This window comes from Clostridioides sp. ZZV14-6154, from assembly GCF_020657785.1.
In the GTDB taxonomy this organism is placed as follows: domain Bacteria; phylum Bacillota; class Clostridia; order Peptostreptococcales; family Peptostreptococcaceae; genus Clostridioides.
Genome location: NZ_JAGWCY010000002.1, coordinates 1 through 115,343 on the forward strand (window position 1 = coordinate 1; position 115,343 = coordinate 115,343).

Annotated in this window: 102 protein-coding genes, 1 riboswitch and 2 other annotated features (1 of these 105 running past the window's edge); of the genes, 83 read left to right on the forward strand and 19 right to left on the reverse strand. The window is 28.6% G+C overall.

Features of this window, described 5'->3' with window-relative positions:
- Positions 1-124: 124 nt before the first annotated feature.
- The gene (locus tag KGF45_RS06540; RefSeq protein WP_227842015.1) at positions 125-394 is read left to right on the forward strand and encodes a HAMP domain-containing protein; all 270 of its coding nucleotides are present in this window, start codon (positions 125-127) and stop codon (positions 392-394) included.
- A gap of 12 nt (positions 395-406) precedes the next feature.
- On the forward strand, positions 407-2,551 hold the full coding sequence (locus KGF45_RS06545; protein ID WP_227842016.1) for a diguanylate cyclase domain-containing protein: 2,145 nt from the start codon (positions 407-409) through the stop codon (positions 2,549-2,551).
- Positions 2,552-2,683: 132 nt separating this feature from the next.
- Here KGF45_RS06545 and KGF45_RS06550 read toward each other — a convergent pair whose 3' ends face one another.
- Both KGF45_RS06550 and KGF45_RS06555 read right to left on the reverse strand, forming a co-directional pair.
- Positions 2,684-4,048, reverse strand: a complete 1,365-nt coding sequence (locus tag KGF45_RS06550; protein ID WP_227829222.1) for an amidohydrolase — start codon at positions 4,046-4,048, stop codon at positions 2,684-2,686.
- Positions 4,049-4,207: 159 nt separating this feature from the next.
- Entirely contained in the window at positions 4,208-5,551 is a 1,344-nt protein-coding gene (locus KGF45_RS06555; protein WP_227829221.1) for an NCS2 family permease, read from the reverse strand.
- 71 nt (positions 5,552-5,622) lie between these two features.
- Positions 5,623-5,724, reverse strand: a riboswitch (purine riboswitch).
- A gap of 332 nt (positions 5,725-6,056) precedes the next feature.
- Between KGF45_RS06555 and KGF45_RS06560 the strand changes: the two genes are divergently transcribed.
- The 3 genes from KGF45_RS06560 to KGF45_RS06570 all read left to right on the forward strand — a co-directional run bounded on the left by KGF45_RS06560 (position 6,057) and on the right by KGF45_RS06570 (position 9,512).
- Positions 6,057-6,710, forward strand: coding sequence for a pentapeptide repeat-containing protein (locus tag KGF45_RS06560; RefSeq protein ID WP_227829220.1), 654 nt, complete (start codon positions 6,057-6,059; stop codon positions 6,708-6,710).
- A gap of 140 nt (positions 6,711-6,850) precedes the next feature.
- Entirely contained in the window at positions 6,851-8,122 is a 1,272-nt protein-coding gene (brnQ, locus tag KGF45_RS06565) for a branched-chain amino acid transport system II carrier protein (protein ID WP_227842353.1), read from the forward strand.
- 202 nt (positions 8,123-8,324) lie between these two features.
- Positions 8,325-9,512, forward strand: a complete 1,188-nt coding sequence (locus KGF45_RS06570) for a DUF3798 domain-containing protein (protein ID WP_227829219.1) — start codon at positions 8,325-8,327, stop codon at positions 9,510-9,512.
- Between the two features lie 152 nt (positions 9,513-9,664).
- Here the strand turns inward: KGF45_RS06570 and KGF45_RS06575 are convergent, their stop codons facing one another.
- A complete protein-coding gene (locus tag KGF45_RS06575) occupies positions 9,665-11,689 on the reverse strand; it encodes a sigma 54-interacting transcriptional regulator (protein WP_227842017.1) in 2,025 nt (674 codons plus the stop codon).
- A gap of 387 nt (positions 11,690-12,076) precedes the next feature.
- On the opposite strand from KGF45_RS06575, the gene KGF45_RS06580 reads away from it, so the two are divergent.
- From KGF45_RS06580 to KGF45_RS06610, 7 genes are all read left to right on the forward strand, one after another.
- Complete coding sequence (locus tag KGF45_RS06580; RefSeq protein WP_227432369.1) at positions 12,077-12,745, forward strand: nucleoside recognition domain-containing protein; 669 nt, start codon at positions 12,077-12,079, stop codon at positions 12,743-12,745.
- A gap of 1 nt (position 12,746) precedes the next feature.
- Complete coding sequence (locus tag KGF45_RS06585) at positions 12,747-13,232, forward strand: YjiG family protein (RefSeq protein WP_227829217.1); 486 nt, start codon at positions 12,747-12,749, stop codon at positions 13,230-13,232.
- A 58-nt stretch (positions 13,233-13,290) separates the two neighbouring features.
- A complete protein-coding gene (locus KGF45_RS06590) occupies positions 13,291-14,412 on the forward strand; it encodes a M20 peptidase aminoacylase family protein (RefSeq protein ID WP_227829216.1) in 1,122 nt (373 codons plus the stop codon).
- 284 nt (positions 14,413-14,696) lie between these two features.
- Complete coding sequence (locus KGF45_RS06595; RefSeq protein ID WP_227829215.1) at positions 14,697-15,887, forward strand: MalY/PatB family protein; 1,191 nt, start codon at positions 14,697-14,699, stop codon at positions 15,885-15,887.
- A gap of 160 nt (positions 15,888-16,047) precedes the next feature.
- Positions 16,048-16,303, forward strand: a binding site (T-box leader).
- Between the two features lie 58 nt (positions 16,304-16,361).
- Entirely contained in the window at positions 16,362-17,363 is a 1,002-nt protein-coding gene (gene asnA / locus KGF45_RS06600; RefSeq protein ID WP_227829214.1) for an aspartate--ammonia ligase, read from the forward strand.
- A 191-nt stretch (positions 17,364-17,554) separates the two neighbouring features.
- Positions 17,555-17,944, forward strand: a complete 390-nt coding sequence (locus tag KGF45_RS06605) for a YkvA family protein (RefSeq protein ID WP_227829213.1) — start codon at positions 17,555-17,557, stop codon at positions 17,942-17,944.
- A 161-nt stretch (positions 17,945-18,105) separates the two neighbouring features.
- A complete protein-coding gene (locus KGF45_RS06610; RefSeq protein ID WP_227829212.1) occupies positions 18,106-19,308 on the forward strand; it encodes a dicarboxylate/amino acid:cation symporter in 1,203 nt (400 codons plus the stop codon).
- A gap of 125 nt (positions 19,309-19,433) precedes the next feature.
- On the opposite strand, the gene KGF45_RS06615 is transcribed toward KGF45_RS06610, so the two are convergent.
- The gene (locus KGF45_RS06615) at positions 19,434-20,510 is read right to left on the reverse strand and encodes a pyridoxal phosphate-dependent aminotransferase (RefSeq protein ID WP_227842018.1); all 1,077 of its coding nucleotides are present in this window, start codon (positions 20,508-20,510) and stop codon (positions 19,434-19,436) included.
- A gap of 228 nt (positions 20,511-20,738) precedes the next feature.
- Between KGF45_RS06615 and hpt the strand changes: the two genes are divergently transcribed.
- The 5 genes from hpt (at position 20,739) to KGF45_RS06640 (ending at position 24,248) form a co-directional block, all read left to right on the forward strand.
- Positions 20,739-21,266, forward strand: a complete 528-nt coding sequence (hpt, locus tag KGF45_RS06620) for a hypoxanthine phosphoribosyltransferase (RefSeq protein WP_227432377.1) — start codon at positions 20,739-20,741, stop codon at positions 21,264-21,266.
- An 88-nt stretch (positions 21,267-21,354) separates the two neighbouring features.
- A complete protein-coding gene (locus KGF45_RS06625) occupies positions 21,355-22,287 on the forward strand; it encodes a phosphatase PAP2 family protein (RefSeq protein WP_227842019.1) in 933 nt (310 codons plus the stop codon).
- 69 nt (positions 22,288-22,356) lie between these two features.
- Positions 22,357-23,583, forward strand: a complete 1,227-nt coding sequence (locus KGF45_RS06630) for an NAD(P)/FAD-dependent oxidoreductase (protein WP_227829209.1) — start codon at positions 22,357-22,359, stop codon at positions 23,581-23,583.
- Between the two features lie 83 nt (positions 23,584-23,666).
- A complete protein-coding gene (locus tag KGF45_RS06635; RefSeq protein WP_227432380.1) occupies positions 23,667-23,888 on the forward strand; it encodes an alpha/beta-type small acid-soluble spore protein in 222 nt (73 codons plus the stop codon).
- Between the two features lie 189 nt (positions 23,889-24,077).
- Complete coding sequence (locus tag KGF45_RS06640) at positions 24,078-24,248, forward strand: hypothetical protein (RefSeq protein ID WP_227829208.1); 171 nt, start codon at positions 24,078-24,080, stop codon at positions 24,246-24,248.
- Positions 24,249-24,345: 97 nt separating this feature from the next.
- Here KGF45_RS06640 and KGF45_RS06645 read toward each other — a convergent pair whose 3' ends face one another.
- The gene (locus KGF45_RS06645; protein ID WP_227829207.1) at positions 24,346-24,807 is read right to left on the reverse strand and encodes a hypothetical protein; all 462 of its coding nucleotides are present in this window, start codon (positions 24,805-24,807) and stop codon (positions 24,346-24,348) included.
- A gap of 191 nt (positions 24,808-24,998) precedes the next feature.
- Here KGF45_RS06645 and KGF45_RS06650 point away from each other — a divergent pair, with 191 nt between their 5' ends.
- The 5 genes from KGF45_RS06650 (at position 24,999) to nifJ (ending at position 32,577) form a co-directional block, all read left to right on the forward strand.
- Entirely contained in the window at positions 24,999-25,460 is a 462-nt protein-coding gene (locus tag KGF45_RS06650) for a hypothetical protein (protein WP_227829206.1), read from the forward strand.
- Positions 25,461-25,502: 42 nt separating this feature from the next.
- Complete coding sequence (locus tag KGF45_RS06655; RefSeq protein ID WP_227829205.1) at positions 25,503-27,266, forward strand: GAF domain-containing SpoIIE family protein phosphatase; 1,764 nt, start codon at positions 25,503-25,505, stop codon at positions 27,264-27,266.
- A gap of 7 nt (positions 27,267-27,273) precedes the next feature.
- Positions 27,274-27,882: a flavodoxin family protein gene (locus KGF45_RS06660; protein WP_227829204.1), complete on the forward strand. Its 609-nt coding sequence runs from the start codon at positions 27,274-27,276 to the stop codon at positions 27,880-27,882.
- A 72-nt stretch (positions 27,883-27,954) separates the two neighbouring features.
- The gene (pduL, locus tag KGF45_RS06665) at positions 27,955-28,524 is read left to right on the forward strand and encodes a phosphate propanoyltransferase (protein ID WP_227829203.1); all 570 of its coding nucleotides are present in this window, start codon (positions 27,955-27,957) and stop codon (positions 28,522-28,524) included.
- 513 nt (positions 28,525-29,037) lie between these two features.
- On the forward strand, positions 29,038-32,577 hold the full coding sequence (nifJ, locus tag KGF45_RS06670; protein WP_227829202.1) for a pyruvate:ferredoxin (flavodoxin) oxidoreductase: 3,540 nt from the start codon (positions 29,038-29,040) through the stop codon (positions 32,575-32,577).
- Between the two features lie 88 nt (positions 32,578-32,665).
- Here the strand turns inward: nifJ and KGF45_RS06675 are convergent, their stop codons facing one another.
- A complete protein-coding gene (locus tag KGF45_RS06675; RefSeq protein ID WP_227842020.1) occupies positions 32,666-33,034 on the reverse strand; it encodes a hypothetical protein in 369 nt (122 codons plus the stop codon).
- A gap of 220 nt (positions 33,035-33,254) precedes the next feature.
- Between KGF45_RS06675 and KGF45_RS06680 the strand changes: the two genes are divergently transcribed.
- On the forward strand, positions 33,255-33,851 hold the full coding sequence (locus KGF45_RS06680) for a TetR/AcrR family transcriptional regulator (protein ID WP_227829200.1): 597 nt from the start codon (positions 33,255-33,257) through the stop codon (positions 33,849-33,851).
- A gap of 169 nt (positions 33,852-34,020) precedes the next feature.
- On the opposite strand, the gene KGF45_RS06685 is transcribed toward KGF45_RS06680, so the two are convergent.
- From KGF45_RS06685 to KGF45_RS06710, 6 genes are all read right to left on the reverse strand, one after another.
- Positions 34,021-34,920, reverse strand: coding sequence for a CAP domain-containing protein (locus tag KGF45_RS06685; RefSeq protein ID WP_227842021.1), 900 nt, complete (start codon positions 34,918-34,920; stop codon positions 34,021-34,023).
- 409 nt (positions 34,921-35,329) lie between these two features.
- On the reverse strand, positions 35,330-36,664 hold the full coding sequence (locus tag KGF45_RS06690) for a GntP family permease (RefSeq protein ID WP_227842022.1): 1,335 nt from the start codon (positions 36,662-36,664) through the stop codon (positions 35,330-35,332).
- A gap of 63 nt (positions 36,665-36,727) precedes the next feature.
- Positions 36,728-37,504, reverse strand: coding sequence for a 3-hydroxybutyrate dehydrogenase (locus tag KGF45_RS06695; RefSeq protein WP_227829197.1), 777 nt, complete (start codon positions 37,502-37,504; stop codon positions 36,728-36,730).
- Between the two features lie 97 nt (positions 37,505-37,601).
- The gene (locus KGF45_RS06700; RefSeq protein ID WP_227829196.1) at positions 37,602-38,267 is read right to left on the reverse strand and encodes a 3-oxoacid CoA-transferase subunit B; all 666 of its coding nucleotides are present in this window, start codon (positions 38,265-38,267) and stop codon (positions 37,602-37,604) included.
- Positions 38,267-38,923, reverse strand: a complete 657-nt coding sequence (locus KGF45_RS06705; protein ID WP_227841371.1) for a CoA transferase subunit A — start codon at positions 38,921-38,923, stop codon at positions 38,267-38,269. The genes KGF45_RS06700 and KGF45_RS06705 overlap by 1 nt, the downstream gene beginning before the upstream one ends.
- Before the next feature lie 8 nt (positions 38,924-38,931).
- Positions 38,932-40,110, reverse strand: a complete 1,179-nt coding sequence (locus KGF45_RS06710) for an acetyl-CoA C-acetyltransferase (RefSeq protein WP_227842025.1) — start codon at positions 40,108-40,110, stop codon at positions 38,932-38,934.
- A gap of 351 nt (positions 40,111-40,461) precedes the next feature.
- Here KGF45_RS06710 and KGF45_RS06715 point away from each other — a divergent pair, with 351 nt between their 5' ends.
- Positions 40,462-41,364 (forward strand): LysR family transcriptional regulator, encoded by a 903-nt coding sequence (locus tag KGF45_RS06715; RefSeq protein WP_227842027.1) that lies wholly within the window; start codon positions 40,462-40,464, stop codon positions 41,362-41,364.
- A 218-nt stretch (positions 41,365-41,582) separates the two neighbouring features.
- Here KGF45_RS06715 and KGF45_RS06720 read toward each other — a convergent pair whose 3' ends face one another.
- The 3 genes from KGF45_RS06720 to KGF45_RS06730 all read right to left on the reverse strand — a co-directional run bounded on the left by KGF45_RS06720 (position 41,583) and on the right by KGF45_RS06730 (position 45,052).
- Entirely contained in the window at positions 41,583-42,395 is an 813-nt protein-coding gene (locus tag KGF45_RS06720; protein WP_227842029.1) for an ABC transporter permease, read from the reverse strand.
- Between the two features lie 2 nt (positions 42,396-42,397).
- The gene (locus tag KGF45_RS06725; RefSeq protein ID WP_227842030.1) at positions 42,398-43,357 is read right to left on the reverse strand and encodes an ABC transporter permease; all 960 of its coding nucleotides are present in this window, start codon (positions 43,355-43,357) and stop codon (positions 42,398-42,400) included.
- A 129-nt stretch (positions 43,358-43,486) separates the two neighbouring features.
- Positions 43,487-45,052, reverse strand: coding sequence for an ABC transporter substrate-binding protein (locus KGF45_RS06730; RefSeq protein WP_227842032.1), 1,566 nt, complete (start codon positions 45,050-45,052; stop codon positions 43,487-43,489).
- A gap of 215 nt (positions 45,053-45,267) precedes the next feature.
- Between KGF45_RS06730 and KGF45_RS06735 the strand changes: the two genes are divergently transcribed.
- The 6 genes from KGF45_RS06735 (at position 45,268) to ptsG (ending at position 52,364) form a co-directional block, all read left to right on the forward strand.
- A complete protein-coding gene (locus KGF45_RS06735; protein ID WP_227842034.1) occupies positions 45,268-46,245 on the forward strand; it encodes an ABC transporter ATP-binding protein in 978 nt (325 codons plus the stop codon).
- Positions 46,246-47,217: a dipeptide ABC transporter ATP-binding protein gene (locus KGF45_RS06740; protein ID WP_227842036.1), complete on the forward strand. Its 972-nt coding sequence runs from the start codon at positions 46,246-46,248 to the stop codon at positions 47,215-47,217. It abuts the gene before it with no gap.
- 64 nt (positions 47,218-47,281) lie between these two features.
- Positions 47,282-47,851, forward strand: a complete 570-nt coding sequence (locus KGF45_RS06745) for a cation:proton antiporter (protein WP_227842038.1) — start codon at positions 47,282-47,284, stop codon at positions 47,849-47,851.
- 207 nt (positions 47,852-48,058) lie between these two features.
- Positions 48,059-48,892, forward strand: a complete 834-nt coding sequence (locus KGF45_RS06750; protein WP_227842040.1) for a hypothetical protein — start codon at positions 48,059-48,061, stop codon at positions 48,890-48,892.
- A gap of 258 nt (positions 48,893-49,150) precedes the next feature.
- Positions 49,151-49,993, forward strand: coding sequence for a BglG family transcription antiterminator LicT (licT, locus tag KGF45_RS06755; RefSeq protein ID WP_227842044.1), 843 nt, complete (start codon positions 49,151-49,153; stop codon positions 49,991-49,993).
- 289 nt (positions 49,994-50,282) lie between these two features.
- Positions 50,283-52,364: a glucose-specific PTS transporter subunit IIBC gene (gene ptsG / locus KGF45_RS06760; RefSeq protein WP_227842046.1), complete on the forward strand. Its 2,082-nt coding sequence runs from the start codon at positions 50,283-50,285 to the stop codon at positions 52,362-52,364.
- Between the two features lie 200 nt (positions 52,365-52,564).
- Here ptsG and KGF45_RS06765 read toward each other — a convergent pair whose 3' ends face one another.
- Positions 52,565-53,443: an AraC family transcriptional regulator gene (locus KGF45_RS06765; RefSeq protein WP_227842048.1), complete on the reverse strand. Its 879-nt coding sequence runs from the start codon at positions 53,441-53,443 to the stop codon at positions 52,565-52,567.
- 154 nt (positions 53,444-53,597) lie between these two features.
- Here KGF45_RS06765 and KGF45_RS06770 point away from each other — a divergent pair, with 154 nt between their 5' ends.
- The 3 genes from KGF45_RS06770 to KGF45_RS06780 all read left to right on the forward strand — a co-directional run bounded on the left by KGF45_RS06770 (position 53,598) and on the right by KGF45_RS06780 (position 58,915).
- The gene (locus tag KGF45_RS06770; RefSeq protein WP_227842049.1) at positions 53,598-55,052 is read left to right on the forward strand and encodes a UDP-N-acetylmuramoyl-L-alanyl-D-glutamate--2,6-diaminopimelate ligase; all 1,455 of its coding nucleotides are present in this window, start codon (positions 53,598-53,600) and stop codon (positions 55,050-55,052) included.
- A gap of 296 nt (positions 55,053-55,348) precedes the next feature.
- Positions 55,349-57,616 (forward strand): EAL domain-containing protein, encoded by a 2,268-nt coding sequence (locus tag KGF45_RS06775; protein ID WP_227842052.1) that lies wholly within the window; start codon positions 55,349-55,351, stop codon positions 57,614-57,616.
- Positions 57,617-57,874: 258 nt separating this feature from the next.
- Positions 57,875-58,915 (forward strand): GNAT family N-acetyltransferase, encoded by a 1,041-nt coding sequence (locus tag KGF45_RS06780; RefSeq protein ID WP_227829187.1) that lies wholly within the window; start codon positions 57,875-57,877, stop codon positions 58,913-58,915.
- A gap of 276 nt (positions 58,916-59,191) precedes the next feature.
- Here the strand turns inward: KGF45_RS06780 and ychF are convergent, their stop codons facing one another.
- Complete coding sequence (gene ychF, locus KGF45_RS06785) at positions 59,192-60,289, reverse strand: redox-regulated ATPase YchF (protein ID WP_227829186.1); 1,098 nt, start codon at positions 60,287-60,289, stop codon at positions 59,192-59,194.
- Positions 60,290-60,592: 303 nt separating this feature from the next.
- On the opposite strand from ychF, the gene yfmF reads away from it, so the two are divergent.
- The 33 genes from yfmF to KGF45_RS06950 all read left to right on the forward strand — a co-directional run bounded on the left by yfmF (position 60,593) and on the right by KGF45_RS06950 (position 93,930).
- A complete protein-coding gene (yfmF, locus tag KGF45_RS06790) occupies positions 60,593-61,858 on the forward strand; it encodes an EF-P 5-aminopentanol modification-associated protein YfmF (RefSeq protein ID WP_227829185.1) in 1,266 nt (421 codons plus the stop codon).
- Between the two features lie 14 nt (positions 61,859-61,872).
- The gene (gene yfmH / locus KGF45_RS06795) at positions 61,873-63,159 is read left to right on the forward strand and encodes an EF-P 5-aminopentanol modification-associated protein YfmH (RefSeq protein WP_227842054.1); all 1,287 of its coding nucleotides are present in this window, start codon (positions 61,873-61,875) and stop codon (positions 63,157-63,159) included.
- Between the two features lie 368 nt (positions 63,160-63,527).
- On the forward strand, positions 63,528-64,274 hold the full coding sequence (lgt, locus tag KGF45_RS06800) for a prolipoprotein diacylglyceryl transferase (protein WP_227839473.1): 747 nt from the start codon (positions 63,528-63,530) through the stop codon (positions 64,272-64,274).
- Between the two features lie 29 nt (positions 64,275-64,303).
- Positions 64,304-65,239, forward strand: a complete 936-nt coding sequence (rsmH, locus tag KGF45_RS06805) for a 16S rRNA (cytosine(1402)-N(4))-methyltransferase RsmH (protein WP_227829182.1) — start codon at positions 64,304-64,306, stop codon at positions 65,237-65,239.
- 295 nt (positions 65,240-65,534) lie between these two features.
- A complete protein-coding gene (locus KGF45_RS06810) occupies positions 65,535-66,098 on the forward strand; it encodes a TVP38/TMEM64 family protein (RefSeq protein WP_413840099.1) in 564 nt (187 codons plus the stop codon).
- Positions 66,099-66,295: 197 nt separating this feature from the next.
- Positions 66,296-66,643: a hypothetical protein gene (locus KGF45_RS06815; RefSeq protein ID WP_227829181.1), complete on the forward strand. Its 348-nt coding sequence runs from the start codon at positions 66,296-66,298 to the stop codon at positions 66,641-66,643.
- An 11-nt stretch (positions 66,644-66,654) separates the two neighbouring features.
- A complete protein-coding gene (locus tag KGF45_RS06820; RefSeq protein ID WP_227829180.1) occupies positions 66,655-68,634 on the forward strand; it encodes a stage V sporulation protein D in 1,980 nt (659 codons plus the stop codon).
- A gap of 167 nt (positions 68,635-68,801) precedes the next feature.
- Positions 68,802-70,175 carry a UDP-N-acetylmuramoyl-tripeptide--D-alanyl-D-alanine ligase gene (locus KGF45_RS06825; protein ID WP_227842055.1) on the forward strand — a complete coding sequence of 458 codons (1,374 nt, stop codon included), beginning with the start codon at positions 68,802-68,804 and terminating at the stop codon, positions 70,173-70,175.
- Between the two features lie 40 nt (positions 70,176-70,215).
- Positions 70,216-71,184: a phospho-N-acetylmuramoyl-pentapeptide-transferase gene (gene mraY / locus KGF45_RS06830; RefSeq protein ID WP_227829178.1), complete on the forward strand. Its 969-nt coding sequence runs from the start codon at positions 70,216-70,218 to the stop codon at positions 71,182-71,184.
- 18 nt (positions 71,185-71,202) lie between these two features.
- The gene (murD, locus tag KGF45_RS06835; protein ID WP_227839469.1) at positions 71,203-72,558 is read left to right on the forward strand and encodes a UDP-N-acetylmuramoyl-L-alanine--D-glutamate ligase; all 1,356 of its coding nucleotides are present in this window, start codon (positions 71,203-71,205) and stop codon (positions 72,556-72,558) included.
- Between the two features lie 51 nt (positions 72,559-72,609).
- On the forward strand, positions 72,610-73,740 hold the full coding sequence (gene spoVE, locus KGF45_RS06840; protein ID WP_227432412.1) for a stage V sporulation protein E: 1,131 nt from the start codon (positions 72,610-72,612) through the stop codon (positions 73,738-73,740).
- Between the two features lie 17 nt (positions 73,741-73,757).
- Complete coding sequence (murG, locus tag KGF45_RS06845; RefSeq protein ID WP_227829176.1) at positions 73,758-74,975, forward strand: undecaprenyldiphospho-muramoylpentapeptide beta-N-acetylglucosaminyltransferase; 1,218 nt, start codon at positions 73,758-73,760, stop codon at positions 74,973-74,975.
- 269 nt (positions 74,976-75,244) lie between these two features.
- On the forward strand, positions 75,245-75,985 hold the full coding sequence (locus tag KGF45_RS06850; protein WP_227829175.1) for an FtsQ-type POTRA domain-containing protein: 741 nt from the start codon (positions 75,245-75,247) through the stop codon (positions 75,983-75,985).
- Between the two features lie 22 nt (positions 75,986-76,007).
- Positions 76,008-76,706 (forward strand): DUF881 domain-containing protein, encoded by a 699-nt coding sequence (locus KGF45_RS06855; RefSeq protein ID WP_227829174.1) that lies wholly within the window; start codon positions 76,008-76,010, stop codon positions 76,704-76,706.
- 4 nt (positions 76,707-76,710) lie between these two features.
- The gene (locus KGF45_RS06860) at positions 76,711-77,385 is read left to right on the forward strand and encodes a DUF881 domain-containing protein (RefSeq protein ID WP_227829173.1); all 675 of its coding nucleotides are present in this window, start codon (positions 76,711-76,713) and stop codon (positions 77,383-77,385) included.
- 98 nt (positions 77,386-77,483) lie between these two features.
- Positions 77,484-77,837 (forward strand): small basic family protein, encoded by a 354-nt coding sequence (locus tag KGF45_RS06865; RefSeq protein ID WP_227829172.1) that lies wholly within the window; start codon positions 77,484-77,486, stop codon positions 77,835-77,837.
- Positions 77,838-78,026: 189 nt separating this feature from the next.
- A complete protein-coding gene (gene ftsZ, locus KGF45_RS06870) occupies positions 78,027-79,187 on the forward strand; it encodes a cell division protein FtsZ (RefSeq protein ID WP_227432418.1) in 1,161 nt (386 codons plus the stop codon).
- Between the two features lie 261 nt (positions 79,188-79,448).
- Positions 79,449-80,723, forward strand: coding sequence for an ABC transporter substrate-binding protein (locus tag KGF45_RS06875; RefSeq protein WP_227829171.1), 1,275 nt, complete (start codon positions 79,449-79,451; stop codon positions 80,721-80,723).
- Between the two features lie 325 nt (positions 80,724-81,048).
- Positions 81,049-81,894, forward strand: a complete 846-nt coding sequence (locus KGF45_RS06880) for a sigma-E processing peptidase SpoIIGA (protein WP_227829170.1) — start codon at positions 81,049-81,051, stop codon at positions 81,892-81,894.
- Positions 81,895-81,918: 24 nt separating this feature from the next.
- Positions 81,919-82,641, forward strand: coding sequence for an RNA polymerase sporulation sigma factor SigE (gene sigE / locus KGF45_RS06885; RefSeq protein ID WP_227829169.1), 723 nt, complete (start codon positions 81,919-81,921; stop codon positions 82,639-82,641).
- Positions 82,642-82,732: 91 nt separating this feature from the next.
- On the forward strand, positions 82,733-83,506 hold the full coding sequence (gene sigG, locus KGF45_RS06890) for an RNA polymerase sporulation sigma factor SigG (RefSeq protein WP_169468424.1): 774 nt from the start codon (positions 82,733-82,735) through the stop codon (positions 83,504-83,506).
- Between the two features lie 104 nt (positions 83,507-83,610).
- On the forward strand, positions 83,611-83,874 hold the full coding sequence (locus tag KGF45_RS06895; RefSeq protein WP_227432422.1) for a YlmC/YmxH family sporulation protein: 264 nt from the start codon (positions 83,611-83,613) through the stop codon (positions 83,872-83,874).
- A gap of 21 nt (positions 83,875-83,895) precedes the next feature.
- On the forward strand, positions 83,896-84,357 hold the full coding sequence (gene nrdR / locus KGF45_RS06900; RefSeq protein ID WP_227824212.1) for a transcriptional regulator NrdR: 462 nt from the start codon (positions 83,896-83,898) through the stop codon (positions 84,355-84,357).
- The gene (gene pgeF / locus KGF45_RS06905; protein WP_413840107.1) at positions 84,354-85,115 is read left to right on the forward strand and encodes a peptidoglycan editing factor PgeF; all 762 of its coding nucleotides are present in this window, start codon (positions 84,354-84,356) and stop codon (positions 85,113-85,115) included. Before nrdR ends, pgeF begins: the two co-directional genes overlap by 4 nt.
- Before the next feature lie 14 nt (positions 85,116-85,129).
- The gene (locus tag KGF45_RS06910; RefSeq protein WP_227829167.1) at positions 85,130-85,828 is read left to right on the forward strand and encodes a winged helix-turn-helix domain-containing protein; all 699 of its coding nucleotides are present in this window, start codon (positions 85,130-85,132) and stop codon (positions 85,826-85,828) included.
- Between the two features lie 65 nt (positions 85,829-85,893).
- Complete coding sequence (locus KGF45_RS06915; RefSeq protein WP_255287755.1) at positions 85,894-87,147, forward strand: HAMP domain-containing sensor histidine kinase; 1,254 nt, start codon at positions 85,894-85,896, stop codon at positions 87,145-87,147.
- A 54-nt stretch (positions 87,148-87,201) separates the two neighbouring features.
- Complete coding sequence (locus tag KGF45_RS06920) at positions 87,202-88,134, forward strand: YIEGIA family protein (RefSeq protein WP_227829165.1); 933 nt, start codon at positions 87,202-87,204, stop codon at positions 88,132-88,134.
- A gap of 45 nt (positions 88,135-88,179) precedes the next feature.
- Complete coding sequence (locus KGF45_RS06925) at positions 88,180-89,112, forward strand: YIEGIA family protein (RefSeq protein WP_227842057.1); 933 nt, start codon at positions 88,180-88,182, stop codon at positions 89,110-89,112.
- A 1-nt stretch (position 89,113) separates the two neighbouring features.
- Positions 89,114-89,314: a capping complex subunit for YIEGIA gene (locus tag KGF45_RS06930; RefSeq protein WP_227432429.1), complete on the forward strand. Its 201-nt coding sequence runs from the start codon at positions 89,114-89,116 to the stop codon at positions 89,312-89,314.
- 236 nt (positions 89,315-89,550) lie between these two features.
- Positions 89,551-90,879, forward strand: coding sequence for a DUF512 domain-containing protein (locus tag KGF45_RS06935; protein WP_227842059.1), 1,329 nt, complete (start codon positions 89,551-89,553; stop codon positions 90,877-90,879).
- Positions 90,880-90,906: 27 nt separating this feature from the next.
- Positions 90,907-92,232, forward strand: a complete 1,326-nt coding sequence (gene der, locus KGF45_RS06940) for a ribosome biogenesis GTPase Der (protein ID WP_255287738.1) — start codon at positions 90,907-90,909, stop codon at positions 92,230-92,232.
- Positions 92,233-92,265: 33 nt separating this feature from the next.
- Positions 92,266-92,880, forward strand: coding sequence for a glycerol-3-phosphate 1-O-acyltransferase PlsY (plsY, locus tag KGF45_RS06945; protein WP_227829162.1), 615 nt, complete (start codon positions 92,266-92,268; stop codon positions 92,878-92,880).
- A 30-nt stretch (positions 92,881-92,910) separates the two neighbouring features.
- Positions 92,911-93,930: an NAD(P)H-dependent glycerol-3-phosphate dehydrogenase gene (locus tag KGF45_RS06950; protein ID WP_227432432.1), complete on the forward strand. Its 1,020-nt coding sequence runs from the start codon at positions 92,911-92,913 to the stop codon at positions 93,928-93,930.
- A 74-nt stretch (positions 93,931-94,004) separates the two neighbouring features.
- Here the strand turns inward: KGF45_RS06950 and KGF45_RS06955 are convergent, their stop codons facing one another.
- Positions 94,005-94,655, reverse strand: coding sequence for a TetR/AcrR family transcriptional regulator (locus tag KGF45_RS06955; RefSeq protein WP_227829161.1), 651 nt, complete (start codon positions 94,653-94,655; stop codon positions 94,005-94,007).
- 318 nt (positions 94,656-94,973) lie between these two features.
- Between KGF45_RS06955 and KGF45_RS06960 the strand changes: the two genes are divergently transcribed.
- From KGF45_RS06960 to KGF45_RS07005, 10 genes are all read left to right on the forward strand, one after another.
- Positions 94,974-96,113 (forward strand): M24 family metallopeptidase, encoded by a 1,140-nt coding sequence (locus KGF45_RS06960; RefSeq protein ID WP_227839458.1) that lies wholly within the window; start codon positions 94,974-94,976, stop codon positions 96,111-96,113.
- Positions 96,114-96,127: 14 nt separating this feature from the next.
- The gene (locus KGF45_RS06965) at positions 96,128-97,582 is read left to right on the forward strand and encodes an amino acid permease (protein ID WP_255647205.1); all 1,455 of its coding nucleotides are present in this window, start codon (positions 96,128-96,130) and stop codon (positions 97,580-97,582) included.
- 162 nt (positions 97,583-97,744) lie between these two features.
- On the forward strand, positions 97,745-99,040 hold the full coding sequence (locus KGF45_RS06970) for an MFS transporter (RefSeq protein ID WP_227839456.1): 1,296 nt from the start codon (positions 97,745-97,747) through the stop codon (positions 99,038-99,040).
- Between the two features lie 170 nt (positions 99,041-99,210).
- Positions 99,211-100,686: a stage IV sporulation protein A gene (spoIVA, locus tag KGF45_RS06975; protein WP_227829157.1), complete on the forward strand. Its 1,476-nt coding sequence runs from the start codon at positions 99,211-99,213 to the stop codon at positions 100,684-100,686.
- A gap of 182 nt (positions 100,687-100,868) precedes the next feature.
- Positions 100,869-102,776 carry a hypothetical protein gene (locus KGF45_RS06980; RefSeq protein ID WP_227842063.1) on the forward strand — a complete coding sequence of 636 codons (1,908 nt, stop codon included), beginning with the start codon at positions 100,869-100,871 and terminating at the stop codon, positions 102,774-102,776.
- Between the two features lie 66 nt (positions 102,777-102,842).
- A complete protein-coding gene (locus KGF45_RS06985) occupies positions 102,843-104,846 on the forward strand; it encodes a hypothetical protein (RefSeq protein ID WP_227842065.1) in 2,004 nt (667 codons plus the stop codon).
- Between the two features lie 292 nt (positions 104,847-105,138).
- The gene (locus tag KGF45_RS06990; protein ID WP_227432440.1) at positions 105,139-105,408 is read left to right on the forward strand and encodes an ACT domain-containing protein; all 270 of its coding nucleotides are present in this window, start codon (positions 105,139-105,141) and stop codon (positions 105,406-105,408) included.
- A gap of 25 nt (positions 105,409-105,433) precedes the next feature.
- Complete coding sequence (locus KGF45_RS06995; RefSeq protein ID WP_227829154.1) at positions 105,434-106,789, forward strand: PFL family protein; 1,356 nt, start codon at positions 105,434-105,436, stop codon at positions 106,787-106,789.
- 340 nt (positions 106,790-107,129) lie between these two features.
- Positions 107,130-107,327: a transposase gene (locus tag KGF45_RS07000; RefSeq protein WP_227829153.1), complete on the forward strand. Its 198-nt coding sequence runs from the start codon at positions 107,130-107,132 to the stop codon at positions 107,325-107,327.
- Positions 107,328-108,500: 1,173 nt separating this feature from the next.
- Entirely contained in the window at positions 108,501-108,809 is a 309-nt protein-coding gene (locus KGF45_RS07005; protein WP_227829152.1) for a transposase, read from the forward strand.
- A gap of 562 nt (positions 108,810-109,371) precedes the next feature.
- Here KGF45_RS07005 and KGF45_RS07010 read toward each other — a convergent pair.
- Entirely contained in the window at positions 109,372-110,412 is a 1,041-nt protein-coding gene (locus KGF45_RS07010; protein WP_227829151.1) for a PTS sugar transporter subunit IIC, read from the reverse strand.
- A 359-nt stretch (positions 110,413-110,771) separates the two neighbouring features.
- On the opposite strand from KGF45_RS07010, the gene KGF45_RS07015 reads away from it, so the two are divergent.
- The 7 genes from KGF45_RS07015 to ileS form a co-directional block, all read left to right on the forward strand.
- Positions 110,772-111,407: an HlyD family efflux transporter periplasmic adaptor subunit gene (locus KGF45_RS07015; RefSeq protein ID WP_227829150.1), complete on the forward strand. Its 636-nt coding sequence runs from the start codon at positions 110,772-110,774 to the stop codon at positions 111,405-111,407.
- A 9-nt stretch (positions 111,408-111,416) separates the two neighbouring features.
- A complete protein-coding gene (locus tag KGF45_RS07020) occupies positions 111,417-112,121 on the forward strand; it encodes a YggS family pyridoxal phosphate-dependent enzyme (protein ID WP_227842067.1) in 705 nt (234 codons plus the stop codon).
- Positions 112,122-112,160: 39 nt separating this feature from the next.
- The gene (locus KGF45_RS07025; protein ID WP_227829148.1) at positions 112,161-112,619 is read left to right on the forward strand and encodes a cell division protein SepF; all 459 of its coding nucleotides are present in this window, start codon (positions 112,161-112,163) and stop codon (positions 112,617-112,619) included.
- 18 nt (positions 112,620-112,637) lie between these two features.
- Positions 112,638-112,895: a YggT family protein gene (locus KGF45_RS07030; protein ID WP_054274603.1), complete on the forward strand. Its 258-nt coding sequence runs from the start codon at positions 112,638-112,640 to the stop codon at positions 112,893-112,895.
- A 9-nt stretch (positions 112,896-112,904) separates the two neighbouring features.
- Complete coding sequence (locus KGF45_RS07035) at positions 112,905-113,690, forward strand: RNA-binding protein (protein WP_227829147.1); 786 nt, start codon at positions 112,905-112,907, stop codon at positions 113,688-113,690.
- A gap of 34 nt (positions 113,691-113,724) precedes the next feature.
- Positions 113,725-114,252, forward strand: coding sequence for a DivIVA domain-containing protein (locus KGF45_RS07040; protein WP_227432447.1), 528 nt, complete (start codon positions 113,725-113,727; stop codon positions 114,250-114,252).
- Positions 114,253-114,425: 173 nt separating this feature from the next.
- Positions 114,426-114,658: a binding site (T-box leader), on the forward strand.
- Between the two features lie 89 nt (positions 114,659-114,747).
- Positions 114,748-115,343 carry the start of an isoleucine--tRNA ligase gene (gene ileS, locus KGF45_RS07045; protein ID WP_227829146.1) on the forward strand. 2,512 nt of this gene lie beyond the right edge of the window, so only the first 596 of its 3,108 coding nucleotides appear in the window; its start codon is at positions 114,748-114,750; its stop codon lies beyond the right edge, outside the window.

The following is a 115,343-nucleotide window of genomic DNA, read 5'->3' on the forward strand; positions in this document are numbered from 1 at the left end:
TAAACTTAGCCATATAAATGGTAATCATAAGGGTTAGGAACTAGCCTAATAGCTTGGAGATACTGATAACAATAGTTATCTTGACCAAGAAGCCACCACTTCAAACATTACCGTAGGTAGTTAAGTGGATGGTAGTTCACATCCTATGGGTAAATTAATTGAAAGTATAGAGAAAATAAGAGATGGAGATACAAGTATAAGATTCAATAATGATAAAAATAATGAATATACTGAAATTGCTACCGCTTTTAATAATTTAATTGATACAATGGTAAGTAACTCTGAAGAACTTAAAAGAATAAATGATGACTTAGAAGTGTTGACTGCAAATATTCCTGGAGGAGTATATAAGTATAGTTGTGATGGAAATTACATATTTAGCTTTATAAATTAAGGATATCAAAAATTGTTAGGATATACAAAAGAAGAGTTTGAATCATTTTTCGATAATAAATTGTTAAATGTTATATATGAAGGTGATCGTAAACTGGTTAAAAATGCACTAGAAAAACAATTAAAAAATAGCAATATACTTGAAGTTGAATATAGAGTTGTTCGCTCTGATGGAGAAATACTTTGGTTATTAGATAAAGGCCAAATAGTAAAGGATAAATATGGGAAGCCTTGGGTTTATTGTGTTGTAATTGATATTACATCAAGTAAGTCAGCTCAAGAGCAGTTGGATATAAGTGAAGAGTGCTATAGAATTGTTATGGAGCAAGAAAATAATATTGTTTTTGAATGGAACTTAAATACAGATACAGTAAATATTTCTGACAATTGGGAAAAGAAATTTGGATATAAACTAGTTAGAAGTAATTTAATTGAAGGTATATTGAAAAATGAAATCATCTATAAAGATGATATACAGAAGTATTTAGACCTTTTTACAAATGCTATAAAAGGTGATAACCCATATCATGAAAAAGAACTTAGATTTAGAAAAGGAAAAGATAAATATATTTGGTGTAAAGTTAGATTATCTAGTATTATTGATAAGTATAGTCAATGTACACGTATTATTGGTGTCGTTGTAGATATAGATAAAGAAAAACGAAAAAATGAAGAACTTGAAAATAGAGCCCAAAGGGATTTGCTTACAGGACTGTATAATAAAATCACAGCAGAGGATTTAGTTAGAAAATACATAGAAAATGAAGGAAAAAACCTTAAAAGTGCATTATTTATAATCGATATTGATGACTTTAAAGGAATTAATGATAATTTAGGCCACTTATTTGGAGATGCAGTTTTAAATGATATATCATCTAAATTTATAAATATATTTAGAGAAAATGATATTATTGGGCGTATAGGTGGAGATGAATTTTTAATTTTTTTAAAGGATTTACATTCAGAAAAAGTATTAAAGAAAAAGGCAGATGAATTAATAAATCTATTTAGACGTTCATTTACAGGAAAAAATAAAGATTATAAGATTTTTGGAAGTATAGGGATATCTATTTATCCTGATAATGGTAAAAATTTCAAGGAGATTTTTAGATGTGCAGACAATGCACTTTATTTTGCAAAGGGAAAAGGCAAAGATTGCTATTGTATATATGAAAATAATAGCAAAATTATGGATAATGGATTAATAAAAACCAAAACCTTTAATTCTGTCTTAGGTGGAGAAGAAAATATTGATGAAGCATACAAAACTAAGTCAACATTTAGACAGAATTTTTATGAATATATATTTAGAATTTTATATGAGTCCAAAGATGTTGATACAGCAGTAAATTTTATATTAGAATTAGTTGGTAAAACTTATGATGTAAGTCGTGCATATATATTTGAAAATTCAGATAATAATCTTTGCTGTAACAATACATTCGAATGGTGCAATGATGGTATTAACCCAGAGATAAGTAATCTTAAAAAAGTATCATATAGTTTATTTGATGATTATAAACAAAATTTTAATGATAGAGGAATTTTTTACTGCAAGGATATATCTTCACTTGATGATGAGTTATATAAAATTTTGAAAGTACAAGGGATAGTATCTATGTTACAATGTGCAATCTTAGATGAGGGCGAATTTAGTGGATATGTAGGATTTGACGAATGTAATGGAAATAGATTTTGGACAAAAGAGGAAATAGAATCCTTGACATTTATATCAGAAATATTAAGTATATTCTTAATTAAAAAGCGTAAAGAAGATAAATTAATAAAATCTTATAAAACTATAAAAGCAGTTATGGATAATTTGAATTCATGGACTTATGTGATAAACAAGAATACATATGAGCTTTTATTTATAAACCAAAAGACATTAAGTATAGCTCCAAACACAGAGATAAATCAATTATGTTATAAAGCATTTTGGAATATAGATAAACCATGTGAAGTTTGTCCAATGAATGAACTTAGCGAGGAAAAAAGTTTTTGTACAATAGAATTGTATAATGATAATCTTAATGTTTGGACTAGTGCTAATGCTTCATATATTGAATGGAATGAAGAAAAAAGTGCGTGCCTAATGTGCTGTAATGATATAACTAAATATAAAGAAAATGAATCTAAACCTGAACCTAATTGTTAGTGATATATTTATAGTATAATACTACTACTATTTTTATTTTAATAAAATATAGCATAAAAAAACCAATTGTTTTGTAAGTAGACTATACAAGTTTACTTGAACCAGTATCTCTACAAAACAATTGGTTTTATGCTATTTTATAATTTTAAATTTAGAAGGAATTTTAACTTCTGATTTTTCTTTTATTTTAGAAGCTTGTTTTTTAACTTTTTCCAATAACTCAGATTCATTTACAACTAATACCGTTCTTTCTTTCATAAGCCACTTTCCATCACAAATTGTAGAATCTACATTTTCGCTAGTCATAGAATACACTATGTTTCCAATTGGATTATGCATTGGTAAGCAATGAATTGTATCTGGATTAAGAATAATCATATCTGCTTTTTTGCCAACTTCAAGACTACCAATTTCTTTTTCAAGTAAAGCACATTTTGCTCCATTTATAGTAGCCATTTCTAATATTTGTTCAGCTGGAATAACTGTTGGATTTAAAGTTCTTCCTTTATGTATTAATGAAGTTAAATACATATCTCTCATTAAATCCATTCTATTATTTGAAGGGGCCCCATCCGTACCAATTGAGACTGGAATTCCTTTTTCTAGCATTTCAGGAATTGATGCAAAACCTAGTACTACTTTCATAGCTGCACCAGGGTTATGGGAAACTTTTACATCATGCAATCTGAATAAATCAATTTCTTTATGAGTAAGCCAAACTGTATGAGCAGCTAAAAGATTTGGCCCCAAAACGCCTAACTTATCAAGATATTCAACTGTTCCAACTCCAGTATTTTGTTTTACAAATGAAATTTCATCAGCTATTTCAGCTATATGCATGTGTATACCTGTGTTGTATTTGTCAGCTAATTGTTTAGTTCTAACAAGTAAATCCTCAGTTGTATTAAAAATAGTTCTTAAAGCAAACCATATTTTAATTCTTTCATTAGATGTATTATTAAACTTATGGAATAAATCTAATTGAGTGTTGATTTCTTCATCAGTAGTTTTTTGCCATGCTTCAGGAAGACCATCTCCTGTATCCATAACTGACTTAGCTAGACATGCTCTAACTCCAGTTTTATCAACAGCTTCAACCATAGCATCGACATATTGACCACCAGACTCTAAAAATGTAGTAACACCAGATTTTATTAGTTCTACACAACATGCAGTAGATGAGATTAAAGAATCTTCGTAATTAAAGCTACTTTCATATGGCCAGATTCTTTCTCTAAGCCATGTTAAAAGCACAACATCATCAGAAAGACCACGACCTAATTGTTGAGATAAGTGAACATGTGTATTGACTAACCCTGGCATTAATATTTTTCCATTAGCATCGTATATTTCAGCATCTTTATCTACAATATTATTATCAAATTTACCAACTTTTTTTATAATATTGTCTTCAATAAGTATACTTCCATTCTCATATACTTCTCTATCTGTATTCATAGTGATTAGATATGCATTTTTTATAAGTAATTGTGACATAAATATCATCCCTTTTCTATGTATTTTTTTATCTATCTATATATTATGATAATAAATTTTATATATAAAGTTAATAGCAAAATCAATTTAGATATAAAATTGATTTTGCTATTTGTAAATTAAAAATAAATAAGCTTTTAATATATCAAAATTAAAATACTAACTTAGTACTAAGTTTACAACTGCAAGTATTCCTATAACCCAAAGTGTGATACTAATTTTATCAGTTTCTTTAGCTACAACATGCATTATTATATATGAAATAAATCCAAAACACAAACCAATACTTATACTATAAGTTAGAGGCATCAATAAAACTGTAACAAAGGCAGGGACTGCTATTTTACTATCAGCAAAATCGATTTGTTTTATACTTTCAAACATGAATACCCCAACCATAACAAGTGCAGGCGCTGCAGCATAAGTAGGAACTATACCAAGTAATGGTGTAAATATAAGTGTAGCTAAGAATAATGCTGCTGTTACTACAGAAGCAAGTCCAGTTCTTGCACCTGCTGCTATACCAGAAGCTGATTCTCCAAATGTTGTAACTGTGCTAGTTCCTAAAAACGAACCTATTAAAGTAGAAGAAACGTCTGCATATAACATTTTTCCAAGGTCTTTTATTTCTCCATTTTCATCTTCAAGACCCATCTGCTTGCAACAAGTGATAAGGAATGCTAATGAATCAAACATGTCTATAAACATGAAAGAGAATATAGGTCCAATTAATGAGAATTTTAGTGCTCCTACAATATCTAATTTAAAAGCAATTGGTGCTATACTTGGTGGTGTTGAGATTATTGCTGTTGGTAATTCTACAAATCCACATATAATAGATATTACTGTTGCGACGACTATACTTATTAATATTCCACCTTTAATTTTTTTGTACTCTAATATCGCCATTAAGATAAGTGCAAAAAGAGCTATTAAAACTGTTGGTGTAAAATCTGCAAGTGAAACTATTGTATCTGGGTTTGCAATTATAACCCCCATGTTTTTTAAACCGACAAAAGCAAGGAAAAGACCTATACCTGCTGAAGATGCTACTGCTAATTCTCGAGGAATTGCATCAGCAATTGTCTTTCGTAGACCTGTTACTGCGAGTGTGAAGAATACACATCCAGATAAGAACACAACTCCAAGACCTGTTTGCCATGGAATTCCTGCTCCTATAACCAATGAATATGTGAAGAATGCATTTAGACCCATACCAGGTGCTAGTGCAAATGGTGCATTTCCTAAAATTGCAAATATCAGTGTACCAATGGCTGTAGCTAATATAGTAACTGTTATAAGTGCTGCTTTATCCATACCAGCCTCAGATAATATTGCTGGATTTACGAAAACTATGTATGCCATTGTTAAGAATGTAGTAACTCCACCTATTATTTCTGTCTTAAGGTTAGAGCCACGTTCGCTGAATTTAAACATTTTGTCTAAAAAGCTTAATGATGAATTATTTCCACCTGGTTGTACATTATTAGTGTTTGGTACCATTTTTACCTCCAAAAAACTTTAAAATATAAACAAAAAAATATATATTCATATAGATAGAATAGAATATATATTAAAATTAACATTCTATTCATAGAAAACTCATTTAAGGTGAGTTTGTAGAGACTATTAGACCATATTACTAATATTATATGAACATTTTCTATTTGTTTTTCTGTTGTATTATATCGTAATATTGTATTATTTACAATAAATTTAAAGAAATTATTCGTTTTTTTGTCGATTTTATAAAAAATTGAGGTCATTTTTTATAAAAAATAATTATTTCTAAAGATAAATATTACAGAAGTATAATAAATGTTATACTTTTATAACATTTATGCTATTAATGGAAATTCATTATAAATAAGTTTGTGATATAATTATAAATGTACTGAATACAAGAATATTTCGTAAAAACTTTTTAATATATTGAAAGTACATATAATAGTTTAATATAATAATAAAAATGAATTTAAAAATAATATAATTTATAGTGGAGGAGAAAATGACTAAAATTATTAAAGTACAAAATCCTAAATTTACAGGGGAATTAGAAAATGTTGAAAATATTGAAGCTGTATTAGATGATATATTCAATGATGAAAAAATATTTAATAAAACTATAGAAAATGAGGTTATAAGTGATTTGGATATTACAAGAGCAAGTTTTGAATCTTGTATATTTAGAAATGTATCCTTTGAAAATTGTAATTTAAAAAAGATTGACTTACTTGATGTAGTATTTGAAAACTGTAATTTATCCAATACATCTTTCGATGGAGGAAGTATATACAGAGTTGAATTTAAAGACAGTAAATTAATAGGAGTTAGATTGGATGATTGTATACTTAAAAACGTATTGTTTAAGGATGTTTTAGGTAGATATTCTAACTTCTCGTTTTCTAAGTTTAAGATAGTTTCTATTTTAGATTCAAATTTTGAAAGTTCTGTGTTTCAGGAAGTAAAAAATGAAAATTTAGTATTTGAGTATACAAATTTAAAAAAAGCGAATTTTAATGGAACTAAACTTTCTGGAGTAGATTTTACTACTAATAATATTGAAGGTATTGAAGTAGGAATAGATGATATTAGAGGAGCGTGTTTTGATGTGTCACAAGCAATCGATTTAACAAAACTGATGGGAATTATCATAAAATGAAAATTATATTCAAATATTAAATTGGGAAAACGTTAACAATGTGAGAATTTTTACCAGATTGACATTTTTATGAAAATAAAGTAAGATTATCTTAATATTCAAAATATTTTCAAAGGGGGTAGTTTGGTGTGAGTAAGCAGATGAGAGATATTTTTATAGTTGGTTTTGCTTTGTTTTCTATGTTCTTTGGCGCAGGAAATCTTATGTTCCCTCCATTCTTAGGAATGGAATCCGGTAAAGACTGGTTAATTCCTCTTGTTGGCTTTGTTGTTGCAGATGCTGGTATAGCAATGCTTGTTATCATAGCAACAGCAAGATGTAAAGGAAGCATGGATGATGTACTTAGAAGAGCAGGTAAAGGATTAGCAAGAGTAATGAGTGTAGCTGCTCTAGCATGTTTAGCACTTCTTGTTATACCAAGAACTTGTGCAACAACATATGAAATGGGTATTATACCTATATTTGGAGACCATGGAGCAGCAGCTAAAGCAGTATTTTCAGTAATATTCTTTGGTTTAACTTTAGCATTTACGATTAGATCTTCTAAAGTCATAGACATAATAGGTAAATATTTAACTCCAGCGCTATTATTAGTATTATTTGCTCTAATTGTAAAAGGGATAATCTCTCCAGCAGGACCTATGAGTCCAGAACATATGATAGATAAAAATCTATTTGGTGAAGGGATATCACAAGGTTATCAAACAATGGATGCTCTAGGTGCAGCATCTATGGCTACTATAATGTTAATGTCTATAGTGGCTAAAGGATATACATCAGATAAAGACCAAATAGGCATGACTATTAAAGCTGGTTTTGTAGCCTGTGTATTCTTGGCATTAGTATATGGTGGTCTTACTTATCTAGGAGCAACAGCTTCAACTTTATATGATACTAGCATACCTCAAGCATCTTTATTAGTTGAGATAACTAGTATACTATTATATGGTCAAGTAGGAAAGGTAATTTTAGGTGTAATTGTAGCACTTGCCTGTTTAACTACTTCTACAGGTCTAACAGCATCAATTTCAACTTATTTTGAAGGAATAAGTAAAGCAACTTATAAACAACTAGTTATAGGTATATGTGTGGCTAGTATGCTTATATCTAATTTAGGTGTTGATGCTATAATAGCTATATCAGTTCCAATTCTACAAACAATATATCCTGTTTTATTGGCAATAGTTATCATGGAATTGGCTGGTAAACATATAAAAAATGATAATGCATTTAAAGGTGCAGCATATGTTACATTACTAGTTAGTGTATTATCAGCTGTAAATGGAATGACAGGAGCTGTTCCATTTATACAAAGTTTACCACTTGCAGGTTTGGGCTTTAACTGGGTAATACCAGCTATATTGGGTGGAATAGTTGGTAACTTCATAAAAAGCAACAAACAAATAGCATAGTAATTTATAATTAATTTAATTTTATAATATATATTTTTTTTAGTACTATGGGTAGATTTAATTAAAATCTAATCTACTCATAGTACTTTTTAGATTGGATTATAATAGTTGGGATATAATTTTTTATAATATAATTTTTCTTTGAAGTATGATAAAATTAGTAATAGTGATAAGAAAGTACAAATTTAGGAGGTTTTAACTAATGCTTAAAAAAATAACAGCATTTATGCTATCTATATGTTTAATCATTGGACTTACAGGCTGTAGCTTAGTTACTGGCAAAAATGATAAAGAGAAAATCATTGATGATTTTAAAGTTGCAGTAGTAACTCAGCCATTATCTGAAAATAAAGTACAATACAATATAGTAGAAGATTTAGCCAAAGAGTATAAGGAAGCTAATGAAACTGATAAAGAAAAAGATGGTGAAGCTAGAGTTGAGCGAACTATAAAACATGTTGTGTTGCCAGAAAACTTTACTTCTAATATAGATAAGTCTATAAATGAAATAGTAAAATTGACTGATGATGAAGAAATTCAGGCAATTGTAGTATCAACAGACCAAGCAGGTCTTTTACCAGCATTACAGAAGGTAAAAGAAAAGCGTCCAGAAATAATAACTATCTCAGCTCCTATGGGAGAGGACAAAAACCAATTGAGTCAATATGTAGATGTAAATCTAGGGATTGACACAGAGGAAAGAGGAAAGTTATTAGTTGAACGTTCAAAGGAAATGGGAGCAAAAGCTTTTATTCATTATGCATCTAAGGATGATTTGAAAGATGCTGATATCGCCAAAAGACTGGAAAAAATTAAAGAGACTTGTAGAAATTTAGGAATGCAATTTGTACAAGTTAATACACCAAATGTAAATACAGAAGAAGATAAAGGTAAAATGAAACAGTTTTTAAATGAAGATATTGATAAACAAGTTAAGAAGTATGGAAAAGATATAAATGTATTTGGTGTAAATGAGTACATGGATGAAGTTATATTAACTAAAGCTTTAGAGTTAAAATATATAGTTGCAGAGCAAAGTAATCCATCACCAGTGGAGACATACCCTAGCGTTATGGGATTTAAAATATCTAAAAAAGATGCTCAAAATTATGATAAGATAAATGATGTGATAAGTGAAAAGGCTAAAGCTGCTGGCATGTCAAATAGACTTGGTGGATATCCTATGCCAATGGATGCTTTTATACCATCATTAGCAACTTATCTTGCAACTGAAATGGTACTTCAAGATTTTACACAAGAAGATGTATGTGACCCAGACTATCTAGAGGCGTTTGCAGAATTAAAATTTGGTATTGGTTCAGAATTTACACCTTTAACAGAGGCACTTTATAATTATCAATCAGTAATATTAAATCAATTAATATATTAATATTAAAAGCTATGAAATTAATAATAAAAATTATTATTTCATAGCTTTTTTGCTGAAAGTATATTTTATTATTTTATAATCAGTTATAGTAAAAATAAAATTTATGATTATAAATATAAATTTTGAAGTAGTAAATTTGAATTACTATAAAACTAAAATATATTATTTTCTATAATTTTTATACCTTTTTCGGTGATAGAACTACCTTTTCTTCCTTTACCAGGAGTTAAATATTCATTAAATGTCAAATATTCTAGCATATTTCTTACTTCATATTCTGTGACATTATGCTCCATAAATTTCATGAGTTTTGCTCTTCCCATAGGTTTTATATATAGTGACTTTAGGATAGCAATACATATATTTTTGTCATATTGATTTAAATCATGAAATATAGATGTATTTCCTAACATATGATGATTATTTAATTTTGAAGATATATTTTGTGGCAGGTCATTTATCGTAAGTTGATTAGAACCCATATAAGCCATATATTCAATACAATTTCTCAATTCTCTGATATTTCCCATCCAAGTATAAGAATTTAAAGCCCTTAAGAGACTTTTATCAAGTTTAATATTTTTATAGGGAAGTTCTTTTAAAAATGATTCCAAAAGAAGTGGTATATCTTCTAATCTGTTTCTAAGAGGAGGCAACTCTAATGTGAACATACTTATCCTGTAAAACAAATCCATTCTAAATTTATTTTCTAAAATTAATTTTTCTAGGTTTTTATTTGTAGCAGCCAGTATTCTTACATCAATTGGAATAATATTTGTACCACCAATCTTTCTGATTTCTTTTTCTTGTAAAACTCTTAAGAGCTTTACTTGTAAATCATGTGGCATATCTCCTATCTCATCTAAAAATATGGTTCCAGTATGAGCTAATTCAAATAATCCCTTCTTTCCACCTTTTTTTGCTCCAGTAAAAGAACCATCTTCATATCCAAACAGTTCACTTTCAAGTAACTCACTTGGAAGTGAAGCACAATTTATTGCTACAAAAGGTTTATTTTTTCTATGAGAATGGTTGTGTATTGATTGAGTAAAAGCTTCTTTACCAGTACCTGTTTCGCCAGTTATTAGTATAGGGTTATCTGTAAGAGCCATTTTTTTTGCTTTTTTTATACAGTCTTTTATAACAGCACTATTTCCAATTATATTATTGAACTTATACTTGGCTATATAACCTCTTTTAACAGAGTCACTTCTTATTTTTTGCTCTAGTATTTCTATCTTGCTTACATCTTTTAATGTAATTAAGCAACCTTCTATATTTTTATAAAGATAAAATGGTTTTTTTGATAGTATAAATTTCTTGTCTATTTCATCTATGTATATAATCATATTATCTATGTTTAGATTTTTCGTGATTTTATCTAAAAAACTCTTTGGTAAAGATTCCATTAAAGAAGGTGATTTTATGAGTCTTTCATCTAATTCTAACATGCTTAGTAAAGATTTATTTACAAATGTGACCTTGTTAAATGTATTGAAAAATATTAATCCATCTCCAATTTCATCAATAGTCATATAGAGTATAGTTTTTAATTTAGATATATTATCTAATGATGTATTTAAAAAATCATGACTAAGTGTTTCCTTAGATAGCTTGTATAGTTTTTCTATAAACTTCTCGTTTTTTAGCTTTAATACTACTAGTAACGACATATATGTATCTAATGAAATTTTTCTCCAACCTAAGTCAACGATGTTTTTTATATATTTTGGTATAAATCTGGTCTGACCTGGTGTTATAGCTGTATCTAAATCATATATTTCTTCACAGTTTGGGTATGTTGGTACAAAATCAATATGATTTATTCCTATTTTATATAAATAAGTAGCCATTTCAAAGGCTGAAGTTTTATTGGTAGTCATAAGTAATGATTTTGTGCCTGGAGGTAGTTTCATCATTTTCTCATATCCAAGCTTTGAAAGTGCTTTTGTTCCATGGATAATTTCAATATCTTCCTTGAAATGCTTTATTAAAAAATTACTAGTTAAAGGTGATAGAGAAAGAACTACATCACCCTCTAAATTCTCTCTTATACCATCAAGTATATTTTGTGTTTCTATGCTTATTTCATCTCCAAAAAAGCTTATTAACTCTTCTTTGTAGTGGTCAGCATTTAATTTATCATATGTTATAAGGATTAATTTTTTTCTGTCCATTTTATTTCTCCTAACTAAGGTAATATTTAGTTTGCTTTTTTAAGAGCAGAACAAGTTATATTATACAACAAATAACATGATAAATTTATACATTTAGCTAAATAATAGGTTTTTGTAGGTTTTTATCCTATAAAAGCCTGTTTATAAAATTAGTTTTAAAAATTATATAGAAAAATATTTATAATATAAAGATTTTTCTACTGTATGTCAATAAAAGGTACATAAATAGAAGTTTAAAAAGTTAGCAATTGCAAGCTGTTCATGTTATGTAAAAAATTAACAATAAAAAAACAAATGAAAAAATATTATTATTAAAGTATTGGCATGGGTTTTGCTTAATAAAAAGGTGTACTAATAAAATTTATTTAAGCAGGAGGGAGAATTTATATGAGCAAACTAGAATCAACAACAGAAAAAATAGAAGTTAAATGGTATGGGTATGTAGCATTAATATTAGGAGCATTATTCTTTTCAGGAATATTTAAAGATGCACCTGGAGCATTAAAGGTACTAGATTTTAATAATGTATTAGGAAACTTTGGTTCATTGGGAACAGTTAATGATGGTGTAGGTACATTAGCTGCAAACTTTAGAGGAGATGGAGGGACTGGTCCTCGTGATGGATGGCTATATGCATTAACTTTAATACCATCAGTTATGTTTGCGCTTGGAATAGTTAGAGTTATAGACCACTTAGATGGTATGAAAGCAGCACAAAAACTTCTTAGTCCACTATTAAAACCATTACTAGGATTACCTGGATTTGCAGGATTAACTTTAATAGCTAGTTTACAATCTACAGATGCTGCTGCATCTATGACTAAGGAACTTAAAGATGATGGATATATAGATGAAAAGCAAAAAGCTGTTTTCTGTGCATTTCAATTTTCTGGCGCATCTGCAATCACGAATTTCTTTGCTTCAGGAGCAGCATTGTTCCCATTTATAGGCGATGTTCCAATATTTATACCACTTGCCTTAATATTAATTATGAAATTTGTTGGAGCAAACTTACTTAGATTATACTTAAATAAATTCGAAAAGGAGGAAGCTTAATATGAGTGATATAGCAAAAAAAGAGGTAAAAGTTAAAAAAGGAAATGTTATAGATGCATTTATTGGTGGAGCTAGAAATGGGTTTCAAATAAGTACAAATTCAATGGCTCCAAATGTTATATTTGGTTTTGCTATAATTTCTATATTCAATTTAACTGGTCTTTTGGATATAATAGGAACAATTTTCACACCTGTAATGAGCATATTTGGGCTTCCAGGCGTTGCAGCAACTGCAATAATGACGATATTTATATCAATGGGAGGAGCTTCTGGGGTAATAGCTGGCTTGTTTACAGCAGGTCAAATAAATCAAGCACATGTTGCAATACTTTTACCAATGTTATTACTTTCAGGAGCTCAGATACAATTTATGGGTAGACTGTTAGGAACAGCTGAATTAAAAACTAAATACTATCCACATATGTTCATAATAGCAACTTTAAATGGATGTATTGCAATGCTTATAATGAATTATTTTATAGTATAGATAACATATGAAAAAAATAATATAGGATAAAAATTAAAATTTATGGAGGTATTATATTATGGAAAATAATAAAAGTTATATTGACTATGTACATAAGGTGTATGATTATTTGCATACAATTCCAGAAAAAGGATTTGAAGAATACAAGACATCTACATTTCTTTTAGAAGAACTTAAAAAAATGGGATTTGAAAATATAGATGAAGGTGTTGCAGGAACTGGTATTATAGTAACAATAGACTCTAAAAAAGAAGGACCAGTATTTGCTATAAGAGCAGATATAGATGCATTAGAATTTATAATTGATGGAGAAAAGAAAATGATACATGCTTGTGGTCATGATGGTCACACTTCAATGCTTCTAACAGCTGCAAGATTAATAAAAGAAAGGGATTTGGTAAAAAAAGGAAAACTAAAAATAATTTTTCAACCAGGTGAAGAAAAACTTTATGGAGCATTAAGAGTAATAGATTCTGGTTTATTAGATGATGTTGAAGAGATGGTAGGTATGCATTTAAGACCTGGGCAAGATTGTAGATTAGGAAAGGCCATACCTGCAATGTATCATTGTGCCAGTTGCATAATGGAATTTAGTATTAAAGGTATTACTTGTCATGGTTCTAAGCCACACTTGGGTGTAAATGCAGTAGATGCTGTCTGTTTAGCAGTAAATGCAATAAATGCAATAAGAGTAAATCCAGCTGTTCCAAATTCTATTAAAGTTACAAATATATCAGTTAAAGGGGAAACATATAATAATATACCAGATGAAGCTTTTATGGCTTTAGATATAAGAGCAGAGAGTAATGAGATAATAGAAGAATTAAAAGAAAAAGCTATTCATGCTATAAAAACCGCTGCAAGTTCTATAAACGCAGAGGCTATACTACTTTCAAAAGATGGAGTTCCAGCAGCAGAGTTTGATGAAGGTCTTGTAAGTTTAGCTGAAGAGACTATTAAAGATGTACTTGGTGAAGATGCATCTATAGGTATATTTAAAAACTCTGGTGGAGAAGATTTTCACTATTATACTCAAAAACTAAAATGTAAGACTACATATATTGGACTGGGCGCTGATGCTACACCAGGATTTCATAATCCTAATGTGACATTTGATACTAAAGCTTTAGAATATGGAGTTGATATCTGGTGCAGACTAGTTGAAAAGAGATTAGGATAAGGTTTTAGATTAATTGCTTTGTATTTAAAAGTTTTTTAAAATTATGAAAAGAGAATTTTTATGTTATTTGCAATATTATTGACATAAAAATTCTCTTTTTATTTTGTTGCAATGAAGTTATTTTTACAATATCGAAAAAATCTATTACAGGAAAAATATGTATATTTTAAATCTATTAAAGCAAAAAGTGTTATTATTATAGTGTGTAGAGTGGTAAAATGTCATTAGATTACAAGTAGTGACAAATTTAATATTTATAGAATTTATATTTTTAGGAGGTTCAAATGAGTAAATATAATTTTGATAGACTTATAGACAGAGTCGGAACAGACTGTGTAAAGTGGGATTTTAGAACTAATTGTTCACCAAAATCGCAAAAAGATGGTTTACCTTTTTGGATTGCAGATATGGATTTTGAATGTGCAGAACCAATAATAGAAGCATTACATAAAAAAATTGACCACAAAATATTTGGATATAGTTCTAATAATAGTGATAAATACTTCGATGCAGTTTGTGGATGGTATAAAAGAAGATTTAACTGGGAAGTAAATAGAGACGATATTGTTTTTAGTCCTGGAGTTGTACCTGCTGTTGCTATTTTAGTAAGAATATTAACAGACTTTGGAGAAGGAGTAATAGTTCAAAAACCAGTATATTATCCATTTGAAGCAAAGATAAAAAGTAATAATAGGGAAGTTGTAAACAATTCTCTAATATATGAAAATGGAAGTTATAGAATGGATTACGCTGATTTAGAAGAAAAAGCTAAGTGTGACAATAATAAAGTACTTATTCTTTGTAGCCCTCACAATCCTGTTGGTAGAGTATGGAGAGAAGAAGAATTAAAAAAAGTTGTAGAAATATGCAAAAAATATGACTTATGGATAATAGCAGATGAAATACACTCTGACTTAATTCGAAAAGGATTTAAACATACTCCTTTACAATCATTATGCCCAGAATATAAAGAGAAAATAGTTACATGTATAGCTCCAAGTAAGACATTTAATTTAGCTGGAATGCAATTATCCAATATAATAGTGAATAATAAAGAGTTAAAGAAGAAGTATCAAGATGAAGTTACAGCTGTTGGAGTTGGTACTTCACCAAATCCTTTTGCTATTGTAGCTACTATAGCAGCATATAATGAAAGTGAAGATTGGCTTGATGAATTAAATGAATATCTAGATAATAATATAAAATTTATTGATGAGTATTTAAAAGAAAACTTACCAAAAGTTAAACTTGTTTATCCAGAAGGAACATATCTAGCTTGGTTAGACTTTACTGCTTATGGATTAAATGAAGTAGAACTTGAAGATTTAATGTTTAAAAAAGCCAATGTATTATTTGATGAGGGTTATATATTTGGAAAAGAAGGTATTGGGTTTGAAAGAATAAATGTAGCATGCCCACAGTCTCTATTAAAAGAATGTATGAATAGATTAAAAACTATATTTGAAAACTTATAAAGCATAGGTAAAAATTTATAAAGTATACAAAAAAATAAAAAATAATAAACTTGACAAAATTTAACTAATCACTTATCATACTATTATGAATAAATAGAAAACATAAAAGTTAACTTTTATTAAAGTAAAGATAAAATTTTATTAAAGTAAAGATAAAACTTTAAAGACGTTGAAAGGAAGAGTAGGTATAGAATGTAATTAAAGCGAGTTGGTGATGGTGTGAGACCAATATGAAGTCTATAGTGAAGAACATCCTGGAGTTGCTAACTGAAATTTTAAAAGAGTAGGCTTAGTCGGAACCAAACCGTTATCATATTGGGATGTATCGAGTAATATCTGTACATTATGAGCTGGGTTTGAATTTATTTCAAACTAATCAGGGTGGTACCGCGGAAAAGCAACCTTTCGTCCCTTTTTATAGGGATGAGAGGTTTTTTTAATGGAAAAATATATAAAATATAGGGAGTGAATAGTATGAGTACAATAATACCAAAAGATTATAAAAGTAGTCTAAATGTAATTGATACACAAGTAGCTATAAAAAAATTAAAAGATTTTTTTGAAATGAGATTGAGTAATGAGTTGAATCTAATAAGAGTTTCTTCACCATTATTTGTATTGCCTGAGACAGGGGCAAATGATAATTTAAATGGAGAAAAAGCAGTAAGTTTTGATATACCATTTATGGATAAAAATGCAGAAATTGTTCAATCACTTGCAAAATGGAAGAGATTAGCTCTTAAAAAATATGGTTTTGCAGTTGGAAGTGGTTTATATACAGATATGAATGCAATAAGAAAAAATGAAGAATTGGATAATATACATTCTTTATATGTAGACCAATGGGACTGGGAATTAGTTATAGAAAAAAGTAGCAGAAATGAAAAAACTTTAGAAGATGTTGTAAAAAGATTATATGGAGTATTTAAAGATACTGAAATATTTGTGTGTAGTATGTATGAAGGTATAAAAGAAATTTTACCAGAAGAAATAACATTTATAACATCACAAGAATTAGAAGATATGTATCCAGAGCTATCACCAAAAGAGAGAGAAGATAAAATTGTAAAAGATAAAAAAGCTGTATTTATAACACAAATAGGAAAGACATTAATATCAGGAGAAAAACATGATGGAAGAAGCCCTGATTATGATGATTGGGAATTAAATGGAGATATACTATTTTATAACCCTGTTCTAGATTCTGCATTAGAATTATCATCAATGGGAATTAGAGTTGATGAAGAATCACTAGATAGACAGTTAAAGCTTGCTGGATGTGAAGATAGAAAAGAATTTGATTATCATAAAATGCTTTTAAATGGTGAGCTTCCATATACAATTGGTGGAGGAATTGGTCAATCAAGAATATGTATGTATTTCTTGCAAAAGGCACATATAGGGGAAGTGCAAGTTGGAGTATGGCCACAAGATATGATTGAAAATTTTAGAAACGCAGGAATTGAGTTGTTATAATAAAAAATAAATTAATATTATTGTAAAGATTATAAATGATTTAAACTACTTAAGTCATGATATAACATTCTATATGTAAGCAATACAATTTAAATATAAAATAATTAATAAAATTTATATCTAAAATATTCATCAAATTAATTATATCGGTTATAATGTAGAGTAACCTATGATTATAAGAGGTGATGAATATGGAACTTTTAAAAAGAGCTATTGATATAATTTTAGATACTTTAAAAAAAATTTTAGTAAGATTTAAAAATGCTAAGTTTGGATTACTTTTTATATTTGATTTATTTAAACTACCAGACTTTATGACGGACAAAAGAATAAATATAATTAATAAGGTCAAAGTAGTTTCTGTATTAGTTTTTACTGTATCCTATTTTGTATCTGGGATTGATATAATACCTGAAATGCTCGCGGGAGTATTTGGATTTATAGATGATGCTATAGTATTAATTTGGAGTATAGGTATTGTGGATGAAGAAATTAATAAATACAGAATCATTGCAGAAAAGGAGAAACATTCAAATATAATTGAAAATGTAGAATTTTCTATAAAAGATGAAGAAGAATAACATTTTATAACTGTTATTCTTTTTTTTATTAACAAAAAATGGTTAAAATGTTGACGGAGAGATAAAACTCTATTATCATAAGAAGTGGGGATTCAATGATTGACAAAGTATTCAATGTACAAGAATACTTAATCTAAAAAAATTTATGGAGGGTAAAAGTTATGAGTAAGAAAAAGATAGGTTTAGTGCCTAAACTAATCATCGGTATCATAGTCGGTATTTTAATCGGAAGTTATGCACCAGAAATAATAGTTCAAATATTAGTAACAGTTAGTACTTTATTCTCAGCATTCTTAAAGTTTGTTATACCATTTATAATTATAGGATTTGTAACAGCAGGAATAGCTGACTTAGCAACAGGAGCAGGAAAGTTATTAGGAATAACTACAGGAATAGCATATGGTTCTACTTTAATTGCAGGAGTATTGTCATTTGCAGTATCTATGTTAATATTTCCAAATTTTATTGATGCAAGTGTAGCAAGTCAAATTGGAGACCCAGAAGCAGGAATGTTAGCACCAATATTTACAATTCCACTAGAGCCTATGGTAGATGTAACAGCAGCAATAGTGTTTGCATTTGTAATGGGGCTTGGAATATCAGCTTTGAGAAATCATGGAAAAGGAGAAGTTCTATTTAATTTCTTCCAAGAATTCCAAGAAATCGTAACGAAAACGTTGTCAACAGTAATTATACCTTTACTACCATTATACATAGCAGGAACTTTTGCGAATATAACTATAGCAGGACAAGTATGGACAATATTAGGAGTATTCTGGAAAGTTTATTTAGTAGTAATACCATTACACTTTGTATATATGGCATGTCAATTCACAGCAGCAGGAGCATTCTCAGGAAAGAATCCAATCAAAATGTTAAAAAATCAAATACCTGGATATTTAACAGCTATAGGTACTCAATCTTCAGCAGCAACTATACCAGTTAATGTTGGTTGTGCAGAAAACAATGGAGTAAGTAAGCAAATAAGAGAATTCGTTGTACCTCTTTGTGCAACAATACATTTATCAGGTAGTATGATATCTATAACAGGATTTACAACAGCAGTTTTAATGATGAATGGTATGCCACATGGAATCGATGTATTATTCCCTTACATTGCAATGTTGGGTATAGCAATGGTTGCAGCACCAGGAGCTCCAGGAGGTGCTATAATGAGTGCACTTCCTTTCTTACCAATGGTTGGAATCCCATCAGATGGTGGTCTTGCGAGCTTAATGATAGCTTTATACTTAACTCAAGATAGTTTTGGTACAGCATGTAATGTATCAGGAGACAATGCAATAGCAGTTGTTGTAGACCAAATAAATGATGGAATGAGCAAAAAAGGAAAACAAAGTGCTTAATTTCTTAATAAATAAAAATGAGTTATCTCAAAAAGAGATAGCTCATTTTTTTATAATTTATAATTATAAACCCTTAATTATTGTATTATTTGAACTATTTGTGCTAATCTGTATCTAGTCTTTTTCTATTTGAAAATTGTTTTAAGAGATGATATTAGTAATTTATTTTCATCAGGCTTTAGTATACATACTCTAAAAAAATATTCATCTAAACCTTCAAATGAGCAGCAATCTCTTATTATTATTTTTTGTGGAATTAGTTTTTCACGAAGGGATTTAGCTGTCAATTCATGAGTTTTGATTTTACATAATATAAAATTACCTTGAGTATCATATACATCTAGATTGTCTATGCTTTTAAGCTCCTTAAGTAAGTAATTTCTCTCAGTATTCATTAAAGAAATAGTATTAGAGATAAAGTTTGAATCTCTAAACATGATTTCTCCCATCTTAGAGGCCACTATATTGATATTCCATAAATCTAAGTTGTTATTTATTTTATTCTTAACATCATTATCAGATATAAGACCATATCCAAGTCTTATGCCTGGTGTTGAAAAAAACTTTGATGTTCCTCTTATAACAAATAAATTAGAATAATCATCGACTAATTGAGTAGAAGAGTATATGTTTGTATCAGTAAACTCTACATAAGTTTCATCAATCATTAAAAACTTATCTGTGTTTTTTAATAGTTCTATTATTTCTATTTTAGTAAATGCAAATCCAGTTGGATTACTAGGATTGCAGATTACAACTAAATCATAGTCTTTAGAATTAATAGTCTTTATAAGATTTTCTAATTCTATATGAAAATCATATTCTTCTTTAGCAAAATATTTATCTATAGAACAATTAATTTTAGATAGTTCTTTTTCATACTCTGAATAAGCAGGAGAAAGTAAAAGAGCTTGTTTAGGGTTAATTGTATGTATAAAAGATGAAATTAATTCTGTAGCTCCACTACCAAGTACTATATTATCTATAGAACACTTACAGTAGTTAGATATAGAAGTTTTTAAGTCTATGTAATCAGGGTCAGGATACATAGATACTATATCTATATTGTTTACAATGTATTGTTTGGCTAAATCTGATGTACCAAAAGGATTTATATTAGAACTAAAATCCATAAATTCTTCTTTTGAAAAGCCATACTTACTAGATAAACTATATAAATTAGCTCCATGGTTTGTGCTCATAAAAGTACCTCCAATAATAAAATTATATAATTAATAAAAATAACTGATTAATATATTTACATATAGATTATAATACAAAGGAATATTTATTCCAAATTTTTAAGAGAAAAAGCAAAAAAGTATGGATAAGCTGTTAATTTAGGTTTAAAAATGATGAAAAATATTTTAATTGATATTTTAGTATGCTATAATATATAGGTTAATAGATGGAAAGCGGGAGGATTCAAGATGTACAAAGTTACAGGAAAAATGTTGACAGAAGAACAGATAAAAGCAAAAGTTTATGAATTAGGTAAAAAAATAGAAGAAGATTTTAAAGGTGAGGATTTACTAGTAGTAGGTATCCTTAAAGGAGCTAGTGTATTTGTTTCAGATTTAATAAGATGTATAGATTTAGATGTAAATATAGATTTTATGAGTGTTACAAGTTATGGAAATTCAACAGAATCTTCTGGTACAGTTAAAATATTAAAAGATTTAGATGTAGATATTGAAGGAAAGAATGTGTTAATTGTAGAGGATATAATAGATTCTGGTTTAACATTAAGCAATCTAGTTGCAGCTTTAAAAACTAGAAACCCAAAATCTCTAAAATTATGTACTCTACTTGATAAACCTCAAAGAAGAAAAGCTAATATACCTGTAGACTATGTTGGATTTGTTATAGAAGATAAATTCATTGTTGGTTATGGAATAGATTATGCTGAAAAATATAGAAATTTACCTTATATAGGTATAGTTGAGGATGTAGAATAGACTTAAATGTGAATTAAAAGCACTAATCTCTGTAGGAGTTAGTGCTTTTTAATTAAGTATATAAAATTTTAGTAAAGGAGACATCGGTATGGATATTCAATTGAGTATATTATTATTTTTCCAGAGTTTAAGAAATCCAATTTTAAACTTTATATTTCTTGTATTTACAGTAAGTACAGAAGCACCATTATTGATATTAATTACAGCAGTTATATATTGGTGTATAAATAAAAAATGTGGACAAAAAATGTTGTTCGCGATAGTTGGAAATTTTGTTGTGAATCTAGGTATCAAAGAATTTGTAAAGGCTCCTAGACCAATAGGTATAAAAGGTCTTGAATCACTGAGAGTTTCTACCGCTGGAGGATACTCTTTTCCAAGTGCACATACTCAAACTGCAACTACATTTTGGGTTAGTGTTATGACTATATTTAAAAGAAACTATATACGTTTATTGGGTGCAGTGATGGTTTTAGGAGTAGGATTATCTCGACTATATTTAGCTGTTCATTGGCCTATAGATGTAATTGCTGGTTGGATACTTGGCATATTTTTTACAGTTGTATTTGTAAAAATATTTGACTATATCGATGATAATAAAAAATATATTTTTCTTGTAGCATTACTTATCCCATTTATATTAATAGCAATATTTCTAAAAAGCCCTGAATATTTTGAAAAATTTGGTATTCTAGTAGGGTTTGTATTTGGGTATATAGTTGAAGATAAATTTGTTAAATTTACTACAGAAAATAATAATAAAAAAATTAATTTTAGTAATAAAAATAAAAAGAGTAAAAACATGATATTTTCGAGAATTTGTAGGTTTTTGATTGGAATAGTCACAATAGGGATTTTATATGTTGCTATTAAAGTGTTGATTTCAATATTAATAACGACTTTAAATATAAGTGACTCTAGTATGAGTATAATTTTTATGAATTTTATTAAGTATACAGTGGTTGTTTTTTATGGAGTAGCAGGAGCTCCTGCATTGTTTAAAATTTTGAAATTAAATTAATTTAATTTGCACTATTGATAGATACTAATTTAATTTTAAGAAAATTTAAGGATAGAAAAGAGTGATTATTTGAAGAAAATAGTAGTAATAGGCGGTGGACCAGCAGGGATGATAGCAGCATCAACTGCATCTGAAAGAGGGTTTGATGTAACTTTAATTGAAAAAAATCATAAGTTAGGTAAGAAGCTTGCAATAACAGGAAAAGGTAGATGTAATATAACTAATGATTGTGATATAGAGGAATTAATAGAAAATGTTCCTACAAATGGTAAATTCTTATATAGTGCTTTTTACACTTTTACAAACGATGATGTAATAAGTATGTTTAATAATCTTGGAGTAAAAACTAAAACAGAAAGAGGAAAAAGAGTTTTTCCAGAAAGTGATAAAGCTTTTGATGTTGTAAAAGCTCTTGAAAAACAAGTAAAAAACAAAAAAGTAAATATATTATTAAACTCTAGGGTAGAAAAAATAATATCTAAAAATAATAAAATCGAAAAAGTAATTCTAAACAATAAAAAAGAAATCAAGTGCGATTCAGTCATAATAGCAACTGGTGGATTAAGTTATCCACTTACTGGTTCTACTGGTGATGGATATAAATTTGCTGTTTCGCAGGGGCATACTATTGTAGATACAAAACCATCTTTGATTGGTATAGAAGTTCAAGAAGGTTTTGTAAAAGATTTAGAAAAATTATCATTAAGAAATGTCGAGATAAACGTGTTTAATAGTAAAAAAAAGAAAGTGTATAATGATTTTGGAGAACTTGAATTTACTAAATTTGGTTTAGATGGACCTATAATAAAGTCTGCAAGTTGTAGGATGAAAGATACAACTAAAGAAAATTATACTATACTGTTGGATTTAAAACCTGCATTAGACGAAGAAAAATTAGATAAAAGAGTTCAAAAAGATTTTCAAAAGTATACAAATAAAAAATTTGAAAAAGCATTGGATGATTTGCTTCCTAAAAAACTTATACCTATAATAATAAATTTAAGTGAGATTTCTCCAGATACAGTTGTTCATCAAGTTTCTAGAGAACAAAGAAAAAATTTAGTTCATTTACTAAAAAATTTAAAATTTACAGTAAAAAGATATAGACCTATTGATGAAGCAATAATAACTTCTGGTGGAGTAAAAGTGAATGAGATAAACTCAAGTACAATGGAATCAAAATTGGTAGAAGGTTTATTTTTTGCTGGTGAAGTAATAGACATAGATGCATACACAGGAGGATTCAATTTGCAAATAGCTTTTTCAACTGGATATTTGGCAGGTTTTAATTGCTAAAAATTACCTGAATTAAAAATGTTTAAAATCACATAATATTATCAGCAACACAAAATAAATTAAACAGAAGGAAGGTAATCAACATGGCAAGTAACAATAACAATAACAAAACAGTAGTACCAGGAGCAAAAGAAGCTTTAAACCAAATGAAATTAGAAATAGCTAATGAACTTGGTATGAGTAATTATCAACAAGTTGATAAAGGAAACCTTACTGCAAGAGAAAATGGTTATGTAGGTGGATACATGACTAAAAAATTAGTTGAAATGGCTGAACAACAAATGGCTGGAAAAAACAACAGATAGTTAATAAATAATTATTTATAACTATTAGGCTATTGTTATAGCTAGAGCTATCTCAAATATAGAAAGTAATTTCTAAATTGAGATAGCTTTTTTTTATTAAGTTTTATATGTCGATATTTTTATGTAATAAATTTTAGAAATCTGGATAAAATAGTACAAATGAATATATTACATAAGGAGTGATGTAAAATGAGTAGTGTAAACTTTGAAGATTTAAAAAATAAATTTATTAATAGTGATTTAGATGAAAAAATAAAAATCTATACAACAACAGAAGGATTATCAGTAGAACAGTTTAAAGAACTATTGAAATATTATCCAATACAACACTTATCTAAATTAGAAAAAGCTCTTGGGTAATGTCATATAGAAATAAAAATTAAAAAGGCAATTTGTTTAATATAAAAAAATAGTTTTTATATTAAATAAATTGCCTTTTTATAATAAATTTATTTTATTATGCTTTTGATATATAATTATATATTCTCTCGTTTCCAAGTTCAATAGACCCAGTATTGATAAGTGTAATAATACCTTCTATATCCTTAGGAGTCAGGTACTTATATGGAATTGATAGATTATAACCAGTATCATGTAATAAATTTTTCAATTGAATTATCTGAGAGATATTAAAACATTTTATAGATTTAGTAGATTTTTTTCTTGAGTTAGACAAATTTTCATTTTGTATCTTTATTAAAGTTTCAATATAGTCTATATAAGATAACTTAAATTCATATTCATTTATTATTTTTTCATCAAGTATACTATTTATAAAATCTTGAGATAATATATTATCTGCAAATTTATCTGCTGTTAATTTTCCAGATGTAATACCTTTTTGGTATTTTCTAAGAATTTTTTTTGTATAGCAGTATATTTTATTTCTTGTTTCTAAATCTAGCTGTTCTATTTGCACAAAAACACTTCCTTTTAATTGTAAGAATATTTATTTTGAAAAATTTATACTTAGTCTATAAAGTTTTAATAATTTATTTACAATAAATACTAAATTATAAAATATTTGTTATTTTTTATTATTACCAAGTATAAAAAATATTATAATTGTAAAACTTACAAATATATGTAAAATATTTAGGAGTGATGAAAATGTTAAATGGGATAATAAAGCTTTTTTATTCTGAAATTGTAAAAACAAAGATTAATAACTTAGATTCAAGTGGATATTCATTAAGGGATGAATGTAAAGAAATTAGAAATATAACTTTAAAGATAGATAGTGTGTTTTTTAAACTTTTAAAGTTAGTTTTTGGTTCAATACTGCTTATTGTAGCATTCAATCTAAATTGGATATTAGGTATAGGAGTATTTCTAGTTGGAGTGGTGTATATTCTTTATAAGAGAAATATGGAAGAACAAGTGAAGGAACATATAAACAATGTAAAAAATAATATCGACATCTCTAAGATAACTTTTATGGATGAAAAGGGAAGAACAGGTCTAAATTCATTGATTACATTACTTCTTATAGGAATATTGACAGGATTTAACTGGATATTAGTTCTTAGTTTTGTCGTTGTTTTTGTTTTTACTATAAAGAATGTATGTTAAAATACTAATAAATAGTTTAATATATAGGGGGAGAAATTGAGTATGACTAATGGCAATTATAAAATGAAGAATTTAGTGGAAATATCTGCTATGGTGACTGAATCTACAGATTTTTTTAATATAAAAGATAAAATAATAGAAAAAATGTTAGAGGTTGTTCACCCTACAAAGGCATGTGTAAATCTATTTTATAAAAATGATTCTAAATATGCCTATTTAGTATGTTCACAAACCTTAGAGTATGTACCTCAAATTTTTCCAATCAATAGTCTTAAAGGTGCAAAAATTGATTTTGACACATATCCAGAATATATCCATGAAGCTGTAAATGAGAAAAAGATAATATATGTGAAAAATGTATTTGAAGATTCTAGAGCAGAAGGGGAACGAGATTTAGCAAAATCTGAAGGTTACATTGGTAGAATAGTTTTTCCTTTTATCATAAATAATGAAGTAGTTGGATTTATGACTTGCTTTTTGACAGAAGAAGATTTTCTAACAGAACAAGATATAGACTTTATATCTTCTGTTGCATCTCTCTTAAGTTTATCAATAGAAATAACTAATAAAAATAATAATGTACAAATTTTGGTTGATAAATTAAGAGGTTCAATAAGTGCTATAAATGAAGCTACTAAAAAATTATATCTCAATAAAAGTATAGATGGATTTTTAGAAAACTTAAGTAAACAGGCGTGTAACATTACTAATAGTAAAGAAGCTTTGATAATTATAACAGGTCATGGTAATAAAGATAAAATATTTAGCTGTTATAATACTGAGCATAAAAAGAAAACAAATTTATATCCTATGTTGGACAAGTTTGTAAATAAAGAATCCTTAGGAGGATATTTAAATAATTTAAAACCATGCTCACAAAAAGGGATAAACTTGGAAAGTTATATATATTACAAACTCCAAGATAAAAATGAGACTATAGGATGCATTGTTTGTGCAAACAGCAAAAACTACACGAGTGATGATTTAAATATCCTTAGTATATTATCTAAACAGGTTTTAGTTGGTATGCAGTTATATGAGCACAATGAAAAAGAAGTAAAGCACAGGATTCTTGAGAATGAGTTAAATATATTAAATAAACAGCAACAACTTATTATGGACAAAGGTAAAATGGATTGTAATGATGAAAAAGAACTTTATTTTTATCATAAACCAGCAAGAGTAGTAGGTGGAGATTTTTATTATGCTACAAAGGTAGATGCTGAACACATAGTTTATATTGTTGCTGATGTAATGGGGCATGGAATGGTTTCGAATTATGTTGTTGCAATGATAAAGGGTGCCTTTAAAGTGTTATGTAATCAGTATAAGACACCACAAGAAATAATGACAAATTTAAATAGGATGTTATATGATGAGTTTGACAAAATGGGAGTATTTACAACTTGTTTGATTGGTCTTATAGATACTAAAGAAAATATGATTACAGTATCTAATGCAGGACACTATAGCCCTGTAGTTGTAAAAAAAGATGGAACAATAGAAACTAACTTAAATTGTAAAAAGGGAATACCTATTGGGGTAATGGAAGATGCAACATATGAAAATAATATTCTTTCAATGGAAGATTATGCAATGGTATGTATGTATACTGATGGAATTTTAGAAATAAAAAATACATCAAAAGAAGAATATGGTATAGAGAGATTAGAAAACTTTTTAAAAGAAAATTTTAGATTAAATCATCAGCTGATAGTAGAAAATTTAAAATTAGATTTAAGAAACTTTTCATCAAAAGATAATTATGATGATGATATTTTAATCGTTATGTTAAAGGATAGGTAGATTGACTATGGGTTTAAATAATAAAATAGAACTTGAAAGTCCAGAAATTATAATAATAAATGGAAGTCCAAGAAATAATAAAAATTGTAGTTTTATAGCAAATGAAATAAAACTTAAATTAGAAGATAGTGGACTTAGTAGTAAAATATTCAATATATATGATATGGATATTGAATATTGTACAGCATGTGGATTTTGTAATAAGACAGGATATTGCAAATTTAATGATGATATGAAACCTCTATATAAAATGTTTGATGAATCAAAAGGGACTATAGTAATAAGTCCTGTACATTTTGATTCAATATCAGCTAAAGTAAAGACTGTTGTTGATAGAACTCAAGCTATCTATGCAAGCAAGTATATATTAAATAAGCCTTCAATTGATAGGAATAAAAAGCGTATAGGAATGTATATTGCAGTAGGAGGTAGTAAACCTTATGATTCACAATTTAAAGGTGGGCAAATAGTTATGGACTTTTTCTTTAAGAGTATAAATACTAAACTTTTACACAATATATATTTAAACAATACAGATAATATACCTTACACAGATAATCAAGAATTTAAAGACACTATATCTAAGAGTCTAAAAGCGTATATTGATTCAATATAATTTGATTTTGTAAGTAATATTATGTATAATTGTATTGCAATAATTTAAAAATAATTAAAGGAGGGAATTTCAATGAAATTACCAATAGCATTATCTAATAAACATGTTCATTTGAGTCAAGCTGATATAGACGTATTATTTGGAGCAGGTCATGAATTAACTAAATTTAAACCATTATCTCAACCAGGACAATTTGCCTGTGAAGAAAAAGTAGATTTAGTCGGTCCAAAGGGGACTCTAAAAGGAGTTAGAGTTTTAGGGCCAGCTAGAGCTCAAACTCAAGTTGAGATTTCTTTAGCAGATGGATTCCCATTAGGAGTAAAAGCTCCAATAAAAGAATCTGGTGATATAGCTGGAACTCCTGGGGTTAAATTAGTAGGACCAGCTGGAGAAGTTGAAATGAAAGAAGGAGTTATAGTTGCTTCTAGACATATACATATGAGCAATGAAGACGCTGCTAAATTTGGTGTAACTGATAAACAAATAGTAAAAGTTAAAACATCTGGACCAAGAGCATTAGTATTTGAAAATGTATTAGTAAGAGCTAGTGATAGCTTTAATTTAGAAATGCATGTTGACATGGAAGAAGGAAATGCAGCAGGCGTTAAAAATGGAGATTTAGTAGAATTAATAGTTGATTAATTTTATATATGAAATTAATGCTAGTGAATATTTTGTTTACTAGCATATTTTTTACTGTAATAAATTTCTATATTATAAATTTAATCTATTAGATTAATTTATAATATAAAGGGGTATTATGAAAATTATAATAAAAACTTACAAAAATATGATGTAATATGGTAAAATTAATATATAAAATTTATATATGATGAAGAAGGTTCTCTTACTCCTAATATTAATATATACAAATAGATAAAAAAGTTTGAAAAGTCTAACTTAATTTATTATATATTGTATACAAAATTATGAAAAAAACTTAACATATTTAATTTTAAAAAAAATCTACTTAAATATGTAATTAATTTACAATTTTCAAAGGAATTTTATCCAATCTGTAGTATTATATTAGAAGATAGAGTATTTGCGCGACTATGTGTGTTTATATTTTTGTTGTGTAAATTATATGTAAATATAAAAAAATAGACTTGTTATAAACAAGTACAATTGTAGCTATCAAGGAGGATACATATTATGGCTAAGTTTATGAAAACACTTGATGGGAATACAGCTGCAGCTCACGTTGCCTATGCATTTACAGATGTAGCAGCTATATACCCAATCACACCATCTTCAACTATGGCTGAAGTAGTTGATGAGTGGGCATCACAAGGAAGAAAAAATGTATTTGGACAAAAAGTTAATGTTGTTGAAATGCAATCAGAAGCAGGAGCAGCAGGAGCATTCCATGGTTCTTTACAAGGTGGAGCTTTAACTTCTACTTTTACAGCATCTCAAGGTTTATTATTAATGATACCTAACATGTATAAAGTTGCAGGGGAGTTATTACCAGGAGTATTCCATGTAAGTGCTCGTGCTTTAGCATCTCAAGCTTTATCAATATTTGGGGATCATCAAGACGTTATGGCTGCTAGACAAACTGGATGTGTATTATTAGCTTCTGGTTCAGTTCAAGAAGTAGCTGATATAGCACCTGTTGCACATTTAGCTGCAATAGAAGGTAAATTACCATTTATACATTTCTTTGATGGATTCAGAACTTCACATGAAATCCAAAAAGTGGAATTATTAGAAAATGAAGATTATGCAAGTTTATTAAACTTTGAAGCAGTTCAAGCATTTAGAGATAATGCTTTATCTCCAAATCATCCAGTTACTCGTGGTACTGCTCAAAACCCAGATATATATTTCCAAACTAGAGAAGCTTCTAACAAATACTATCAAAATATAGTAGGTATAGTTGAAAAATACATGGAAAAAATGAGTGATTTAACAGGTAGAAAACATAGTTTATTTGATTACTATGGAGCAGAAGATGCTAAATCTATATTAATTGCTATGGGTTCTGTAACAGAAACAATAGAAGAAACTATAGATTACTTAAATGCTAAGGGAGAAAAATATGGTTTAGTTAAAGTTCATTTATACAGACCATTCTCAATGAAACATTTCTTAGATGCTGTGCCATCTACTGTTGAAAGAATATGTGTACTTGATAGAACTAAAGAACCAGGTTCAACTGGTGAACCATTATACTTAGATGTACGTGATGTATTCTATGGAAAAGAAAATGCTCCTATGATAATAGGTGGAAGATACGGATTAGGTTCAAAAGATACTACTCCTTCAGATATAAAAACTGTTTTTGATAACTTAGTTTCAGAACAACCTAAGAATGGATTTACAGTAGGTATAGTTGATGATGTAACTAATACTTCTTTAACTCCATCTGAATCAATTAAAATAGCTTCTAAAGGAACTATAAGATGTAAGTTCTGGGGATTAGGTTCTGACGGTACTGTTGGAGCTAACAAACAAGCTATAAAAATAATCGGTGACCATACTGAAAAATATGCTCAAGCTTACTTTGATTATGACTCTAAAAAATCTGGTGGTATAACTATGTCTCACTTAAGATTTGGTGATACTCCAATAAGAGCTACTTATTTAATAGATGAAGCTGACTATATTGCCTGTCATAAACAATCATATGTTTATCAATATGATTTATTAAAAGGTCTTAAAAAAGGTGGTACATTTGTACTTAATACTATATGGGATCAAGCAGGAATTGAAGAAAACTTACCAGCTCACATGAAACAATATATAGCTAAAAATGATATAAAATTCTATACAGTTAATGCTGTTAAACTAGGACAAGAAATAGGTCTTGGAAATAGAATAAACATGATAATGCAATCTGCATTCTTTAAATTAGCTGAAATAATACCAGAAGAAGATGCTGTTAAATACTTAAAAGATTCTATAGTTAAAGCTTATGGTAAAAAAGGTGAAAAGATAGTTAACATGAACTATGCTGCTGTTGATGCAGGAATAAATGCTTTAGTTAAAGTTGAAGTTCCAGCTTCTTGGGCAAATGCTGTTGATGCAGATAAAGAAGAAGTTAAAGAACCAGAATTTATAAGAAATATATTAAGACCAATGACTGCGCAAGAAGGTAATAACTTACCAGTAAGTACATTCAATGGTATAGAAGATGGAACATTCCCTTGTGGTACTTCAGCTTATGAAAAACGTGGTATAGCTGTTGATGTTCCTGAATGGGTATTGGATAACTGTATCCAATGTAACCAATGTTCTTTTATATGTCCTCATGCATGTATAAGACCAGTTTTAGTTACAGAAGAAGAATTAGCTAATGCTCCAAAAGGATTTGAAGCTAAAAAAGCATTAGGTAAAGGATTAGAAGGATTAAAATATAGAATTCAAGTTAGTCCACTAGATTGTACAGGATGTGGAAACTGTGCTGATATATGTCCAGCTAAAGAAAAAGCTTTAGTTATGAAACCAATAGATACTCAACTTGATACAGAGTTAGATAACTGGGCATTTGCAGTAAATCCTGAAGATGTAGCTCCAAAAGTTGATGTTATGCCTGCAAACACTGTTAAAGGAAGTCAATTTAGACAACCATTAATGGAATTCTCAGGAGCATGTGCTGGATGTGGAGAAACTGCATACATTAAGTTAGTTACACAATTATATGGAGATAGAATGATGATAGCTAATGCTACTGGATGTTCTTCTATATGGGGAGCTTCTGCACCTTCAACTCCTTATACTTGTAACCATGAAGGCAAAGGTCCATCTTGGGCAAACTCTCTATTTGAAGACAATGCTGAATACGGATTTGGTATGTACACAGCTGTTAAACAAATAAGAGGAAAAATAGTAGATGCTATGACAGAATTAGTTTCTATGGATATCTGTGAAGATGCTAAAGCAGTATTTACAGAATGGTTAGATTCTAGAAATGATGGAGAAGCTTCTAAAGTAGCAAGTGCTAAAGTTGTTGAATTATTAGAAAAACCAGCTTGTGATTGCACAGATGAAAAAGCTAAAGAATTAGTAAAAGCTATAAGAGATAGAAAAGATTATCTAGTTAAGAGATCTCAATGGATACTAGGTGGAGACGGTTGGGCATATGACATCGGTTATGGTGGATTAGACCATGTTCTTGCATCTGGTGAAAATGTAAATGTACTTGTATTTGATACAGAAGTATATTCAAATACAGGAGGTCAAGCTTCTAAAGCTACTCCAGCTGCTGCCATGGCTAAATTTGCTGCAGCAGGTAAACAATCTAGAAAGAAAGACCTAGGTATGATGGCTATGACTTACGGAAACGTATATGTAGCTCAAGTTGCTATGGGTGCTGATAAAAACCAATTTATCAAAGCTGTTCTAGAAGCTGAAAAACATGATGGACCATCTTTAATAATAGCTTATGCTCCATGTATAAACCATGGATTAAAAGAAGGTATGGGAAGAACTGTAGCTAACGAAGCACAAGCTGTTGCTTGCGGATACTGGCATTTATACAGATTCAATCCAGAAGTAAAAGCTGAAGGTAAAAACCCATTCACTTTAGATTCTAAGGAACCAACTACAAGCTTCAGAGATTTCATACTTGCACAAGTAAGATACTCTGCTATAGCTAAACAATTCCCAGAAGAAGCTGATGGATTATTTGCAAAAGCTGAAGCTGATGCTAAAGAAAGATATGAAGGATACAAAAAATTAGCTGAATAATAATTAGAATATTATAATGCTTATTTAAGATATAATTTGATAATAATTAGGGATACTATTAAAAAATAGTATCCCTTTTTTATTTATATCAAACTGTAAGAATTAAGATTTTGTTTCTGTATATTGTTCTCCAACCTAAAACTACTAGTAAAGCACCAATAATGTTTAAAATTATACATATATACATTCCAAAATGACCAATGTATTGATTTAGTGTATGTCCCCACAATACACCATCTGGTAGTTGTTTGCCAAAAAAACATGCTACAAAGTACATACTCATTGGTATACCAAACATTTCAAGGGCGTAAGCTATTATAAATTCTAGATAGGCTGTAGTGGGCTTTCTTTGATTTTTTTTATAAAAAGGTAGAAAAAATAGAAAAATTCCATAAATTAATATCCAGATAATTACACCAATCCAATTACCATAGTGCGAAAGTGCTGTTTCGTTCATAAAATTATCCTCCCAAATTTAAATAATTTTTAATGTAAATGTATCTTAGACAACTAAGTAGATTTCAGCTATGTAATTATAAAAAAGATATTGCGATAAATAAAAATTATTTAAAAATATTTTTCGACCACTGGTCGAGTTTTTTGTATTGTATCATATTTTCGACCAGTGGTCAACTTTTTGATACTGTGTTATAATACAAAATAAGGATGGTGAGTATATGGACAAAAAAGAGTTGATTTTAAATGCCATGCAAGAATTATTAAGAGAAGAAAAAGGAGCAACTTGTTCAGTTAGTGATATTGCAAGAAGAGCAGGTATTGGAAAAGGAAGTATATATTATTATTTTAAATCTAAGGATGAAATATTTGATGCAGTAGTTGAACGAACTTATAGCCAGATTATAGATAAATGTAAAGTTATTGTAGAGAAAAGTAAATTGGATTCAATTTCAAAACTGATGCTATTATTTCAAAGTTATATAACATCAACAGTTGAATCTTCAATTGATGAATATCTTCACCAACAATTTAATGCTTCAATCCATCAAAAATCTCTTGCAGAAATACTTACTTCACTTTCTCATATTGTTGCAGAAATATTTCAACAAGGAGTGGAAGAAGGGATATTTAAATGTGAATATACTTTAGAAGTATCAGAGATAATTTTATCTATTTTCACTTTTTTACTTGACCCAGGTATTTTTTCTTGGAATAAAGAGGAGAAAAAACGCAAATTAGAAGCATTAACTTTGATTTTAGAAAGAAGTCTAATGGCGCCGAAAGGAAGTTTTGATTTTTTTATAAGGGATTTTTAAATTATTTAATTATTAAATAATATTTATAATATAGGAATTTATATTTAGTATGAAAAATATATTAAAGATAAAATACTATGATATAGTATAGATACAAAAGAGTATCCCACTTATGATTTTTAAAAATCATCTTGAGATACTCTTTTTGTATATATGGAAAAAGAGTATTTTATCCTACAAAGATTTGTGTCCAGTAAATTGAACCACCACTTTTTTGTGCTACTCCAACACCTATTTTACTGTAATTTGGATTTAATATATTTTTTCTATGACCTTCAGAATTCATCCAAGCATTTACAACTTCTTTTGGTGTTTTCTGTCCCATTGCTATATTTTCACCAGCTGTTTTATAGCTTATCCCAAACTTTTTCAACATATCAAATGGAGAACCATAAGTTGGCGAATTATGTGCAAAGTAGTTGTTGTCAATCATATCTTGAGATTTCTTTGTAGCTACATTTGATACATCAGCATCAAGAGTAAGTGGATTTAATCCAGCTTTAGATCTCTCTACGTTTACTAAATCAACGACTTCTTTTTGGTAAGCTGAAAAATTTCCAGTTGTAGAGCCTGAATTGTTATTATCTTCAGGTTTATTAGTAGAGTCTGAGTTGTTATTGTCTTCAGGCTTATTAGTAGAGCCTGAATTGTTGTTGTCCTCAGGTTTATTATCTTCTGGTTTATTACTATCTTCAGGCTTATTAGTAGAACCTGAATTGTCGTTATCTTCAGGCTTACTAGAGTCTGAGTTATTATTATCCTCAGGTTTATTAGTAGAGTCTGAATTATTGTTGTCGCTAGGTCTGTTAGTAATATTACAATTCTTGTCATTATGATTCTTATCTTTACAAGAATTATCCTTGTCAGGTTTAAGTTCTGGCTTTACAGAACAATTTGGTTTTGCTGAAAACTTAAATTTAGCATTAGTATATACTAAATTTTTATTACTTATATTCATATTGTTTTCAAGTGACGAAGCACTTGCAGTAACAGCACTGGAAGCTGTTGCTAAGGTTAACACTCCTAAAGCTAGTATAGTTTTTAATTTTGTTGGTATATTTTTTCTCATTATAAACACCTCTCAATCTAAAAATTCTAAAAATGTTACTAAATTGTAACCTTTAGTGTAGGGGGTACCCGTGCATTTATACTAACATAGAATCAAGTGTTTTTTTACTGTAAAGATATGTAAATAAAATATACCTGGAATAAATAGGTATATTTTATGATGTTTGATAATTTTCATCATTAATCTGCATAGTATGGCATAGCTGCTTTAGAAGAAATAGTGTTTTTATAATAATTCTATGATGTAAAATTCTGCTTGCGGTAAATTTTTTTTATAGTTAGTGATATTTATTTAATATATACTTTGAAAATAAGTAAAAAAAGTATCTTTAATTAAGTTCTTGAAAATAAAAAAGCCATCTATCATAAATAGATGACTTTTTATATAATAAATAGTAATTTGATTTAGTTTAATACATTAGTAATCCTAATGTAATTACAATGATTTCTGCTATTAATGAACCAACTGCAACCACAATAAAAGTCTCTTTAAAACCATTTTTATGTGTTAATTTAGATAAACTCAAGAATGTAAGAAAAACACCACTTTGAGGTACGATTGTTAATATGTTTGAAGCAATTGTAGCAACACGATGGATTAATTCTGGGTTCATGCCAGTACTTAGATAATAATCTGCAAAGTTTGGCATTACTATTCCCAAAGCACCCGAAGAGGAGCCTGTTATTGCTGACATCGTTGAAGTTAAAACAGTAAGGCTTATAAGTGGACTTCCTGGTATTGACATGATAAGTTTACTGAATATATCAAAGCCTGGTGCAGCCATTATTACAGCTCCAAATGCAACAGCAGAAGATGTTGCAAAAATAGGTCCTATAGAACCACTAGCACCAATACTCAATGTTTGTATTTTTGACGATAAAAATTTACGGAATAGAAAAGCAGATAAAATAATTGCAACTATTAAGGCTATGTAAATTACATTTTTTTTCATAAATTCTGAACCAAAAGTACTTCCAGATATTGCTATGACTACAAGTGATAATAGAGGAAAGATACTTGAAAAAAATCCTGGTAATTCTCTATCTAAAGACTCTTCTTCTATATCTGAAGTGTAAGTTGCATAAGTTTCTCCTTTTCTAAGACTTTTGTTTAAAGTATATTTCATGTATACCAGACCAAATACAGCACAACCTATACTTCCTGCAATACTTGGTATAGCTGCTGCTGTAAGAGATGTGTTTAGGTACTGAATAGGAATAACATTTTGAATAGCTGGTGTACCAGGAATCATAGTCATAGTAATTGTTGCAATTCCAAGCCAAAGAGGTATCTGAATAAGATTCCAAGAAATATCAAGTTTTTTAAATAGAGTTCTTGCAAGTGGAATAACTGCAAACATAACTACAAATAAACTTATTCCACCATATGTTAGTATAAAACTCACTATAAATATAGCAACTAAAACTCTGTAAGGGTGGTTAGAGCCAAATTTATTTAAAATAAAATCAGCTATAGATACAGTAGCTCCACTTTCTTCCATAAACTTGGCAAGTATAGAACCTAGCAAAAATATTGCAAAATAGCTCATTATATAGTTTCCAAGTGCTCCCATATAATTATTTTTGTCAGCACCTAGCATTGATGTCACAACATCCATTTTATTTAAGAGAACAACTATTAAAGTTGCTATTGGAGCAGCTATAGTTATATGAATTTCTTTAACTGAAAAATATATAATAGCTATAATACCAATAATTATACCAATTGGTGCGATAATACTCATAAATATCCCTCCTTAGTAGAAGGACCTGAAGAATAAATTCCTCAAGTCCTAAATATGTAATAACTACTGTGCAGTATATCCTCCATCTAGTAGGCAAGCTTGTCCTGTAATTCCTTTGGCCTTATCACTAGCTAAAAACATTGCATAATCAGCAATTTCTTGAACATCTAGTAGACGTTTTTGAGGTACAAGTGGATATAGAACTTCTTCTAATACACTTTCTAGTGGTACATTACGAGTTTTTGATAGGTCATTAAATTGACCTCTAACAAGTGGAGTATCTACATATCCAGGGCATATAGCATTAACTGTTATACCTGAGTCAGCAGCTTCAAGTGCAGCAACTTTTGTTAGTCCTATAAGTCCATGCTTAGCTGAATTGTAAGCAGCTTTACCAGCAAATCCAATTACACCATTGATTGAAGCCATGTTTATTATACGACCAAATCCTTGTTTTTTCATTATAGGGAATACTTTTTTAGTAGCTATAAAAGGTGCTGTTAACATTATTTTTATCATAAATTCAAATTTATCAGTTGGAAAATCTTCTATCATAGCAACGTGTTGAAGACCAGCATTATTTATTAGTATGTCTAATCTTCCGTATTTTTCTAGAGTATTATCTATCGCATGGTTAATTTCTTCTTCTTTAGTTACATCACACTTTACATTTGCACAATCATAACCTTCTTTTTGTAATTCTGATGTAACATTATCTAGTGCTTCTTGATTTATATCAGAGAAGACTACCTTAGAACCATTCTTCAAGAATGATTCAGCTATTTGTTTGCCTATTCCACTTGCAGCTCCTGTTACGAATACAACTTTGTCTTTAACCATTTTTATTTCCTCCAATTTAATTTTATTTTTATATTAATTTTTTGTATTAATATTTTGCATCTTTTAAATTTATTTTCTGATGTAATTTTGATTTATTTTAAATAATTGATGTCTCTTTATTTAATGAATCTGATAATATTAAAGGTGCTTCAGTAGCAGAAAGAACTTCATCTAATGTGAAGATAGGATTTATTTCTATAAGTAGAAGCCCATCTGTTGTTACTTCTATAACTCCCATCTCAGTCACAATTAAATCTACAGCATTAGTTGCAGTAAGTGGGAGAGTACAGTTATTTAATATTTTTGCTGAACCTTTTGAAGTGTGTTCCATTGCTACAATGACTTTTTTTGCTCCAGTCACTAAATCCATAGCTCCACCCATACCTGGAACCATTTTACCTGGAATCATATAATTTGCTATGTTACCATATTTGTCAACTTGGAGTGCTCCAAGAACAGTTACATCTACATGACCTCCTCTGATGATTCCAAAAGAAGTGGCACTATCGAAAAAACAACCTCCAGGAAGAATAGTAACTGGCTGGCCACCAGCATTTACAATAGTTTCATCACTTAAATTTCCATTTTCAGCTGGGCCTAGACCTAGAAATCCATTTTCAGATTGCAAAATAACGTTTACCTCATCTGGAATATAATTTGCTACTTTGGTTGGTAAGCCTATACCAAGATTTACAACAGCTCCATCCTTTAATTCTTTAGAGACCCTGTTTGCAATGTATTCTTGCATTTCTAATTTATCCATTATAAATTACCTCCTTCAACGATGTAATTCACAAAAATACCTGGTGTAGTAATTTCATTGGGGTCGATATTGCCTATTTCAACAATTTCACCTGCTTCAACTATTGTAATATTAGCAGCTGAAGCCATTAAATTATTAAAGTTATTCATAGAACCTTTGTAAACTAAGTTACCTGCTTTATCTACCTTTGAAGCAAATAAAAGAGCGATATCAGCATGAATTGGTTTTTCAAGAAGATATTCTTTACCATCGACAACAATCTTTTGCTTTCCTTCTTCAACAAGAGTACCAATACCAGTTGGTGTTAGTATTCCACCTAAGCCATAACCAGCTGCACGAATTTGTTCAGCAAGAGTTCCTTGAGGAACTAATTCGACACATGTTTCATTATCATTCATCTGTCTTCCTGTTTCCTTGTTTAATCCTATGTGAGATGCAATTATCTTTTTAAACTGTTTATTAACAACCATCTTTCCAACACCTTTGTCAATAAAACCAGTATCATTACAAACTAATGTTAAATCTTTTATACCTTTATCACATAAATAATCAATTAAATTTTCTGGAGAACCATTGGCCATGAATCCACCAATCATTACTGTATCTCCATCTTTGATATAAGATAGAGCCTCATCAATGCTAACTATTTTATTCATATTTCCTCCTATCGTGAAACTATCATTGCTATTCCTTGACCACCACCAATACAAAGTGTTGCAAGGCCAGTTTCTACTTTACGTTTTTGCATTTCATAAATTAGGGTTACAAGTACTCTAGCGCCACTTGCTCCTATTGGATGTCCTAGTGCTATTGCACCACCATTTACATTTAACTTAGACGAATCTATTTGAAGTTCATTTTTAACTGCAAGTGCTTGTGCTGCAAATGCTTCATTTGCTTCTACTAAGTCTATATCGTTAATATTAAGACCTGCTTTTTCTAGTGCTTTTTTAGTTGCAGGAATAGGGCCAGTTCCCATGATTTCAGGTTCTACGCCAGATGATGCATATGATTTTATTGTAGCAAGTGGCTTAAGCCCAAGTTCATCTGCTTTTTGTTGACTCATTAGTATCAACATTGCTGCGCCATCATTGATTCCTGATGCATTTCCAGCTGTTACAGTACCTTCTTTTTTAAATGCAGGTTTAAGTTTGGCTAGTATTTCAGATGTCATGCCTAATTTAGGATATTCATCTGTATCAATAGTTTTAATTTCTTTACGATTTATTGTAACTTCTACTGGAACAATTTCATCTTTGAAACGATTGTTTTTTATAGCTTCTTCAGCTTTATTTTGGCTTTCTAGTGCTATTTTATCTTGCATCTCTCTTGTAATTCCAAATTTGTCAGCAACATTTTCGGCAGTGATTCCCATATGGTATTGATTGAAAGCATCTATAAGACCATCTGTTAGCATACTATCTACCATAGTAACATTGCCCATTTTACTACCAAAGCGAGCAGTAGGAATAATGTAAGGTGATTGACTCATATTTTCAGTACCACCTGCAATTACTACATCATTTTCACCAGCTATGATTGATTGAGCTGCTAGTTGAATACTTTTAAGTCCTGAACCACATAATTTATTTACTGTGTAACTTGGTACAGAACTTGGTATATCTGAGTTTATGGCAATTTGTCTAGCAACATTTTGTCCAAGCCCTGCTTGTAGAACATTTCCAATTATCACTTCATCTATTTCAGATAAATCAAGTTTTATACGTGATATAGCTTCCTTAACAGCCACAACTCCAAGTTGAACAGCAGAAGTATTTTTAAATACACCACCAAAGTTTCCTATAGGTGTTCTTACTGCTGATACAATTACTACATCTTTCATGTTTAATAGTTCCTCCTTGAATGATTATTTAAAATTTTCTGAATAAAAAAATTGAAGAACACTATAATAAATTACTTATAATACAAGCTTGTTTTTAAGTATTTTAATTATTTTTATTCCTAATGCTTTAGGTTTTCCTCTTTCTAACTATAGATTACGGCGAAAAATGAGTTTTGTCTAAGTCTAATTTTTTATACAACATATAAGGAAAATTTATAGGATAAAAATTTAGAATACATATAGAGGAATATTTTGTTAAAATATTAATGAAATTATTTTGATTTTCTTATAAAATGTTCTTATAAGCAAAAATATTAATATCAACTATACTTGTAAGAAAGGTGGTTTGAAATGGATATAAAACAGTTAAAATATTTTGTTGAAATAGTGAAATCTGGTTTTAATTTATCAATTGCATCAAAAACTCTTCACATATCTCAACCAGCCTTAAGTCAAATTATAAAAACTTTTGAAGAAAATGAAAATGTATATTTATTTGAGAGATATAAAGGCAGGTTAAATGGATTAACTCCAGCAGGAGAACGATTTTATGTAAATGCAGAAAATATTATAAATGAATATAAAAATATGATGGAGGATTTAAGAGAAGACTCTGTTCAGTTTAAAGGGAAGGTTAGAATAGGGATACCACCACTTATACTTGGAATAGCTTTTTCTGATGTAGTTGCACAATTAGTTGCAAACAATCCAGATATAGAATTCGATATAGTAGAGAAGGGGGCATATGATTTAAGTAGAATGCTTATTTTACAGGAATTAGATTATGCAGTTCTTTTACATCCACATAAAATTGATAGGAGTGTAGTAACAGAACATGTACTTCAAGAAGATGAACTTACTGCATTTTTAAATACAAGTCATCATCTTGCAAAGAAAAATAAAATAGATTGGAAGGATTTAAATGAAGAATTGCTTGCAATATTTAATCCTACATTTATGATACATCATAAATTAATGCAAAAATTTACTGATGAAAAAGTTAAACTTAAGAGGTATATTATGTCTGGTTCTTGGGATTTCTTGTTGTTATCAACTACAAATTCTGATTTTATAACTATTTTACCATCACCAGTACATGATTTTTTTGAAAATAGTCAAATTATAGAAAAACCATTTAATGACCCTATTACATGGAAGGTTGTATTATGTAGACCTAAAAAAGAACGTTACAGTCATGTAGATGAGCATGTATTTAAATTTATTATAGATTTCTTTAGTAAAAAGAATCTATAGATTGTTATTTAAATAACAAATAGAAATAAAAGAATTGAGTTTAATTACAGTAAACTATTAGTTTTTCAACTACATATTAATTAAAGGGAAATAAATTTCGCATAATATAGAAGTTTATTAAGCTCTAGAATACATACGATTTTTATTTTAAAATATATAAAAACAGTGAGTGTAGCTATACACTCACTGTTTTTATATATTTTAAAATATTGCTATTATCAATTGCTACTAGAAAACTTTTTACTTATTATAGTTAAACTCATAACTGTTAAGAAGATAAGTAAGCCAGGAAATACAGCTAAATATAACTTATCAAAAATATGTCTTTGAGCATCTTGAAGCATATTACCCCATGATGCAAGAGGTAATTGTATACCAAGCCCTAAAAAACTAAGTGCAGATTCAGTTAAGATAGCATTTGCAATATTTAATGAACCAGCAACTACAATAGTTTCATTTAAGTTTAAAACTATATGTCTAAATAAAATATTTCTAGTTTTAATTCCAGTAGCTTTAGCAGCTAAGCAGTATTCATTTTCCTTTATTTTTAAAGTTTCTCCGCGAACAATTCTTGAAACTTCCATCCAACTCAAAAAACCAATAATCAATATAATAGTAGAAACCTTAGGAGCTAGATAAGTATTTAATACAATTAAAACTAAAAAACTTGGAATACTCATAAGCATGTCTACTAATCTCATCAAGAACTGGTCTAGTTTCCCACCAATATAGCCGCTAATAACACCTACAGCAGTACCAAATACTATAGAAATAAGCATTGATAAGATACCAACACTAAGTGAAATTCGTCCACCATAAAGTGCTCTAGCAAAGTAATCTCTTCCTAGTTCATCTGTACCAAAAATATGTTTTAAGCTAGGTTCTTGAAGTTTAGTAGTAGTATCAATTGCATTAGAGTCTATATTTAACACAAAAGAAGCTATAATTAAAACGATTATTATTCCAAGAGTAGTACATGCAAATGAAAAGGATTTGTCTTTTTTTAACTCTTTCAATATGTTTGTAAACACAATTAAAATCCTCCTTTGCTAGATTTAATCTTAGGGTCAATTAATAAATATAATATATCAGCAATTAAATTACCTAAAATTAAGAAAAGTGCTGACAACATAGTTATTGCCATAATTATAGTGTAGTCCCTTGAAAAAATTGAATCAATCATTAATCTACCCATACCTGGCCAAGAAAAAACTACTTCTGTAACAAAGGCACCAGTCACTAATTTTTGTATGCTCATACCAAGGATTGTAATTAATGATGTCAGAGAATTTTTCAATACATGTTTAAAAAGTATGACTTTTTCTGATAGGCCTTTTGCCCTTGCTGTTGTAACATACTGCTTTTTTAATTGTTCACTTACACTAGCTTCTACATAATTTGTAAAAATAGCTGTATTATATAGTCCCAAAGTTATGACAGGTAGGACTAAATGTTTTACTAAATCTCCAAAGCTATCATTTCCAATTGTATGCATACCTCCAGATGGGAAAATATTAAATTTCACTGAAAAAATTGAAATAAGTATCATTCCTATCCAAAAAGAAGGAATAGAAACACCTACATAATTAAAGATAGATGATATTTTACTGGTTATTGAATTTTTATTTACAGCTAAAAATATTCCAAGTGGAACAGCCACCAGTATTGAAAATGCTAAAGCAGTTCCCATAAGCACAACTGTATTTCCCATTTTTTCAATAATTTGATCTGTAACAGGCATATAATTTATATAAGAAGTACCTAGATTTCCACTTAAAGTGTTTTTTAGCCATCCTAGATATCTAACATAAACGGGCTTATCAAGTCCCATGTTAATTCTTATGTTTTCAATATCTTGTGCAGACATTAAAGGGTTTATATAGGCATCTGCTGGGTCGCCAGGAGCTAACTCCAAAAGACCAAATGATAGTATGGATATTAGGATTAACATAGGTATCAAAACCTTTATTCTATTTAATATTAATTTCAACATAAACAAATTCTCCTAATTAAAAGAGATGTCTTATTTTAAAATAACAAAACAATGGACAATGAGTTCAAAGTTGTCATATTATTTTTAGACATCTCCTTTTCTAATTAATAATATAAAATTTTACAACAATTATTCTGTATATAGTTTAGACCAATCTTCAAACAATATTGCAGGAGATGGCTTAGCTTCTTCTATTCCCTTTAGATTCTTTTGAGCTGCCATTAAGTTTTGCTCATAGTCTATAGTGTAGATAGGAGCATCTTTAGATACATCTTGTTGTATTTGTTTGTATATTTCTTTACGTTTTTCTTTATCTAATTCAGTAAATCCTTTTTCCCATAAAGCATCTATTTCAGGGTTAGAATATTTAGTTTGATTACAATATTGTCCTGTTTCAAACATACCTCTATATGGGTTTGGTTCTAATCCCCAAGCATAACCATTTACATACATATCACACTCAGTACTATTACTGAATAATACATTGAAGAAAGCTTTACTTTCATAAGGAACTATTTCAGCTTCTATATCTATTTTTTTCAACTCTTGTTGAGCTACTAGAGCATAGTTTTTATGACCAAATCTACCTGTGTTATAACCTATTTTTAGTTTATCAATTTTAACACCACTCTTAGCTAATAAGTCTTTAGCTTTATTTGCATCTTGGTCATATCCTTCAACACCTTCTTCTGTATAGAAGTCTGCTTCTGGAACTAATATAGATTTTGCAGGAACAGAACCTTCTTTTCCATATGCTGATTCTATCATTTCATTTCTATTTAGAGCATATGATAAAGCTTGTCTTACTTCTTTATTAGCCATATTTGTTATATTTTGGTTAAATACAATATAGTTTAATCTTTCCTCACTATAAGTATAAGTTTGTAAGTTTGAATTTGATTTTGCTTTTTCGTATCCTTCAGCAGATGTCTTCATAAGTGAAATTTCACCATTGTTTAAAGCAGCTTCTTGAGATGCTTCATTAGGTATTATTTTTAATGCTATAGAGTCTGCTTTTGCTTCTCCACCAAAGTAATCTGTATTTTTTTCAAATACTATACTTTCACCTTTTTTCCATTCTTTAAATTTGAATGCACCAGAACCAACTGGATTATTATTTTTTTCTGATTTAGCTATGTTTGATTCACCTTCAAATACATGTTTAGGTATTGGAGCAATCTTAGAGATACCATATAAGAAAGAGTCACTTGCAGTAGGTAAGGTAATTTTAACAGTTAAATCATCAGTTTTTTCTACTTTAACTGGTTTTTCACCTACTAATAAGTATTGTCTTGATGGAGAATTTTGTTTTTCATCTAAAACTGTATTAAATGTAAATAAAACATCATCAGCAGTTATTGGTTTTCCATCATGCCATTTTAAATCAGATTTTAAATTTATAGTTAGTTCTTTACTATCTTTAAAATCTATTTTTTCTGCTAAATAATTTACTAAATTTCCTTTTTCATAAGTATAAAGAGGAGCATAAACTATATTTGATGCAAGAGAATCTTCTTTAACATTTGCAAAAGCACCATTGATTATATCTGGGTCACTTGCCATAGGGATTACAACAGTTCCACCAGATTTACTTTCTCCTGCACTGGATTTGTCTTTATCATTTGAACTACAAGCTGTAAATGTAAGCATTAATGATGAAACTAAGATTAATGATGCCAATTTTTTGAACTTCATATCTTATAAAACCTCCTAAAATAATATTTAACACATATCCTTTATTTTATAATAATAATCATTATTAAATCAATAAGTATAGAAATTAACTATTGTGTCGATTTGATTGATAGAAAAAACAATAAAATGTAAAAAGAAGTTGTATTTTAAAATTTTATGAAATAAAATCAGAAAGTGTATGTTATTTTAAGCAATTATGCTGAGAGGAGAAAATAATGAATAAAACACTAGTTGAGTTTAAAGATTTAAAAGTGTATTTTCATACAGATAAAGGTATTGTGAAAAGTGTAAATGGAGTAAGTTTTGATATAAATGAAGGAGAAACAGTTGGGATAGTTGGAGAATCTGGATGTGGTAAATCTGTAACAGCAATGTCTTTGATGAAACTAATTCCAACATCAAAAATAGAAAGTGGGGAAATAATTTTTCAAGGAAAAGATATTTTAAAAATGAAAGAAAATGAACTTAGACAAATAAGAGGTAATGAAATATCTATGATTTTTCAAGAACCAATGTCTTCTCTAAATCCAGCATTTACGGTTGGAAATCAAATTATTGAAGGGGTAATGCTACATCAAGGTTTATCAAAAGAAGAAGCTAAAAAAAAGGTAATAGATATGATAAAACTGGTAGAGATACCAAGAGCTAAAGAAATATATGATTCTTATCCACATGAATTGTCAGGTGGTATGAGACAGAGAATAATGATAGCTATGGCTTTATCTTGTAACCCCAAATTACTTATAGCCGATGAACCTACAACAGCTCTAGATGTTACTATTCAAGCCCAAGTTTTAGATATAATGAAAAATATAAAAGAAAAATTAAATACATCTATAATGATGATTACACATGATTTGGGAGTAGTTGCAGAAATGTGTGACAGAGTAGTTGTAATGTATGCGGGTAAAATTATAGAAGTAGCAGATGTTGTTGAGTTGTTTAAAAATCCAAAACATCCTTATACTATTGGACTTTTAAAGTCAAAGCCTATTCTTGGTAAAAATGTAGGTAATAGATTATATTCAATTCCAGGACAAGTACCCAATCCAATTGGTATCCCAGATTCATGTTATTTTAGTGATAGATGTGAAAAAGTACGTGACAAATGTAGAACTCAAATACCTCCTTTAATAAAACTACAAAATGGTCATAGTATCGCATGTTGGTTATATAAAAAGGAGGAGATATAAATGAAAAAAGAAGAAAGTTTATTAAAAGTAGAAGGTCTTAAAAAATATTTTGAAGTTAATTCTGGATTATTTAATAAGGAAGTCAAATATGTAAAGGCTGTGGATGGAGTATCTTTTGATTTAAAAAAGGGAGAAACTTTAGCTATAGTTGGAGAATCTGGGTGTGGAAAATCAACAACAGGAAGAGCTATTCTTAGATTAATAGAAAAAACGGAAGGTACAGTTGAATTTAATGGTATTGATATATATAAGTTAGAAAAGGAAGAACTTAGAAAGTTAAGACCAAAAATGCAGATGATTTTTCAAGACCCATATAGTTCGTTAAATCCAAGACTAAATGTAGAACAAATAGTATCTGAGGCTGTTATAGAACATAATTTAGTACCAAAGAGTGAGATAAAAGAGAATATATTAAATATCATAGAAAATTGTGGTCTTTCTAAGTATCATTTAAATAGAAAACCAGGAGAGTTTTCAGGTGGTCAGAGACAAAGAATAGGTATAGCAAGAGCTTTAGCATTAAATCCAGAGTTTATAGTTTGTGATGAGCCTGTTTCTGCTTTGGATGTTTCTATTCAATCACAAATTATAAATTTACTTATGGATTTACAAGATAAATATAAACTTTCATATTTGTTTATATCTCATGATTTGAGTGTTGTAAATCATATTGCACATAGAGTTTGTGTTATGTATCTAGGTTCTGTAATAGAAATTGCGACAAAAGAAGAACTTTATTTGTATTCTCAACACCCATATACAAAAGCACTTATGAGTGCAGTACCAGTACAAGACCCCACAATCCAGAAAAATAGAATTATATTAAAGGGAGATATTCCGTCTCCAACAAACCCACCCTCTGGATGTAAGTTCCATACAAGATGTCCTTATTGTAAGGAAATATGCAAAATAGAAGTGCCAGCTTTAAAGGAAATCTCAAAAAATCATCTTGTTGCATGTCACTTAGTATAGAGGTTTTCAAAATTAAATTTAACATATATAATAAAAATAATAGTTAGATTTTCTTAAAAATATGATGAATATACTTGAAGGAGAATCGCTATTAAATGATGTTGCAGGAGTAGTAGCATTTAAAGTTGCAGTACTTGCTACTGTTACAGGCTTTTTTTCAATAAAAGAAGTAGGTATTCAATTTTTGATTACTGCACTTGGAGGCATAATAGTAGGAAGTATCTTAGGATATGTAATTATAAACATAAGACTTAGTTTGCATAAGTGGAATTTAGAAGAAATCCCAATGGTAATAGTTATACAGATAATGACTCCACTTTTTGTATATTTTGCGTCAGAAGAGTTGGGGATATCTGGAATTTTAACGGTTGTAATGGCAGGTATAGCCCATGGAATTGAAAAAGAACATTTACAAAATACAACCACTAAATTGAGAATAATATCAGATAATACATGGTATGTTTTAGAGTATGTATTAAATGGGTTCGTTTTTACATTACTTGGTTTTTTGTTACCAGGTATATATCAAGGAATTGTTACTAAAAACGAAAAAATAGCATTAAATTTAACTTTTATTGCTATTTTAATTGTAGTTATTTTATTTATTATAAGATTTATATGGGTATATTTATAGCATAGTTCTTTTATAAAAACTAAGAAAAATCCTTTAAATAATTTCTTTATAGGTTTTTTAGGATTTAAGAATGAAGAAGATGAAAAAGATGATACTTCTAGATGGAAATATTCATTAATAGTTGCTACTTGTGGTGTTCATGGTACATTTACACTTGCAACTGCTCTGTCTATACCATTTTACCTAGACAATAAAGATATGTTTCCAATGAGAGATATTGTTTTGTTTATATCATCAGAAGTCATACTTATAAGTTTATTACTAGCAACAGTTTTATTACCAATACTATTAAAAAAGAATGTACAAAAGTCAGAAAACTTATTGTCTGATGGAGAGGCATATAAATTAATTTTAAAAGAGGCTATTTTAAAACTTAGCAATGAAAAAGCTCAAGAGGTACAGCCAGTAATACATGACTTAAATGAGCAGTTAGTAGATTTAGAAAAAGGGATATTAAATACTCCAGATAACAAAATCATAAATATGATGATTGCAGAGGAAGATAATCAAGGTTTAATAGCTGTTAATAAATTATTGAATGATGGAAAAATTTCTGGGAGAGCATTTGAATTATATAGATTTTATATTACGAAGTCGAGAAAATCTGTCCAAAAATCAATATTTAAGATTGTAAAATTAAAAGTAAGTATGTGGATTATAGATAGAAAAGTAAAAACAGAAGTAAAAGAAAAGATTACAAAAATAATATCTGAAAATAAGGAGCTAATTAAAGAGTTTCACCATGCATATGCACTTTCTACAAAGACAGCTATATCATTTATAAATAAAAATATTAATGAAGATAATAGGCATGAATCATTAATAGTAATTAGATTTTACAATCGTTATTTAAATTGGTTAACTAGAAAAATTCATAATGATGATAAATTTGAAGCAAAAGTAGGATACTATAGATTAATGGCAATACAAAGTGAAAGAGATAGTATTCAACAATTAGTTGAAAGTAAACAAATATCAAGAGAAGTAGCTAAAGAATTATTGGAAAATATTCTTTATGATGAAATGATGATGATAGAATGAAAATTATAAACTGTATAATGTTTAAATTTTATTGGTACTAAAAAAATAGGAAATAGTTTTCAATAATTTGCTTGACATATATAATCATTTATAATAGAATAAAGCTATAAATTGAATACAATATTTATGAGCGTTAACAAACTGGATTGTTACTGGGAAGCAGGCAATACCTAAGTTAAGATATACAGGTGAATTGTATCTTAATTTAGGTGTTTTTTTATGAATAAGGGAAATTGTATTTTGGGAGAGATATTGATTATGATTATTCAACAAATTTACAATAATAATGTTGTATTAGTTTTAGATGAAAACCAAAAAAAAGAATTAATACTAACAGGATGTGGAATAGGATTTCAAAAAAAGAAGGGTCAAGAAGTAGATAAAAGTAAAATTGAAAGAACCTTTGTAACACAAGATGAAAGTTTTATAGATAAAATTGGAAAATTAGCAAGCCAGGTTGATGAAAAGTTTTTTGAGGTGAGCACAGAGGTAATTGCTCATGCAGAAGGCATTTTAAATACTGAGCTTTATGAGTACATATATGTAGCACTTACTGACCATATTGCATTTGCAATTAAAAGATATCATGAAAATATAACTATAAAAAATGATTTACTACATGAAATAAAAAGAATTCACAAAAAAGAATACGAAATTGGAAAATGGGCTGTAGATTATATAAATAAAGAATTTAATGTAGAGTTTCCTTTAGATGAGGCAGGATTTATAGCTATGCACATAGTAAATTCAAACTATAAAGGCAGTTCAAAGGAATCCCTGTTAATTACTAAAATTGTAAAAGACATACTCAATATTATAAGATATTATTATAGAGTTGAGTTTAAAGAAGATGATATAAATTATGATAGACTTCTTACACACTTAAAGTTTTTTGCAAATAGATTAGTAAAAAGAGAGGAACTCAATGATACTAATAATGATATTGTAGATATAATCAAGATAAAGTATGAAAAAGATTATAATTGTGCATATAAAATAAAGACACATGTAGAGAAAAATTATGATTACTATGTAAGTCAAGATGAACTATTATATTTAACACTACATATTAAAAGAGTTATATCTGTGTTGAATTCATAATAATATTACTAAATAAATATAAATTAAATATCGGTACTTAAGATACTGTGTAAAATTTAATAGAAATATAATAATTTTAAAACATTAAGGTTGTTACTGATAATGCAGGCAAGACTTAGGTTTATAAAAAAATTATAACAGTTTATTTTTAATTCTAAAATTAGGTTGATATAGGTTTATTTATATTAACATGAGATTTATTTTTAGGGTTAAAACTACTAGTGTAATTTTTTATAAGCTTAAGTCTTTTTTATTTAAAAAATATAAAATAATAAGGAGAGAGAAGTAAATGAAAAAAATATTTGGTGTTTTACAAAAAGTAGGAAAATCTTTAATGTTACCAGTTGCATTACTTCCAGCAGCAGGTATATTGCTTGGTGTAAGTAATGCTTTAGCAGGAGATGCGTTACTTGCTCATTTTCCAGCACTAGCAAATCCTACATTTCAACTTATAATAAGTATAATGGAAAGTTCAGGGCAAATTATATTCAATAACTTGCCTCTTATATTTGCAGTTGGTGTAGCTGTGGGTCTAACTGAAGGCGAAGGTGTAGCAGCATTGGCAGCTATAGTAGGTTTTTTAATCCTTAATACGTCTATGGGTGTTATGGCAGGTGTCACAGAAGATATGATAGATAATTCTATGTATGCAAGTATTGTTGGAATACCAACAATTCAAACAGGTGTATTTGGAGGTATCATAATAGGTATAGTAGCTGCTTATCTTTATAAAAAGTTTTATAAAATTGAACTACCTCAATACTTAGGCTTTTTTGCAGGTAAAAGATTTGTGCCTATTGTTACATCATTAGTCGCAATAGTAATAGGAATCATATTATCATTTATTTGGCCACCAATACAAGAAGGGTTACTTAGTTTTTCAAAAAATGTTATAGAAGCAAATCAAACATTAGCAGCATTTATGGAAGGGTCTCTAGAAAGATTATTAATACCTTTTGGTTTACATCATGTTTTCCATAATCCATTCTGGTATCAATTTGGAGAATATGTAAACAAAGCGGGTGAACTTGTAATGGGTGACCAAAAGATATTTTTTGCTCAACTTAAAGATGGGGTAAATTTCACAGCAGGTACTTTTATGACAGGTGCATTTCCATTTATGATGTTTGGTCTTCCGGCAGCAGCACTTGCTATGGTACATGAAGCAAAGCCAGAAAAGAGAAAGTTTGTAGCAGGAATAATGGCATCAGCTGCACTTACATCTTTTTTAACAGGAATAACTGAACCAATAGAGTTTGCATTTTTATTTGTTGCACCAGCATTATTTGTAGTACATTGTTTATTTTCAGGTTTATCATATGCAGTAATGCAACTATTAGGAGTTAAAATCGGATTCACATTTTCAGGCGGATTAATAGACTTCTTACTATTTGGTGTACTTCCTAATAGAACTCCATGGTATCTAGCTATTTTAGTAGGTATTGGATTTGCAGTATTATATTATAGTGTATTTAGATTTATGATAAGAAAGTTTAACCTAAAGACACCAGGAAGAGAAGATGAGTCAGAGTCTAGTGTGGAGACTAGTGAAATGTCAAAAGATGAGTTGGCATCAGAAATACTAATAGCTTTAGGAAATAAAGAAAATTTAAAAAGTTTAGATGCTTGTATAACAAGACTTAGATTAGTTGTAAATGATATAGATAAAGTGGATAAAGAAAAGTTGAAATCACTTGGAGCAGCAGGCGTAATGGTTATTGGAAACAATGTTCAAGCTATATTTGGTCCAAAATCAGATGCAATAAAATCTAATATAAAAGATATAATAGAGGGAAAAGTAAAGGTTGAAAAGACTGATATTAAAAATATAGATAAAAAGAAAACGGAAAAAAATAATAACATAGAAAACACTAATATAGGCGATACTTTGGTGGAAGAAGAAATTTATTCATTGACAAATGGAGAAATCTTAGATATAGAAGAAGTTCCAGACTCTGTATTTTCAAGTAAATTAATGGGAGATGGATTTGCAATTAAATCTGACGATGGATTAATTTATTCACCAGTAGATGGAACTATTGGAGTTGTATTTCCAACTAAACATGCAATAATAATCAAATCTAAAAAAACTGGAGTAGAAATACTTATACATTTAGGTATAGAGACTGTAAACTTAGAGGGAAATGGGTTTGAAGTATTTGTAAATGTAGGAGATGAAGTGAAGTCAGGGGATAAACTGATTAAGATGGATTTAGAATATATTGAAAAAAATGGTTTATCAACAATGAGTCCAGTAGTGTTTACGAATTTAGAACAAAATCAGAAGTTAAATATTAAAAAGGGAAAAGTTACAGCAAAAGAAAGTAATCGTGTAAGTATATTAAAAGGTAGTATTGAAAAAATTGGATAGACATATTAACTGAATAGATATATTAATGTGTATAATTAAAACATTATGAAGTTGAGTAATTATATAAGCATGATTTAAAGTTATATATTTTAGTTTAATTAATAAAAATATATGATTTATATTTCAATAAATTAGATGTATTAGTAAAATAGATATACTAATACCTCTAATTTTTTTGAAATAAAATTTATAATAATTATTTATTCATCTAACAAAGTACTATCTAAAGGGCTTTTATTGTTTGTATAGTTTTTAGGAGATACGCCATAATACTTTTTAAATGCCCTTACGAAGCTAGAATAATCATTAAATCCACATTTATTACAAACTTCACTCATAAGATAACCATTGATTATTAGTGACTTAGCTAAAATCAATCTTTTTTGAATTATATAATTGTGTATAGATGTTCCAGTATGAGATTTAAATCTTCTCATAAGATAATATTTGCTTATAAAAAATTCAGATGCAATGCTGTCTATAGAAAGTTTATTCTCTATATTTAAGTTTATATAGTTTAATATTTTTTTTATAGTTTCATCGTAAAATACATCTTCTATAGATTCTATGTTCTCTTTTTTTAAGAAAATTCTATTTAAAAATATCATAAGCTGTATGAACAAGGTATTTCTTAGTATTTCATTTCCAAATTCATTACTAGATTCAGAAATATTTATTTGCTCAATAAAAAGTTTGAGTGATTCAATGTCATGCATATTTAAACGTAGTAGATTACATTTATTTTCTGTGGCTATCTTAAAACATTTTTCTAAATCACTAGTATTATCACTGTTTTTTTTCATAAATTCTGGGCTAACCCATATTGCGATTCTTTCATAAAATACATTTGAATCAATAACTGGCTTGTGAATTTCATTATTGCTAATAAAAAGTATGTCCCAAGGTTTTAGTTTATATGGAATTCCTTCAACAAAATAAGTGACATTTCCATCTATAAATATAATTATCTTATTAAAATCGTGATTATGGTATTCAAATTCTATGTCTTTTTTATCTCTGATACTAAATATTTTAAAATTATCATTTAAGTATCCAATTTTATTGTCTGTAGTTTTCATAAAAGACCTCTCTTAGATTATATTATAGAGAATTATAGAGCATTTTTTGCAATATTTCAAGCATTTTTAACCATTCACATAGTAAAAAATTCTTAATATAATATTACATGAAGTGTAATTTTAGCAAAAAGAGTTTAAAGGGAGGAAAGCATTTATGAAATTAAATGATATTATACAGGGGTTGGATATAATCAGTGTCAAAGGTGAATTAAATATAGATATTAATAATGTACAATATGATTCAAGAAAGGTTACAGAAGGTACATTATTTGTATGTATAAAAGGATTTGTGTCAGATGGTCATAAGTATATAAAAGATGCTATAAACAAAGGAGCAAAAGCTTTTATTGTTGAAGAAGATGTAGACATAAAAGGATATACGTTTATAAAAGTAAAAAATACAAGAGAAGATATGGCAAAGATAGCTGACAATTTTTATAATCATCCATCACAAAAATTTAATGTTATAGGAGTTACAGGTACTAACGGAAAAACTAGTATAACTACTATACTAAACGAAATATTAACTTTGAATAAAAATAAAGTTGGTCTTATCGGTACTATAAAAATATTTGATGGTGAAAAAGACATTATTTCTAATTCAACAACTCCAGAAAGTATAGATTTACAATATCATTTTAGTAATATGTTAAATAATGGATGTGATTACTGTGCTATGGAAGTTTCATCACACTCATTAGCATTAAATAGAGTTGATGAAACCGACTTTAAACTGGGAATATTCACAAACTTAACACCAGACCATTTAGACTTTCACAAAGATTTAGAAGATTATAGAAAAGCTAAAGAAAAATTATTTTTTAAGACTACTATGGCAAACATAATAAATATAGATGATGAGGGTGGTAAAAAGATATACGAAAATATAAAAGGTATAGATGTTCCTTGTTACACATATGGAGTTGAAAATAATGCTGATTTTATGGCTAGAGATATAAAATCAGATTCAGATGGTGTATCTTATAGATTAATAACTCCTTCTTATGAAGAAGTTATATTTATACCAGTTCCAGGAATGTTTACAGTATATAATACCTTAGCTGTTATAGCTGCTTGTTATATACTTGGCATACCTAAACCAGTATATAAAGAAGGTCTTAGACTTTCTAGTGGAGTATCAGGAAGGTTTGAAACAGTACCAAACGATAAAGGTATAAGTGTAATTGTTGATTATGCTCATACTCCTGATGCACTTGAAAATGTATTAAAAACAACTCAACAATTTGCAGAAGGAAAAATAATTTCTGTATTTGGATGTGGTGGAGATAGAGATACTGAAAAGAGACCTTTAATGGGTGCTATTGGACAAAAATATTCTGACATATGTATTGTAACTTCTGATAATCCAAGAACTGAAGAACCAGAAGCAATAATAAAGGATATACTTGAAGGAATAGATAAGGAAAAAGAAAATTATCATGTTGTTGCTGATAGAAAGCAAGCTATAGAAGAAGCTATAAGTATGGCAAAAAAAGATGATGTTGTAATTATAACAGGTAAAGGGCATGAAAATTACCAAATAATAGGTAAAGTTAAGCATCATTTTGATGATAAAGAGGTTGCCAATGAATGTTTAAGTAAAATGTAAGGTAAAAATTTAATAAAATATATATTTTAAGAATATAATATCAAAATTATTTTGATATTATATTCTTTTTATGTTAGTGGACATTAATACAAATTATGTTAGTAACCCTTAATATAAATAATATAATTTATTAAAATTGTATTACTTATATTAATTAATTTTTTATTGTAATAAAGTTGATAATTTTGTATAATTACAGTAAATATGGAAAAATAAGTATTGTCGTAAATTTGTTAGAATAATTAATATAAAATAATAATTATATACATATAGATTCCGGAAAGGCAGGAAGCATGATGTTGGGTGATGCAAAAAATAATAGGCAGGGTTTATCCATAATTGCTATCATAAGTATCTTAGTAGTTACAATTTCCTGTTTGATTTATGGTTCGAAGTTGAATAAGACACTGGGTGAGGAAACGAATCAATATCTTTCAGAAATAGCAAATCAAAGTGTCAATGTGTTAAAAAAACAAATTAATGGCGATATAAAATTGTTACAATCAATTTCAATATGTATTGAAGGAGAAGAATCTTTTGAATTGGACAATATTCTTTCAATACTTAAAAGAGAATCTGTCAATAGCTCCTTTAAAAGAATGGGCGTTATTCTACCAGATGGTATGGCATATACTACAGATGGTTATGTAGAAGATTTTTCTAAGAGAGATTATTTTTCCAAGTCAATGCAAGGAGAAGTAGTCATAACAGGTAAGTTAAAAGATGTAATAAAAGACTATAAAGACATTAATGTGTACTCTGTACCAATTTATAAGGGGAACAAGATTATTGGTGTTATATTTGCTACACATAGTACAAAGTTATATGAAAAGATACTCTCTGTACCAACGTTTAATGGAAAAGGATATTCTTATATAGCTAATAGTAGTGGTGATATTGTTTTAAATCCAAGTAGTAAAAACGCAAATTCTAATATGGAAAATTTATTTTCATATATAAATAAAAGTAATGCCTTATCAAAATCTACTCTTAATGATATGAAGTTAAATATAAAAAATTCTAAATCAGGTTCATTAAGTTATAATATGTCTGGAAAAGGATATTATTTAAGTTATGCTCCAATAGGAATTAATGATTGGTATCTTTTTTCTGAAGTTCCTAGAACTGCTGTATCTGAAAAATCATATGCTATTATAAAACTTACACTATCAGCATGTATAGTTTTAATTGTGATATTTACATCATTAATAATTTATATCTTGATTATGCAAAAAAAGGGCAAGGAAAGATTAGAAGAATTTGCATTTAAAGATAGCATTACAGGAATTGGAAATTCAAATAAATTTAATCTGGAAGGTGGTAAATTTTTATCCACTCATGAGAAAAAGAATCTAGTTTTAATTTATTTTGATATAGATAAATTTAAGTTAGTAAATGATAGATTTGGATATGAAGAGGGAGATAGAGTATTAAGAAAAATTGCAGAGATGATTGAAAATATGTTTAAAGAACAGTCTGTATTTTCAAGAATTTCAAATGATAATTTTGCTATAATATTTGAAAAAAAGAAGGATAAAGAATCAGTTATAGAGATATGTGAAATTATGCGTAAAAAATTATCTATGATAAAAACTAGCTTAGAGGTGGAACTTAATCTGATACCATCTATAGGAGTATATTTTATTGAAGATGGAGAAACAAATATATCTACTTGTCTTGATAAAGCTATGATTGCAAAGACTACAGTAAAAAGAAAATACTTAAAAGTGTATGAAATTTATGCTGAGAATTTAAAGGAAACTCTTATAGAAGAACGTGATATTGAGCAAGAGATGCACGATGCTTTAAAAAATGAACAATTTAAGGTATACTTTCAACCTAAAATTGAATTATCAACAGGTAAAATAGTAGGTTCTGAAGCTCTTGTACGTTGGCAACATCCAAAAAAGGGATTAATAAGTCCAGGTGTGTTTATTCCTATTTTTGAAAAGAATGGTTTTATAACAGAATTAGATATGTTTGTATTTATTCAAGTTTGTAAAAACTTTAAACGTTGGGAAAATGAAGGTTTGCCTAGATTTCCTATATCAGTAAATTTATCAAGAGTACATCTTGAAAATCCTGACTTTATAGAGAAGTTTGAAAACATTGCAAAAGAATATGATATTGAACCAAATTTAATTGAAATTGAACTAACAGAGAGTGCAATATTTGATAATACAAAAATGTTGTTTAAAATAATGCAAAATCTAAAGTCTGTAGGATTTAAAATATCTATGGATGATTTTGGTTCAGGTTATTCTTCTTTAAATATGCTTAAAGATATGCCAATTGATGTCTTGAAATTAGACAGACAATTTTTTATAACAGTAGAAGAAACAAAAAAGAGTCAAATTGTGGTTTCAAGCATTGTTCAGATGGCAAAGCAACTTGATATAAAAGTTGTTTCAGAGGGAGTTGAAACCTTAGAGCAAGCAGAGTTTTTAAGATTTATAGGATGTGATATGGCTCAAGGATTTTTATTTGCAAAGCCAATGCCAATAGAAGAATACGAAAAGTTGATATTAAATAGGAATGATATTGAAGGTATAAGTACAGATTAAAAAGCTTAGTACAAAATAAAATAAAGATTTGTAAGGAAAGTGAACTTTGTGTAGTCAAAGTTCACTTTATTTATGTAAGAACACCTTAGTATAAAAATATGAACTAGGTTTAGAGTATTACTTTACATTATATGGAGCATATGATATTTTCTAAAAGAGATATAATTTTTCTATGGGTAGAAGTTTTTAATTTGAGTATAACAGTTTGTGAATCTAAGGATATCAGCAATTATTCAAGTACTTAAGGGAGGAAAATTTTTGAGTAATATAACAATTCGGGAAATGGTAAATGATGAAAGAACGCTTGTTTGGAAAATTGGTAAATCTAGTTTTGGATTGGTTGAAGGGATGGCATTTAAAAAGCCTCAAAATGCTTTTCTTGCTATAATAGATGGTCATATTGTTGGTATGGCTTCCTATAAAATTTTTCCAGCAAAAAATGGCAAAAAAATTGGATATGTAGAAACAGCATATGTAAAGATGGGACATGAAGGTAAGGGAATAGGAGGTGAGCTTTACAAAAAAGTAACCATATTTTTAAAAGAACAAGGTTGTGAAACTACGACTGCTACTGTGAAGGACGATAATGTTGCATCATGGAAGTTGTTTGAAAATAATGGATATCATATTATAAGCTTTACACAAATGTTACAAAACTATGGGCTAATTAGTACAATACGATTGTGGTTTAATAGTACACTTGCTATTGCTTCTGGATTTCATTTATGGAGCACATTATCACGAAAAAATAGCTCATCAATTCAACAATTAGGAATCTATATTGTCTTAAACTTACTAATATCATTTCCTATTTTATTTTTTAGCAATAATTTTAATGATTTTGCTGTCAGAGTAGGTGCGTTTTTTTCATTACTGATTGTATCTTTACTTAGTGGATTAATTGCAACCCTGATTTCATCTGAAAAATGGAAGTTTATTGCTACAAGAGGTGGTTTGTTGATATCATTATTAATTACAATTTTGGGTGGTATATGGCCAGTGGTAGGTCGATTTTATCCAACAGAGTATAAGAGGAGTACTACATTTAGACGTAGTATGGGGATTGAAGGATTGTTTGAGTGGTTAGGAGTACTACTTTTTATTTTAGTAGTAGCAGTATTTGACAAACAATCAGAATTTTATGAATATATTATTTCCTTTGGGATAAGTTTTTTACTTTTTCATAGTATACCTTTTTATCCATTTGGATGTTTTGGTGGAAAGCGTATTTGGGATTACAGTAAAGTACTTTCATTGTTGACAATTATAATTTCTGTAGGAATACTATATAATTTTTAAAAGGAACAAGCCTTTGGTTAAACATGAATTTAAAGTTTGAAATAGTAAAATGAAGTTTTATAAGTTTTATTTTTTAATATTCTATATTTTTTTATTTAAAATATAGAATATTTTATTTTTATAAAAAAGAGAGTTTCTATTATGATTTTCAAAAATCAATTAGAAAAACTCTCTTTTTTATAAAATCTAAATAGCTATTATAATATAATAGAAATTTCTATTATTCTAATTTCTTTATTACAATACAATAGTTAAGATTGTAGATAAATAAACATTTTAAACATTAAATCTAAATAATATTACATCTCCATCTTTAACTATGTATTCTTTACCTTCTAATTTAACTAATCCTTTTTCTTTAGCAGCTGCCATAGTACCATGTTCAACTAAATCATTAAAAGCAATTGTTTCAGCTCTGATAAATCCTCTTTCTATGTCAGAATGTATTTTTCCTCCTGCTTGAGGTGCTTTACTTCCAAGCTTTATAGTCCATGCTCTAACCTCTTTTGGACCAGCTGTTAAGAATGAAATTAGACCAAGTAAGGCATAAGATGATTTTATAAGTTTATCAAGCCCTGATTGTTCAAGCCCTAGTGTTTCTAAAAATTCTTTCTTTTCTTCAGCAGAATCAAGTTCAGAAATTTCTGCTTCTATTTGTGCACATACAACAACAACTTCAGCATCTTCTGTTTCTGCAAATACCTTAACTTGTTGAACATACTTATTACTCTCTCCGTCATCTGCTAAATCATCTTCTGATACATTTGCAGCGTATATTACAGGTTTAGATGTAAGTAAATCTAATGAATTTACAAAGATTTGTTCATCTTCTGTAAATTGCATAGTTCTTACACACTTACTATTTTCTAGAGTAGCCATGATTGAATTTAATAAATCAAGTTCAGAACCTAAAGTTTTATCAGCTTTAGCGGCTTTTTGAGTTTTATGAATTCTTCTTTCAAGAATCTCTATGTCAGAGAAAATTAATTCTAAATTTATAGTTTCTATATCGCGAAGTGGTTCAACAGAACCATCTACATGTATAACATTTTCATCTTCAAAACATCTGACAACATGTACGATTGCATCAACTTCTCTTATATGTGATAAAAATTTATTTCCTAAGCCTTCTCCTTTAGAAGCCCCTCTAACTAAACCAGCTATGTCACAAAATTCTATGGCAGTAGGAACTATTTTTTCAGAGTTGTACAATTCTTTTAGTTTATCTAATCTTTCATCTGGAACAGATACAACTCCAACATTTGGGTCTATTGTACAAAAAGGGTAATTTGCAGATTCTGCACCTGCTTGAGTTATTGCGTTAAATAGTGTGCTTTTACCTACATTTGGTAAACCAACTATACCTAATTTCATATTAATCGTCCTCTCTCTTATTCTTTTTATATTCTTTATATAACTTTAAACAATCAATCTATAGGATTGTAAAATTGTTTTAATTATAGACATACATATTGATTATACATCATATATATGAAGCTTGTAAACTAGACTTTAAAGCAGAATGGTCTAAATAATTTTTAAATAAAAATATTACTTTTAGAAAATAATAAAAAGGATATAATTAAATAGAAGGTTTTTATATATAAGTATATACAATCAAAAATGAATAAATTTCAATTTTAAAATTGATGTTTAAATAAAAAATAGGAGGTACATATGGTTAATACTAAGAAAATAATAAATTTGGGTAATAATATTAATCTAACTTTGATAAAAACAGAAAAGTTTAAATCAAATCTTATAAGTTTGTATGTTCAGAGATTGTTGGATAAAAAAGAAACTACAAAAAATGCTTTGATACCATCAATAATAGCAAGCGGAAGTGAAAAATATCCTAGTGCTAGAGCAATATCCAATAAACTAGATGATTTATATGGTTCATCTATGGGAGCTGATGCTGTAAAGCGTGGAGAGCGTCAAGTACTAAGTTTTAAAATAATTAATATAAGTGAAAAGTATTTAGATGAAAACATATTTGAAGAAGTAGTAGAATTTTTTAATGAAGTAATAAATAATACACTTGTTGTGGATGGTGGATTTAAAGAAGAATATTTAAATATTGAAAAAGAAAATTTAAGAGATAAGATACAATCAATAATAAATGATAAAAAAGAATATGCACAAGATAAATGTATAGAAGCTATGTGTGAAAATGAAAAATACAGTATAAGTGAGTTTGGTTATGAAGATGAAATAGATAATATAACATCAAAAGACCTATATGAACATTATAGAAATATACTTAAAACATCTCCAATAGACATAGTTGTAGAAGGTGATTTTGATGAAGATAAGGTTGTAGACATAATAAGCAAGAATTTAAAATTCGAAAGAGAAGATATTATAGATATACCAAAAGAAGATTTCATAAAACATGTAGATGAAGTAAAAGTAGTAGACGAAAAAATGGAAATAACTCAAGGTAAGTTAGTTATGGGGTATAGAGCAAATGTAGATTATGTAGATAATGATAAATACTATGCTCTTGTGGTCGGAAGTAATGTATTAGGTGGTGGGCCACACTCTAAACTGTTTGTGAATGTAAGAGAAAAGGAAAGCTTATGCTATTATATTTTCTCTTCAATAGAGAAGTATAAAAGCATTATGCTTATATCATCTGGAATAGAAACTAAAGATTATGATAAAGCTGTAAAATTAATAAAAGAACAATTAGAAAGTCTAAAAGCAGGAGATATATCTGATGAAGAGTTAGAAAATAGTAAGCTTGCTTTAGTTAACTCTATGAAATCTATAACAGATAATATAGGTGGAATGTCTGATTTTGCTTTTTCTCAGTCTATGGCAAAGACAAATTCTGAAGTAGAAGACATAATATATAGTATAGAAAAAGTTACTAAAAAAGATATAGTCGAAGCTGTAAAAGATATAGAACTTGATACTGTATACTTTTTAAGAAATTAATGGAGGAGATGTCTATGGAAAAAATAGTTAATGATATATTAAGAGAAGAAGTTTATTATGAAAAATTACAAAATGGCTTAGATGTATACTTTATGCCAAAGAGAGGCTTCACAAAAAAATATGCTATTTTAGCTACTAATTATGGTTCAAATGACTTAGAATTTGTTCCAATAGGAGAAGATAAAAAGATTAGAGTAAATGAAGGAATTGCACATTTTCTAGAGCATAAGATGTTTGAACAACCTGATGGAGGAGATGCATTTGAAAAGTTTTCTAAATTGGGTGTAAGTGCAAATGCATTTACTAATTTTACAATGACAGCATACTTATTTTCAGCTACTGAAAATTTTTATGAGAGTTTAGAACACTTAATTGATTATGTTCAAACACCTTATTTTACAGATGAAAATGTTGAAAAGGAAAAAGGTATAATAGCGCAAGAGATAAAAATGTACAATGATGACCCAGACTGGAATGTATATTTTAATTGTCTAAGGGCTATGTATGTAAATTATCCTGCTAGAATTGATATAGCTGGTACAGTAGATAGTATATATAAGATAACTAAGGAAGAACTGTATAAATGCTATAATACTTTCTACAATCCAGGAAATATGGCTTTGTTTGTTGTTGGTGATTTAGATGTAGAAAAAGTCATAGATGTAACTAAAAAAGCAAATAATTATGATGTAGATAAGCTTTCTAAGAATATAGAACGATTTTATCCTGAAGAACCAGCAAATGTAAAGGAAAAAGAAGTTATAGAAAAGTTTCCTATATCTATACCTATGTTTAACATAGGTTTTAAAGATAATAATGTAGGTATAAAAGGAAAAGAACTTTTATGTAAAGAAATTGTAACTGACATACTTATAGGTATGTTATTTAAAAAGGGTAGCAAACTTTATGAAGATTTATATATGCAAGGTCTGATAAATGAAAATTTTGGAGCTGGATTTTCATCTCAAGTAGACTATGCTTTCAGTGTAATTGCTGGAGATTCTAAGGAACCTAAAAAAGTAAAAGAGATAATTCTTGAATATATAGAAAAAGCTAAAAAAGAAGGATTATCTAAAGAGGAATTTGAAAGAACTAAAAAGAAAAAAATTGGTTCATTTATTAAGTGTTTTGATTCTATAAACTTTATAGGAAATAGTTTTATATCTTATATATTTAAAGAGATAAATATTTTGGATTATTTAGATATTATTAAAGATGTTACTTTTGAGGAAGTTGAAGAAAGATTAAAAGAACACTTTAAAGAAGAGTATTGTGTTATTTCTATTGTAGAACCTAAGTAGAAAATTTGAACATTACAATGAGTAGCTAAATGCCAAATAGTTAATTTTGATACTTATTTTATTTAGATAGCAAGTGAGCTTGTTGAATATACTTATATAAATTAAGTTAGTAAAAATTAAATATTATTAATAAAAACTTATAGAGAGATTGGTGTATATTATACACCAATTTCTTTGATTACAAATAATTTATGAATGATTTTATTGTGATGATGTGTATAATATATTTTGAGTATTTGTAGAATCAACATCAATATGTTTTGTAGAATTAACATTAATATGTTATCATAATTTAGTATAATTACAATTAATTATAAATATGGTGTATTGCTTTGGAAATATTTTAATTAAGATAAAGAGGTGGAGTTATGGATAGAGTTGCATTTACACTGTTTGGGATAGACATAATGTGGTATGGAATACTCATGGCTAGTGGTATGATTTTGGGAACTTTAATAGCAATAAAAGAGTCAAAAAGAGTAGGACTTAAAGAAGATGATGTATTAAATATAGCTATCATAGCAATTCCTGTTGGATTAATATGTGCAAGAATATATTATGTTATATTTAATTGGAGTTATTATGCTCAAAATCTATCTCAAATCCTTAATTTTAGAGGTGGTGGACTTGCTATACATGGAGGATTAATAGGTGGAATCTTAGCTGGTTACATATACACTAAGGTTAAAAATATTAATTTCTTAAAAATGGCTGATACTGTCATACTTGGAATGCCTTTAGCACAAGCTATAGGAAGATGGGGAAACTTTATTAATGGAGAAGCTCATGGAGGTACAACTAATTTACCATGGGGAATAATGGTTGATGGAGTAAAGGTTCATCCAACTTTTCTATATGAGTCTATATGGGATTTTGGAATATTTATAGTTTTATTATTGTTTAGAAAGAATAAAAAATACGAAGGACAGGTTATAGTAACTTATATAACCCTGTATTCAATAGGAAGATTTTTTATAGAAGGATTAAGAACAGATAGTTTAATGTTAGGGCCACTTAGAATGGCTCAAGTGATAAGTTTAGTTGGAGTTGTTGGTGGTATAATAGCACATATTTATTTATCAAAGAGAAATAAAAACAACAGTATTGAAAAATAATTTAAATAGTGAGTTTAAAGGAGGTAGTTATGGAATTTCATCATGTATCAGTTCTTTTAAATGAATGTATAGAAAATTTAAAGATAAAACCAGATGGAGTATATGTTGACTGTACTATGGGGGGTGCAGGACATTCCAAAGAGATAGTAAAAAAATTATCAGATAAAGGATTGTTTATAGGGTTTGACCAAGATAAAAATGCTATAAATACAGCAAGAGAAAGACTAAGTGAATATGAAAACAGAGTAAAATTTGTTCATAGCAATTTTGAAAATATAAAAGAAGAATTGGAAAAAATAGGAGTTTATAAGATAGATGGTGTATTAGCAGATTTAGGAGTTTCCTCTCATCAACTTGATGAAGCTGAGAGAGGATTTTCTTATATGCAAGATGCACCACTTGATATGAGGATGGATGTTAGGTGTGAATTTTCAGCATATGATGTTGTAAACACTTATTCAGAAGATGAACTAGCTAAGATAATTAAAGATTATGGTGAAGATAACTGGGCTAAACGTATAGCTAAATTTATAGTTGAGGAAAGAGTGAATAAACCAATAGAAACCACAGGTGAATTGGTTGATACAATTAAAAAAGCTATTCCTAAAAAAGCTAGAATAGATGGGCCTCATCCAGCTAAAAGGACTTTTCAGGCTATACGAATAGAAGTAAATAATGAACTTGGAGTAATTACAAAGATGATAAATGATGCTTCTTCTATAATGAATGAAGGAGGTAGAATTTGTATAATAACATTTCATTCGTTAGAAGATAGAATAGTAAAGAATGCATTTAAATATCTTGCATCAGATTGTATATGTCCACAACATTTACCAATATGTCAATGTGACAAAGAATCTGAAGTAAAAATAATAACTAGAAAACCAATATTACCTAGTGCTGAAGAAATAGAAGTAAATCCACGTTCAAGAAGTGCTAAATTGAGAGTAGCTGAAAAAATATAATTTATATAGTTTGAGAGTAAGGGCTAGCTATGTAATAAAATAATAAACTTCTTAATGATAGTTAAAACCTATTATAGTTTTTATTAGAATAGAAAACAACTATGATATAATCGACAATATAGAAAAATATTTTCTGTTATAATATAACTAAAATAGATATTAGGAGTGAAGAAAAATAGAGAATAAGCATAAAAAATTATTAATAAAAATTTGTATTATATTGGGGGTACTTGCTATTTACTTTTTTATACCTCCTGTTAAAAAAATGGTAAATCAGATGATATTTTATCTGAGTATGTTAAATTTAGATGCAATTAAGGAGTACATACTATCATTTGGAGTTTGGGCACCAATAATATCATTTGCACTTATGATATTACAATCAATAGCTGCACCTCTTCCTGCATTTTTAATTACTTTTGCAAATGCAGCCTTATTTGGATGGGTAAATGGTGCTATACTGTCATGGGTTAGTGCAATGGCAGGTGCTGCAATCTGTTTTGTAATTGGGAGATTTTTAGGTAGAGATGTAGTTGCAAAACTTACAAGTAAATTTGCACTAGAAAGTATAGATGGTTTTTTTGATAAATATGGAAAACATACAATTTTAATTGCAAGATTGCTTCCTTTTATATCTTTTGACCTTGTGAGTTATGCAGCAGGTCTAACATCTATGAGTTTTATATCTTTCTTTATAGCTACTGGGGTAGGACAATTACCAGCAACCATTGTATATTCTTATGTTGGTGGGATGTTGACTGGTGGAGCTAAAGTCATGATGACAGGACTTTTAATATTATTTGCTTTAAGTGTATTGATTTATATGTTAAAGAAAATATATAGTGATAAAAATAAATAAAAATTAGTGTATAATCTATAGGTTCGATATTCAAGAATTAGTGAATCTATAGATTTTTTGTTGTGTATAGAAAAAATTACAAATAGATTGTGTAATAGTGTATTAATTTAGCGATGAAATTTTAAAGGAAGAGATATGATTAATAACAAATATAGTATAGAGGAAAATCTAAAAATCTATATTATCGGGGTGATAATTTGAAAAAAAATTATAAAATACATAATCTAAATGAATATAAAAATAAAAAAAAGAATAATTATAAAAAGAGAATTAATAAAAAAATAGGGGCTAAATGTATTTTATTGATTACAACTTTCGTAGTAATAATATTGAATCTATGTGGTTATTCAAAAATTTCAGAAATGAAATATGATATTTATTATTTACAAAAAGATTTAAGAAAAAAAGAGATAGTATTAGAGGAACTAAAGGCAAAAGAAACTGAAAAAACATCAATAAAAGAAATTGAGTTAAAAGCAAAGGAATTGCTCAATATGGACTATCCAAAAGATGGACAAATAAAGTATATAAATGTGGATAACTAGGGGGAATAGGTTTGAGAAAAGTAAAAAGGATAAGCAAAAAAAGACTGGTACTTGTTCTTGTTTTAGCATGTGCACTGTTTTTTTGCCTTGTTATTAGGACTGGATACTTACAACTTATGAAAGGTAATTGGTTGAGTACAAAAGCATTAGAACAACAAACAAGAGATATACCTATAGAGCCTAAAAGAGGAACTATATATGATAGAAATATGAAAGAATTGGCAGTAAGTGTAACTAAATATACAGTTTGGTGCAAACCTGTAGAAGTTGAAGATAAAAAAGAAGCGGCTGAAAAAGTTGCTGAAATTTTGGACGAAGACTATAAAGATATTTATTCTCTAATAAGTAAAAAAAATATGGCTCTTGTAAAGGTCAAAAGATGGATAGATGATGATAAGGCAAGTAAAATAAGGGATGCTAAATTAGGTGGAATATGGGTAGCAGAAGACAATCAAAGATATTATCCTTATGGAAATTTTGCACCATATGTAATAGGTCATACTTCTTCAGATGCAACAGGGATATCTGGTATAGAGATGCAATATGATAAAAAATTAAAAGGGAAAGCTGGAAAACTAATAGTAAGTACTGATGCTTCAGGTAGAGAAATTCCACAAGGTATGGAAAAATATTATGAACCTGTTCAAGGGAATGGTCTTGTATTGTCTATAGATGAAGTAATCCAACATTATACTGAAAAAGCAGTACAAAAAGCTTATGAAATAAACAATGCAAAGAAAGTCACTGCAATAGCAATGAATCCTAAAACTGGTGATATACTTGCTCTAGCATCAAAACCAGATTATGACCCTAACGACTCAAGAACACCAATATATCCATATTATCAAGAAGAACTTGAAAAATATAGCGATAAAGACAAAATAAAGGGCTATTATCAAATGTGGAGAAATCCAGCAGTAAGTGATACATATGAACCAGGTTCTACATTTAAACTTATTACATCTTCTAGTGCTCTTGAAGAAGGAGTAATAAAAGATGGTGAGAAATTCACATGTACAGGTAGTGTAACTGTAGGAGGAAGAAAGATTAAATGTTGGAGACACTATAGACCTCATGGAACACAAGAGTTTAAACAAGCAGTACAAAATTCTTGTAACCCTGTGTTTGTTGAATTAGGAAGTAGATTAGGTGTTGGTAAAATGTATGATTATATAGAATCTTTTGGTCTTATGAATAAGACAGGTATAGATTTACCAGGAGAAGCTAAGGGGATATTATATAATGAAAAAAATGTAGGTCCAGTCGAGTTAGCTACAATATCATTTGGTCAATCCATATCAGTAACTCCAATACAACTTATAACAGCTATATCATCAATAGCAAATGGTGGAGATTTAATGCAACCAAGAGTAGTAAAATCTTATACTGACAATAAAGGTAATATAACTGAAACAGTAAAACCAAAAAAAGTAAGAAATGTTATATCTAAAGAAACATCCAAAAAAATGTTAGAAATTGCAGAGTCAGTTGTAACTGATGGTGGAGGAAAAATTGCATATATACCAGGATATAGACTAGGTGGTAAAACAGGTACAGCTCAAAAGGTTATAGATGGGAAATATGCTCAAGGAAAATATATATGTTCATTCGTGGGAATAGCACCTTGTGATGACCCACAAATTGTAGTTCTTGCTATTGTTGATGAGCCAACAGGAGTAAGTGCATTTGGTAGTACTACAGCAGGACCTATAGTAAAAGAAATAATGAATGATTCTCTAAAATATTTAGGGGTTAAACCAGTATATAAAGAAGAAGAAAAAGCTGAATATGAAAAGAAACAAGTCAAAGTACCAGATGTAAGAAATTTAAAAATTGGAGATGCAGTGAAAGCACTAGAAGATGCGAAGTTAAAACCAAATTTAGATACAGATATAGAAATTCCCAAGGATACAAAAGTAAAGGATGTTTTTCCAAAACCTGGAATAAAAGTTAATGAAGATTCAAGTATAACACTATATTTTGAAAACTAAAAAGTAACAGATAATTAACATATATCCATAAACATCTTCAAAAAAACAGAAATATAGTATATAATTATAAAGTTAAGAGTTATCGTAGGCAATGTATATGTAACGGTATACATTGCCTTTTGTTGCTAAGATAATATAGCTAATGTTTTATAAGGAGGAGTTTGAGAATGGAGTGCTTAACAATAAAGGAGTTAGTACTTGCAACTAATGGAAAGTTAATATATGGAGATTATAATGACTGTGTAAGTGATATAGTTATAGATAGCAGGGAAGCAAAGGCACAAAATGCATTTGTAGCCATAGTTGGAGAAAATTTAGATGGGCATACATTTATAAAGTCTGCCTATGATAGTGGATGTAAAACTTTTATAAAAAATGAAAGTAATGGAATAAAATTAGAAAGTTCGGATATAAATTTAATAGAGGTAAAAGATACAACTTTGGCTCTAGGAAATATTTCCAGATACTATAAAGAAAAATTTGGCATTCCATTTATAGGTGTTACAGGTAGTGTAGGGAAAACAACTACTAGAGATATGATATATGCAGCTATTTCTGCAAAATTAAACATCTTGAAAAATGAAAAGAACCTAAATAATCATTTTGGGGTTCCTTTGACTTTGTTTAATTTAAATAAAGAACATGAGTGTGCTGTAATAGAAATGGGAATGTCTGGATTTAATGAAATAAAGTATTTGGTGGACATAGTAAATCCTAAAATTGCAGTCATATCAAATATAGGATTATCGCACATAGAAAACCTAGGTTCACAAGAAGGGATTTTAAAGGCAAAGCTGGAGATTGCTTCAAACTTTGATGATACAAATACCTTGATTGTGAATGGTGATGATAAATTTTTATCTACACTAAAAGAAAAAGAGCACATATATAAGTTAAAAACATTTGGATTTAATAAAGATAATGACATTTATTGTGAAGATTATACTATGGAAGAAGGTAGTTTGACATTTACGTGTGTCATAAATGGAAAAAAAGAGGAAATATTTATACCAACAATAGGAGAGCATAATATATATAATGCTATGTCAGCTATATTAGTTGGCATGAGTTTAAATATTTCTTTGGATTATATAAAAACAGGTTTAAAAAACTTCAAAGGGACAAAAATGAGATTAGACATAATAAAAAATGAAAGATTAACAATAATTAATGACTCATATAATGCCAGTCCAGATTCTATGGAAGCAGCCTTAAAAATACTTGGAAGATATAAAGGTAGAAAAGTAGCAATACTTGGAGATATGCTTGAGATGGGTGAAATTTCAGAGTATGGTCATAGATTAGTTGGAAAATCATCTATGAATAATACTGATATTATAATAACTATAGGTGAAAATTCAGTGTTTATTGGAGACGAAGCAAAACGATTAGGATTCGATTCATCCAATATATATCACTTTAAAAATAGAGATGATGTATTTAATCAATTAGATGAATTAATAAAAACAGGAGACACTATTTTAGTGAAAGGCTCAAGAGGCATGAAATTAGAAAAAATAGTTGAATATCTAAATAAATAAGCTTAAACTAATGAGTTGATTGACAAGGGAGAGGAGTTTTATGATGTTAGGAATAACAGAGCTTACGTACACCGCATTGATTGCGTTTTTGATAGTAATTATAATAGGACCAATATTTATACCAATGCTTAGGAAATTTAAATTTGGTCAGACAGTTAGAGATGATGGACCTCAAACACATCTAGCTAAGAATGGAACACCTACTATGGGTGGAATTATAATGATTGTTGCAATTCTAATAACTGGACTTACAAGAGTAAAAGTTAGTCATGACATGGCAGTAGGTCTTATATGTATTGCTGGTTTTGGTTTTATTGGTTTTTTAGATGACTTTATAAAAATAAAGCTAAAAAGGTCACTTGGACTAAAAGCATATCAAAAAATAATCCTTCAAGTTGCATTATCTTTTTATGTTGCTTTTTATCAGTATACGTCATCATCAAGTGCTTCGCAACTTATGATACCATTTACAGATTTTGTAATAAATGTTGGGATACTATATATACCAATAATGATGTTTATAATAGTAGCAATAGTAAATGCTGTAAATTTAACTGATGGTCTAGATGGTCTAGCATCAGGAGTGACTTTAGTTGTTTCTGTATTTTTTATGTTGTTTGCAAGTTCAGTTGCAGGTAATACAGAAGTTGCAGTTTTGGCAGCAGCAACTGTTGGAGCATGTCTAGGCTTTTTAGGATTTAATTCATATCCAGCTAGAGTGTTTATGGGAGATACAGGTTCAATGGCACTAGGAGGTGCGGTTGTAGCATTTTCAGTTTTAACTAATTCTGTGCTTATAATACCTATAATTGGAGGTATTTATTTTGCAGAAGCTCTATCAGTTTTAATTCAAGTTGGATATTTTAAAGCAACTAGAAAGAGATTCTTTAAGATGGCTCCAATACACCATCATTTTGAACAATGTGGCTGGCCAGAAACAAGAGTTGTATTTGTTTTTTGGATTATTACAGTTGTTTTAGCTTGGATAAGTATAATAGCAGTATTTTAGGCCTAGGGGGAATAAAAAATGGACTTAAGTGGAAAAAAAGTTTTATTAGTAGGGCTTGCAAAAACTGGTATATCTACAATTAAACATTTAGATAAATTAGGAGCAAGTATAATTGTAAATGATATTAAAGATGAAAATAAATTAAAAAACATACTTGATGAATTAAAATCTATAAATGACATAGAATACATATTAGGATGCCATCCAGAGGATGTAGACGATGTAGATATGGTTGTAGTATCTCCAGGGGTACCATTAGACCTGCCATTTATTTTGGAACTAAAGAATTCAGGCAAGTGTATAATTGGTGAGGTAGAATTAGCTTTTAAATTGTCAAATAATCCAACTTTTATAGGGATTACAGGTACAAATGGTAAGACAACTACAACTAGCTTAGTAGGAGAAATTTTTTCAAGTGCCAAAAAAGATACATATGTAGTTGGTAATATAGGGAATCCTGTAATAGATACTATAGAAACTTCAAATGAAGAATCTATACTTGTAACTGAACTGAGTAGTTTCCAACTTGAAAGTGTGGATGAATTTAGACCTAAAGTAAGTGCAATATTAAACATTACAGAAGATCATTTAAATAGACATCATACTATGGAAAAGTACATAGAAGCTAAATCAAAAATATTTATGAATCAAAATGCTGAAGATTTTTGTGTATTAAATTATGATGATGAAATAGTGAGAGGTCTATCTGATAAATGTAATGCCAAAATAATTTACTTTTCAAGAACTCATAGAGTAAATGGAGGAGTATATTTAGAAAATAATGACATAATAATAGATATAGAGGATAAGATTAAGTTTCTAAATAAAGATGATGTAAGTTTGCCTGGAGGCCATAATTTAGAAAATTGTATGGCAGCAATAGCAATCGCATATGTTTGTAAAGTAGATTTAGAAGTAATAAAAGATGTATTGATGACATTTAAAGGAGTTGAACACAGACAAGAGTTTGTAAGAAACTTAGATAATGTAATGTATGTAAATGATTCAAAGGGAACTAATCCAGATTCTACTATAAAAGCTGTACAGTCTTATAATAGACCTATAGTGCTTATAGCAGGAGGAATGGATAAGGGAAGCAACTTTGATGAACTTCTTGAAATTGCAAAGTCATATGTTAAATCATTAATCTTATTAGGAGAAACTGCACCAAAGATAGAAAGTTGTGCTAAAAATAAAGGATTTAATGACATACATATAGTAAAAGATATGGAGGAAGCAGTTAAGACTTCTCATGAGATTTCAAAAAATGGAGATATAGTGCTTCTTTCACCAGCTTGTGCAAGTTGGGATATGTATGAAAGTTTTGAAGTAAGAGGAAAAGACTTCAAAGATAATGTAAACAATTTAAAATAATCTCTTACCTCTAAACTTACTTAGATGGAAGAATGGAGGTAGATTAGTTGGATGCCTAAAGAAAATTTGAAAAAACAAATTGACATAAGGATGAAGACTGAATTTGATGGAGTAGTATTTTATACTACTATGCTTTTAGTATTTGTAGGAATAGTTATGGTGTTTAGTGCAAGTTTTATACAATCTTCATTTAAACATAATGATGCATACTATTTTCTAAAGAAAAATGTAATATATGCTATACTGGGATTTATAGTTATGATTATTACATCTAGAATAGACTATAATTTTTGGAAGAAAAATGCTACAGCAATTGGAGCTATAGCAGTAGTACTATTATTGTTGGTTTTAACTCCTTTGGGAATAGAAGCAAATGGAGCAAAAAGATGGTTAGGGATAGGTGCTTTAACATTTCAGCCTGCAGAAATTGCAAAGTTTGCTACAATAATATTAACTGCAAAATTGATTGAGAAAAATTATGATAAAATAAAATCTTTGACAAAAGGTGTTGTACCACTTCTCGTAGTTCCAGGAATATTTTTTGCGTTGATAATACTTCAACCAAATTTGTCAACAGCAGGTACTGTAATTCTAGTTACATTTGTAATGATATTTGTTGCTGGGATGGATATGAAAATTGTATTTGCTATGATAGGAAGTGGGGCTGCTTTATTTGCTGCATTAGTAATTGCTGAACCGTATAGACTTAGTCGTGTTACATCTTTTTTAGACCCATTTCAAGATCCACTTGGTAAGGGGTATCAGGTAATACAAGGTTTATATGCATTAGGCTCAGGAGGACTGTTTGGTTTAGGCTTAGGAAAGAGTAAGCAAAAGTATTTTTATATACCAGAGCCACAAAATGACTTTATATTTGCTATAATAGGAGAAGAGTTAGGATTAATTGGTTGTATAATAGTTATAATGCTATTTGTAGCCTTAGTCTACAGATGTGTAAGAATAGCGCTGAAGACTTCTAATGTATTTGCTTGTATGGTTGTCATAGGTATAGGGGCACAAATTGGAATACAAGCAGCTTTAAATATAGCAGTTGCAACATCATCAATGCCAGCTACAGGTGTAGCACTACCATTTATAAGTTATGGGGGTACCTCACTCACCATCTTTATGGGGGCTGTAGGTATAGTGTTGAACATCTCAAAGCATGTCAAAATTAATTAACAGGAGATGATGATTTGATGAAAGTTTTATTATCGGGCGGTGGAACTGGAGGACACGTATATCCAGCTATAGCTATTGCTAACAAAATAAGAGATGAACATCCAGACGCCGAGATAATGTTTGTTGGGACGGAAAAGGGAATAGAATCAGAAATAGTTCCTAAGTATGGATTTGAATTGAAAACTGTAACAGTACAAGGATTTAAGAGAAAAATAGACTTCGATAATGTAAAAAGAGTTTTTAAGCTTTTTAAAGGATTGGAACAATCAAGAAAAATTGTTAAAAAATTTAAGCCAGATGTAGTCATAGGAACTGGTGGATATGTCAGTGGACCTGTTTTATTTAATGCGTCCATGGGAAAAATACCAGCTATAATACATGAGCAAAATTCTTTTCCTGGAGTAACTAATAAGATTTTATCCAAAACAGTTACAAAGGTACTTACAAGTTTTGAAGATTCACATAAAAGATTTCCTGAGGCAGCTGAAGAAAAATTAGTTTTTACAGGAAATCCAGTTAGAAAAGAAATTTTGTTATCAAGAAAAAATATCGCAAGAAAAAATTTAGGGATAAGTGAAGAGAAAAAAATGGTACTTTGCTATGGTGGTAGTGGAGGTTCAAGAAAAATAAATGATGCAATGAGACTTGTCATAAAGAATATGGTCAATGAAGATATAGCTTTTATATTTGCAACAGGAAAAAGCTATTATGAAGAATTTATGGAAAGTATCAGTAATATAAATCTTAAACCATACCAAAAAGTAGTACCTTATTTAGAAGATATGGCAAATGCACTTGCAGCAAGTGATTTAGTTATAGGTAGTGCAGGAGCAATTTCACTAGCTGAAATAACAGCTCTTGGCAAACCTTCTATAATAATACCTAAAGCATATACTGCTGAAAATCATCAAGAGTACAATGCTAAGAGTATAGAGAAGCAAGGTGCAGGGGTTGCAATTCTAGAAAAAAACTTAACTCCAGAAAGCCTAAATACAGCCGTATTTAAACTTTTAGGCGATAGAGAGCTTCTAGTTGACATGGCAAATGCAAGTAAAACTATAGGTAGACCTGAGGCGATAGACCTTATATATGATGAGATAATAAAGGTATACAACTCAACACAAAAATCAACAGCTAAAAAATCAAAAAAAGAAAAAGTTGTTGAGGAAGTAAAAAAAGAAGCAGCTCCAAGTATAGAAGGTCAGGCTAAAGTAATAGGAATAAAGAAAAGATAAATAGATATTTACCCCTAATTTATAATATATTAGATTTTCTAAATTATTCTAAATTAGGGGTTTATTTGTGTGTATACAAGTTTTAAGTTATAAAAAACATATAGTATTTTATATTTATTTTGATGAAATATCAATTTAATCCTCTTTTTTAATGTTTTATTAGATTGTTTTGTAAAAAAATGAGAAAATTTGACTTTAAATATTATATTTTTTTTGTAGGAAATATAAACTCGAAAGGTGTATTTATTAACCAAAGGGGTTGATTGTATTTGAAGAGGAGAAAGAAGCTAAATACGAATAATGTTATGATAGTTTTGGTTTTTATACTTATGCTATCTTTTGGGATATGTATTATTGTAGGGAGTGATTTATTTGATGTAAAGAGGATAGATGTGATTGGAAATAAAAGAGTCACCAAGTCAAATATAATGAAAGAGTTAAATGTAAGTTCACATGAAAATATATTTGCATACAATTTTAAAGACATGAAAAGTAAGCTTATGAAAAATCCATATATAGAAGATGTAGAAATAAAAAGGAAACTTCCAAATAAGATAATTATAAGCTTAAAGGAAAAAGAAATTTTTGCAGCATTAAAGGATGAAGATAACTATTGTTATATAGATAAAAAAGGGAACTTATTAGAGGAACTAAAAGGTACTAATGAAAGCAAAAATGATTTGATAGTGGAAGTAGATTATAGTATTGATGATACGAAATCAATAAAATTTAAAGATTATAAAACTAAAGAGAATGTATTTAAGACTTTAAATTATTTAAAAGAAGAAGGTATTTATAGAAAAATAAATTATGTAAACTTTAAAAAAGAAGGGAATGTAGATATGCTTACGAGAAGCAATATAAAAATCTTACTTTCTAATGATGATAACTTAGATTATAATATATCTAGGGTAAATAAAATTTTGATTGACCTGCAAAATAAAAATACCAATGGTGGGACTATAAATCTAAATTATGGAAAGCTAGCTGTATATAGTCCAGAAGGATAGACAATTGTAAGGAAGTGATATTTTGAAAAAAAGATTTATAAATAAGAGTATAATCATAGGAAGTATTGTATTGGGAGTTCTCGTTAGTTTACAATTAAAAATTATTAATATAGAAAATAGAGGGATGACGACTTTTAAGAGAGGAGAGCAACTTACAGAAGAACTTAAATCTCTAAAAAAAGAAAAGGAAAATCTTCAATCAGAAATTAATAGTGTAAAAAAAGATATAGATACTTATAGAGGTAAAAGTGAAAAAGGAGAGCAAGATATACTTAAATCAGAAATAGAAAAATATGAAACCTTAGCTGGATATACAGATGTAGAAGGAAAAGGTATTGAAGTTGAAATAAATTCTACAAAAACCTTAGGAAGCTTTGATAAAAATGACAGTATACTATATAATTATGATTTATTACTGTCAATGATAAATAAATTAAATTCAGCACAAGCAAGTGCCATATCTATAAATAATCAAAGATTAGTTTCAAATACATATATGTATTTGAAAGAAGATAAACTTTATATGAATGATACTGTTATAAAGGAGCCAATTACAATAAAGGCAATTGGTGATTCTGATACATTAGCTTCTGCGCTCAATATAAAGTACGGTATTGTCTGGGAAATAGAAACGTATTATAATGCAAAGGTAAAAGTGGCTAAAGAAGATAATGTAAAAATAAATGGACACGGTGATACAGAAAAAGTAGAGAGGAAATAATAGTATGAAAAAGAAAATGATTATATTAGGAGCATTCATATTAGGCATTTTCATATCAACTTATATAAAATCACTGAACCCAAATAAAGTGTATATAACATTGAGTCAGACTAAAAATATTGAAAGTGAAATAGAAAATACAAATAAGGAAATAAAAAATCTAAAAGAAGCTCTTAAAAGTAATAAAAATACTTTAGATGAATATAAGCAAGCAGAAAATAATGGAAATGAATCGATTCAAACATTAATGAAAAAAGAACTTGAAGAAGTTAAAGAGTTAAGTGGCTACTCAACTGTCACAGGTCCAGGAATAACTATTACTATGAAGGATAGTGAAAGAGAATTAAAAGATGGACAAAATCCAAACGACCTGATTATACATGATATTGACATTCTAAGAGTTTTAAATGATTTGAAAAAAGCAGGTGCAAAAGCAATATCTATAAATGGAGAAAGAGTATTGTCAACAAGTAAGATAAAATGTTCAGGAGCAACTATTACAGTGAACGATACTACATATGGACAACCATTTATAATAAAAGCTATAGGAGATATAGATTTATTGAGTGCAGCTATAAATTCTCCAGAATCATATGCTAAATCTCTAAAGGATATATATGGAATTAATATAAAAATACAGGAAAATAATGGAAATAAGGTGGATTTATTTGCAAAATAAAACGAAAAATACAAAAAAATAAAGAAAAAATAAAAAAAATTAATAAAAAGGATTGTAATATAGTTGTGTTTCAAAGTAAAATAAAGAGGTGAAGATTTATGATATGGGTGTTAGGAGGATTGGCATTTGGTGTGGTAGTAGGTTACTACATTCCATTTACATATTCTATGGATTATTCGATATATATGTCAGTAGCTATTCTTGCAATAATGGATTCTATATTTGGAGCGATAAAATCCAGTTTTGAAGATAACTATGATAATGTAATTTTTGTTACTGGTTTCATAGGGAATGCTATCTTGGCTATATTATTGACTTATATAGGAGAAAAGTTAGGAATTTCACTTTATTATGTAGCAGTATTAGTTTTTGGTATGAGACTATTTAATAATTTATCCATAATTAGACGTTATATCATTGCCAATATTATGAATAAAAAACATAAAAATTAAAGAGCTTTTGATATATACATAAAATATTTTATACTTAAAGAGTAATATTTGACAATATAAGTAAGAAAATTAAAAAGGAAAATTTACGTTTTTGTGGAATATGTTAGTTAAAGGTTAACAAAATAAAAGAAGAAAATGATATAATTAATACATACGATAACTTTGAATCATGAGATAAGGGGGTTTATGATGCTAAACTTTGACGTAGAATTAGAAGAATGTGCACAAATTAAAGTAATAGGTGTAGGTGGCGGTGGAAACAATGCTGTCAATAGAATGGTAGAAGCTCAACTTAAAGGTGTTGAATTTATATCAGTAAATACAGATAAACAAGCTTTATATACATCAAAGGCTGAATATAAAGTTCAAATAGGAGAAAAATTAACTAGAGGACTTGGTGCAGGAGCTAATCCAGAAGTAGGAAAAAGAGCTGCTGAAGAAAGTAAAGATGAAATAGTAAAACTACTTCAAGGAGCTGATATGGTATTTGTTACAGCTGGAATGGGTGGTGGTACTGGTACAGGAGCTGCCCCAGTAGTTGCAGGCTTAGCTAAAGAAATGGGTATCCTTACAGTAGGTGTAGTTACAAAACCTTTTGCATTTGAAGGTAAAATAAGAATGAAAAATGCTGAAGGTGGAATAGCTGAGCTTAAGTCAAAGGTAGATACTCTTATAACAATACCAAATGATAGACTTTTACAAATAGTACAAAAGAATACTTCAATGTTGGATGCTTTTGCAGTTGCAGATGATGTGTTAAAACAAGGTATACAATCAATTTCTGACCTTATAGCAGTTGAAGGATTAATAAACTTAGACTTTGCAGATGTTACTACTATAATGAAAGATAAAGGTCTTGCTCATATGGGTATAGGTAGTGCTAGTGGAGAAACTAGAGCTATAGATGCTGCTAGACAAGCTATCCAATCTCCACTTTTAGAAACATCAATACAAGGAGCAAAAGGAGTACTTCTTAATGTTACAGGTGGTCCTAACTTAGGATTATTTGAAGTTAATGAAGCATCTACTTTAGTTATGGAATCATGTGACCCAGAAGCAAATGTTATATTTGGTGCTTCTATAAAAGAAGATTTAGGCGATGAAATAATGATTACAGTAATCGCAACAGGATTTGAAGGCTTACAAGGTGGGATTTTAGATTTGGATACTAAGCCTAAATCAAGTATAAGATCTTCTTTGAATACAACCGTAAAACAAGTTGTAAAAGAAATAGAAGAAGAAGAAATTGTCGTTGAAGAAAAGATAGAAGCTCCTAAAAAGGCGAGTATAATAGAAGAAGACGATGATGAGAGCATGGAAATACCTACATTCTTAAGAAGAAGAAGATAATATGTAAATTTATAAAGAAGTCAATAGACTTCTTTTTATTTTTTGTATTTTAATCTATTATTTCTTAAAATATATTCTAGTATCAAAAAAATATAAAAAAGTAAAGTTTTTTTATTAAGTATAGAAAAAAATGATAATTATACAAATGGTTATAGTTTTTTATAATTAGACAATGATATTTTTATTTGGTAATATTAAATCTGAATTGAATTGTAAAAATTTGAGGAAAAAGAGAAATTAAAGTCTGAAAGGGGATTAAGTATGATTAAGCTAAAAAAAATTCTTTCTTTAGCCATGGTTGCTGTTTTGTCAACATCACTTCTTGCTGGATGTACAAAAAAAGAAGAATCTAAAGGAAAAGATGGCAAAGAAAAATTAGTTGTATGGTCTGCACCATTAACAGATCATGATGCAGATGCATGGAAACCAATACTTGAGAAATTTGAAAAGGAAAATAACTGTGAAATTGAATTTCAAATAGTACCATGGGATAATTATGCAGAAAAATATGCTACTGCAATCAGTGCAGGTGAGGGGCCAGATATAGGATATATGTATGCAGAAATGTTTCCTCAATTTATAGAAATGGGAGCAGTTGAAGATTTAACTCCTTATTTAGAAAAATCAGGAACTTCAGACAATTATTTATACTTAGATAATGCAAAAATGATGGGTGGAATTTACGGTTTACCTATAGAAGCTGCTAATCCAGGTGTATTATACTATAATAAAGATATACTAGAAAAATTGGGAGAAAAACCTCCTAAAACATGGGAAGATTTTAAAAGAATATGTGAAAAAGCAACAAAAGATACTGATGGAGATGGAAAAATCGACCAATGGGGTCTTGCACAAGGTTGGGGTTCTAAAGTGTTTGGTAGTTTAAACTGGAACTGGTATCCATATCTATGGCAAGCTGGTGGAGATATATATAATGATGATTTAAAATCAGTTAAATTTAATAATGAAGAAGGATTAAAAGCTGCTAACTTTATAAATGATATGAAAAAATATATACCAGATAATGCTTTATCAAAAGACAGTAATGAAATGGTTGAAAGTGTATTTGGACCAGGAAAAGCTGCATTTACTATAATGCTGTCTTCTGCTGCTACAAGTACTTTTGATAAATCATTCCCAGACTTAAACTGGGGATATGTAACTTCATTAGAAGATAAAACAGTTGGTAGTTTTGCTTCAGTAGATGATTTAACTTTAATGTCAGCGTGTAAAAACAAAGAACTTGGCTTTAAACTTCTTGAATATATGTTAAGTAAAGACTCAATGGAAGCTTTCCATAAAGAGATACCAAGAGCACCAGTTGCTAAAGGTGAAAAATATCAAGGAGACCCAAGATTTGAAGAAATGGTAACAAAAGATAAAAATATGTACAGACCATTAACAGTTGGACCTCATGGAGTAGAAATATATGAACACTTATGGAAACAACTTCAAATGATGATAGCTGGAGATAAGACTCCAGAACAAGCACTAAATGAATCTGCAAAATATGCAAATGAATTATTAGCACAATAGTTTAAGTTTATATTTGAATTTATAGACTATGCAACTTAATTTTATACAAGTAAAAGATTTACTTGCTATATTATTAAGTCGCATAGTCTTTTTTTATGGAAATATTCCAAAAGTAGGGTTGAATAACTTCTACCTAGATATATTGAATTCTACAAAAAAGCCTATTTGTTTGATACTAAAAAAATATCTTTTGACGACATAAAGTATAAGACATATATCATTGTTATTTTTAAATAGAATTTGTTTTGGATTCGACTGTCAAAAGTGACATAAAATTTTGTACATACTATCTTATAATATGTTTAAAGGTTTTAAGGGGGGATACATGGTGTATATTGAGTACTATGTTATAGAAAACCTAGTAATAAATTATATTATTATAAGTTGTACTTCTATTCTTACTAAAAAATATAATCCTAGAAAGAATAAGTTGCTGGGGGCTAGTTTAGGAGGAGCCTACTCTGTTGCTTATTTATACCCGTCAATGAATATACTATTTACAGTGCCATTTAAAATAATAATCATGAGTATTATAACTTTAATTTCATTTAGGACTAAGAGTAAAAAAGATTATGCTCATGTAGCATTAGTTTTTTATTTAGTAAATATTTTTATTTCTGGAAGTACTTATTTTGTAATTTATTTTACAGGAATAAGCCATTTAAAAATATCTTTTTTAATTGCATGTACTTATGTAAGTTGTGAACTATTAAAGTACATTTACAAAGACTTGAAGATGCTTAAATACATCAAAGAGCTTACAAAGACTATAAATATAAACTTATTAGAAAAAAGCTTTTGCTGTAAGGCTTTAGTGGATAGTGGAAATTTATTAAAAGACCCAATAAGTCAAAGTGATGTAATAATAGTCAAATCAAGTGTGTTAGAAGGATTGATTCCAGAAAATCTATTAAATATTAACTATGAAGATATAGATATGGAAAAAGCTCAGGAAATCATATGTAGTTTAGATGACAGAACTTCAGGGAGAGTTAGAATAATACCTTATAAACATGCTGGAAGTAATAAGACAAGCATAATAATTGGTCTAAAAGCTGATTATGTAGAGGTAGATGAGCAAAAGATAGGAAATATAATACTTGGTATTTCAAATTTTAATGATAGAGAATACGGGGCAATAATGAATCCAAATATATTGCCTGGATTCTAGCTAAAAATTTAAGGGGGACAAAGGATGTTACGATTAAAAGAAAGAATCATAAGCTTTATTACGATGTTAGGTATTAAATTAAAAATAATAAAGCCAAAAGGAATATACTATATGGGAGGGGCCAATATTCTTCCTCCTCCACTAAAACCAGAAGAAGAAATGGAACTTTTGCAAAAACTAGAAACTGATGAAACTGTAAAATCAATTTTAATAGAAAGAAATTTGAGATTAGTAGTCTACATATCAAGAAAATTTGAAAATACAGGTATAGATGTAGAGGATTTAATTTCTATAGGAACTATAGGTTTGATAAAGGCAGTCAATACTTTTAAATTAAATAAAAACATAAAATTAGCAACTTATGCTTCAAGATGTATAGAAAATGAAATACTAATGTATCTAAGAAAAAATAATAAAAAGAAAACAGAGGTGTCTTTTGATGAACCTTTAAATATAGACTTAGATGGAAACGAACTTTTATTATCAGATGTTTTAGGTACAGAAAATGATGAAATATATAAAATAATAGAAGAAGAGATAGATAGAGATTTATTAGTTATGGCACTTGACAGATTAAGTGACAGAGAAAAGCAAATTATGGAATTAAGGTTTGGACTTATAGATAAAGGTATTGAAAAAACACAAAAAGAAGTTGCTGGAATGCTTGGAATATCTCAATCCTACATATCTAGACTTGAAAAGAAAATAATTTCAAGGTTACAAAAAGAAATGAAAAAATTTGTATAATTCTAAATTAATTCTTCTTAAAAAGTATAAAAAAATTGGAAATGTAAATAATTTCAATAGATGAATACTTTTTGAGAGAGGACTGAAATGTATGCAAGTTAATAAGGTTGAAATATGTGGTGTTAATACATCTGAACTTCCAGTTCTTAAAAATAAGCAAATGAAGGAACTTTTATTACAAATAAAAAGTGGTGATGAAGAAGCCAGACAACAATTTGTAAGAGGAAATTTAAGGTTAGTCTTGAGTGTAATAAAAAAATTTAACAACAGAGGAGAAAATATAGACGATTTATTTCAAATAGGTTGTATTGGTCTTATAAAAGCTATAGATAATTTTGATTTAAGTCAAAATGTCAGATTTTCAACTTATGCTGTTCCTATGATTATAGGAGAAATTAGAAGATACTTAAGAGATAATAATCCAATCAGAGTAAGTAGATCATTAAAAGATATAGCATATAAGGCACTACAAGTCAGAGAAAGATTAATTAGAACAAATTCAAAAGAACCAACAGTATCAGAAATAGCAAAAGAATTAGAATTAGAAGTAGAGTCAGTTGTAATGGCACTTGATGCTATACAAGACCCAATATCTTTATTTGACCCAGTATATCAAGATAATGGAGATGCGATATTTGTAATGGATCAGGTTCAAGACAAAAAAGATACTGATGAAAACTGGTTGCAAGAAATATCACTTAAGGAAGCTATTAAAAAATTAAATAGTAGAGAAAAGTTGGTATTAGATTTAAGATTTTACAAAGGAAGAACTCAGATAGAAGTTGCTGATGAAATCGGTATATCTCAAGCACAAGTATCAAGAATTGAAAAAAATGCTTTAAAAAATATGAGAAAGTATGTATAAGTAATCCATGGAATGTAAACATAATTTTAAATTTAAATGACCTATATAGGTCATTTTTTTTTATCCAAATACATATTTATTTTTAAAGAAAGGGTGAGTATAATATGATTAGAGTTTCTGATATAATGGAAAAAGAAATTATAAATGTAAAAAATGGAAAAAGGATGGGTTTCATAATCGACATAGATATGGATATCCATGAGGGAAAGGTAGTCTCATTTACCATTTTTGGAGATGGAAGTAGAAGTTTTTTTTCAAGAGGAGGGGATGAAGAAGTTATATTTTGGAATGATATACTTAAAATAGGTTGTGATACAATAATAGTAAATATAGGTTCAGAATTAAGCTTAGATGAATTTGATATATAGCTAAACGAAGGAGGAATACAGATGCAATGTCCTTATTGTAATTATAAAGAATCAAAGGTAATAGATTCTAGACATACAGATTTAAAATCTATTAGAAGAAGACGTGAATGTGAATTATGTAAAAAGAGATTTACTACTTATGAAAAAATAGAAACTACTCCTTTAATGGTTATTAAAAAAGATAATAGTAGAGAATATTTTGATAGAGAAAAAATAAAATACGGACTATTAAAGGCATGTGAAAAAAGACCTGTATCTGTTGAAGATATTGAGAATATAGTTGTACATATTGAAAATGAAATAAATAAATGTTTTATAGAAGAAATCGAAACCAAAAAAATTGGCGAAATGGTAATGGATAAATTGAAAGATTTAGATGAAGTCGCCTATGTAAGATTTGCTTCTGTGTATAGACAATTTAAAGATATAAATACTTTTGTAAACGAACTTAAAAGTATACTAATAGAAAAAGGAGACAAATGATGAAAGATTATATAAATCTAAAAAGTGTAGAAGATATTAAAGAGTATGTTAACTTAAGTAGCAACTGTAAAGAAATTGATGAAAAATTAAATTCTATAAATCTAGTTATAACTTGCAAAAATATAGATGCAAAAAGTAAAGAAGACATGTTAAGGGTTTGTAAGGAGTGCGATTTAATGTTTGAAAATTTAACTAGTAATTCTCAAATACATTCAGACATAGTTAACATAGTTAACAGAGAGAATATAGGACAAAAAATAGAAGGCGATGCACTTATAACAAACTTAGAGAAAGTACCACTTTTATTGTTTACAGCAGATTGCGTACCTATATCAATTATAGATGCTAAAAATAAAGCCATAGGACTAGCACATGCGGGCTGGAAAGGTACTTTTAGTAATATAGGTCACAAAACAATAAAATTGATGTCTGAGACCTATAAAACAGTTCCTGAAGATTTGATATGTATAATTGGACCATCAATTGGACCTTGTTGTTATGAAGTGTCTGAGGATTTGGTAGAAAAATTTAACACAATTCTTACAAATAATGATGAAAAGTTCTATATAATAAAAGAGGGAAGTTACTATTTAGATTTATGGAAAATTAATGAGTATATGCTGAGATGTAGTGGAGTCAAAAAAGAAAATATAATAAATTTAAATCTATGCACTAGTTGTAGAGCAGATGAATTCCACTCTTATAGAAAACATAATAAGGCATCAGAACGAATAGGAACGGTACTACAGATAAAATAGAGAGGAGCTTTTTAATGAATACTAAAGTGCTTGTTATAGACGATGAAATGCATATAGTTGAGCTATTAAAATTCAATTTGGAGGTGTCAAACTACGAAGTTAGTTATTCATATGATGGATTTGATGGATTTATAAAAGCTAAAGAAGTTAAACCAGATTTAATACTTTTAGATTGGATGCTACCAAATATAAGTGGAATAGATGTACTTAGAAAAATAAGAAGTGATAAAGACTTGAAAAATATTCCTGTTATAATGCTTACTGCTAAAAATATGGAAAATGACAAGGTTGAAGGGCTTGAAGTAGGTGCTGATGATTATATAACCAAGCCATTTAGTATAAAAGAATTGTTAGCTAGAGTTAGCTCTGTTTTGAGAAGATATAACTTAACTAGTACAGGTGAAGAAAATAATATACTTACCACAGGTAATTTAAAACTAGATTTATCAAAACATGAAGTTACTAAAGGTTCTGAAAAGATAGAGTTAACACTTAAAGAGTTTGAACTGTTAAAATTATTAATTCAGAATAAAGGTAAGGTACTTTCAAGAAACTATCTTTTAGATAAAATATGGGGCTATGAATACTATGGAGAAACTAGAACAGTAGATGTCCATATAAGATATTTAAGAAAAAAAATAGAAGATGAAGATGAAGATAAATCAGAAAAATATATAGAAACTATAAGAGGTGTAGGATACAAAATAGATTAGAAAAAGTTATATTTTAGGAGTGTTATCTTGTGGAAGAATTAAAGAACATATATTTTTTTATTGTTATGTTGTCTATAGCCATTGTGATATTGTCTGTAAGATACACAATAACACTAAGAAAATATTTAAAAGAGTTTATATACGTTTCAAAAAAAGTAAGTAACAAAGAGTTTCACGCTAGGCTGAATATATCAGCTAAAGGAGAACTAGGAGAATTAGCCAGAAATTTTAATCATATGATAAAAAATATGGATGATACATTAGAAGAAGTACAATATAAACATTTACAATTAAGGTCTATATTAAAAAGTATATCTCATGGAATTTTAGCTATAGATGTAAATGGAAACATATTATTGATAAATGATGAAGCTAAAGAAATGATAAAGAGCGAACCCAACAAACTAGTTGAAGGTCATAATATCAATGCTGTAATAAAAGAAGAAGAAATATTAAAGCAGATACTTCAATTTATAGGTTCTAAAGAAAATGAAACTGCAAAGATTACTATTAAAGATGATATAGTATACAAAATAAAAGTGGACCCAGTTTATCTTCAAAATACTAATAATGTAATAATTGGCTCAATAGTAAACATAGAAGATATTACTAAAAAGGTGAAGCTTGAAAATATGAGAAGTGATTTTGTTGCTAATGTAAGTCATGAACTTAAAACACCACTTACATCTATAAGTGGATTTGTTGAAACGTTAAAATCCAATGAAAATATAGATGTAAATACTAGAAATAGGTTTTTGGAAATAATAGAAAGTGAATCAGACAGATTAAAAAGATTGATTGATGACATATTATTATTATCATTTGTAGAAAATAAAGACACTCTTCTAATGGAAGATGTTGTAATATATGATGTATTTAGAGAAGTATATGAAATAACTCAACGTTCAGCTAGTGAAAAAAATATAGAAGTTTTATATAAATGTGATGATAAATCAATAAACATACTTTCTAATAGAGATTATATCAAACAAGTGTTTTTAAATTTAGTTGATAATGCTATAAAATACACTCAAGATAATGGTATTGTACAAGTTGTAGTTTTAAAAGATGAAGAAAAAATAATAATCAAAGTTATAGATAATGGCGTTGGAATACCAAAAGAAGATGTAGAACGTATCTTTGAACGCTTCTATAGAGTGGATAAAGCAAGAAGTAGAGATGTAGGAGGAACGGGCTTAGGATTGGCTATAACGAAGCATATAGTCAAATCATTAAATGGATGTATAAAAGTAAAAAGTGAACTTGGTATTGGTAGCGAATTTATTGTTACAATACTACAAAAAAATTTCCTTAAATAGAAGGAAATTTTTTTTGTTTTTTGCACAAACTATATAATAGAAGGAGCTGAGAAAATGGAAGAAAGCTTATTAGGTGCAAATTTATTTAGACACTCTTTTATAGTAGCAGTAATTATAGGAATATTGTGTAGAGGATTAGTTTTAAGAGTTACAGACAAGCAATACCCATCGAGACCACAAGATTATTTAGAACAAATAATAATATCAGGACTTTCAGCTTCATTGGGTGCTATAGCATTACCTGCACTTATAGATAAGGAGTTTGCAGCATTAACATTTTTTGCAGTAGCAATACAACAATTTCAAGGTCTTGCAGAGCAAGAAAGAATAACATTAAAAAATATCGACAATGAAGAATTAGTACCAAAAGGAGATGCTTATGTAGAAGAAATAGCATCTACGTATGAATCTAGAAGTTATATCAGTCTTTTTTCTGCACTAGTATCTTCTATAGTTTATATTACTGTTTCAAAACGATATGACCTTAGTTTTGCTTATTGTACAATACTAGCTGTTATAGCAGGAGCTTTAGTTGGTTTAATTTTTAGAAGATTTCTAAGACGAAATAGTATAGCAGATATAGCAGATATAGTTCCTGCTGAAGTAAGCTTTGAAGGGCCTATTTTAAAAGTAAATGGTGTAATAATAACTAATATAGGTTTAGAGAATACAAGAGAAAAATATAAAAATGAATGTCTAGCTATAGAGATTATACCAAGAGATTTGGGTGCATTTGGGATAGTAAATGATATAGGGCAAAGACAAGCTATAATACATAATCTATTTATTCATATGGGTATAGATAAGGATGTAGATGAGGTTGATATTGTAGCTATATCTAAAACTAACTTAGAAAAAAGCACTGTGGTTGTACCATATGTACCAATAATCAAGGATATAGATGTAATGATAGATGTAGTAAAGAGCACTCCTATCATAGAGACATCAAAAGGAAAACAGAGTGATTTTTCTAGAAAGACTTTGTAGATTTATATGTGAACATTTTATATTAGATATTTTAGGAGTGATTTAATGGATAGAGTATTTTTTGTTGCAGTTATTATTGGTATGACATCAAGAGTCATAATGTTAAATTTAGACCAAAAACAGTACCCTACACAACCAAATGTTTTACTATCTCAGCTTATATTAGCCTTTGTTGCTTCGGCATTAGGAGCATTACTAGTTCCAGCTCTTATAAATCGTTCTTATACATCGATAACATTTTTATCTTTGGCAGCAGAACAGTTTAGACAAGTAAGAGCAAATAGAAGGAATACATTACAAAACTTAGAAGAAGTTCAACTTGTAAAAAGAGGAGCTGCATTTATAGAAGAGATAGCTAGAACTTATGAAGTAAGAAATTATATGTGCATAGTTACATCTTTTTTAACAATAGGATTATATTATGTAATTATTGAAGAAACTAAAATAAGTGAAGGCATGAGTTTGATAATAAGTTCAATTTGTGGTTTATTATTAGCTTTCATACTTAAGAAACTTCTTACTAGAAAAAGTATTGGAGATATAGCTGATGTAATGCCTGCTGATATTAGCTTCGTAAATGAATCTATACTAAAGGTGGGAGATTTAAAAGGGATAACAAATATAGGTCTAAAAAGTGATAGAGAAGTATATATTAATAGAGGTGTAGGGATACAAATAATTCCTAAAGATAGAGATTATGCTAATGCAGGAATATTATTTGATTCGGGTCAAAGACAAGCGATAGTATACAATATATATTCGAGATTAGGTTTATATGGAGATTATGGAGAACCTGCATTTGTACCATTACCTAGACGAAATAAAGATGATGAAAGTATAATGATTGCTTATTTACCAATAGATAGGAATGTTGAAAAGGTAATGGAAGCTGTAAAATCATGTCCAATACTTTCAAGTTCTAAAGGTAAAAACTTATCACTGAAAAACTATAAAACAGGAAAGAAAGGAAGTGCATAAAATGGGAATGGATATAGGTCTAAATGAATATACCCTAGCAATAGTTACACTAGATAAAAATATGAGAAATGGTGGAGGTTGTCCGATATTTTATGCAAATGATGAAAAAGATTTGCAAAATAAGGCAATGCTCATGTCAAAGTGTGTAGGCGGAATGGTTCACGATATGACTAATGGAACATTAATAATAGTAAAGCATTAAAACTATAAGGTACTTTTAAGGGCAAATAATGTTCAAATTTATAAAATATTTAAATTTGAATATTATTTGTTTTAATCTTTTTATAGCTATTTACTTATATTGACTATTAGAATTAAAATGTGTTATTATGACATGAAATGTTTAAAAATGCTATTGTAAAATATAATAAAGTAATAAACTGTATATGAAAATATATTATAATAAATATTGATGAATATAAAAGAGTGGTGAAAAAAATGGAAGTAAATGTAAAAAAAATAAATAATATTATAAGTAAAGTTTACAAAGATAGTATTGCAGAAGAAATAGGTATAGAAGTAGGAGATTTACTTATATCTGTAAATGAACAGCCAATACATGATATAATAGAGTATAGATTCTTACTAAGTGATGAGTATTTAGAGGTAGAAATACAAAAAAAAGATGGTGAAGTCTACATATATGAGATAGAAAAAGACTATGATGAAGATTTGGGCGTTGAATTTACAAATCCAATAATTGACCAAGCTAAAAGTTGTAGAAATAAATGTATGTTTTGTTTTATAGACCAGTTGCCAGAAGGAATGAGAGAAACTCTTTATTTTAAAGATGATGACTCAAGATTGTCTTTTTTACAAGGAAATTTTGTTACACTTACAAATATGAGCGAAGAAGATATAAATAATATAATTAAATACAGAATAAGTCCTATAAATATATCTGTGCATACAACTAATCCAGAATTAAGACAAAAAATGATAAGCAATAAATTTGCAGGAAAATTATATGGTATAATGAAGAGATTGGCAGATGCTCATATAGAAATGAACTGTCAAATTGTTTTATGTCCAGGTATAAATGATGGAAAGGAATTGGATAGAACAATAAAAGAATTAGCTCAACTTTATCCATATGTAAATAGTGTTGCTATAGTTCCAGTTGGAATTACAAAGCATAGAGAAAATTTAGCAGAATTAAATATATTTAATAATAATGGTGCAAGTAAAACTATAGAGCAAATTCATGAAATACAACAGAAATATCTTGAGAAAATAGGGACTCGATTTGCATTTTTATCGGATGAATTTTATATATTATCTAGTAGAGAATTGCCTGCATATGAAGAATATGAAGGATTTTTACAGTTTGAAGATGGTGTAGGTATGATACGTAAGTTAAAAACAGAGATTGAAGAGTATCTAAAAACATTATCTGAGAATAGTCTTAAAAGAGACAAAAAGGTATCAATAGCTACTGGACATTCTGCATATGAATTTATACAAAGTATGGCAGATGCTATGATGGACAAGTTTAAAAATCTTCAAATAGATGTTTATGAAATAAAAAATAAGTTTTTTGGAGAAACAATAACAGTATCAGGCCTTTTAACAGCGAAAGATTTAAAAGAGCAACTTGAGCATAAGGAATTGGGAGAAGCTCTTTATATAACAAGAAGTATGTTAAAAGCAGATGAAGAAATTTTCTTAGATAATATTGAACTAAATCAGTTAGAAGAACTTATGAAAATAAAAATTATCCCATGCTTAAATGAAGGAAAAGATTTTGTGGATAAAATTTTAAAATAGAAAACAAAAGATGGAAGGAGAAACAACATGAGTATAAGTAGGCCAGTTGTAGCTGTAGTTGGGAGACCAAATGTTGGTAAGTCTACAATATTTAATAAATTTGCAGGAAAAAGGATATCAATAGTTGAAGATACACCAGGAGTTACAAGAGATAGAATATTTGCAGAAGTAGAATGGTTAGATAAATATTTTACATTAGTAGATACAGGAGGTATTGAACCTGATAGCGAAGATATAATATTATCTCAAATGAGAAGTCAAGCTATGCTTGCAATGGACATGTCACATGTAATACTTTTTATAGTTGATGGTAAGGCTGGAATAACAGCTGCTGATAAAGAAATTGCTCAGATACTTAGAAAAACAAAAAAACCAGTAATTCTAGTGGTTAATAAAATTGATAGTCAAAGTCAGTTTGACAATATATACGATTTTTATGAATTAGGTTTTGGAACTCCTTTTGGAGTGTCAGGAGCCAATAGTATGGGATTTGGAGATTTATTAGATGAGATAGTTCAAAATTTTCCAGCAGGATTAGATACAGAGTATGAAGAAGATATAATAAGAGTAGCTATAACAGGTAAGCCAAATGCAGGAAAGAGTTCTATACTTAATAAGATATTAGGAGAAGAAAGAGTAATTGTAAGTCCAATTGCAGGAACTACTAGAGATGCAATAGATACTTATTTTGAAAAAAATGGGCAGAAATTTCTTCTTATAGATACAGCAGGGCTTAGAAGAAAAAGCAAAATATATGAGACAATAGAAAAATACAGTGTAATAAGAGCTATGAGTGCTGTAGATAGAGCAGATGTAGTGTTGATAGTTATAGACGCTTTGGAAGGCGTTACAGAGCAGGATACAAAAGTTGCAGGTATAGCACATGATGAAGGTAAGGGATGTATATTTGTAGTCAATAAATGGGACTTAATAGAAAAAGATAATAAGACAATGAGTAATTACACAAAAGATATAAAAGAAAAATTCCCATTTATGATGTATGCTCCAATAGTATTTGTTTCTGCAAAGACTAATCAAAGAATGAATAAAATATTAGACACAGTTGAATATGTATCAAATGAACATTCTAAGAGAATATCAACTTCAGCATTAAATGAAGTAATTGGAGAAGCTGTAATGTTAAATCAGCCACCATCTGATAAAGGTAGAAGATTAAAAATTTACTATGGAACTCAAACAGACATTAGACCTCCTAAAATTACTTTATTTATAAATGACAAGAACTTAACTCACTTCTCATATCAAAGATACCTTGAAAATAAGATAAGAGAAAACTTTGGATTTGAAGGAACTTCCATAAAATTTGAGTATAGACAAAAAAATAAAAAGTAAATATCTAAAATATAACTAAAGGAGGTAAGTTCAGTGGAGATATTTAGTTATATAATTATTGCTGTAATTGCATATTTATTAGGCAATATATCAACCTCGTATATAGTTGCAAAGCGAATTGCTGGGGTTGATATAAGGACTCAAGGTTCGGGTAATGCAGGCTCGACAAATGTACTTAGAACACTTGGGAAAAAAGCAGGAGCAATGACTTTTTTAGGTGATGTTTTTAAAGGTGTAATTGCTGTTTTGATATCGGAAATTGCAGCAAAGTTGGTTGGTATAGATACTCTTTTAGCTGGATATCTAGCAGTTATATGTGTTGTAGCAGGTCATAATTGGCCAGCAGTTTTAGGATTTAGAGGGGGTAAAGGTGTTGCAACTTCATTAGGTGCAATGCTTGCTGTAAATCCAGTAATAACATTAATGTGTTTGGCCGTATTTATATTGGTGGTAATTATAACAAAATATGTTTCATTAGGTTCTGTTGTTGGGATAGGTTGTTCACCAATATTTATGATTATAGCAAAAAATAAAGCTGGGCTAGTTGTAGCTTTGTTTTTAAGCATATCAGTAATATATAATCACAGAGCAAATATAAAGCGATTATTAAATGGGACAGAAAGAAAAATTGGTCAAAAGAAAGAATAGTAAATATATTATACTCAGGTGGTGTTAAATATGGAGAAAGTATGTGTATTAGGTACTGGAAGTTGGGGAAGTGCATTAGCTTTAGGTCTTGCAAATAAAGGTAATGATGTGAGCATGTGGACCCGAAAAGAAGAACAAGCTAAAAAAATAAACAGGACTAAAGAAAATACAGACTATTTACCAGGAGTATTATTTCCACATAATATAACGATAAGTACTGATATAGAAAAAACTATAGAAAATTGCAAAGTAATAGTTTTAGCAGTTCCATCTCAAGCCGTAAGAAGTACTTGTGAAAAAATAAAACCCTTTGTAAAAGCTGGACAAATTATTGTTAATGTAGCAAAAGGTCTTGAAAAAGGCACTGGACTTAGATTGTCTCAGGTATGTGAAGAAGAATTGCCACAAAATCCATATGTAATACTATCTGGCCCATCTCATGCTGAAGAAGTAGCAAGAAATATACCTACTACAGTAGTAGTAGCATCTAAAGAATTAAAAATAGCACAGAGTATACAAGATTTATTTATGAGTCCTAAACTTAGAGTTTATACAAATCCAGATATAGTTGGAGTTGAACTTGGAGGAGCATTGAAAAATATTATAGCTTTTGGTGCTGGTATATGTGATGGATTAGGGTATGGTGACAATGCAAAAGCAGCTCTTATGACAAGAGGAATTAGTGAAATGAGTAGACTTGGTACTGCTATGGGAGCTAATATGTCTACATTTGCAGGCCTTTCAGGCATTGGAGATTTAATAGTTACTTGTACAAGCATGCATAGTAGAAATAGAAGAGCGGGTATACTTATAGGTCAAGGGATGAGCTTAGAAGATACCTTAAAAGAAGTAAAGATGGTTGTAGAAGGAATAACTGCTACTGAAGTAGCACATGATGTTGCTGAAAAGCTGAATATAGATATGCCAATAACTAATGCTATATACTCTGTAATAACTAAAGGTGCAAATCCTAAAGAAGTTGGAATAGAACTAATGATGAGAAGTAAAAAGCACGAAATGGAAGAAGTAGTTTTAGGTGATGATATATAAACTTATTGCACAATAAAATAAAAAAATAATAGATGTGTTTTAGCCCTCTTTTTATAAAGAGGGCTATTTTAATATTACTTAGCATGTTTTATTATGTATTCAATAGAAGAAATCATTTTCATAGTTAACTCATCATCATTAGAATTTTTTCCTGTGTTCTTTTTTAAGAATAATAGATTTTGATAAAAAGAAATAATTATATCATTGATTATGTCTAAATCTTTAGATGGTATATATCCAGTATCTACAAGATTGTTCAATAGTATTTTATTTCTTTCTTTTATACTTTTTCCTGTAATCATTAGAGATATATCACTGTCATGAATACCTAAGTCTTCTGGAAACATATCATAATATTGTTTTGTTATATAACTAAGTTCATCACTGGACAAGTTAAAAAATACCTGATAAAAAGCTTGGGCATTGTCAAAAGAATGTTTACAAAATAATTTCCACATAATTATATATTTCTTATATTCATCATTTACATTCTCTATACACCTTGAAATATTTAAGTTATAATCTTTAAAATATTTTATAGATGCAAATGATATTAGATGGTCTAAATTTTTAAAGTAGTTGTATAGGGTTGAACTGTTATAGCCAGCCATATCTGCAACCTTACGAAGTGTAATATTTTCTATTCCTTCATTTTCCATAATGTTTTGAGCAGCTTCTATGAAATACATCAATATCCTTTTCTTTTGTAATTCTTTATTTGTCATTTTATTCACCTACAAATAATCAATATAGTTTATATAATCGTGATTTTATCATTAAATTTATCATAAATCAAGAATAATATTCCAAAATATAATATATATTTGTTATATTTTAGATAATTTAATATCAGCAGAATATAAAAAATATTTAAAAATTAAATCGTGATTGACAAAATAATCATGATTATGATAAAATAATCACAAATAAATTTAATTTACATACGAATACAACAAGTACTAAAAATATTAAGAATTTTGAAATGATATATTCATACTTGTTGTATTGAATAAATTATTTGAATATTGAGAAAGAGGTGTACTATGTCAAATAACATGAGACTAGAAAGATTAAGAAAGTATATGAATGAAAAAAATATTGAAATTTCCCTAATATTTGAACCAGACAACCAATTTTATATTAGTGGATTTAAAGCAATAACTTATTCTAGACCAATTGTAACAGTAGTAACTCAAGATAAAATAGAATTAATAGTGCCTGGATTAGAGGAGCTACATGCTAAAGAAGTTGCAAAAGTTGATAATGTATATGTATATTATGAAATACCAGAAATGAAAGAACATGGAATATCACATAAACATTACTTAGATATAATTTTAAATAGATATCCTAAAGGGATAACTGTTGGGATAGAAAAAGATATAGTATCTGCAAGCTTTTCAGAATATATAACTGAGAAATCATTTGCTATTAAAGATGTTGGAAGTAAAATATTTGAAATGAGATATGTAAAAGACGCAAGAGAGATAGAATTTTTAAAGATAGCTGGTTACTTATCTGATATAGGAATAAAAGGTTCTTTGGAAAATGTTAGAGTTGGGATGAGTGAATTGGAATTTGACGTTGCAGGGGATAATGCTTTACTAAAATATGTATCTGAAAATTATCCTGATACATATATAGGATTTGCAAACTGGACTTGTTCAGGCATCGATAGAACAGCACAACCACATTTAGACTCAAATACTAGAATACTTCAAAGAGGAGATATAGTAATACATAGTAGACAGGTTTGGTATGAAAACTATAGAGCAGAAAATGAAAGAACTTTTATTATAGGTAAGCCAACAGAAAGACAAAAGGAAGTATTTAAGATTGCAGTAGAAGCTCAACAAGCTGGATTAGATACAATAAAAGCTGGAATACCAGCAAGAATGGTGGATGAAGCAGCAAGAGCTGTTGTTGCAAAGCATGGTCTAGAGTTATATTCAAATCACAGAATTGGTCATGGTTTAGGTTTATCAGAACATGAAGAGCCATATTTAAGATTTGACAATGAATTAATACTAGAAGAAGGAATGGTATTTTCTATGGAACCAGGAATATATATACCTGGAGTTGGAGGATTTAGACACTCAGATACAGCAATAGTAGGTAAAAATAGTGCTACAATTATAACTAATTATCCAAGAAGTGTTGAAGAGCTTATACTTGATATTTAAATTAGTACATATGTATGAATTTAAGTAAATTTAAAATTGGAGGAATTACAGTGAAAAAGAAGATTGGATTTTGGGATTTAGTATTTATGAATATATCAGCACTATTTGGGATTAGATGGATAGCTAAATCTACTGCCTCTAGTTTTGGGTTGGGTCTTGGTTCGATACCAGTTTGGTTGTTGTTTGCTTTTATATTCTTTGTTCCAGCATCACTTATATGTGCAGAGTTGGCTGCAACATATCCAAAAGATGGTGGACTTGGAGAATGGGTTAAACAGGCTTATGGAGAGAAGTGGGGATTTATGGTGTCATGGTTAAATTGGACATCAAAGATATTTTGGTATTCTTCCTTCTTGACATTTTTAGCTATAAATATTGCTTATATGCTTGGAAATCCTGCTCTATCAAACAATAAGATGTTTATTTTAGTGCTTTCACTTATAATATTCTGGATGTTATCCCTAGTAAGTACTCGTGGAATGGCATTTGGAAAATTCTTTACAAATACAGGAGCATTAGGTTCTACAATTCCGGCTATATTACTTATAGTGATGGCATTTATGTCTGTAGTTATTCTCAAAAAAGCTCCATCAGCATCTGTATATACAATCCAAAATATAATACCAAAGATAGATGCTAATTCACTAGTTTCTATATCTGCTATAATATTTGCACTATCAGGAGCTGAAACAACTGCTAATTTTATAACTGAAATGGATAATGCTAAGAAAAACTTTCCTAAAGCTATATTGACAGTAGCTGTTTTAATAGGAGGAATCTATATCCTAGGTTCAGTAGCAATAACAATGATACTTCCTCCAGATGAAATTGCAGCATCAACAGGAATACTAGATGCACTAGCTAAAGTTGCACAAGATTTAGGAATAGGAAGCTGGTTTATAAGAGTAGTAGCATTTGGGATAACTTTATCGGTACTTGGAGCACTAATACTTTATATAGCAGGTCCAGTAAAGATGCTTTTTGGAAATGTAAAAGAAGGTGTATTTCCTAAGCAATTAACTGTTACAAATAAACACAATATACCATCAAATGCTGTAGTGATTCAAGCTATAATAGTGAGTCTACTTCTTATAGGAACAAATTTACTACCATCAGTAGATAATATATATAATGTTCTTGTTACTATGACAGCATTAACGGCATTGTTTCCATATGTATTACTTTTTACGTCTTATATAAGACTTAGAAAGACAAGACCAAACGAAGAAAGACCATACTCAATTGCAAAAAGTGATTCAGTTTGTATCAATATAGCTAGAATGGTACTTGTAGTGACTGTAGTGGGGATACTTTTTTCAACAGCACCAGTTATGGAGACTTTAAAAGATAATATAGTTTATGAGATTGAGATGATAGGTGGAGGTCTTTTTGTTATATTAACAGGTTTAATGATATGGAAGATCTATGAAAGGAAGGTATCTAATAATTCTGGGGATTCCTATAAATAAAAATATAATTATTTTAGTGAGCTAAAAGCATTTGTCTTTAGTTCACTAAAAATTATGGATAAATTAACATAATATATTAATAAATCTATAATATGTTGGGATGTTGAAAAATCAATAATTAGCTATCGTAAAAATTTATGAGTATTTACATAAGGAGGAAATATGTCAGTTGAAGTAAATAAACCAAGCATTTGGAAAAATTTCAAAGTCTTAATAATACTCTTTGTAGCAGGAGCCTTTATATATGCTTTACCATATTTAAAAAATTATTATTATGATACTTTTGCACAAGCATTTAATCTTACAAATACACAAATGGGTAGTTTAGGAAGTATTTATGGTTTACTTGCAATGGTATCATACCTTTTTGGTGGTTTCTTAGCAGATCGTATTTCAGCCAGAAAGCTACTTTCAGGTTCTTTAATTATTACAGGAGTATTGGGTCTTGTATTAACACTTTATCCTCCATATACTATTGTATTTTTAATCCATGCTTTATGGGGAATAACAACAATACTTACTTTTTGGCCAGCGCTTGTAAAAGCTGTTAGGATGTTAGCCTCTGAAAATGAACAAGGAAAGGCTTTTGGATTTATGGAAAGTGGTCGTGGAATTACCAATGCAATTCATTTATCTCTAGTCTTAATATTATTTGGATACATTTCATCAAAAGTAAGTGATAAATCTGGTCTTACAGCTATTATAGTGTTGTATTCAGCTATAAATGTAATAGTTGGATTATTAGTATTTTTTAAGTTAAAAGATAATGAAAAAGAGGTATCAGCCAAATTTGATAAAGAAGCTTTCTTTACAGTAATAAAAATGCCTCATACATGGATAATAACAATAATAATGTTTTGTTCATATTCAGCTAATATGTCATTTTACTATTTTACGCCATATTCAACTGAAGCATTTGGAGCAACTGTAGTATTTGCATCTGCAATATCAATATTAGCTCAGTATTGTAGACCAGTAGCATCAGCAGCCTCTGGATTACTTGGAGATAAAGTTGGTTCATCAAAGATTATATCTTATGGATTTATACTTATGATTGCAGGACTTTTAGGTGTAATATTTACACCAACAAAATCTTCTATGATTTATGTACTATTGATTGGATGTGTTGCAATATATGTATCTATGTATGCCATTCAAGGTTTACACTATTCGTTACTTGAAGAAGGTAATTATTCACTATCGATATCAGGAACTGCTATAGGTATAGTTGCTACATTAGGATATCTTCCAGAAGTACTTTGTCCTCTAGCAGCAGGAAAGATATTAGATGCATTTCCAGGTGTAACTGGATATAAGTACTACTTCATAGTTCTTACTATAGTAGCCATAATTGGATTGGTGTTTACATTTATATGGATGAATATGACTAAAGAAAGACGTAAAGAGCTTATTGAAATGAATAGTAAGTCAAATGAAAATACTACTAAAGTTAGTTAATATAATACACTACTATTTGGGCTAGCATTATAATTTAATTTACATTGAAATTTGCAAATTTCTATATGTAAACTAAATTAATATTGCTGGTCTTTATTTTTCTATTTTAAGAATATTAACCTCGAAATCTAAATATAATTTAATAAGATTAGATGTATAGGAGGAATAATATGAATAATAATATATACGAAGATATATCCAAAAGGACTCAGGGGGATATATATATTGGAGTAGTGGGACCTGTAAGAACAGGAAAATCAACTTTTATAAGAAAGTTTATGGAAAAGTTGGTTATCCCAAATATAGACAATGAGTTCAAAAAAGATAGAACAAGAGATGAGATACCTCAAAGTGGTTCAGGCAAAACTATAATGACAGTAGAACCAAAATTTGTACCAGCAGATGGTGTAGAAATTAAAATAAAAGACACAGTATCTTTAAAAGTGAGAATGGTAGATTGTGTTGGATACATAGTTGAAGGAGCTTTAGGTCATGAGGAAGGTGGAAAGCAAAGATTAGTATCCACTCCTTGGTCACAAGAAGCTATGACATTTGAGAAAGCAGCAGAGATAGGGACTAAAAAAGTCATAAAAGACCATTCTACAATAGGAATAGTTGTCTTGACAGATGGTTCAGTTACTGGTATTGACAGAAAAAGCTATGTAGAGCCAGAAGAGAGAGTTATACAAGAATTAAAAAATCTTAAAAAACCATTTGCTGTGGTTTTAAATACGTTAAGTCCTAGAAGTGAAGAAACAAGTCTGCTTAGAAATGAATTAGAGGAAAAATATGAAGTTCCAGTTCTTCCAATGAATATAGTTGAAATGGAAGATGAGGATATAGAAGAAGTTATGGAAACTGTACTATATGATTTCCCACTTACAGAAATAAGAATAAACTTACCTAAATGGGTGGAAGGTCTTGAGAGAAATCACTGGATAAAAAGCAGTATAATAACAACATTAAAACAGAGCATTATAGACATAGGTAAAATAAGAGATATAGAAGGAATTATGCAAGGTTTCTCTGAGTTAGAGTTTTTAGATGATACAGGTGTTGACCATGTAGAGTTAGGTGAAGGTGTCATAAACATTGACTTACAAACAAAGCAAGATTTATTCTATAATGTCCTTGAAGAAAAAAGTGGATTTAAAATTGAAGGAGATTATCAATTGCTTAGCCTGATAACTAGATTATCTAAAGTTAAAAATGAGTATGATAAGATAGAAAGTGCTTTAATGGATGCTAAGATAAAAGGATATGGAGTAGTAGCACCTTCTTTAGAGGAACTTAGCTTGGAAGAGCCAGAAATAATGAAACAAGGAAAACAGTATGGTATTAAGTTAAAAGCTAATGCACCATCACTTCACATTATAAAAGCAGATATATCTACAGAAGTTTCTCCTATAGTTGGAAATCAAAATCAAGGTGAAGAGATGATAAAATATCTCATGGAGGTATTTGAAGAACAACCAGCAGATTTGTGGGAGTCAAATATGTTTGGTAAGTCACTTCATGATTTAGTAAAAGAGCAGCTTCAAAGTAAATTATATACTATGCCAGAGGAAATAAGAGTCAAGATGCAAAAGACTCTACAAAAAATTGTAAATGAAGGAAGCTCTAATATTATAACTATTTTATTATAAAAATATAGCTACTTGTTAAAGTAAAAGATTTGTTTACTTTAACAAGTAGCTTTTTATTTATAAAAGTTGGTAAAAATATTTATATAAATTGACAATAAACACTATTTATGGAAAAATTATATTGAGAAAGTACATTTTTCAACATTACTATACTAAAACTAAAAAAATTCTAGAGGTGTAAGGTGAAAAAATCGGAGATATTTATTTTTATAAATTTAATAGTGATATGTTTTATGATTTTTCCAAATAAAGTTTTTGGACAAGAAGAAAATTGTCTAGAAGATTTTAAAAAATGGGTTCAAGAAAATAAAAACAGTACTGAAGATATTGTTTATACTCTACCCTGCGATATGGTAATAGATAAAGAGTTTAGATTTTATATTCCATATGGAACTAATTTTACAATAGACACTAATACGCATAAAGTACTAATAAAAGACCAAGGTAATTTTATAGTTGAAGATAATGAATTGAATATAATAGGAGAGGGCGGAAAAGATGGAGTAATACATGTGGAAGAGGGAGGAAAGTTAGGTATAGGTATAGACAATATAATTGCTACTAATGGAACTGCTTTGTATGTTGAAGAAGGAGGTATTTTAAATTTTAGTTGTTACTATCAAAATGTTGGAAAGATAAAAGCAAACGGAAATGATGCTATAGGAATTTATTCTGGAAATAATATTAGGGTTCCATATAGAGATATAGAAGTAAGAGGAGAAAATGCTATAGGAATCTATTGTAAGGGTGATGTTGAGTTGGAAAGTACATCAGTAAGAGCTTATGGCAATGATAACGAAAATAGATTATTAAAAAATTTATATAAAACTGCGCAATCCATTGTATCAGAAAGTAAAAATATTTATATAATTAATGATGATAATGAGTTAATACCTGCTATCTCAAACGATTCTGGTTACAATATTATAGAATGTTCTGCCAGAGGTATTTATGTGTTTGATAAGAAAATACAAGTATGCAAAGAAGATAAAATAGAAGATATAAATTTTCCGAAGGATGTTTTGATACAAACTTCTAGTGGCACTAATGTTAAGATAGATATGGAATGGGATATTTCTGATTATTATGAAAATTTAGTAAAGGGGTATGACTTCAGTATAAAAGGTAAGTTCAAAGATGAAGATTTAAATCTAAAAAAAATAATATTAAATGATGATGTTGTTCCTACTTTGGATGTACATATTGTGGAAAAAAAGCCAATAGATAATTTAAGTTTTGATTTTCAAAATACACGTTATGGATATTTAGCCATATTGGACTATGATATGCCATATAATGCAAATAAAGTTTTTGTTGAATACTCAGAAGATGGAGTCAATTGGATAAGTGAGGAACAAGAAGATATCAGTGAGCAGGTAATTCTCTTCTTTGAGGATTTTAAATTACGTTGTTTTAGGATAAAAGTAGAAGGAGGATTTAGAGATGGATATTCAAATATAGTACTAAAGCCTGGATTTGTAATGGATGGAGGAGAAGGACAAATAACACCAGATGATGAACAAGAAAACGAAGATATCGATGGTGACCGTGGAGGAGGAGGTAGAGATGACCCAGATAGAGATGACAGTGGGCTTATTATGGATAAAAATAATGATAATAAAAATGATGATGCTGATGAGCAAAGACCTGAGGATTCTGACAAAATCATTGAATCTAATGATAAGGAAAAAGATAATAAGCCACATCAAGACGAAAAAAATATTAAGATTGATAAAGAAAAAAACAATATAAATAATAAAGACAATAATATTAAAAATAATACTTTAATTATAGAAAACAAATTTGAAAATAGCTTAAAAGAAAAATTAATATATGCGTATAGTGAAAATGAGAAATCTTCTAAAAGTGAATCTAATTATGAGAATCTACCAAATAGAGAATATATTTCTAATGGTGACAAGACTAATAAGAAGATAAATCTTACTTCTAAACCCTATAATAAAATTCAAAACTCTCATAGTGGAGTTATTATTGGTATTGGAATTGTTACTTTAATTATGATAGGCTCAATGATAGCAGTAAATCCAAGTATTATAAAATATATTCGTAAATTTATAAAATTTAAATAATAAAATGAGTGAAACTATTTTAAAGAAATTGATGTTATTTGAGAAAGGAATTAGTAGGATAAAGATATGAATAAAAAAAATAAAGCTTTTATTTTTATAAATTTGTTAATTGTGATTTTTGTACTTTTCCCAAATAAGAGTTTTTCACAAGAAAGTAATTGTCTGAATGATTTTAAAAGTTGGATTTTGAAAAATGAAGATAACAGTGAAAAAATAGTTTACACTCTTCCTTGTGATATGGTAATAGATGATTATTTTGAACTTAATATTCCATATGGAACTAAGATTACAATAGATACTAATAAGTATAAGATACTCATAAAAGATAAAGGGAATTTTTTTATCAATGGGAATGAACTAAATATAGTTGGAGAAGGTGAAACTGAAGGTGTAATTCATGTAGAACGAGGAGGAAAGCTAAGGATAGGAATAGACAATATAACTGCTTTAAATGGGACTGCTTTATATGCAGAAAAAGAAGCTGATTTATTTATAGATACATATTATGGTGAGGTTGGAAACATAAAATCAAGTGGAGAAAACGCTATAGGAATTTATTCGGAAAATGATGTTAGAGTAGACTGTAAAACAATTGAAGTTGATGGAGAAAATGCTATAGGAATTTATTCTAAGGGAGAAGTCGAAATAGAGGATACTTCAGTAATTGTTAATGATGATAATAAACAACAAAGTATAGGAGTAGGAAGTAACTCTAAAAAAGGAAAATCAATTGTATCAGAGACTAAGAATGTCTATATTATAGGAGACCAAAATATGATAATGCCAGGTATACCTCGAGATGATGATTATAATATTATAAGGTGTAATCGTAGAGGTATTGGAGTCTTTGAAGAGGAAATAATGATAACAAAAGAAGATAAAATAGAAGATTTAAAATTCCCTCAAACTGTAACTTTAAAAACTTCTAGTGGAAAGTTTGTAACGTTAGATGTAGATTGGGATTTATCAAATTACTATACTGATTTAAATAAAGATACAGAATTCATAATAAAAGGAAAATTTAAAGAAGAACATCTAAATGAAAAGAATATAGTGCTAAATGATAATGTTGCTCCTATTTTATATGTTCATATTACAAATAAAGGACCTATAAATGATTTAGAAGTATTTTTTATAAACTCAAGAAAGGGTTATTCAGCTCTTTTCGATTATAGTATGCCATATAATGCCAAGAAGGTATTTGTAGAATATTCTGATGATGGTATAAATTGGGTAAGCAAAGAATTAGATTATATTAGCAACCAAGCTACACTTAATTTTGAAGATTTTAAGTTGAGATGCTTCAGAGTAAATGTAGAGGGTGGATTGAGAGACGGATATTCAAATATATTTTTAAAACCAGGATTTGTGATAGGTGGAGGTAGTGACCAGATGACACCAGAAGATGACCGAGACGTTATTATCGATGGAGGCGACCGTGGAGGTGGTGGTAGAGATAACCCAGATAGAGATGACAGTAGCAGTAAAAATGAGGGTAATAACAATGAAAATAAAGAAGATAATAATGACGAAAATAAAGAAAATAATAATGACGAAAATAAAGAAAATAATGACAGTGCTAGTAATGAAAATAATGATTCTAATGGAGGAAAACCAAATGCTCCAGAAGATAACATAGGACCAAGTGCTGGTGGTGTTGATGATAAAAATCATCAAAATAATAAAGAAGATGCCAATATAAATAGTGATAAAGAAAATGATTATGAGGATAAAAATAAATTTAATAGTAAAAATTTAATGCCAGAAGATGATAGAAATTATAATTTAAAGCAAAAATCAGTATTTAGCAATAATAATCAATATTTCTCCTATAGGAATGTTTTTGTAAACAAAAATCAAGAAATAGATAATGTAAAGTTAGGAGTAAATAATTATGATGAAATAGCAAATTACAATGAGAATCTTAAATCTATATCTAAAAAATATAATTTAAATAGAGAGATTTTCTTTTTACTTTGTATATTAACTCCAACTATGATTGTTTCTATATTAGTTGTAAATCCAAGTGTAAGAAAAAATGTAATAGAATTCATACAAATAAAAAAATAATTTTTAAAAAGGGATTATTTAGTAAATTATAAAGTTGATAAATAATACCTTTCAGTATTATGAAAACTATATATTACTATCAATAAAAGGATATATAATATACAGTTTCGTTAAATAGTATAAAAATAATAGAATATTGAAAAAAAATTGACAAATGAATGTATAGGTATTAAAATATATTAAATATATACATAAAAAGTGATTTACCAACAAATAAATGAAATATATGTTAACAACTAGTTCAATTTGTAAAAATGTAAGATTTATAAAAAAATTAAGGGAGGATATTATTATGAGAGCAATTTTAACAGTAATTGGGAAGGATAAACCAGGTATAGTAGCAGGCATTAGTGATGAGTTATACAAACAAAATATTAACATAGTAGATATTTCACAAAAAATACTTCAAGAATATTTTACAATGATTATGGTAGTTGATTTAGAAAAAGCATTAAATTCTTTTGAGCAAACAGTTGAAGATTTAATTGAAAGAGGAAAGAAATTATCAGTAGATGTAAAAATTCAAAGAGAAGAAATATTTAATTCAATGCATAATCTGTAGCAAACAGTAAGGAGAGGTGATAACAGTGAATGTAGGAAATATACTTGAAACAATCAAGATGATAGATGAAGAACAGTTAGATATAAGAACTATAACTATGGGGATTTCATTACTAGATTGTATAGACCCTGATGGAGATAAAGCGAGAGAAAAAATATATAATAAAATTATGAATTCTGCTAAAAACTTAGTAAAAGTTGGTAAGGATATAGAACGTGAATTTGGTATTCCAATTGTAAATAAAAGAGTATCAGTAACTCCAATCTCTATTATTGCAGGTGCAACAGATGAAGAAGATTATGTGAAATTTGCACAGACATTAGATAGAGCAGCAGAGGATTTAGGGATAGACTTTATTGGTGGGTTTTCAGCATTGGTTCAAAAAGGATATACAAAAGGTGATAAGATATTAATTAAATCAATCCCAAAAGCTTTAGCAAGTACTAATAAGGTATGTGCTTCAGTAAATGTAGGTTCTACAAGATGTGGTATAAACATGGATGCAGTAAAAGAAATGGGAGAAATTATAAAAGAAACTGCAGAAATGACAAAAGATGCAAAAGGTTTTGGTTGTGCAAAACTAGTAGTATTTTGTAATGCAGTAGAAGATAATCCATTTATGGCAGGCGCATTCCATGGTGTTGGTGAAGCAGATAGAATTATCAATGTTGGTGTAAGTGGTCCTGGAGTTGTTAAGAGAGCTTTAGAAAAGGTAAAAGGAGAGCCATTTGATGTTGTCGCAGAAACTGTTAAAAAGACAGCATTTAAAATTACAAGAGTTGGACAACTTGTAGCAAAAGAAGCTTCTAATAGACTAGATGTTCCATTTGGAATAATAGACTTATCATTAGCTCCTACACCTGCAATTGGAGATTCTGTAGCAAATATATTAGAGGAAATGGGTCTTGAAGTTGTTGGTACTCATGGTACTACAGCAGCATTAGCCCTTTTAAATGATGCTGTTAAAAAAGGTGGAGTTATGGCATGTTCACATGTTGGAGGACTTAGTGGAGCATTTATACCAGTATCTGAAGATGCAGGTATGATTGATGCTGTTATTAAGGGTGCTTTAAGTATAGATAAACTTGAAGCTATGACTGCAATTTGTTCTGTAGGTCTTGATATGATAGCTGTGCCAGGAGACACTACAGCAGGTACACTTGGAGCTATGATAGCTGATGAAGCAGCAATAGGTATGATTAATAATAAGACTACAGCAGTTAGAATTATACCAGCACCAGGATGCGATGTAGGTGATATGGTCGAGTTTGGAGGTCTTTTAGGACGAGCACCAGTAATGCCTATAAATAAAAATTCATCTGAACTATTTACCCAAAGAGGAGGAAGAATTCCAGCTCCTATACATTCATTTAAAAACTAAGTACATTTACATATCTAGTGTAATTTAAGAAAAAATAGTTTTCTATTTAGAACAAAGTCTAGATTAAAAAATTATAACTAAGAATATAAATTTAAAATTAATTATTTGAATTAAAGCAATAATAAAGGGGATGTCTCAAAATAAAAATTTGAATCATCTCTTTTTTTGTAAAAAAACAGAGAAAAGCAATTTAAAAATATTGTATGTGATGCTGGATATGAAAGTTAAGAAAACTATAAGTATTTAGAAGATCAAAACCTTAATTCATATATTAAACCTGCAAATTACAAACAAATTAAAAAGCATAGCTTTAAATCCTATAGTAGGAAGAAAAGAGAAGATGAAATATGATTCTGAATCAGATGTATATACTTGTGCTAATAAGAGACTTCTTAGACCTATATATCTGAAAAAGAGAACGAATAAAAGTGGATATACATCTGAAGTACAGGTGTATGAATGTGAAAGCTGCAATGACTGCTTTTTATGTAGCAAATGCTTTAAAGGTAAGAATAATAAAAAGATTGAATATTCTTGAATTTAACTAAACTTAGGAAGCGTAGTCAAGATAATATTAAAAATAAAGTAGGAATTTTGCTTAGAATGAATTACTCTATTCAAGTAGAAGAAACTTTCGGTGTTACAAAACAAGACTATAAATGTAAGAAATTAATATTATCTATTGGCGTTAGCCTTTGATATTTATAAATTGCATAATCGAATACAAAAATATAGATTCAGAAAACACTTATTTGAAATAGCTATGTAGTTAATTTTTTATACATATGCTTTATTTCTTGTTCTCAAATTTACTCAGTATTAAAATTTAAGATACTAATTAAAAAAGGAGTTAAACTTAAAATTTGATTAGAAAAAAATCAATTTTGAGATAACTCCTGTTTTCCACTTAGTTAATATAAAACACTAATTCAAATCTAGTATTTTCAAAACTTTCAATCACACAAAGCACTGAATTATGAGTAGTGTTTTTGATATTTAAAAAAACACCTTGTAAAACAGTATTTCCAATTCGTACAGCGTTTATTTTCAAAATATTGCACACTGCATATTATATATTCATTATATCGTATTTTATCTAGCAAAAATCTAGATTTATTAAATAAACTAAATATAAAGAACTAAAATTATTTAAATTTATATATACATTTTTTATTTAGTTTTAGATAAAGAAACAGAGAAATTTGAAACTATTTTGTTTTGTACGTATTCACTATAAGACTAGAGTAGAAAGAAGAAAAAGTAATGGAGGGAAGAAACTACTCACATACTACTTAGTTAATATAAAAAGAATACTCTTTAAATAAAACAATAGAAAGACCTTCATTTACATACTACTTAGTTAACATAAAACCTTCCAGGTAAATTTAATGAATTTATCTTACCTGGTGAATTTACATACCACTTAGTTAATATAAAACTTGGATAGGCTTTACAACAAGCATATGCTAATAATTTATTTACATATCACTTAGTTAATATAAAACCCTAATTTAAAATCATTATTTTCTTAAATATCATACACTAAATATTTATTATAACATATCTTATATTGAAAAAATTTTCCATTTATTGAATAAATAAAATAACTTATATAATAAATTATATATACACTTTTTATTTTAGATAAAAAAGTAGAGCAGTTTGAAACTACTCTATTTTCCATCTATTTTGAAAAATATAGAAAATAAATATGAAATATGATTCTGAATCAGATGTATATACTTGTGCTAATAAGAGACTTATTAAAGTTACATATCTAAAAAGAAAACAAATAAAAATGGATACATATGAAGTACAAGTGTATAAATGTGAAAGCTATAATAATTGCTTTTTACGTGGAAAATGCTTTAAAGGTAAGAATAATAAAAAGATTGAATGTTCTAAAGTTTTAACTAAACTTAGGAAGCGTAGTCAAGATAATATTAAAAATAAAGTAGGAATTTTGCTTAGAATGAATCACTCTATTCAAGTAGAAGGACATTTCGGCGTTACAAAATAATACTACAAATGTAAGAACTTAATATTATCTATTGGCGTTAGCATATGATATTGATAAATTGCATAATCGAATACAGAAAAGAAAATTTGGAAAATACTTATTTGAAATAGCTATGTAATTAAATTTTTTTAAGATACATATGCTTTATTTCTTTTGCCCAAATTTCCTCAATATTAAAGTTTAAGATATTAATTAAAAAGAAGTAATAAAAAATAACATATAAAAATTCAAAAAAGGAGTTAAACTTAAAATTTGATTAGAAAAAATCAATTTTGAGAAAACCCCTTTTATTTTGAATTTTAAATTTAATAATATTTTCAAGTAATTAAGTAAAACATTTTAAAAAATTTAAAAGTTATTATATTTAAATATTAATAAGTTATATCAACCAAATAAAAAACTAAATTTAAAAAAATAAAAATCTATCTAAATATTTAACACACATAATAATCATAAACAAATATAAAAATAAAACGCTTGCAATTAATAAAATTGCCTACAATATAAAACTCTATCATTTAAAATATCAACTTAAAATATTAATTTATAAATCTTATTGTTTTTAAGCAATTTCTTCTTCTATATCAGTACCACGTATTTCATCAGCAGTAAGAACTTTAAAAGTACTGAATATTTTTGAGCCTAAAAATCCTGCGACTACATTAAATAAGGCACACAATCCAGCTGTTATAAGTACTTGATTAACTGGATTATAGGCAAACATTATAGCAAATCCAGCTACAGGAGTAGCTGTACCTGGTGTCATATTTACAAGCCCCATCAAAGCTACAACGATACCAGAAAAAGCGCCTCCAAAGAAATTAGTACAATATATAGGTATTGGATTTGCCGAAATTATATCTGATTGAGTCAGTGGTTCAATAGCGACAGATATAATATCTTTTTTAGATCCTAACTTCAATCTTGCAAATAGTGTTGAGTTCATAAAAGCTGAACCAAAAGCACCTAATGCTCCTATTGCCATAGGAAGACCAGTAAGACCAATTATAGATGTAAGCGCCATTGAACTAAGTGGAGATGTACCAACTACTGTTATTAAGCCTCCTAATATAATTCCCATCACTATAGGACTAATATTAGTAGCCTCTATTAAAACTTGTCCAATTTGTAGTAGTGTACTATTAACTAATGGGTCTACATTTGATGCTATAAGACGAGATAGTGGTGCACATAGAAGGATTACTACTACTAAATCCACTCCAGGTGGTACCTTTTTCTCTATAAACTTAATCAAGAAAGAAACAAAGTACCCAGCAACGAATCCAGATAATATAGAAAAATCTAAACACGATAATCCTATTAGAACTGCATAAACTGGAGATACACCAAGAGCTAAAGGTACAAGTATAGCAGCAGCAACTCCACCAAGGCTACCATTAGCGGCCCCAACACTTCTAAAAAATTCCATACCTAAAACGTCGCCAAGTAAAGAAAGGTTGAATGCCTCGACTAAGAAAGTAGCACAAGCAGCACTTGCAAGAGCTCCCATAGCTTTCATACCATATGGAGCTTTGTAACTAAAAATTGTGAAACAACATAGAACCAATAAAAGTAAACCTGTTCCTAATAAAATTTCTGACATAAGAAAATCCTCCTTGTATTTTTTTTAGGACATAAACTTTTGTTTATGATAACGTTATCCTAATGTGTAAATAATTAACTAATTAATGACAACAGAACAAAAGTAATTTTAAATTTTAATTGGTTTTATATTGTATCTAAAAATAAAAATAACTATAAAAGTATATAAAGCAAGTTTAAAATGTAAGTTAAACTTATACTTTATAAGATAATTATATATAAATAATACAATCTTGTATAGGAAGATTGATAAAAAATAAATTTAATATGAAAAAAAACAATTATTATCATATAAAAAAGGAATAAACCTTTTTTAGAAGAAGTATTTATAATGAAAGTAATTTTATAGGGGGAGAGTATTTGAAAAAGGTTAAATATACCAGATTAGTGATACTTGGTATTCTTATATATTTAGTGTTTAATATCTTAGTAATGATTATTAGTAAGAATGTAGATACAGTAGTATTAAAATCTGAAGTAGTCGATGCAAAAATTAGTACAGAAGGTACTTTAGAAAAAGACTTTAATGACCAGAGTAGTTTTTTATCAATATATGTTGATAAAGAAGATTCTAAAAGCTTTAAAAAAAATCAAGATGTCATAATTGAATATAACAAACAAAAAATAGATGCAAAAGTTTACAAAATATATAAAAATAATAATAAAATAATGGTAAAATTAAAAATAAGTAACCAAATTATTGGAAATCAGGATACAAGTGTCGAAGAATTTGATATAATATATAATCAGATGGAATGTTTAAAAATACCTAAAACTTCTATAAAAACAAAAGACAATAAACGTGGTGTATATGTAATTGATGAACAATCACAAAGTGTAAAATTTGTCATACTAGAAGGGATAACTTATGAAAATGAATCTTCTGTATTTGTGGATTATTATAAAAATGACATAAATGGAGTTAAAAGTGTTAATCTATATGACAAAATAATTTTAAGACCTAACAGAATAAACACAAATATAAGGATAAAGTAGGTGATAATAATGGGTTCTGTTAAAGAGAATTTATCTAAAGTAAGAAGTAAAATTGATGAAGTCGCAAAAAAAGTAAATAGAGATAGTAAAGAGATTACTCTTCTAGCAGTTACAAAAACTGTTGATGTAGATTTAGTTAGTGAAGCAATGGAAGAAGGAATTACTTCTGTTGGTGAAAATAAACCTCAAGAATTAGCTAGAAAGTATGAGATTATAGGTGACAAACTAAATTGGCATTTAATAGGAACTTTGCAAACAAATAAAGTCAAGTACATAATAGATAAAGTCTGTATGATACATTCTTTAGATAGAATCGCGTTATGCGAGGAAATTCAAAAACGGGCTGAGCAAATAAATAGAGAAATAGATTGCTTAGTACAAGTGAATATATCTAAAGAAGAATCTAAACATGGACTTGACAAAGGAGAAGTTATAGATTTTGTCAAAGAAGTGTCAGAAAAATATAAAAACATAAAAATAAAAGGTCTAATGACAATGGCACCCTTTGTAGCAGATGAAGATGAAATAAGAGGTGTATTTAAAGGTCTTAAAGATTTATCAATACAAATAAAAGAATTAAACATATCTAATGTAGGTATGGATGTTTTATCAATGGGAATGAGTCACGATTATGAAATTGCTATAGAGGAAGGGGCTACCATTGTTAGAGTTGGAACATCAATCTTTGGAGAAAGAAATTACAATAAAAAATAATTACTCAAATCTGAATAAATTCTAAGGAGGAAGTTAATAATGTCAAATGGAATAATATCTAAATTTAAGAACTGGATAGTTGATGAAGATGAAGATTATATTGAAGATGAATATGAAAGTGGTATGGACGATATAGTTCAAGAGGAAGAAATAAATGGAGGATTTAGTGCTGCAAAAGCAAATAAAATTGTAAATTTACATACAACTTCTCAAATGAAAGTTGTAATAGTTGAACCTAAAGTTTATGATGAAGCTGCAACTATAGCAGACCATCTAAAACAAAGAAGGGCAGTTATAGTGAATTTGGAAGGATTGACTAATTCTGAAGTTCGTAAATCTATATTTAATTTTATGAATGGAGCGGTTTATGTTTTAGATGGAAGTATACAAAAGGTTTCTAAGTCAATATTTATACTAGCTCCTAATAATGTAGATATAGATGCAAATATGAAAAAAGAATTAGAAAGCAAAGCATTCTTCCCTTGGCAAAATAAATAGTAAAAAGGCGGTTAATGTATGGGAACAATAAGAATTGCACTGTATTATCTTTTAGACATAATAGCATGGATGATAGTTATAAAAAGCTTGATGACTTGGTTTCCAAATGGAAGACAAAGCAAAATTTTTGAGATTTTAGAAAATCTTACAGAGCCAATAGAAGGTCCAATAAGGTCTATAATGTACAAATACACAAATGGGCCGATAGATTTTTCTCCTTTAATTGCAATAGTATTATTGATGTTCCTAAGACAATTAGTATTGGTTATATTCTAAGGTGATAACATGGACAAATTGAAATTGACAAATCACATAAAGGATATAGACTTGAAAAATAAAATGTTTAAAGTAATAGACAAGGCTAATAGTTGTATAAAAAACTATGATGTTAAGTCTACTGAGTTTCTTAATCCATATGAAGTGAGAAATGCTGTAGATATATTAAATTCTACTAATGAAATAAAATACAGTGTGGATGGAGGTTACGAACAAGCTGAAAGAAGCACTGTATTTATTTATCCATTTTACATGGAATATGAGGATATAGAAGATACTCTTAGATTTTTACAGATAGAAGGAAATTTTAAATTTAAAAGTATATCTCATAAAGATTATTTAGGAGCAATTTTGAATCTAGGTATAAAAAGAGAAAAAATTGGAGATATAATTATACATGATAGTTTTTGTCAAGTAGTTGTAAGTAGTGATATTTGTGATTTTATAATCATAAATTTAGAGAAAGTTTCAAGAAATAGTGTAATTGTAAAGGAAATTTCCAGAGAAAATATTGTTAATAGTTCTTCAAAATATAAGGAAGTATCATTTACAGTATCTTCAGATAGGTTAGATTGTATCATAAGTAGTCTTTACAATATATCTAGGCAAGATAGTGCAAAATACATAAATGGAGAAAAAGTCCATGTCAATTATGAAAAGATAACTTCAACTTCTAAAATAATTAAAAATGATGATTTAATTTCTATTAGAGGTAAAGGAAGAGCTAAAGTAACACAAATAGGAGATATTACTAAAAAAGGAAGAATAAAAGTTCAAGCAAAATTAATTGTATAAGGACTAATTAAAATTATAGCTGGGAGGAAATGTAATGCTAACTCCAATTGAGATAGAAAATAAAGAGTTTAAAAAAGGTTTAAGAGGTTATAGAGATGAAGAAGTTGATGAGTTTTTAGATATCATCAAAGAAGATTATGAATCTCTGTGTAGAGAAAATACAGCTCTTAAAGAAAAATTAGGATTATATCAAGACCAAGTAAACAAATATGAAAATATTGAAGAAACACTAAAAGCTACTTTAATAACTGCTCAAAGTGCAGCAGAAGACACTTGTAGTGCAGCAAATAAAAAAGCTAAGATAATCGTTGAAGAAGCAGATTTAAAAGCTAGACAAATTATAGAACAGGCTAATAATCGTGTTATAGAGATAAGAAAAGAGTACGATGCTTTAGTTAAAGAATTTAAGATATTTAGAAATAAATTTAAATCATTGTTAGAAGATGAAATAAGAAGTGTCGATGAGATTTTTTATGATGTAGATGAAAAATGTGTAAATGCATTTGAAGGTACATCAGTGTATAATTATAGTAATGATGAAGCTGCTACAACTTTAGAATAAACAATAATCTTACTGGATTTTAGGTAGAATTATTGTTTAAGTTTGAGAATACTATAACAAAAACTAAAAATAGGATAAAAATACAAGAAAAATATAAATTATTATATTTTTCAAAAATATATTGACTATTCAAATTATTTGTTATAGAATTTCATATAAACACAGATAAATTTTTAAAAGCGTTGATAGAGACAATTATCTTTAGATAATTTTACAGAGAATTGGGTATGCTGAGAACCAAGGAATTTATAAAGATGAGAATCACTCTTGAGCTGCAGGCTGAACGATTAAACTTTATTAAGCTGTGCCGGTTAGTGCCGTTATACTATTAGAGTGTTATATGTGAGTATTGTTAAGTTCACATATAGAATTAGGGTGGTAACGCGATTGATAACTCGTCCCTTTGTTTAAAGGGGACGGGTTTTTTATTATTCAAATTTATGTAAAAGAATAAAAACTTTGGAATTATAATAACTGTAAGAAAGGGTGATTTATATGGCAAAATTTAAGCCATTGGTGGACAGTTCTGTAAAACAAGCAGAAGCACAAGTTTTTGACTATTGGAAAGACATAGATATACTTGAAAAAACTCTAGAAAAAGGTAAAGACGACCCAAGTTTTGTATTTTATGAAGGACCTCCAACAGCTAATGGAAATCCTGGAGTACATCATGTTTTATCTAGAACACTTAAAGATTCTGTTTGTAGATATAAGACAATGTCTGGTTATCAAGTAAAGAGAAAAGCTGGTTGGGATACACACGGATTACCAGTTGAAATACAAGTAGAAAAAGAATTAGGTCTTACTAGCAAGCAACAAATAGAAGAATATGGAATAGCTGAATTTAACCAAAAATGTAGAGAGTCAGTTTTCTCATTTGAAAAACAATGGAGAATAATGACTGAGAGAATGGCTTATGAAGTTGACTTAGATAATCCATATATAACTTTAGATAATAACTATATAGAATCTGTATGGTGGATACTTAATAAATTCAATAAAGAAGGATATATCTATGAAGGGCATAAAATACTTCCTTATTGCCCAAGATGTGGAACTGGTCTTGCTAGTCATGAGGTTGCACAAGGATA

Excerpts from the sequence above, each read along its gene's own strand:
- KGF45_RS06575 (WP_227842017.1), bottom strand. The coding sequence starts at position 11,689 with ATGGACAGAAAAAAATTAATCCTTATAACATATGATAAATTAAATGCT.
- KGF45_RS06580 (WP_227432369.1), top strand. The coding sequence starts at position 12,077 with ATGAGCAAACTAGAATCAACAACAGAAAAAATAGAAGTTAAATGGTAT.
- KGF45_RS06705 (WP_227841371.1), bottom strand. The coding sequence starts at position 38,923 with ATGAATAAAATAGTTAGCATTGATGAGGCTCTATCTTATATCAAAGAT.
- pgeF (WP_413840107.1), top strand. The coding sequence starts at position 84,354 with ATGATGAAAGATTATATAAATCTAAAAAGTGTAGAAGATATTAAAGAG.
- KGF45_RS06935 (WP_227842059.1), top strand. The coding sequence starts at position 89,551 with ATGGAAGTAAATGTAAAAAAAATAAATAATATTATAAGTAAAGTTTAC.
- KGF45_RS06555 (WP_227829221.1), bottom strand. The coding sequence starts at position 5,551 with ATGGTACCAAACACTAATAATGTACAACCAGGTGGAAATAATTCATCA.
- licT (WP_227842044.1), top strand. The coding sequence starts at position 49,151 with ATGATTATTCAACAAATTTACAATAATAATGTTGTATTAGTTTTAGAT.
- KGF45_RS06910 (WP_227829167.1), top strand. The coding sequence starts at position 85,130 with ATGAATACTAAAGTGCTTGTTATAGACGATGAAATGCATATAGTTGAG.
- ptsG (WP_227842046.1), top strand. The coding sequence starts at position 50,283 with ATGAAAAAAATATTTGGTGTTTTACAAAAAGTAGGAAAATCTTTAATG.
- KGF45_RS06765 (WP_227842048.1), bottom strand. The coding sequence starts at position 53,443 with ATGAAAACTACAGACAATAAAATTGGATACTTAAATGATAATTTTAAA.
- KGF45_RS07040 (WP_227432447.1), top strand. The coding sequence starts at position 113,725 with ATGCTAACTCCAATTGAGATAGAAAATAAAGAGTTTAAAAAAGGTTTA.
- KGF45_RS06695 (WP_227829197.1), bottom strand. The coding sequence starts at position 37,504 with ATGGTTAAAGACAAAGTTGTATTCGTAACAGGAGCTGCAAGTGGAATA.
- KGF45_RS07000 (WP_227829153.1), top strand. The coding sequence starts at position 107,130 with ATGAAATATGATTCTGAATCAGATGTATATACTTGTGCTAATAAGAGA.
- KGF45_RS06770 (WP_227842049.1), top strand. The coding sequence starts at position 53,598 with ATGAAATTAAATGATATTATACAGGGGTTGGATATAATCAGTGTCAAA.
- KGF45_RS06735 (WP_227842034.1), top strand. The coding sequence starts at position 45,268 with ATGAATAAAACACTAGTTGAGTTTAAAGATTTAAAAGTGTATTTTCAT.
- KGF45_RS06740 (WP_227842036.1), top strand. The coding sequence starts at position 46,246 with ATGAAAAAAGAAGAAAGTTTATTAAAAGTAGAAGGTCTTAAAAAATAT.
- KGF45_RS06615 (WP_227842018.1), bottom strand. The coding sequence starts at position 20,510 with ATGAGCACAAACCATGGAGCTAATTTATATAGTTTATCTAGTAAGTAT.
- yfmH (WP_227842054.1), top strand. The coding sequence starts at position 61,873 with ATGGAAAAAATAGTTAATGATATATTAAGAGAAGAAGTTTATTATGAA.
- KGF45_RS06745 (WP_227842038.1), top strand. The coding sequence starts at position 47,282 with ATGAATATACTTGAAGGAGAATCGCTATTAAATGATGTTGCAGGAGTA.
- pduL (WP_227829203.1), top strand. The coding sequence starts at position 27,955 with ATGAAATTACCAATAGCATTATCTAATAAACATGTTCATTTGAGTCAA.
- KGF45_RS06875 (WP_227829171.1), top strand. The coding sequence starts at position 79,449 with ATGATTAAGCTAAAAAAAATTCTTTCTTTAGCCATGGTTGCTGTTTTG.
- KGF45_RS06625 (WP_227842019.1), top strand. The coding sequence starts at position 21,355 with ATGGATATTCAATTGAGTATATTATTATTTTTCCAGAGTTTAAGAAAT.
- KGF45_RS06960 (WP_227839458.1), top strand. The coding sequence starts at position 94,974 with ATGTCAAATAACATGAGACTAGAAAGATTAAGAAAGTATATGAATGAA.
- KGF45_RS06605 (WP_227829213.1), top strand. The coding sequence starts at position 17,555 with ATGGAACTTTTAAAAAGAGCTATTGATATAATTTTAGATACTTTAAAA.
- KGF45_RS06970 (WP_227839456.1), top strand. The coding sequence starts at position 97,745 with ATGTCAGTTGAAGTAAATAAACCAAGCATTTGGAAAAATTTCAAAGTC.
- murD (WP_227839469.1), top strand. The coding sequence starts at position 71,203 with ATGGACTTAAGTGGAAAAAAAGTTTTATTAGTAGGGCTTGCAAAAACT.
- KGF45_RS06920 (WP_227829165.1), top strand. The coding sequence starts at position 87,202 with ATGGAAGAAAGCTTATTAGGTGCAAATTTATTTAGACACTCTTTTATA.
- murG (WP_227829176.1), top strand. The coding sequence starts at position 73,758 with ATGAAAGTTTTATTATCGGGCGGTGGAACTGGAGGACACGTATATCCA.
- KGF45_RS07035 (WP_227829147.1), top strand. The coding sequence starts at position 112,905 with ATGGACAAATTGAAATTGACAAATCACATAAAGGATATAGACTTGAAA.
- KGF45_RS06925 (WP_227842057.1), top strand. The coding sequence starts at position 88,180 with ATGGATAGAGTATTTTTTGTTGCAGTTATTATTGGTATGACATCAAGA.
- KGF45_RS06590 (WP_227829216.1), top strand. The coding sequence starts at position 13,291 with ATGGAAAATAATAAAAGTTATATTGACTATGTACATAAGGTGTATGAT.
- sigG (WP_169468424.1), top strand. The coding sequence starts at position 82,733 with ATGCAAGTTAATAAGGTTGAAATATGTGGTGTTAATACATCTGAACTT.
- rsmH (WP_227829182.1), top strand. The coding sequence starts at position 64,304 with ATGGAATTTCATCATGTATCAGTTCTTTTAAATGAATGTATAGAAAAT.
- KGF45_RS06650 (WP_227829206.1), top strand. The coding sequence starts at position 24,999 with ATGTTAAATGGGATAATAAAGCTTTTTTATTCTGAAATTGTAAAAACA.
- KGF45_RS06610 (WP_227829212.1), top strand. The coding sequence starts at position 18,106 with ATGAGTAAGAAAAAGATAGGTTTAGTGCCTAAACTAATCATCGGTATC.
- der (WP_255287738.1), top strand. The coding sequence starts at position 90,907 with ATGAGTATAAGTAGGCCAGTTGTAGCTGTAGTTGGGAGACCAAATGTT.
- KGF45_RS06725 (WP_227842030.1), bottom strand. The coding sequence starts at position 43,357 with ATGTTGAAATTAATATTAAATAGAATAAAGGTTTTGATACCTATGTTA.
- KGF45_RS06880 (WP_227829170.1), top strand. The coding sequence starts at position 81,049 with ATGGTGTATATTGAGTACTATGTTATAGAAAACCTAGTAATAAATTAT.
- sigE (WP_227829169.1), top strand. The coding sequence starts at position 81,919 with ATGTTACGATTAAAAGAAAGAATCATAAGCTTTATTACGATGTTAGGT.
- KGF45_RS06730 (WP_227842032.1), bottom strand. The coding sequence starts at position 45,052 with ATGAAGTTCAAAAAATTGGCATCATTAATCTTAGTTTCATCATTAATG.
- KGF45_RS06635 (WP_227432380.1), top strand. The coding sequence starts at position 23,667 with ATGGCAAGTAACAATAACAATAACAAAACAGTAGTACCAGGAGCAAAA.
- KGF45_RS06595 (WP_227829215.1), top strand. The coding sequence starts at position 14,697 with ATGAGTAAATATAATTTTGATAGACTTATAGACAGAGTCGGAACAGAC.
- KGF45_RS06895 (WP_227432422.1), top strand. The coding sequence starts at position 83,611 with ATGATTAGAGTTTCTGATATAATGGAAAAAGAAATTATAAATGTAAAA.
- KGF45_RS06585 (WP_227829217.1), top strand. The coding sequence starts at position 12,747 with ATGAGTGATATAGCAAAAAAAGAGGTAAAAGTTAAAAAAGGAAATGTT.
- KGF45_RS07005 (WP_227829152.1), top strand. The coding sequence starts at position 108,501 with ATGAAATATGATTCTGAATCAGATGTATATACTTGTGCTAATAAGAGA.
- KGF45_RS06640 (WP_227829208.1), top strand. The coding sequence starts at position 24,078 with ATGAGTAGTGTAAACTTTGAAGATTTAAAAAATAAATTTATTAATAGT.
- KGF45_RS06690 (WP_227842022.1), bottom strand. The coding sequence starts at position 36,664 with ATGAGTATTATCGCACCAATTGGTATAATTATTGGTATTATAGCTATT.
- KGF45_RS06775 (WP_227842052.1), top strand. The coding sequence starts at position 55,349 with ATGTTGGGTGATGCAAAAAATAATAGGCAGGGTTTATCCATAATTGCT.
- KGF45_RS06990 (WP_227432440.1), top strand. The coding sequence starts at position 105,139 with ATGAGAGCAATTTTAACAGTAATTGGGAAGGATAAACCAGGTATAGTA.
- KGF45_RS07025 (WP_227829148.1), top strand. The coding sequence starts at position 112,161 with ATGTCAAATGGAATAATATCTAAATTTAAGAACTGGATAGTTGATGAA.
- asnA (WP_227829214.1), top strand. The coding sequence starts at position 16,362 with ATGAGTACAATAATACCAAAAGATTATAAAAGTAGTCTAAATGTAATT.
- brnQ (WP_227842353.1), top strand. The coding sequence starts at position 6,851 with ATGAGAGATATTTTTATAGTTGGTTTTGCTTTGTTTTCTATGTTCTTT.
- KGF45_RS06915 (WP_255287755.1), top strand. The coding sequence starts at position 85,894 with ATGTTGTCTATAGCCATTGTGATATTGTCTGTAAGATACACAATAACA.
- spoVE (WP_227432412.1), top strand. The coding sequence starts at position 72,610 with ATGCCTAAAGAAAATTTGAAAAAACAAATTGACATAAGGATGAAGACT.
- ftsZ (WP_227432418.1), top strand. The coding sequence starts at position 78,027 with ATGCTAAACTTTGACGTAGAATTAGAAGAATGTGCACAAATTAAAGTA.
- KGF45_RS06965 (WP_255647205.1), top strand. The coding sequence starts at position 96,128 with ATGAATTTAAGTAAATTTAAAATTGGAGGAATTACAGTGAAAAAGAAG.
- KGF45_RS06950 (WP_227432432.1), top strand. The coding sequence starts at position 92,911 with ATGGAGAAAGTATGTGTATTAGGTACTGGAAGTTGGGGAAGTGCATTA.
- KGF45_RS06715 (WP_227842027.1), top strand. The coding sequence starts at position 40,462 with ATGGATATAAAACAGTTAAAATATTTTGTTGAAATAGTGAAATCTGGT.
- KGF45_RS06680 (WP_227829200.1), top strand. The coding sequence starts at position 33,255 with ATGGACAAAAAAGAGTTGATTTTAAATGCCATGCAAGAATTATTAAGA.
- KGF45_RS06655 (WP_227829205.1), top strand. The coding sequence starts at position 25,503 with ATGACTAATGGCAATTATAAAATGAAGAATTTAGTGGAAATATCTGCT.
- KGF45_RS06675 (WP_227842020.1), bottom strand. The coding sequence starts at position 33,034 with ATGAACGAAACAGCACTTTCGCACTATGGTAATTGGATTGGTGTAATT.
- ychF (WP_227829186.1), bottom strand. The coding sequence starts at position 60,289 with ATGAAATTAGGTATAGTTGGTTTACCAAATGTAGGTAAAAGCACACTA.
- KGF45_RS06985 (WP_227842065.1), top strand. The coding sequence starts at position 102,843 with ATGAATAAAAAAAATAAAGCTTTTATTTTTATAAATTTGTTAATTGTG.
- KGF45_RS06825 (WP_227842055.1), top strand. The coding sequence starts at position 68,802 with ATGGAGTGCTTAACAATAAAGGAGTTAGTACTTGCAACTAATGGAAAG.
- mraY (WP_227829178.1), top strand. The coding sequence starts at position 70,216 with ATGATGTTAGGAATAACAGAGCTTACGTACACCGCATTGATTGCGTTT.
- KGF45_RS06560 (WP_227829220.1), top strand. The coding sequence starts at position 6,057 with ATGACTAAAATTATTAAAGTACAAAATCCTAAATTTACAGGGGAATTA.
- KGF45_RS06550 (WP_227829222.1), bottom strand. The coding sequence starts at position 4,048 with ATGTCACAATTACTTATAAAAAATGCATATCTAATCACTATGAATACA.
- yfmF (WP_227829185.1), top strand. The coding sequence starts at position 60,593 with ATGGTTAATACTAAGAAAATAATAAATTTGGGTAATAATATTAATCTA.
- KGF45_RS06750 (WP_227842040.1), top strand. The coding sequence starts at position 48,059 with ATGAGAGATATTGTTTTGTTTATATCATCAGAAGTCATACTTATAAGT.
- spoIVA (WP_227829157.1), top strand. The coding sequence starts at position 99,211 with ATGAATAATAATATATACGAAGATATATCCAAAAGGACTCAGGGGGAT.
- KGF45_RS07020 (WP_227842067.1), top strand. The coding sequence starts at position 111,417 with ATGGGTTCTGTTAAAGAGAATTTATCTAAAGTAAGAAGTAAAATTGAT.
- KGF45_RS06930 (WP_227432429.1), top strand. The coding sequence starts at position 89,114 with ATGGGAATGGATATAGGTCTAAATGAATATACCCTAGCAATAGTTACA.
- KGF45_RS07030 (WP_054274603.1), top strand. The coding sequence starts at position 112,638 with ATGGGAACAATAAGAATTGCACTGTATTATCTTTTAGACATAATAGCA.
- KGF45_RS06570 (WP_227829219.1), top strand. The coding sequence starts at position 8,325 with ATGCTTAAAAAAATAACAGCATTTATGCTATCTATATGTTTAATCATT.
- lgt (WP_227839473.1), top strand. The coding sequence starts at position 63,528 with ATGGATAGAGTTGCATTTACACTGTTTGGGATAGACATAATGTGGTAT.
- KGF45_RS06710 (WP_227842025.1), bottom strand. The coding sequence starts at position 40,110 with ATGAAAGATGTAGTAATTGTATCAGCAGTAAGAACACCTATAGGAAAC.
- nifJ (WP_227829202.1), top strand. The coding sequence starts at position 29,038 with ATGGCTAAGTTTATGAAAACACTTGATGGGAATACAGCTGCAGCTCAC.
- KGF45_RS07010 (WP_227829151.1), bottom strand. The coding sequence starts at position 110,412 with ATGTCAGAAATTTTATTAGGAACAGGTTTACTTTTATTGGTTCTATGT.
- KGF45_RS06810 (WP_413840099.1), top strand. The coding sequence starts at position 65,535 with ATGTTAAATTTAGATGCAATTAAGGAGTACATACTATCATTTGGAGTT.
- hpt (WP_227432377.1), top strand. The coding sequence starts at position 20,739 with ATGTACAAAGTTACAGGAAAAATGTTGACAGAAGAACAGATAAAAGCA.
- KGF45_RS06865 (WP_227829172.1), top strand. The coding sequence starts at position 77,484 with ATGATATGGGTGTTAGGAGGATTGGCATTTGGTGTGGTAGTAGGTTAC.
- KGF45_RS06660 (WP_227829204.1), top strand. The coding sequence starts at position 27,274 with ATGGGTTTAAATAATAAAATAGAACTTGAAAGTCCAGAAATTATAATA.
- KGF45_RS06955 (WP_227829161.1), bottom strand. The coding sequence starts at position 94,655 with ATGACAAATAAAGAATTACAAAAGAAAAGGATATTGATGTATTTCATA.
- KGF45_RS06685 (WP_227842021.1), bottom strand. The coding sequence starts at position 34,920 with ATGAGAAAAAATATACCAACAAAATTAAAAACTATACTAGCTTTAGGA.
- KGF45_RS06860 (WP_227829173.1), top strand. The coding sequence starts at position 76,711 with ATGAAAAAGAAAATGATTATATTAGGAGCATTCATATTAGGCATTTTC.
- KGF45_RS06700 (WP_227829196.1), bottom strand. The coding sequence starts at position 38,267 with ATGGATAAATTAGAAATGCAAGAATACATTGCAAACAGGGTCTCTAAA.
- nrdR (WP_227824212.1), top strand. The coding sequence starts at position 83,896 with ATGCAATGTCCTTATTGTAATTATAAAGAATCAAAGGTAATAGATTCT.